Below are 111,339 nucleotides of genomic sequence, written 5' to 3'. Positions count from 1 at the left end.
AGCGTCGTGGCGACCGGGTCCGACTTCGCCCAGGCCCGTGAACGTGCCTACGCCGGGCTCGGCGACATCACGCTCGAGGGCGCGCAGTTCCGCACCGACATCGCCGCGAAGGTCGCGAAGTGACCGCCCCCGCGCCGATCGCCGGCTGGCGGCACGTCTCGTCCGGCAAGGTCCGCGAGCTCTACGTGCCCGAGGGCACCGCCGACCTGGCGAGCGCGTCCGAGCTGCTGCTCGTCGCCTCGGACCGGGTCAGCGCGTACGACTTCGCGCTCGAGCCGCCGATCCCGGGCAAGGGCGAGCTGCTGACCCGCCTGTCGCGGTTCTGGTTCACCCAGCTGAGCGACGTCCCGAACCACATCATCGGTCCGTCCTCCGGTGGCACCCCCGTGCCGGCCGAGGTCGAGGCACGGTCGATGCACGTCATGCCGCTCACGATGTTCCCCGTCGAGTGCGTCGTGCGCGGGTACCTGGTCGGCAGCGGCTGGGCCGAGTACCAGGAGACCGGCAGCGTGTGCGGCGTCGCGCTCCCCGCGGGGCTCTCCAACGGTGACCGCCTGCCGGAACCGATCTACACGCCGGCGTACAAGGCGGCCCAGGGCGAGCACGACGAGAACATCTCGTACGAGCAGACCGTCGACCTGGTCGGTGCCGAGACCGCCGCCACCCTGCGCGAGCTCTCGCTGCACGTCTACACCGAGGCCGCGGCCATCGCGCTCGAGCGGGACGTCGTCATCGCCGACACCAAGTTCGAGTTCGGGCAGGACGCCACCGGCCGGATCCGCATCGCCGACGAGGTCCTGACGAGCGACTCCAGCCGCTACTGGGACGCCCGCTCCGCCGACCGCACCGACTCGTTCGACAAGCAGATCGTGCGGGACTGGCTCAGCGCGCACTGGGACCGCCAGGGCACGCCGCCGGTGCTCCCGGACGAGATCGTCGAGCGCACGGCTGCGCGCTACGCCGAGCTGATCGAGCGCCTCGGCGCCTGACGCCGCGCCCGGCCGGCGCGTGGTGTGGCGTGGCGTGGCCCGGACGGTCACGACACCCCGCTCACGTCTGTCGTGCGGTCACGAACCGTCGGCCGAGGCCCCGCCAACCGACGGTTCGCGACCACTCGGCACCCCACGCACGACACGTCGCGACCCCTCGCCGCGTGACGCCCGTCGCCGGCCGAACGGTCACGACACCCCGCTCAGGTCCGGCGAACGGTCACGAACCGTCGGCCGAGGCCCCGCCGACCGACGGTTCGTGACCACCCGGCGGCCCACCCACGACACGTCGCGACCACTCGCCGCGTGACGCCCGTCGCCGGCCGGACGGTCACGACACCCCGCTCAGGTCCGGCGAACGGTCACGAACCGTCGGCCAACGCCCCGCCAGCCGACGGTTCGTGACCACTCGGCGGCCCACGCACGACACGTCGCGACCACTCGGCCGGCGACGACCCGCCGCGTGACCGCCGACGAGCCAGCCGACAGTTCTCGACCGGTCAGGCCTCGAGCGCCTCGACGGCGTCGCGCGCCACGACGACGACGGTCAGGTCGTCGCCCGGGTCGTGCTCGGCGACGCGTGCGCGCACCCGCTGCAGGAACGTCTCGACGTCCGGGGACTCCCGGTACAGCGACCCCAGCTCGGACAGCGACGCGAGCGTGGAGTCCCAGAGCTCGAGCGCGCCGTCGGTCACGACGATGAGCACGTCACCGGGCCGGAGCACGAGCGACCCGGCCGCGCGGGGCATCCCGGCGGGGTGCAGCCCGATCGGCAGGTCCGACGACCGCAGGATCCGCTCGGCACCGTCGTCACGGAGCTGCAGCACGAGCCCGTGGCCGGCGTCGGCGAAGTCGAGTCGCCCGGTGGACGGGGCCAGTCGGCCGTGGAACATCGTCGCGAAGGACTCGGCACGGCTGAGCTCGGGGGCGACCTGCGCCTCGAGTTCGGCGACGGCGGTGCCCGGGTCCTGGTCGCCGCGGGCGAGCAGGCCTCCGCGGATGTTCGCGGCGAGGAGCCCGGCGGACATCCCCTTGCCCATGACGTCGGACACGGTCAGGTGGATCGAGTCCTCGCCGGAGCGGTGCCAGTCGTGGAAGTCACCGGAGACGAGCCCGTGCGGGATCGACATCCCCGTGATCCGGTACCCGGGAACCTGCACCTCGGTCGGCTGCAGGCCGTTGAGCACGGTGCGCAGGCGGTCCTCGTCGGCTCCGGCGAGCAGTTCGCGCTCCGCCCAGACGCCGAGTTCCTGCAGCAGTTCGAGCTCGTCGGTGTCGAGGGTGCGCGGCTCGGGGTCGATCAGGCAGAGGGTGCCGATCTTCAGGTCGTCGTCGCCGGCACGGAGCCCGACCCCGGCGTAGAACCGGACGTTCGGGTCACCGAGCACCATCGGCAGGTCCGCGTACCGGGCGTCCTCGCGGGCATCCGGGACGACCACGGGCCCCTGCTCGCCCAGGGTCCGTCCGCAGAAGGTGTCCTGCAGCGGGATGACCGGCCCGAAGGCTGCGTCGCTCTGCTGCGACTTGATCGTCAGGGTGGTCTCGCCGGCCAGGTTGAGGAAGGAGCCGGAGACCCCGAGGGCCTCGCGCGCGATGCGGGTGATCCGTTCGAACCGTTCCTCGACGCCACCGTCGACCACGTCGAGCGCCGCGATCAGGGCCGCTCGCCGGACGGCATCGGCCCCGGTCGGCGCGGGCACGGACATCGCGGTTTCCGGCTGCATGCTTCCACGGTAACGCGCTGAACGGACAGGGCCTGGCCCCAGTCCGGAGGGCGCAGATCGTCGGGCGCGTCGGCGTACCCTGGTCGTCGTGCTCCGAGTCGTCCCCGCAACCGTCCTCGGCGTGGCCGCGCTCCTGGCCCTCGCCGGCTGTGGCGCCCACGACTCCACCGGCCAGGTGTCGGTCACGGTGTCGTCGAACGCCGCCGACCACCCCTACGAGGTCAAGGTGTTCGCCTCGACCGGCAAGCTCTCCGAGCACCAGCGGGTGTTCCCGGGTGGAACGGCCGAATTCGCGGGCGTCCCCCTCGGCAAGGTCACGGTCCGCGCCGGTGACCTGTGCCCGCAGACGACCAAGGTGTCCGACGGCACGGTCGCGACGGTGACCCTCACCACGACCGGCTGCTGACAACCACCCGCCACCACGACCGGCCGCTGACCCCGCCCGCCACCACGACGGGCTGCTGACCCCGCCCGCCACCACGACCGGCCGCTGACCCCACCCGTCACCCCGACGACGGGCTACCCACCCCCTCCGCGACCAGGTGCTCCACGCGCGGCTCGCCAGCGACCTCGCGCACCGACTGCAGGGTCCGCGCGTCGTCCCCGGTCTGCCGGACCTCGTGCTGGTCGACGTGCTCCTGCCACGACCCCACCCGGAACGCCTCGACCCAGGCGTCCGGCCCGGTCGCGGCGTCCCGGTAGAGGTTCCAGTCACGGGCACCGGTCCGCCGACGACTCCGCCCGAGCCGCTCGGCACGCTCCCGGAACTGGTCGACCGCATCCGCCGGGACCGTCCAGTGCAGCAGCACGAGGGTCTCCCCCGTCGCCGCGCCGTGGTCGTCCGCCACGAACACCTCGTCCCCGAAGGGCATCGGCGTCACGGCGCGCTGCCGGTCGGTGAGCACCGGGAACCCGGACACGAGCAGCAGTGCGGCACTCAGCGCGGTGAGGACTCCGGCTCCGGCGAGCACCCCCGTCACCCCGAGCGGTGTGGCGACCGCGCCGGCGAGCGCCGCACCGATCGCGGTGCAGCCGAAGAGCACGAGCTGGTAGGCGGCGAGCCCGCGGGTCCGGACCCAGGCGGGCAGGAACGCCTGCACGGTGCCGTTCAGTGTCGTCACCACCGCGATCCAGGCCACCCCGCCGACCAGCAGCGCGACGAGCACGACCGCCAGCACGGGGACGAGCGCGACGACCGTGGTGCAGACGCCGAACACCACCGAGGCGATGCCGACCGTGCGGCCGATGCCGAGCCGCGCACGGACCGCAGGCATCAGGAACGCCCCGCCGACCGACCCGGTGCCGACGGCGGCGAGCAGCAGTCCGTACCCGCCGGAGGACAGGCCGAGCGAGCCGTCGGCGACGAGCGGCAGGAGTGCCCACAGCGCGTTCGCGGGCACCATGAAGACGGCGAGCTGCACGAGCAGCCGGCGGACGACCGCCGCGTGCAGGACGTACCGCAGCCCGGCGCGGGTGGCGTCGATGAACGGTTCGGCCCGCGTCTCGGGGCGCTGGTAGCCGCGCCAGGCGACGAGCACCACCAGGAAGAGCGCGAACGACAGCGCGTTGGCGGCGAACACGAACGGCACGCCGAGCTGCGCGATCACCACCCCGGCGAGCGCCGGTCCGATCGCCCGGGCGACGTTGACGCCGACGGAGCTGAGCGCCGCGGCGTCGGTGATCGCGGCGCGCGGCACGATCTCGGGCACGAGCGCCTGGTACGCGGGCAGCTGGAGCGCCGAGGCGGTACCGAGCAGGAACGTGACGGTGAGCAGGAGCGCCGGGGTCATGTCTCCGGTCGCGGTGAGCACGGTCATCACGACGCCGACGACCACCTGGAACGCCTGCACGCCGATGAGCAGCCGCCGCCGGTCGACGAACTCGCCGATCACCCCGGCGGGGATCCCGACGAGCAGCACCGGCAGGCTCGACGCGGTCTGCACGAGGGCGACGACGACGGGTGCGGCGTGCTCGTCGACGAGCAGCCACTGCGCGCCGACGGTCTGCATCCAGCTGCCGATGTTGCTCACCAGCACCGCGATCCACAGGGCGCGGAAGACCGGGATCGCGAGCGGCGCCAGGGCGCCGCCGCGGGGTGCTTCGGTGGTGCGTTCCGTGGTCACGTCGCCTCCTGGGGTGGGACGGGGACATCCTGGAGGCGCGGTGTGCGTCGGGCGCGCACCGCGCCTCCAGGGATGGTCGGGTCAGGCGGCGGCGTCGGTCGCGCTGGTCGCGGCGACGGCCCGCTCGATGACGTCGGCGACGTCCTTCGGGTGGGTCTGCATGACGAGGTGCGGGGCGGCGAGCTCGGTCACGTCGGTGATGCCGGCGCGGGAGGAGCCGAAGCGCTCGACCTCGGGGTTGATGGTGTGGTCGTCGGACGAGACGATTGCCCACGCGGGGGTGGTCTTCCACGCGGCGGCGGACGCCGGCTCGCCGAAGGCCGCGCCGGAGAGCGGGCGCTGCGAGACGGCGAGCACCTCGGCGACGCGCGGGTCGACCCCGGCGGCGAAGACCTGCGGGAACGCGTCGATCGCGACGGAGACGTCGGTGCCGTCCTCGGCGCCGGCGACCGGGTACGGCGTGTACACCAGGTTCGCGGCGAGGTCGGAGTCGGGGAACCCGCCCTGCAGCTGCCCCAGGCTCTCGCCGACCTCGAGCACGTAGCCGGAGACGTAGACGAGTCCGACGACGTTCTCAGCCTCGCCGGCGACGGTGATCACGGCGCCGCCGTACGAGTGCCCGGCGAGGACGACCGGCCCGTCGACGTGCTCGGCGACGGCGCGGATCGAGGCGGCGTCCTCGGCGAGGCTGCGGTTGTAGACGGGCGGGACGAGGACGGTGTGGCCGCGGTCGAGCAGCTCGCGGGTGACGGGTGCCCAGCTGGCGGAGTCGGCGAACGCGCCGTGGACGAGAACGATGGTGGGTGCAGCCATTGCGGGTCTCCTTCGTGACGAACGTCTGGGGTGGTGCGGGGACCGGGGGGTCCCGGCGTCGTCACGCTAGGGCTGCGGGCCCTTCACCGTCGTGTCCCTGTCGTTGCCCGTCACCCCCGCTGGCAGCGCGTGCCGGCGGCTCCGGGTGCGGCGCACGGTGCCCTCCGACGGTCGGACACACCGTGCCGGGGTCCCCCTGCGGGGCGGAGGCGCAGCGACGGGGTCCCCGCCGGGGCCCCCTTCTCCCCCCTGCTCCACGGCCCGGCCGGTTAGCGTGATCGCATGGAACACGAGGACGGCACGACGACGACGTCGGCCCAGGACTTCGTGGACGCGCTCGCCGAACCGGTCGTGGTCTTCGACCGCCACCTGGACGTCGTGGCGGCGAACCGGCTCGCCGGTGCCCTGTCCGCGTCCCTCACCGTCGGCACGAACCTGGCGCGGTTCACCTTCCTGAACCCCTGGGTCGAGGACTCGGTCGACGGCTGGGAGGCCGAGGCGCACCGCACCGCCGCGATGCTCCGGGACTCGCTGGACGAGCACGACGCCGACGACCGGTTCCAGGAGCTCCTGGGCGAGCTGATGGCGCGGAGCACGACGTTCGCGACCGAGTGGGCCGGCGGCGCGGTGCGGCCGGCTCGACGCGGGGAGTCGGCGTTCGAGAACCCGCTCGTGGGCCGGATCGACCTGCGGTGGGAGCAGCTGCGTCGGCTGGAGGACCCCGAGCACGTGCTCGTAGTGTGGACGGCGGTGGACGAGGAGTCCGCCGCACGGCTCACGACGCTCCGGGGGCTGCTCGACGAGGGCGCGACGACCGCCTGACCGCGAGCGCAGCGACCGCTGCGACCGCGACGACCGCTCGGCTACCCCACCGCGCTCTCGCCCGCGACCGGCTGCCGGCGGGCGGTGCCCTGCTGCACCTGCGCGGCGAGGTACGCGACGGCCGCGGCTGCGGGGGTGCCGGGGTCGGCCCAGAAGGTCACGAGCACGTGCGAGCTGCCCGGGATCGCGAGGTTCTGCCAGCGGAACTCGACCCAGCCGATCGGGTCGATCCAGTGCCGCGAGACCCCGGTGCGCTGCACCGCGACGTCGTGCCGGGCCCAGATGCGGGCGAAGTCCGGGTCCTGCAGGGTCAGGGTGCCGACGATCTCCTGCAGTCGGGGGTCCTCGGGTTCGGCGTGCAGCCGGAGTGCGGCGACGACCCGGTGCGCGGTGCGGTCCCACTCGGCCGCGTGCTGCCGGGACGCCTCGGAGAACATCTGCAGGACGAGGTTCGCGCCCGGCTCCATGTAGACGGGGCCGAGTGCGCTCGCCAGGGCGTTGGACAGGATGATGTCCTGGTTGCGGTCCATCACGAACGCCGGAGTGTGCGACCACTGCGCCAGGAGCGACCGGACCGAGTCGTCGAGCCCCGGCGGCACGACCCCCTCGGGGCGGCGGCGTTCGGCGTGTGCGAGGCGGCGCAGGTAGTCGACGGCCTCGTGGTCGAGCCGCAGGGCCCGGCCGAGCGCCACGAGCACCTGGTCGGACGGCTGGTGGTCGCGGCCGCGTTCGAGCCGCAGGTAGTACTCGGGGCTGATGCCCGCGAGCCGCGCGACCTCTTCACGGCGCAGGCCGTCCACTCGTCGTCCAGGCTCGCGAGTGAGGCCGACGTCCTCGGGCTGGACGAGTGCCCGACGGGCGCGGAGGTACTGCCCCAGTTCGGACCGTCGCGCATCCACGCGAGCAGGATAGCCGGAATCCGCAAAGAACGCGAGAACTACCGTTCTCCGGGTGTGCCGCTCCGCGCGATGGTCTGGTGCGGCGGCTCCCCGAACCGTTCCCGGTAGTACGCAGCGAACCGCCCCAGGTGGGTGAACCGCCACCGCCGCGCGACCTCGCTGACGAGCAGCGCGCGGGAACCCGGCCGACCCAGCTCCAGGTGCACCCGGTCGAGCCGGACCTCACGCAGGTACTGCATGGGCGTGACGCCGAGTCGACGGCGGAACAGGTCCTGCAGGCCGCGCTCACTCAGGTCGCAGGCCGCCGCGACGTCCGCCACCGTCAGCACCCGGTCGGCGTGGTCGTGCACGAAGCCGATCGCCCGCCGCATCCGGTCCGCGACGTCCGTCCGCGACCGGGCGAAGGTCGACAGGACGACGGTCGCGATCCGCCGGTTCAGGGCCGCACGGTCGTCGGCGGGCAGGGCCGGGTCGAGGATGCGCCCGGAGGCCTCGCGCAGCAGTGCGCGCAGCGGTTCGAGTGCGGGATCGGCCGCGCCCGGCTGCCCGAACACCGAGGACTCCCCCGTGTCGCCGAGCAGCGACGGCGACAGGTGGAGCAGCGTCGTGGCGGTCGCGTCGGTCTCGAAGCCGTACGCGACGGACGCCGAGAGCATCATCGGCCGCTCGGCGCCGACCTCCCAGTGCTCGCCGTCGTCCGCGGTCAGGCTGGCCCGGCCGTCGGCGAGCCAGAACACGACGTGGTCGGGGCGTGGACCGATGGTCCCCGTCCGCTTGCCCGGTGTCGCGATCCGGTGGATCGACAGGTCGTCGTCCCCGCCGGTCTCGTAGCCGAAGCCCTCGTCGTCAGCGGTCACGGCGTCGGGACCCGGTCCCACTCATCGCCGTACCGGGACAGCAGCGACCACCGCGAGATCGGCCACGTGGTCACGAAGGCCCGCCCCACGACGTCGTCGACCGGCACGGTGCCGTGCACGCGCGAGTCGGCGGAGTCGTACCGGTTGTCGCCCATCACCCAGATGCGCCCCTTCGGCACGGTGATCTCGAAGTCCTTCCCGGCGACACGGTCCGACCCGCGTTCGAGCACGACGTAGGGCTCGTCCACCGCGTGCCCGTTCACCGACAGGCGGCCCTGGGCGTCGCAGCACGACACCGTGTCACCCGGCAGGCCGATGACGCGCTTGATCAGGTCATCGCCCTGGCCCATGCCGAGCCAGCCGCCCGGGTCCTGGAACACCACGACGTCACCGCGCTGCAGTGGGACGACGCCGGGCACGAGCTCGTTGACGAGCACCCGGTCCCCGACGAGCAGCGTGTTCTGCATCGAGGCCGAGGGGATGTAGAAGGAACGGACCAGGTACGCCTTGACCAGGAACGACGCCAGCAGCGCCACGACGACGATGATGACGAGGTCGCGCAGGAACCGCAGCCCGCCGCGCTTCGGCTCGTCCGCAGCGGTGGGTTCGGAGGGGGGTCCGGTGTGTGCGTGCGGGTCACTCAATGCGTCAGCACCACCTTGACGAGACCGATCACGAACGCCACCGCGGCGAGCACGATCCCGCCCCACAACCCGAGGAACGTCGGCTGCTTCCCACTGAACCGCTGCATGAACACGCCCACCAGCCCGATGCGCACGACCAGGATCACGGTCGCCGAGATCTGCTCCCACCCGGCCGGCAGCCAGCCGATCCACGCCGCCGCGTAGAGGACGGCCGGGATCAGCCCGGAGGTCGCGATCGGGTTGGCGTTCCGGACGATCGTCGCGACCGAGTCGCGGCGCGCAGCGCGGTCCGCAGCGGATTCCTCGCCGTCGTCGCCGAGCCCGTGCGCGACCAGGTGCGCGAGCACGTGCGCCAGGTACGTCAGCACCGCGGTCGCCAGGACGGTCGCCACCGCGGCGCCGTGGTGGATCTGCTCCGGGTTCACCGCGATCGCGACGGCGAGCACCGTGATGTTGCCGTAGATGTACGACGACATCCGGTCGCGGACGTGCTCGAGCGGCAGGTCGCGGGGGTCCGGGCGACCGCCGCGGGGTCCGCGCCCCGGTCGGGAGGGCCGTCGTGTGCGTGGCATCCGTCCATCTTGGCCCCCGCGGTCGGCCGTCCGCCGACAGGACACCGGGTGCGATGGTCACACGGGTGGCCGGTTCCGGCAGACTGGGTGCCGATCGGTGCGACGGAGCGCCGGACAGGAGGCACGCATGACGTCCGCACGACCCCTCGCCCTGGTGACCGGGGTGGGCCGCAGAGCCGGCATCGGCGCAGCGCTCGCCACCCGGCTGGCGACCGACGGCTGGGACCTCGCCATCTCATGGTGGGGGCCCTACGACGACCGCGTGAGCGGCGGGGCGGACCCGGACGGGGTCGAGTCGGTGGTGCAGGAGTGCGAGGCGGCGGGAGCACGGATGACGCGCCTCCCGGTCGACCTGGAGGACCCGGAGCAGGCGGCCGCACTCGTCGGCCGCGCCGAGGCGGAAGCCGGCGCTCCGGTCACCGCCCTCGTCATGTCGCACTGCGAGTCCGTCGACTCCGACTTCCGCACCACGACCGTCGAGTCGTGGGACCGCCACTTCGCCGTGAACGCCCGCGCACCGTTCCTGCTCGTGCAGTCCTACGCGGCCGGGCTCGAGCGCGCCGGGGACGCCGCACCGCGCGACCGACGCCGGATCGTCGCGCTGACGAGCGACCACATCGCGTACAACCTGCCGTACGGGGCGTCGAAGGGCGCGCTCGACCGGATCGTGTTCGGCGCCGCGAAGGAGCTCGGCAGCCTCGGCGTGAGCGCCAACGTGGTGAACCCGGGCCCGAACGACACCGGCTGGATGTCCGACGAGGTCAAGGGGTGGGCCGTCGAGGGCACCCCGCTCGGCCGACTCGGACGCCCGTCGGACACCGCCGCGCTCGTCGGGTTCCTCTGCTCGGAGCAGGGCGCGTGGGTGAACGGACAGCTGCTGACGTCGGACGGCGGGATCTCGAACAGCGCCTGACCTGTCGGCCCCTCGCGACCCGATCGTCAGCCGCGACCGGGCGCGGTCACCTCGATGCGGTTCGCCCACGGGTCCTCGAACGCGACCGTTCGGCCGTCGTCCGCGGTCTGTACCCCGGTGTCGTGCATGCGCGACACGAGGGCGCCGAGGTCGTCCGACCCGGGCACCTCGATCCGCACGAGTCCGAGCCCGAGGGCGAGCTGGCGGCGCCCGGCCCCGCGGGAGTTCCAGGTGTTCATCGCCATGTGGTGGTGGTACCCGCCCGCGCTGACGAACAGGGCGTCGCCGAAGCCGGCGGTGGTCTCGAAGCCGAGGGTGTCCACGTAGAAGGAGCGCGCGGCGTCGACGTCGCCGACGGACAGGTGCACATGGCCGACCTTGCCCGGGCGTGCTGCGGCGGTGTCCAGGGCGTCCTGCGTCAGGTGCTCCTGCAGGAACGCGTTCGGGTCGACGTACTTCGTGTCCATGTCGACCATGCCGTGCGTCCACGACCACTCGGTGCGGTCGCGGTCCCAGTACAGCTCGACGCCGTTGCCCTCGGGGTCGGTGAAGTAGAACGCGTTGCTCACCAGGTGGTCGGCGCTGCCGGTGAAGGTCTGCGGGAACTTCGTCGCGACCGAGTACAGCGCCGCGGCGAGGTCTGCCCGGGTGTCGAACAGGATCGCGGTGTGGAACAGGCCGGCGTCGTGGGGGGCCGCGTGCTGCATCGACGGTGCGTGCTCGAGGATCACGATCGGGATCGCCAGACCACCGGCGCCCGGTCGCCCCAGCACGGCGACGCCGCCCTCGTTCGAGAGCAGCGCGAGCTGGACGCCGTCGCGGTAGTAGCCGATCATCCCGTCGAGGTTCGCGACGCGGAGGGTGACGGCACCCATCCCGGTGTCGGCGGCGAGGAGGTCCTGCGTGTGCATGGCACCAGTGTGCGCCCATTTAGTTGACGCGTCAATCAAATGGGCGTCGGTCGCCGGCGCCAGAACGACAGATCCACGCCATCCCGGTGCGAGGTACCCGCCAAAGCGACAGATCGCTGCGAACAGTTCGCGGCGATCTGTCGCTTCGGCGAACGGGGGCGCGCAGGCGACGGGAGGCCCGGCGCGCGTCCGCCCCGCCGGCCGCGGTCAGCGGGAGCGGAAGTAGCGGTGCAGCGCGCGCTCGCGGATCGCGGCTGCGGCGAGCGCTCCACCGAGCAGCGCGCCCACGAGCCCGAGGGACGCGATCGCGATCGCCTCGCGCGCGATCGGCAGCGCATCGTCGACGTCGAGGCCACGCACCGACACCACCGCGACGCTCGTCGCGACCACCGCCCCGACCGATGCCCAGACCAGGTGCTGCAGGACGACGCCGAGGACCTGCGCGCTCCGCGGTACCCCGACGTGCCGATCGGAGGCCAGGGCGAGCCGACGCCGTGCGACCGCTGCCCCGCCGATCGTCAGCCCCACGAGGGCCGCTGCACCGAACGGGACGAGCACTGGCTGCCGCGCCACGGGGGTGAAGACCGCGCCCAGCGTCGGGTTGAGCTGCCCGGCGGTCGGTCGGTCCTCGCCCTCGGCCCCGCTCGCCGGCAGGACGGTGCGCCGGAGCATCGAGACCGTGTCGTCGCGCTGCGGCCACACCGTCGCCCAGCAGGCGTCGAACGGCGACCCGTCGTCCACCGTCGGCGCGAGGACCGCGTACTCCAGGTCGGGGTCCCGGCCGTCGTCGGGGTAGTCGTACACACCGGCGACTCCGGTGCCCGCACCGCCCGCCGTCACGAGGCGATCGCCGGCAGCAAGACCCAGGGTCTCGCGCACCGTGGGCGAGACGATCACTCCCGCGGTGCCGTCGGCATCGGAGCCGCCGAGCAGACCACGCACCCCGGCGGTCACCTCGTAGGTCGGGATCGCCGAGCCCGGCAGCGCGGCGGGGACGACCCCGGCGTCGAGGCGCCGGAACGCACCGGACGCGATGACCCCTTCGGTATCCACGAGCGCATTGCACACGCGGCCGTCGATCCGGCCCTCGGCCCGCTGGACGGTCGTCGCCGCACCGCTCGCGACGAACACCGCAGCCGCTCGGACGTCATCGGCGACCGCAGCTGCGCGCAGGCCCACGACACCGCCGAGCAGCACCGCGAGGACGACAGCGGACGTCGCTGCCCACGAGGCTCCGGAAGCGATGTCGCGCCACGCCTCACGCCAGACCTCGGTCACCTGCATCCGGCGAAGGCTCATCGGTACCGCCCGAGATCGAGCACTCCCTCGCAGGCGTCACGGGTCGCGTCGTCGTGCGTGGCGACGACGACGACCGTCCCCGACGCGGCGAGCGCACCGATCCCACGGTTCACCTCGATCGCGGTCGCCCGGTCGAGTTGCGCCGTCGGCTCGTCGACCAGCATCAGACCCGGGGCGCTGGCGATGGCGCGCGCGAGCATCAGGCGTTGCGCCTCACCACCGGACAGTTCGGCGAACCGCGCGTGCGCCCGCGAACCGAGCCCGAAACGCTCGAGGACCCCGAGCGCCCGGACGTCTGCGGTCCGACGATCCGCGCCCTGGGCGACGACCGGCAGCGCGACGTGGTCGAGCACTCGGCGGCGGGCCACCCCGTACGGGTTCTGGAAGACCCAGAGCGGCCGACAGCCCGGCGGACGGACGGCGGCACCGCGCGTCGGACGGAGCATCCCGGCGAGGATCGCGAGCAGCGTCGACTTGCCGGAACCGCTCGGCCCGACGACCGCGGTCACGGTCCCCTCGGCGAAGGTGCGGTCGACGCCGTCGAACAGCACGGTGCCGTTCGGCCAGACGTGCCCGACGCCCTCGAGCGTCACCGACACGAGCTGGACCGGTCCGGCGCAGCCCGGATCCGGTCGAGCGTTCGTCCGCCGGGCACCCGGACGAACGACTGCCCGAGTTCCGATCCGAGCACCTCGACACGGAGTGACCGCCCCGTCGTCGGTTGCACACACGCCCGGTCACCTTCGAGGTCCCAGAGGGCCGTCGGTGGCACCACCTGAACGGTTCGTGGCCGGCTGAGCGTCCACGTCGCGGCCACGGTGGGTGCGCCGTCCGCCGAAGCGACCGTCGCCGCGTACTCCGGCAGGGCGGTGATCGCGGCGAGGGCCGTCGGCGACGAGACCACGCCGGCGGCGTCGGTCGGGACGTCGACGTTCCCGATCCGGAGCACGCGCTCCCCCGGCGCCGGATCGACCGGGAGCGCCTCGATGCGCGCGCCGCGGAGTTCGGCCGGGAGTTCGACGAGGACACCGTCGGCGCCGACCACGGCCCCGACGACGGCCACGCACGCCAGGACGGCGTTCTCGGCGGCTGGCACCCATGCGAAGGGGTCCCGCGGCACGATGTCGTCGGGCAGGTCGTCGCGGTCGACACCTCGGTCGACCAGGAACTGCTGCGCAGCACGGAGTGTGCCCCGACCGAGGATGCCGTCGATGCTCAGTCCGGCACCGAGGCGCGTGAGTTCCCGCTGCAACCCCGTGACGTCGGCCCCGCGGTCGCCGAGCTCGAGGTCGCGCCACAGCGGCTCGTCACTGGCGAGCGCGATCACCGGCCGCCCGTCGACCCGCGCGAGGACGTCCCCACTCCGCACGGGTGCCCCGGTCGAGCACGTCGACGTCGTCACCGTGCCGCTCCGCGACGTCACGACCGCCCGTGGGGCACCGGTGTCGAGTGCGAGCTGCACCTGTCGTGCATCGGCATCGGTCCGCTCGGTCACCCGTACGGTGCTCGCGGGGGCCGCCGTCCGGAGTGCAGCCGGGACCTCGGCCGGCACAGCGACCACGATGGCGGCGGCCGTCGCCGCCGCGACCACCATCGCGCCGAGCGCCAGGAGTGCGGCAGACGGGAAGCGCATCACTGCCGCCAGAGGCCGAGGGGGTCCAGCCGACACTGTACGGCTGCGGGGTCCCACGGCGAGAAGGAGAAGTTCCCGGCGTCGTTCTGGGTGCGCCATTCACGTTCGGTGTACGTGTCGTCGACGAGTCTCGCAGCACGGAGGCACGGGACGGTGATCGTTGCCTCGTCCTGCTTCTCCGGGTTCCGCCGGACCTCGTTGAACAGGTAGGTCACGTCGCTGTCGAAGTCCTTCGCGCACTTCGACTTCGAATCGTTCATGGCCGTGGCGTCTTCAGCCTTCCGCCCGGGGAGCGGCGAGGCTTCGGAAGTGCCGTCCTCCGCTGTCGTGTAGTCGTAGCCGAGATCTCGCATGCATGCGCTCATGCGGGACTGCGCATCTGCGACCTCCCGCGCCGAGATCGTTCCGTCCGAGAGGATCTGCCACTGGTAGGAACTGGTGTCGGAGGCCGATTCCGCGAACTCACCCGCCCACGGCCCGGCCGCGGAGAAGCCCGACGGATCGACGACCCGGGGTGCAGCATCCGCCTGGGCACAACCGACGAGCCACGCGGCGGCGATCGCCCCGACGATCGTTGCCCCCCGAAGCCTGCTCCGAATCACCGCGTCAGGCCCGGGTCATGCCGTACTGGGCGATGTTGGTCCAGCAGGCAGCCTGGTAGGACCACTTGTTGCCACCGACCACGTTCCCCCACTTCATCGTCCCGCTCCGCAGACGGTTGAAGTGCTGAGCGCGACCACACCCCGACTCGTTGAAGCCCGTGCTCTGCGTCACCTTCCGCCAGCACGTCGCAGCACTCGCCTCCGGCGCCGTCACGGTGTCGACCGCGATCCCACCGCCCACGACACTCCCCAGCACGACCGCACCCAGTACGACGTTCTTGATCGACATCGATCTCCCCTTTCGTTGTGACATCTCCCGGATGTCACCGTTAACGTATTACCGGTTCATACGAGAACGCAACGACCACCACCACATCCGTGCAGGATGGACCCGTGACTGACGACATCCGGTGGGAGGTGGTCGAGGAGAGCACGCTGTCGCTCCCCGACCACGAAGCGATCGCAGCGCTGCTCGGGCAGGCCTTCCCCGACTGGTCGCACTGGTACGTGGGCGGCCGGAGCTGGTCCGGCATGCAGCCGGAACGCCGGGTACTCGCGCACGACGCCGACGGGGTCGTCCTGGCCCACGTCGGCATCCGCCGCATGTACATCTCCGTCGGCGGCGAAGACGTCCTGGTCGGCGACACCGGCCTGGTCGCTGTGTCGCCCCGGCTGCAGGGCACCGGCGTCGGCCGCGAGCTGATGACCCGGACCGCGGCGGTCCTCGAGGGGCTCCGCGTCCCCTTCGGGTTCCTCGGGGCCGGCGAGGACCGCACCCCCTTCTACGCGAAGCTCGGCTGGCACGAGTTCCCCGAGGCCGTCGGCACCTTCTCGGCGTTCACCGCCGAGGGCGCCGGCGTCAGCAACACCGAGCAGGGCGGCTGGATGGCGCTGCCGGTGGCAGCGCAGCTCGAGGACTGGCCCGCCGGGCCCATCTGGCTGAACGGCCAGCAGGTCTAGACCCGCTTCAGACAACGGACGGGAGGCCCGGTACCAGCTGGTACCGGGCCTCCCGTCCGTCAGGTCGTGCAGCGGGGCTTACGCCTCGACCGCGACCTTCTCCGGGTCCTCGTTGGAGCCCGGCGCGCTCGGCGCGACCGCGGCGCGCACGCGCGCACCCAGGTCGGCGTCGACGTTCGTCCAGTAGGCGAACACGCGCTCACGCAGGTCGTCGCGCGTCACCTTCGAGACGTGGCCGGCGATGTTGCCGACCAGGCGCTCACGGGCGGCGTCGTCCAGGACCTCACGGACGAGTGTGCCGGCCTGGCCGAAGTCGTCGTCCTCCGGGTGCAGGGTCGCGGCGGAACGCTGCAGTGCACCGTCGGACTCCCAGCCCGGGGCGTCGTCGGTCGCGTTCGGGTCGGCGTGCGCACCACCGAGCGAGTTCGGCGCGTACACCGGCACCTCGGACTTCTGGAAGTCGAAGCGCATGCCGCCGTCCTTCGAGTACGAGTGGACCTCGTTCTTCGGGGCGTTCACCGGCAGCTGGGCGTGGTTCGTGCCGACGCGGTACCGGTGTGCGTCCGCGTAGCTGAAGATGCGCGCCAGGAGCATCTTGTCGGGGCTCGCCGCGATGCCGGGCACGAAGTTCGAGGGGGCGAAGGTCGCCTGCTCGATCTGCGCGAAGTAGTTCTCCGGGTTGCGGTTGAGCTCCATCGTGCCGACCTCGATGAGCGGGTAGTCCGCGTGCGGCCACACCTTCGTCAGGTCGAACGGGTTGAAGCGGTAGGTCGCGGCGTCCTCGTAGGGCATGACCTGCACCTTGAGGGTCCAGCGCGGGAAGTCCTGACGCTCGATCGCGGCGTGCAGGTCACGGATGTGGAAGTCCGCGTCCTCACCGGCGATGCGGTCCGCATCCTGCTGCGTCAGGGTCTTGTGGCCCTGCTCGGTGATGAAGTGGTACTTCACCCAGAAACGCTCGCCCTCGGCGTTGATCCACTGGTAGGTGTGCGAGCCGAAGCCGTCCATCTCACGCCAGCTCGCCGGCAGGCCGCGGTCGCCCATCAGCCACGTGACCTGGTGCGCCGACTCGGGCGACAGGGTCCAGAAGTCCCACTGCATGTCGTGGTCGCGCAGGTGCGAACCCGGCAGTCGCTTCTGCGAGCGGATGAAGTCGGGGAACTTGATGCCGTCGCGGATGAAGAACACCGGGGTGTTGTTGCCGACGAGGTCGTAGTTGCCCTCGGACGTGTAGAACTTCAGCGCGAAGCCGCGGGGGTCGCGCCAGGTGTCGGGGGAACCCTGCTCACCGGCGACGCTCGAGAACCGGGCGAGCATCTCGGTGGTCTGCCCGGGCTGCAGGAACGCGGCACGGGTGAAGCGCGAGACGTCCTGCGTGACGGTGAAGGTACCGAAGGCGCCGCCACCCTTGGCGTGCACGACCCGCTCCGGGATGCGCTCGCGGTTGAACTGGGCGAGCTTCTCGACCAGGTAGTGGTCGTGCAGCGCGAGGGGGCCGTCGGCCCCGACGCCCATCGAGTGCTCGTCGCTCGAGACGGGTGCGCCGCTGTTGGTCGTGGTGGTCGGGGTGCCGGTCGGCGTGTTCTGGTCGGACACGGTTCCTCCTGGAGGTGGGACGTTGGTTCGGTCAGGGGTGCTCGGGTGGTTCGGAGTCCGGCGCGTCGTGCGGTCGGTGCGGTGGGCGGTCGCCGTCAGGCGGGCGTGGGGGCTCCGGGGGCCTGCGCGTTCGCGCCGGGCGCGTCTGGGTGATCGCGCTCTGCGTCGTCGTGCTCTGCCCCGTCGCGCTCTGCCGCTGCGCAGCGTTCGCAGATGCCCCAGTAGGTGACCTCGGCGGTGGTGACCGCGAAGCCGTGGGTCTCGGACGGCGTCAGGCAGGGCGAGTGGCCGACCGCACAGTCGACGTCCTCGATCGCGCCGCACAGGGTGCAGACGATGTGGTGGTGGTTGTCACCGGTGCGGCGCTCGTAGCGCGCAGGGCTGCCGGCCGGTTCGATGCGGCGGACGAGCCCGACGCCGGTCAGGGCGTTCAGCACGCCGTAGACGGCCTGGTGACTGGTGGTCGGCAGCTCCACGGCGAGCGCGGTGACGATGTCGTCCGCGGTGGCGTGCGGCATCGAGTCGGTCGCTCGGAGCACCGCGAGTCGCGGGGTCGTGACCCGGAGCCCCGAGGAACGGAGCAGATCGGCGTCGGCGTCCATGCTGAGCCTTTCTTTTGCAGGAATCAAGACAACGCGTTCACTGTACACGAGCTTCTGCTGCCGACCAGCGAGGTGACGCATGCCGCCACCGGAATACGAAGTGTCACGATCCGGTCGCGATCAGCTGGGACGACACTGGACCGACCGTTCCGCACGCTAACGTCCGGACATGTCCACGAGCCAGGGTCTGCCTGAACAGGCGAACAGCACCGCGGACGTCCGGGGGATCATCGCGAAGCGGGACCTGGTCGTCGACCTCATCCGGACGGCCTGCGTCGTCCTCGTCGTCATCGTGCACATCACGATGGTCGGCGTCGCCGCCGATGACCAGGGGGTGCGGGTCACGAGCCCGCTGCAGGAACTCCCCTGGTACGTCGCCGCCACCTGGGTCGGGCAGGTGATGCCGCTGTTCTTCGTGGTCGGCGGGTTCGCGAGTGCCGTCGGCTGGCGCAGCACCGTCGCCCGTGGTGCGCCGAGCCCCGCCCGCGACTCCCTGGCCACCCGCCTGGTGCGGCTGTTCCGGCCCGGGGTGCCGCTGTTCGTGTTCCTCGCGCTCGGACTCGGGGTCGCCACGGCCGCGGGCACGCCGCCGGAGCTGCTGGCCGAAGTCGCGTTCGGCATCGGTTCGCCCCTCTGGTTCCTCGCGGCCTACGGCATCACCCAGTGCTGCGTCCCCGTGATGATGCGCCTGCACGAGCGAGCACCGTGGGCCACCCTCGCCGTGCTGCTCGTGCTCGCCGGGGCGGTCGACGCCGTCCGCCTGGCCACCGGGGTCGCCGAGGTCGGGCTGCTCAACCTCGGGCCGGTGTGGCTCTTCGCGCAGCAGCTCGGGTTCCTCTGGGCCGACGGCTGGTTCGCTCGCCGGTCGAAGGTGCTCCTGCTCGGCATCGCCGTCGCCGCGTACGCCGTGCTCGTGCCGATGACCTCGGTCGGGCTCTGGGCACCGGACATGCTGCAGGACCTCAACCCGCCGATGCTCCCGCTGGCGTTCCTGGCGATCGCGCAGGCCTGCCTGGTCCAGCTCGTGCACGCGCCGCTCACCCGGCTGATGCGCACGCGGGCCGCCCTCGGGGCCGTGTTCGTCCTCGGCCGCGACGGCATGACCATCTACCTGTGGCACCTGCCGCTGTTCATCGCACTGAACGGCATCGCCCTGCTCGTCGGGGTGCCGTTCCCGGCGCCGGGCTCCGGTCCGTGGTGGGCGTCGCGCATCGTCGCACTCGTGGTGGTGCTCGCCGTCGCGATCGGGGTGGCCCGGGCCCTGCGCTGGTTCGATCGGCCGCTCCCCCGGCTGCTGCCGTCGGCCGACCGGCCGTCGTGGCCGGTCGTCGCGGTCGCCGCCCTCTGCACGATCGGCCCGGCGTTCCTCGTGATGCAGCTGCACCTGTCGTTCGGCGTCGCGCTCGTCGGCGCCGTGGCCGTGCCGGTGGGCGTCTGGCTGCTGTCACGGACCGTCCCGGCACCCGGGGTCGCCCGGATCTGAACCGGTTCTCACCGTCGCGGGGCCACGACGGACCCCCGGTGGCCGTCGGGCGGACGGAGGATGGTTCCGGCGGCGCGAAGGACGAGTCCGCCTGATCCCCAGGAGGCTCCCCACGCCGTCGACACCCGATTTCTGGAGCACCTGGCGGTTCGACCCCCTGGCGGCGGTGCTCCTCGTCGTCGCCGCGCTCGCCTACGGCCGCTGGGTCGTCGGAGCGGTCCGACGGGGTGCCCGGTGGCCGTGGTGGCGCACGCTCGCCTTCGTCACGGCGCTCGTGTTGTTCGGCGTCCTGCAGTTCGGCATCGTCGGCGTCGACGACGAGCGGTTGCGCTGGGCGTTCGTCCTGCGGGCCGCCCTGCTGTTCTTCGCGGTCCCCACCTTCGCCGCGCTCGGTGCGCCCGTCGCACTGCTCCGGATCGGAGGCCCGGGTCGCCTCGCGCAGGTCGCCGACGCGGTCATGGGGTCACGCCCGGTGCGCCTGCTCGGCAACGCGATCGTCGCGCCGCTGGTCGCGCTCGCGCTGTTCGCCGTCCTGCTCACCCCGTTCTCGGCGGTGATCCGGGAGTCCCCCGCATGGGCGGCTGTCATCACCGTGGCCGTGCCGGCGCTCGGGTTCGGCCTGCTCGCGCCCCTGTCCGAGGTCGGGGTGCTCGTCTCGTCGACGTTCGCCACGGCCGAGTTCCTGCTGGCGTTCGTCGAGCTCGTCGTCGACGCGGTGCCCGGCATCGTGCTGCGGATCACGAACCACGTGCTCGACGGGTCGATCGTGCCGGTGGTCGGGCGGGCCTGGTACCCGTCGCCGCTGCAGGACCAGCACCTGGCGGGCGACCTGCTGTGGTTCATCGCCGAGGTGGCGGACATCCCCGTGCTCGTCGCCCTGTTCATCCGGTGGCAGCGGACCGACCGCCGCGAGGCCCGGGCCGTCGACGCCCTGACCGACGAACAGATGGACGAGCTGACCCGAGCGCACCTGCAGCGCCGCGGCTGACACTTCGTGAGCAGCAATGGTCAGGTGCCCGAAGGCGACCCGACCATTCCTGCTCACGAAGCGCGCTCGTGCCCTACTTCGACGGGGCCCCCGCGGGCGCGGCGTCGGGCTGCGTGGTGACCGAGCCGGTCTGCTGCCACGCGACGGTCTGCTTCGGCTTCGCCAGGAACAGTGCCGCGACGATGGCCACGATCAGCACGATCGCCGGCAGGTAGAGCGACTCACCCATGGCCTTGGAGAACGGCTCGAGCAGGAAGCCCGGCAGCGCGCCGACCTGCTGCTCGGCGCCACCGGCCGTGGCCCCACCGGACGACGCCGGGAAGTTCGCGGTGATCCGGGCCTCCATCAGGGCGGCGATGCCGGCGGAACCGAGCACCGCACCGATCTGGCGCGTGGTGTTGTAGACGCCCGAGCCGGCACCGGCCAGCTTCGGCGGCAGGTTGCGCGTCGCCGAGACGGACAGCGGTCCCCACATGCAGGCGTTGGCGAGGCCGAGGAGCGCGCTCGGCAGGAGCACCCAGCCCCACTCGGCACCGCTCGACAGCAGGGCGCCGAACCAGAACAGGCCGACCGAGAAGCAGGCGAGCCCGAACGAGGCGACCCAGCGCGGGTTCCAGCGGTTCAGGTTCTTGCCGACGATCGGCGCGAGCGCGGCGGACAGCACGGCCTGCGGCACGAGGAGCAGTGCGGCCTGGGTCGGCGAGAAGCGCAGGACGTCCTGGGCCCACAGCATGATCGGCAGCGCGAACGAGGCGATCGCGACACCGACGGCCGTGATGGCGACGTTGGCCAGCGTGAAGTTGCGGTCCTTGAACAGGCCGAGCGGCAGCAGCGGCTCGCCCTTCTGCACGCCCTGCCAGACGACGAAGCCGGCGAGCACCACGAGGCCGACGATGATGAGCGACCACACCGAGATCGGGCCGGCGATGATGCCCCAGTCGTAGGTCTCGCCCTCCTGGATGCCGAAGACGAGCAGGAACAGGCCCGCTGCCGACAGGAAGATGCCGAGGTAGTCGAAGCGGTGTCCGTGCCGCTCGAACGACGGCACGAAGCGCTGCGCGAGCACGAACGCGACGACACCGACGGGCACGTTCACGAAGAAGATCCACTCCCAGCCGAAGCCGTCGACGAGCAGGCCGCCCACGATCGGGCCGACGAGCGACGCGACACCGGCGACGGCGCCCCAGAGGCCCATGGCCGCGCCGCGGTTCTGCGGCGGGAAGATGCGCGTGATGACCGACATGGTCTGCGGGCTCATCATCGCGGCGCCGAGACCCTGCACGACGCGGGCGACGATCAGCACCTCGATCGAGCCGGCCAGGCCGCACCACAGGCTGGCGAGCGTGAAGACCACGAGGCCGATCTGGTACATGACCTTCGGGCCGAAGCGGTCACCGAGCCGGCCGGTGATGAGCAGCGGCACGGCGTAGGCGAGCAGGTAGGCGCTCGTCACCCAGATCACGGAGTTGATGTCCGCGTCGAGCTTCTGGGCGATGGTGGGGGTGGCGACCGACACGATGGTCGAGTCGACGAGGATCATGAAGAACCCGACGACGAGTGCCCACAGGGCAGGCCACGGCTTCTTCTCGGTCGTCCGCGGAGGCGTGACGGTGGTCATCGAGTGGTTTCCTTGCTGTTCGTGGTGGTGTCTGCGGACGCGGCAGGGGCGTCCCAGGAGATGTGGCCGGCGGCGATCCGGTCGGCCGTGGCGGCGAGCCACTCGATCTGCGTCGTGAGCATGGCACGCACGTACGACACGTCGAGCCAGTACCGCTCGGGCAGGTCCTTCGCTCGGACGATCCCGAGGATCTCGTCCGCCTCGTCGCGCTGGGTCCGGAGTGCGGTGACCCGCGCACGGAGGGCGGACTCGGCCTCGTCGACCGACAGGTTCTCGATCTCGGCGACGGCCAGGTGGAAGACGGGGTACTCCTCGGCCGGTTCGGCGATCAGCCGGACGAGCCCCTCGTGCAGGGCCGTCCACCCGTCGTCCGTGATGGCGTAGGTGGTGCGTTCCGGACGGTTGCCCGCCCGGTCGGTCCCCACGACCTCGGCGAGGCCGAGCTCCACCAGGCGGCCGACCTGGTGGTACAGGGTGCCGGGCCGGACCTTGACGTTCCGGCCATCCCGTCGGTGCGTCATCGTCTGGAACATCTCGTAGGGATGCGTCGGCCCCTCGGCCAGGAGCCCGAGCGCGGCGAACGCGAGTGGCGTGAGCGACGGCACACGTGCCTCCAGTCCGCTTGTTCGTTGTTGACTATTCGAAGTGGAATATACGCGTTGGAACAGACATGAACAACCGCACAGCAAGGGCCGTCCTGGAGGCCCGCGGCCGTCCCGGCGTGTCGCGCGCGCCCCGTAGACTGGTCACGTCCCCCCACCCCTGAAGTGCTGGAGAGAACACGTGCCAACGATCGTCGTCGAGGTCATGCCCAAGGCCGAGATCCTCGACCCCCAGGGGAAGGCCGTGGGCAACGCCCTGGCCCGCCTCGGCAAGGCCGACCTGACCAACGTCCGCATCGGCAAGCGCTTCGAGGTGACCGTCGACGGCCCCGTCGACGACGCCAAGCTCGCCGAGGTCCGCGACATCGCGGCCGACGTCTTCTCGAACGCGGTCATCGAGGACGTCGTGTCCGTGACCGTCGAAGGCCAGTGACCCGGATGCGCATCGGCGTCATCACGTTCCCCGGCTCGCTCGACGACCGCGACGCCCAGCGCGCCGTCCGTCTCGCCGGCGCCGACCCCGTCGCCCTGTGGCACGGCGACCACGACCTGCAGGGCGTCGACGCCATCGTGCTGCCCGGAGGGTTCTCGTACGGCGACTACCTGCGTGCCGGCGCGATCGCCGCGAAGGCCCCGATCATGGCCGAGGTCATCGACGCCGCCGGCAAGGGCATGCCCGTGCTCGGCATCTGCAACGGTTTCCAGATGCTGGCCGAGGCCCGTCTGGTCCCCGGCGCGCACACCCGCAACGCGCACCAGCAGTTCATCCGTCGCGACCAGAAGCTCCGCGTCGAGACCACCGCGACCGCCTGGACCTCCGGCTTCAGCGCCCAGCAGGAGATCACCATCCCGCTGAAGAACGCCGACGGCCGCTTCGTCGCGGACGCCGACACCATCAAGCGCATCGAGGACAACGGGCAGGTCGTGTTCCGCTACGTCGGTGTGAACCCGAACGGCTCCATCGACGACATCGCCGGCGTCTCGAACGAGCGCGGCAACGTCGTCGGCCTGATGCCGCACCCCGAGCACGCGACCGAGGCCGGTTTCGGCCCGGACACCCCCGCTGCGATGGCCTCGGGCACCGACGGCCTGACCTTCTTCACCTCCGTGATCGAGCACGCGCTCGTCAAGTGACAGGGAACAACGACACCGTGACGACACCCGTTCGCCCGAAGCCCGACACCGTGCAGGACGCGGCAGCCACCCCCGACAAGGAGCAGCCGTACGACGCGCTGGGCCTGAAGCCGGACGAGTACGCCCGCATCAAGGAGATCCTCGGCCGCCGCCCCACCTCGGGTGAGCTGGCGATGTACTCGGTGATGTGGAGCGAGCACTGCTCCTACAAGTCCTCGAAGAACTACCTCCGTCAGTTCGGCAAGAAGGTCACGCCGGAGATGACGAAGAACCTGATGGTCGGCATGGGCGAGAACGCCGGTGTCGTCGACGTCGGCAACGGCTGGGCGGTGACCTTCAAGGTCGAGTCGCACAACCACCCGTCCTACGTCGAGCCGTACCAGGGCGCGGCCACCGGTGTCGGCGGCATCGTCCGCGACATCATCTCGATGGGCGCCCGCCCCGTCGCCGTGATGGACCAGCTCCGCTTCGGCGCGATCGACCACGAGGACACCGCACGCGTCGTGCACGGCGTCGTCGGTGGCATCTCGTTCTACGGCAACTGCCTCGGCCTGCCGAACATCGGCGGCGAGACCTACTTCGACCCGGTGTACCAGGGCAACCCGCTGGTCAACGCCCTCGCGGTCGGCGTCCTGCGCCACGAGGACCTGCACCTGGCGAACGCGTCCGGTGCCGGCAACAAGGTCGTCCTGTTCGGTGCCCGCACCGGTGGCGACGGCATCGGCGGCGCGTCGATCCTGGCGTCCGACACCTTCACCGAGGGTGGCCCGACCAAGCGTCCGGCCGTGCAGGTCGGCGACCCCTTCGCCGAGAAGGTCCTGATCGAGTGCTGCCTCGAGCTGTTCCAGAAGGACCTGGTCGAGGGCATCCAGGACCTCGGCGCCGCGGGCATCTCCTGCGCCACCTCGGAGCTCGCGAGCAACGGTGACGGCGGCATGCACATCTCGCTCGACGACGTCTTGCTCCGCGACCCCACGCTCACCGCCGAAGAGATCCTGATGTCGGAGAGCCAGGAGCGCATGATGGCGGTCGTCCGCCCCGACAAGCTCGACGAGTTCCTCAGCGTCGTCGGCAAGTGGGAGGTCGAGACCAGCGTGCTCGGCGAGGTCACCGGCACCGGCCGACTCGTCATCGACTGGCAGGGCCAGGAGATCGTGAACGTCGACCCGCGCACCGTCGCCGTCGACGGCCCGGTCTACGACCGCCCGGTCGCCTACCCGACCTGGATCGACGCGCTGCAGGCCGACACCGCTGCCTCGCTCGACCGCCCGGCCGACGGCCCCGCGCTGAAGGCACAGTTCCTCAGCCTGCTCGGTTCGCCGAACCTGGCGTCGAAGAACTGGGTCACGAACCAGTACGACACCTACGTGCTCGGCAACACCGCGCTGTCCTTCCCCGACGACGGCGGCATGATCCGCGTCGACGAGGAAACGGGCCTCGGTGTCGCCATCGCCACCGACGCGAACGGCCGCTACTGCCAGCTCGACCCGAAGCAGGGCGCTCGTCTGGCCCTGGCCGAGGCCTACCGCAACGTCGCCGTCACCGGTGCCGTCCCCGCGGCCGTCACCGACTGCCTGAACTTCGGCTCCCCCGAGAACCCCGAGGTCATGTGGCAGTTCTCCGAGGCGGTCGAGGGCCTGGCCGACGGCTGCATGGAGCTCGGCATCCCCGTCACCGGCGGCAACGTGTCGTTCTACAACCAGACCGGCTCGACCCCCATCCACCCGACGCCCGTCGTCGGAGTGCTCGGGATCATCGACGACGTCGCCAAGCGCGTGCCGTCCGGGTGGCAGGACGACGGCCACAACATCTACCTGCTCGGCACCACGAGCCTCGAGCTCGACGGCTCCGCGTGGGCCGGCACCGTGCACGGCCACCTGGGCGGGCGTCCGCCGGCGGTCGACCTCGAGCGCGAGAAGGCCCTCGCCGAGCTGCTGTACGCGGCGTCCGGCGAGCAGCTGCTCACCAGCGCGCACGACCTGGCGGACGGCGGCCTCGGCCAGTCGCTCGCCGAGTCCGTGCTCCGCTTCGGCATCGGCGCCCGCGTGGTCCTCGACGAGCTCGAGACCCGCGACGGCATCGACACCGCGACGGCGCTGTTCTCCGAGTCGACCGGTCGCGTCATCGTCACCGTCCGCCGCGAGGACGACGTGCGGTTCCAGGGCATGTGCGACGGCCGGGGCTTCCCGGTGCTGCGCATCGGCGTGACCGACGCAACGTCGAACACGCTCGAGGTCCAGGGCGCGTTCGAGGCCACGGTCGACGAGCTGCGCGGCACCCACGCCGCGACGCTGCCGGCCCGCTTCGGCGACGTGATCGTCGAGGACGTCACCGAGGGGTACGTCGGCCGCGGGCCGCTCGACTCCGACGGTGCCTTCTCGCCGCGCACCGACGCCTAGGCCCGGGTCGCGGATGCCGATCGTCACCCTGCCCTTCGCCGAGCTCGTCGACCGGTTCGGCCCCGTGCCGGACGGCATCGAGCTGGACGTCTGGGACGTCGAGTCGCCGTACGGTCGCCCGGACGACGTCGCGATCACGTTCCTGCCGTTCTACTTCGAGGGGCGGCACCGCTGGCAGTTCGTGCACGACCTGCCCGAGCTCCAGCTGCTGCAGCTGCCGAGCGCCGGGTACGAGCACGCCGTCCCGCACGTGCCCGGTCACGCGCAGCTGGCGAACGGTCGGGGCATCCACGACGACGAGACCGCCGAGCTCGCGGTCGGCCTCGCGCTGACGTCGCTCCGTGAGATCTCGGCGTTCCAGGTCGACCGTGCCAACGGCGTCTGGGACTCCCGTGAGACCCGATCGCTCGCCGACCGTCGGGTGACCGTCGTCGGCTACGGGGCGATCGGGTCCGCGATCGCCACCCGCTTCGAGGCATTCCGCACCGAGGTGACCGTGGTCGCCCGGACCGCTCGCGAGCAGGACGGCAGGCAGGTGCACGCGTTCGGTGAGCTGCCCGGTCTGGCTCCGACGACCGACGTCCTCGTGCTCATCGCGCCGCTCACCGCCGAGACCGAACGGCTGGTCGACGCGGAGCTGCTCGCGGCGCTGCCGGACGACGCCCTCGTGGTGAACGTGGCGCGCGGCAAGGTCGTGGACACCGACGCCCTGGTCGCCGAGCTGCGGTCGGAGCGGCTGTTCGCGGCCCTCGACGTCACCGACCCGGAGCCCCTGCCCGCCGGACACCCGCTCTGGACGACGCCGAACACCGTGCTCACCCCGCACGTCGGCGGCAACACCGACCTGAGCGTGCCGCGGTCGATCGAGCTGATGCGCAAGCAGGTCGCCGCGTTGGCCGAGGGTCGCCCGTTCGAGAACCTGATCGAGTTCTAGCGCGCTGCGGCTCCGAACACGCCGGCGTATCGATCGCACGCCGCGGTGTCGTCGAGACGCCGCCGAATTCGGGGGCGTCTCGACGACTTCGGGGCGTCACACGAACACGCCGGCGTCACGCGGGCACGAACACGCCGGCGTCAGAGCGGGACGACGCAGGTCGGGGTGCCGACCGGGATCTGCGCGACGGCTTCACCGGGCATGCCCTCGGCGTCGAGCGGCAGCACGGCGACGGCGTCGGACATCTGGTTCGCCACCAGGACGAACCCGGGCACCCGCGCGAAGTGCCGCGGCCAGACCCCACCGCAGGACACCGACCCGACGACGGCGAGCCCGCCGTCACGCGCGTCGAGCACCACGAGCAGGTCACGCCCGCGCACCGCCACGTACACGCGACCGGCCTCGTCGACCTCGATGTGACTGAGCAGCGACTCCCCCACCGCACCGTCGAACGTGGGCACGGCAGCGATCGTCACGAACGACCCGGAGTCGTCGCGGCGCAGGCGGTGCACACGCCCGTCGAGCTCACCGGCGACGAGCAGGTCACCGTCGATCCAGGCCATGTGCCTCGGGCCGGCCCCCGGTGCGACGTGGTGCACGCGGAGTGCCTCGACAGCAGGGACCCCGTCGGCCGACACCGTGACGCGGAACTCGTGCAGGGCATCGCCGCCGAGGTCGGCGACGAGCACCGTGCCGTCCGAGGTGGCGATCGACTGGTGGGCGTGCGGGCCGTCCTGGCGGTCGTCGTCAGGACCCGTGGCGTCGGGCAGCACGGCGACCGCGACGGCCTCGGCCGGCACGGAGCGCTGGTCGGCGTCCCCGTGCAGCACCACGCCGTCGCTGGCGGTCACCGAGGCGGCGTGCGACTCGGCCGGGGCGAGGGAGATCGCCGTGACCGTACCGGAGACGTAGTTCGTGACGACGAGCGCGCCCGAGGGGTCGACCCGCACGTGGCACGGGGCGTCTCCGCCGGCGGGGGCGTCCCACAGGTGCTCGAGTGCGCCACCTTGCAGCCGGAAGGCCGACACGGCGCCGTCGTTCGTCTCGGAGACCGCGTAGACCCGATCACCCGAGACCGCCAGGAACGAGGGGTCGTCGAGGACCGCGACGGTCCGGGCTGCGGGGACGGCTCCGACCGGTCCGGCGTCGACCAGCGAGATGCCCGTGGCGTTCCCGCCGCCGGTCGCCGTGTACGACCCGATGAGCAGCGACGGCAGCTCGGCGCTCATTCGTCGCGGCCCGCGATGCGCTCGTGGTGGTGGATGACCTCGGCGACGATGAAGTTGAGGAACTTCTCGGCGAAGGCAGGGTCGAGGTGGGAGTCGGCGGCGAGCGACCGGAGCCGTGCGACCTGGATCCGTTCGCGGTCCGGGTCGGCGGCCGGCATGCCCGACTCGGCCTTCAGGTGCCCCACGCGCTGCGTGTACTTGAAGCGCTCCGCGAGCATGTGGATCACGGCGGCGTCGATGTTGTCGATGCTCTGCCGGATGCTCCGCAGTTCGGCGACGGCGCTCGCGTCGGCCTCGGGCAGGGTGACGTCGTCGTTCATGGTCCGAGCCTACTGGCGGACGTGCAGCGGAACCCGGCCCGCTGCTGCGAGAATGTGCACATGTCGGTCCTGCTGGTGATCTCGGGTGTCTGTGCGGTCCTCGCGGGCCTCATCCACGTGTACATCTTCTTCCTCGAATCGGTCATCTGGACCAGTCCGCAAGCGCGCCGGATCTTCGGCATCGCTTCCGAGACCGAAGCCGTGGCGACCCGCTCGCTCGCCTTCAACCAGGGCTTCTACAACCTGTTCCTGGCGATCGGGGCGATCCTCGGCGTCGTGCTCGTGCTGGCCGGCAACACCGTGAGCGGCTGGACCCTCGTGGTGTTCTCGACCGCGAGCATGCTCGGTGCCGCGGTGATCCTGATCGGCTCAGGTCGCAAGTACGTCAACTCCGCCTTCAAGCAGGGCACGCTCCCCCTGATCGCGCTGCTCTTCGCGCTGCTGGGCTCGACCGTCGGCGTCTAGCCCCGCGCTCCTCCCCCGAACTGCGAAAGCGACAGGGTGCCACCGAACATCGGCGGCACCCTGTCGCTTTCGCGTGAAGGTCGAGACCAGCTCTAGCCGAGCTTCTCCTCGAACTGCGCCGGCAGCTTGTCGAGCGCCCACTCGATCGCAGCCGTGGTGCCCATCGAGAACGCCGACGAGACGTCCTTGTCGTCGAAGACGATCGAGTGTCCGGCCTCGACCGACGGCACCTTCTGGAACAGCTTGTTCGACGAGGCCTCCGACGCATCGACGTAGATCGGCAGGATCAGCGTCAGGTCGGCGTCGAGCAGGTCGAGGTTCTCGTCGGACAGGTGCACGGAGAACTCCTTGCCGGCCTGCTCGTCGATGGCCTTCGGGATCTCGAAGCCGAGGTTCCGCATGAAGGTCGAACGGCTGTCCGTGGAGGCGTACGCCCCGAAGCCCTCGGAACTGTAGGCACCGACGACGGCCGTCTTGCCCTCGAAGTCCGGGTGCGCCTTGCGTGCTGCGGCGTAGGCGTCGTCGAGGCCGGAGAGCAGCTTCTTGCCCTCGGACTCCTTGCCGAGCGCCTTCGCGATCATGGTCGTCTGCTGCTCGGTCGACGCGAGGTAGTTCGCGCCGCCCTTCGGGATCGCCACGGTCGGCGCGATCGCGGAGAGCTTGTCGTACCGCTCCTTGTCACCCGAGGACTTCACGTCGAGGATCACGTCGGGGTTGAGCTTGAGGATGTCCTCGTAGCTCGGCTCGAGCGTCTGGATGATCTTCGGGGACTTGTCGTACGCACCCTTGAGCCACGGACCGACACCGTCACCGCCGAACGCGAGCCAGTCGCTCGCACCGACCGGCTGGACACCGAGCTCGAGCGCGGTCTCGGCGTCGCCCCACCCGAGCGCGACGACGCGCTTCGGTGCCGACTCGATGGTGGTGGTGCCGAGGCCGGTCGTGATCGAGACCGGGAACGCGGCGTCGGACGACCCCGACGACGCCGAGTCGGTCGAGGAGCCGGAGCCGGACGCGCAGCCGGCGAGGACGAGGGACGCTGCGACGACGGCGCCGGCTGCGGCGAGCACGCGTCGGAGACGCAAGGGAGAACGGTTCACGAAGGGTAGCCTAACCTAACGGGGTGCTCAGGAAAACGGCTGGCTAGGCTGGGTGACCGTGGCGTTCACCGATCCAGGCCGCACGCACCTCGCGGTGCTCGGCTCCCCCATCGCGCACTCGCTCTCGCCCACGCTCCACGCTGCGGCCTACGATGCGCTCGACCTGCCCTTCACCTACGGGAGGCACGAGGTCGCGTCCGGCGAGCTCGCCGCGTTCGTCGCGGGGCTGGGTCCGGAATGGCGTGGGCTGAGTCTCACGATGCCGCTCAAGCGCGAGGTGCTGCCGCTGCTCGACCGCACCACCCCGCTCGTCGACGAGCTCGGGGTCGCCAACACGGTCGCGTTCCGCCACGAGGGCTCCACGATCGTCCGAGCCGGCGCGAACACCGACGTGCAGGGGCTCGTCCGCCCGGTCGAGGCACTCGGACACCTGCCCGGCGAGGCCACGATCCTGGGCGGCGGAGCCACCGCGGCGAGCGCCCTGACCGCTGCCGTCCGGCTCGGGGCATCGCTCGTCCGGGTGTTCGTCCGCGACACCGCGAAGACCCGCGCGCTGGTCGACCTGGCCGTCCGGCTCGGGGTGACGCTCGAGGTGCATCCCCTGACCGAAGTCGCCGGCACGCACCACGGGTTCGTCCTCTCGACGCTGCCGGGTGGTGCCGCCGACCCGCTCGAGTTCCGTCCGTCGGGGCCGGACGCCGTGCTGTTCGACGTCGCCTACGAACCGTGGCCCACCGTGGTCGCCAGCCGCTGGACCGACGCCGGGGGCCGCGTGCTGAACGGCCTCGACATGCTCACCGAGCAGGCGATCGGGCAGATCCGGTTCTTCCTGACCGGTGACGAGGACGAGCTGCTCCCCGACGAGGCCGGGGTCCGCCGGGCGATGCGCACCGCGGTCGACCTGCCCGCCGTCATCAGCAGCTAGCCCCGGCGTCGACGACAACGACAACGACGACGACGTGGGTCAGGCGACCACGCCGTCCACGTAGAACCATCGCCCCTGCTCGCGGACGAAGTCGCTCGTCTCCTCGAGCGTGCCGCGGTCGTCGTCGGATCGCCACCACGCGCGGAACGTGACGGTGCCGTGGGAGTCGAACGGGCCTCCCGAGGTGGTCGTCAGCACGTCCAACCGGGTCCAGCGCTGGGTCGGGTCCAACTCGAGACCCGCGGGGCGGGTGCGCGGATGCCAGGTGAGCAGCAGGTACTCCGGCAGGCCCAGCGCGAAGGCGCTGAAGCGGGAGCGCATGAGCCGTTCCGCGGTCGGCGCCACGGCCCCGGCGTGCAGGGGGCCGCAGCACTCCCCGTAGGGGTTGCCGCTCAGGCAGGGGCAGCGCGTCGTGTCGGTGACCACCGGCCGAACGCTAGTCGACGATGGACAGCGTGACGGTGATGTTGCCGCGGGTGGCGTTCGAGTACGGGCAGATCTCGTGTGCACGCTCGGCCAGTCGCTGGCGCTGCTCCTGCGGGGCGTTCGGGGCGTACACGTCGAGTTCCACGGCGAGACCGAAGGCGCCGTCGCCGGTACCGCCGATGCCGACCTCGGCGGAGACCTCGGCTCCGGTGGTGTCGACCTCGAGCTCCTTGCCGGCGGCGTGCAGGGCACCGAGGAAGCACGCGGCGTACCCGGCGGCGAAGAGCTGCTCGGGGTTCGTGCCCTCGCCGCTGCCGCCCATCTCCTTGGGCGGACGGGTGTCGAGGTCGAGCCGGTCGTCCTCGCTGCGGACGTGCCCGTCGCGGCCGCCTCCGGTGGCGTGGGCAGCGGCGGTGTAGACGATGTCGAGACTCATGGTCCGAGGTCACCGTGCTCGCCTGGACGAATCCTGAGCGGCAGCACCACGTCGCGGGTGCGGCGGCTCCGGGCGCAGGGCGCTCGGGCGTGTCCGGGTGGGGGCGGCGCGGGGCCGGCGGGGCGGCGTGTGCGAGCGCGTCGCTTCGTGAGCAGAAGATGTCGAGTCCCCCGCCCGGACCCGACATCTTCTGCTCACGAACGAGAGGACGATCGACCGTCCGGGCACCCCGCACCAGCACAGGGTAGACATGATGAGTGTTCAAGATCGGGTGGCAGGTGTTCCGGGAGCGGTTCCCCGCACTCATCGGGCCGCAGTACCGCCGTCGTGTCGTGGTCGTCGCCACCGTCGTCACGGTGGTCGCGTTCATCGGGTTCCAGGGGCTGGCGCTGCTCGTCGACGACGGTTCGGTCCCCCTCGCGGTGTGGCTGGTCGCATCGGCGCTGTTCGCGGCCGGGGTCGGCGGCATCGTTTCGTGCTTCGTCCCGATCGGCCCGAAGGGGTGGGCGGTCCCGCCGATCCCCGGCATCGGATGGCGCACCCAGGAGGCCGTCGCCCGGTACTACCGCCGCAATCCGCCTCCGGTCGAGCCGGAACACCGCGACGCCGTCCTCGACCGCATGCCCGAGACCCGCGACCTGATCGTCCGCGGCGCGTTCCGCGGCTTCCTGCTGCTCGGCGGCTGGGCCCTCGCACTCGTCGGGACCGTGGTGGTCAACGTCGCCACCGTGCCGGCCGGCGACGGGCTCGTCGGGCTGTCCGCCTTCTGGTTCGTCGTGCCCCTGAGCGGCGCCGTCACCGGGATCGGAGGACTGCGCACCCTCGGACGCCAGGAGCAGCTCCGCGTCGAGGCCGAAGCGCTCCCGCCGGTCCCTCCGCCCCTGCCACCCCGAGGCCGTCCCGGCGCACGGAGCGGCAGCAAGCTCGCCCTGCCGGAGGAATGACCCGTGTTCACGCTCGGCTGGCAGGTCTTCCGCCGGCACGTCACGGACGTGCTGGATCCGGCACGCGTCCGTCGTGCTGCTCTGTGGTCCGGCATCGCGGCGGTCGTCGCGCTGGTCGGCATGGCCGTCCTGGAGGCCCGGGTCGACTGGACGGGGACCACTCCGGTCCGCAGCGTGGTCGCGATGGTGCTGCTGGCGCTCGGCGTCGGACTGCTCACCTTCGCGTGCATCCCGACGTGGCAGCCGCCGGACCCCTCGACCACGATCAACGGTCGGCAGGTGCGGCCCTCGTGGCAGCTCGCCGCGCGGGGTGCCACGCAGCTGTACGTGCAGCGTCGACCCGTGCCGGTCCTGCCGGAGCACCGCGAGATCGTCCGCACCGACACGGTCCTGCTTCGGCGGGGGCTGATCGGCATGCTCGCCCGCGTCACACCGTTGCTCGGTTCGGGGCTCGTCGCCGTCCTCGGGGCGTTCGTCCTCGGGCCCGCCAGCTGGTTTCACGTGCTCTGGATCGCGGGCTACGCAATCGGGCTGTCGGAGTACGTCGTCCGCCTCGGCCGCTCCGAACGAGCCTGCCTGGCCGCCGAGTCCCTCGACCCCGCACCCGAGACCCCCGCACGCCCGATCGAGTGAGCGGAAGACGTCGAGTCGCGCAGCCGCACCCGACGTCTACTGCTCACTGGGCGAACCGACGAGCCCGAGGCGCACCCCGACGCGCACCACTGTCGGCGGCGACGGGCACACTGGGGGCATGTGTGGAAGGTTCGTCGTCTCCGACACCACGGCCGATCTGTTGCCCGAGCTCATGGGCGAGCTCGCCGCCCGGACCGAGCACGTCGACGAGGACACCGGCGAGGTGCACCCCGGCCTCGCCCCGAGCTGGAACGTCGCCCCGACCGACCCCGTGTACGCCGTCCGCCAGCGGCACGGCGAACGGGAACTGCCGCAGATCAGCTGGGGCTTCGTGCCGAGCTGGGCGAAGGACTTCCAGAAGCAGCGCCCGAAGCCGATCAACGCCCGCATCGAGACGGTCGCGACGAGCGGCATGTTCAAGCGCGCCTTCGCCACCAACCGCTGCATCGTGCCGGCGCAGGGCTACTACGAGTGGGTGGTGCGCGAGGACGGCAAGGAACCCCACTTCGTGCACGAACCCGGCGGCGCCCTGGCGATGGCCGGCGTCGTGAGTGCCTGGCCCGACCCCACGAAGCCCGAGGGCGACCCGGACAAGTGGCGTCTGTCGCTCGCGATCATCACCCGTGACGCCCACGTCGCCCCGGGCGAGGTCCACGACCGAATGCCGGCGTTCCTGACGCCCGACGGCTACGACGACTGGCTCGGCGGCGACCTCCGGTCAGACGACCTGCTCGCCCTGCTCGACCACGAGTCGCTGGCGGTGGCCGCGGGCCTTGCGCAGTACGAGGTCTCCCGCACGGTGAACAGCGTGCGGAACGACGGACCGCAGCTCATCGCGCCCGTCGCGTAGGCGGTCGCGCCCGGCGCGCGGACAGGAGGCCCGGATCACCGCAGCGGGTCTGCTGCGGTGATCCGGGCCTCCAGTCCGGCGCCCTGTTACGGACGTGCGCTGCGGCGGATGCCCGGCGCGACGCGGACCGCGATCCGTCGTCGGGTCACCAGGAGCACGCCCGCCAGCATGAGCGCGAGTGCCGCGAGCCCGAGGCCGACCAGCCCGGTCGCGCCCGTGAAGGCGAGCTCGGTGCCGTGGACGATCGCGGCGAGCCCGGTCGGGAACCGGACCGTGACGGTCGCGCTGACCGTCTGTCCGGCGCTGTCACTGACCTCGTAACCGACGAAGGTGGTTCCGGCGAAGCCTTCCCGTGGGGTGAAGACGACGCGGCCGTCGCGGATGGTCCACGTGCCCTGGTCGGCGACGACCACGCGGTCGGTCGGTGTGCCGGACTCGGGGTGGAGCAGGTGCAGCGTGCCCGGCTCGAAGGTGGCGCCGCCGGTGGCGGAGTCGTTGTCGAGCGGATCCACGACGACCCGGTGTCCGACGATCCCGGTGGCGGAGTCGTCGGTGGCGACCGCCGCGGCGACCACGGTCATGGTCGCGGTGGCGGTGGCCGTCTGCCCGGAGGCGTCCGTCACCGTGTAGGTGAAGGTGTCCGTGCCGGTGAAGCCGGCGGCCGGCGTGTAGACGTACGCGCCGTTCCGCTGGATCGTCACGGTGCCGTGGGCGGGCTTCCGGGCCGGGGCGGCGGTGAGGCCGGTGCCCTGGTCGTCGGCGAGCAGGCCGTGGCGGGCGTCGCGGGTGACGGGCGTGCCGGACACGGTGTGCCCGGAGTCGTCCGCCGCGGCGATGCCGACCGTGATCGTGACGGTGGCGTCGACCTGCTGCTCCATCGAGTCCTGCGCACGGTACGTGACGGTGTCGGTGCCCGAGAAGCCCTTCGCCGGGGTGTAGACGAACGTGCCGTCGGCGGCGATGGAGGCCGCGCCGTGACGGGCCTGACCCACCGCGACGACCGTCAGGGCGTCACCGTGGTCGTTGCCGAGCACGCCGTGGCCCGCGACCCGGACCGTCTTGCCGGCCGTGGTCGTGGCCTTGTCGTCCTTCGCGGCGGGGGCGACGTCGATGATGACGCGCGCGAACGCCGCGGTGCCGTCGGCGTCGTTGGCCGAGTAGGTGAACCAGTCACGGCCGGACCAGTTCGACGTGGGCGTGTAGACGTACGAGCCGTCCTTCTCGAGCGAGAGTGTGCCGTAGAACGGCTTCGTCTCCATGGCGGCCCAGAGCCCACGACCGGAGTCACCGACCAGCACGCCCTTGTCGGCGGTCATGCGCATGCTGCGGTTGGTCGACATGGTGTGCCAGTGGTCGACCGCGGCGACGCCGACGACGACCGTGACCGTCGCGGTCGAGGTCCGTCCGGCGCCGTCGGTCGCCGTGTACTCGAACGTGTCCGCGCCGGAGAAGCCCTTCGCCGGGGTGTAGACGAGCGCGCCGGGCTCGGTGCCCTCGGTCACGGCGCCGTGCTCGGCGCGGCCGTGCGCGGTGACGGCGAGACCGGTGCCGCGGTCGTTGCCGGTCAGGGTCGCGCCGCTGATCGGCAGCGCGGTGTTCGCCGCGGTGCGCAGGGCGTCGGCGACCGCGGTCGGCGTGACGGTCACGGTGACGGTCGCCGTCGCGGTGCCGCCGGTCGGGTCGGTCACCGTGTAGGTGAACGTGTCCGTGCCGGAGAACCCGTCGGCGGGCGCGTACGTGACCGAGCTGGCTCCGGTCGGGCCGGTTGCGCCGCCGCCGGTGCCGCCGGGCGTCGTGCTGCCCGTGATCGTCGCGGTGCCGTGGCCGGGCTTCGAGACCGCGGTGACGGCGAGCTTCGTGCCCGAGTCGTTGCCGGTGACGGCGACGTCGACCGGGGTCGCGGCGCTCGTCGTCGCGGTGTCCGCGGCGGCCTTCGGGGCGACGACGATCGTCACGGTGCCCGTGGTCGTCCCGCCGGAGCCGTCGGTGACCGTGTAGTCGAACCCGTCCGGGCCGGAGTAGCCCGGCTCGGGCTTGTACGTGTACGAGCCGTCCTCGTCGACCGTCACGTCACCGTGCGAGGGCTTGGTGTGGTCGGTGACCGCCAGGTCGGTGCCCTTCGCACCGTCGAGCAGTCCGGTGCCGGCCGGCACGGTGGTGGTGGCGTCGGCCTCAGCCGAGGTCGATCCGCCGCCGGCGACCGGGCTGACGGTGACCGTCACGATGCCGGTGTTCGTGGCGCCCGACGGGTCCGTCACCGTGTAGGTGACGGTGTCCGTGCCGGAGAAGCCGTCCTTCGGCGTGTACGTGATCGTGCCGTCGTCGTTGCGGGTCGCGGTGCCGTTCTTGCCGTCGGTGACGGACACGACCGTCAGGCCGGTGCCGTGGTCGTTGCCCGTCAGGGCGCCGGAGGTGACCGTGGTGCTGCCGCCCGCCGCGACGGTGACGGTGTCGGGCTCCGTGCCGGGGCGGACCGTGACCGTCACGGTGCCGGTGGTGGTGCGGCCGGCGGGGTCCGTCGCCGTGTAGGTGAAGGTGTCCGTGCCCGAGAAGCCGCCCTTCGGCGTGTACGTGTACGAACCGTTCGCCGCGAGCTCGACCGTGCCGTGTGCGGGCTGCTGGTCGACGGCCGCGGTCAGGCCGGTGCCCCGGTCGTTCGCGAGCACGCCGTCGCCCTTCGCGACGGTCAGCGTCGAGCCGGCGGTGGCGGTGGCGGTGTCGGCCGTGGCGCGGGGACCGACGACGACCGTGACCGTGCCGGTCGTGGAGCGGCCTGCTCCGTCGACCACCGTGTAGGTGAAGGTGTCCGTGCCCGAGAAGCCGTCGGCCGGGGTGTAGACGACGCGGCCGGTGGCACGGTCGAGGGTGACGGTGCCGCGGGCGGCGCCGGTCTCGCCGGCGCCGCTGCCGGTGCCCGTCTCGCCGGTGCTGTTGCCGGTGCCGCTACCGGCGGCCCCGCCCGGGGTCACATCGGTCACGGTCAGCCCCGTGCCCCGGTCGTTGCCGGTCAGGGTGGCGGCATCGATGGTCAGCGCCTGGTCGGCCCGGGTCGACACCGTGTCGGCGGTCGCGACGGGTCGCACGGAGATCGTGACGGTCGCCGCACCGGTGGTGACGCCGCTGCCGTCGGTCACCGTGTAGGTGAACGAGTCGGTGCCGGACGCTCCGGCGGTCGGCGTGTACTCGACCGAGCCGTCCGCTGCGACGACGGCCGTGCCGTGGGACGGACCGGTGACGATCGTGGTCTCGAGGTCCGAGCCACGGTCGTTGGCCTGCACGTCGATCGTCACCGGGCTGCCGGAGTCCGTCGACGCGGCGTCGGCGCCGATGGTCGGGTTGACCGTGATGGTGACGGTCGCGGTGCTCGGCGAACCGGAGCCGTCGACCGCCGTGTACGTGAACGCGTCGGGGCCGGAGTAGCCCTCGGCCGGCGTGTACGTGAACGCGCCGGTGGCCTTGTCGAGCGTCAGCGCACCGTGCGAGGGGGACGTGTTCGACGCCACGGTGAGTTCGGTACCGGAGTCGTTGCCGAGCACGCCGGTCGCCCGGGTGCCGGCCGTGGCGGTGCCGCCCGCCGCGACCTTGACGGTGTCGTCCTGCGCGGCCGGGGCGACCTGCACGGTCACCGTGACGGTGTCGGTCCCGCCGCTGCCGTCGGTCACGGTGTACGTGAAGGAGTCGGTGCCGGAGAACCCGGTTGCCGGGGTGTACGAGTACGTGCCGTCGGGACGCACCGTCGCCGAGCCGTGCGCGGGGGCGCTGCTGCCGGTGACCGTCAGGCCGGTGCCCAGGTCGTTCGCGAGCACGTTGCCGGTCGTCGTCGACCCGGCCGTCGCGGTGACGGCGTCGGCCGTCGCGGTGGGCAGCATGGTGAGCCGCACGGTCGCGGTGACGGTCGCGCCGGAGCCGTCCTCCGCCGTGTACGTGAACGAGTCCGGGCCGGAGTACCCCTTGTCGGCGCCGTAGGAGAACGATCCGTCGGGGCCGATCTTCACCAGACCGTGCGACGGCTGGCCGTTGCCGGTGAGGGTCAGGTCCGACCCGCGGTCGTTCGTCAGGACGCCGTCCGCGGCGTTCACCTTGAGCACGGTGCCCGCGTGCACGCTGTACGCGTCGTCGGAGCCCTTCGGTGCGACGGTGACGGTCACGGTGCTGGTCGAGGTCTGCCCGGAGGAGTCCTTCGCCGTGTACTGGAACGTGTCCGAGCCGGAGAACCCGCCGGCCGGGGTGTACGTGTACGAGCCGTCGGCGGCGACCGTGGCGGTGCCGTGCGCCGGCGTGGTGTTCGAGACCACGGACAGGCCGGTCCCCTGGTCGTTCGCGAGCACGCCCGAGGCAGCCGGCACCGACAGCGCCGTGCCGGTGGGGGTCGTGGCGGTGTCGCTGCTGGTGCGGACGTGCGTGGCCTTCAACGTGTTCGTGAAGGTGACCAGGACGTCCGTGCCGTCCGCGGTGGTGGCTGCCGGGAACGTGAACGTCCCCGTGGTGCCGGTGCCGCTGGCGACGACCGCGTCGCTGTTCAGGTTCACGGCCTTCCAGGTGGTCGTGTAGTTCGACGGGTCGGTGGTACCCACCGCCGTCTGGCGGGCCGTGTAGGTCTTGTTCGGGGTCGACAGGACCGCGCCCGCCTTCTGGGGCTGGGTGCCGGCGGCCGTCCCGTTGGTGGTCGCCGTGTTGCCGGTCGAGACGCCGCCACCGGTCACCGCCAGACCGAACTGGTCGGACGGACTCCACCGCTGGTCGACGCTCGACTGCGCCGCCAGGGTGTTGGCGTAGTTGCAGGACGCCAGGTCGCTCGGCGAGTAGCCGTTCGCGATCGTGAACGTGCTGACCTGCGCGCCCGAACCCGGATCGATCTTGTACATGGTCGAGCCGACCGAGGCGAACAGGTAGCCGTCGGACGAGAACGCGATGCCGGGGCTGCCGCTCGTGCTCGCGTCGATCGGCAGGGTCGCGACCTTCGAGGTGGTCAGAGCCGTGGTGCCCGCGGTCGTCGGGACCGTCTCGGTGTCGACACGACGGATCTCGTTGCCGGTGACGACGAACAGCAGCCCGCGGGTGCTGAACGCCATGTCACCGTTCTTGTTGGTGAGCAGGTTGCCGATGGTGCCGACCTGGCCGATCTTCGCGCCGGTCTTCGTGTCGTACGCACCGAGGTACGCGGGGTTCGCGCCGCTCGCGTAGTAGTAGATGCCGGTCGCCGGGTTGATCGCACCACGGAGCAGCTGGTGACTGCCGTTCGGGTCCGCGTCGGTCACGTCGGCGATCCGCGCATCGCTCACCGCGTTGTACCCGGTGATCGTGTTGCCGTTGTTGATCGACGCGTACGCGGCGACACCGTTGCGGGCGACCGCGAGGGCGTTGTCGCCCGGCGCCATGCTCGTGACGTTCGTGACGGCACCGGTGGTGGCGTCGATGGCGGCGAGCTGGTTCGCGGCGGTGTTGATGCCGTACAGCGTGTTCTGGTCGCAGGCGAGCGCGCCGGCTGCGGCGGCGGGGTCGGCCACGACGGCCTGGGTCAGACCGACGCCGGCGAGGAGCGCGGCGCCGAGCATGGCGACGGCGCGCAGGCCGGGACGGCTTCTGGGCACAGCGGTGCCCGAGTTCGTACGCTGCATGATCACTTTCGGGTCGAGACGATGCGGGCACCGAGACCGACCGGAGGATCAGGGAGAACGGTCGTTGGCGCCAGGTTGATCCTGGCAGTTCCTCGTGTTCGGATGGGGACAATCCGGGTCCCCAATAGGGGGGACCACTCGTTCAGGGGGTACGCGGCGATCCGGCACGCCACGAAGCGCCACGGCCCGTCGTCGCGACCCGTTCGCGCCCCGTTCGCGCCCCGGGCGCACGGAAGAACCCCCGCCAGCAGGCCGGCGGGGGTTCGAGGATCAGCGAGCGATCAGCAGTGGATCACGCGGTCGGACGGATCACGTCCGGCAGCAGCACGTGCAGGCGCTCGGACAGACGCGCCTTCGCTTCGTCGAGGGACCGGAAGTCCCCGACGTACTCACCGAAGGTGTCGGAGACGAAGAAGTGGGTGCCCTGACGGTCGACGGTGCCGCCGTAGTAGCCGCCGTAGTTCGCGACCCACAGGCCGGTGTCGGCCTGGGCCCACGAGATGCGGACAGGGGCTGCCTGCACGGGAGCCACGACCTGGGCCTCGATCTCGGCGATGACCTCGATCGTCTGGGTGTCCAGGGTCACCTCGGCCTGCTGGCGGTGGGCGACGGTCGTGCTCATGGTGCTGCTCCTTCGTGCTGTGCTGCGTACTGGGTGGTGCCGGTGGTTCCGGGTGGTGCGGGCGTCGCGCTCGACGCCGGTGGGGCTGGTGTCCGTCGTCGTCACTCGACCGGCCGGATGACCGGCGGGAGCATGACGTGCAGCTGGTCCTCGAGCTTGGTCTGTGCCTCTTCGAGGGAGTTGAACTCGCCCACGACGAGCCCGAAGGTGTCGGAGGCCACGTAACGGTCGTCGCGCTTGTCGACGCTGCCGCCGAAGTACCCGCCGTAGCCGGCGATCCACTCGCCCTGGTCTTCCTGCACCCAGGTGACCTTGGCGCGCTTGGGGCGCGAGGAGAGGGCTGCATCGGCCTCGAGGATCGCGATGGTGTCCACGGTGTCGGTGTCGAGGGTGACCTCGGCCTGCGTCGCGTTGTTCACGGTGATGCTCATGTCGCTCTCCTTCACGATCCGGGGTACATCTGCTGACACCAGAACGCTACGAGAAGTGCCGAGGGGATCGCCAGCCAGGCCCGTCGATTCACGGGTTTCGTCAATGCCACCCATCGGGCAGCCCCGGATTTCCGGGCAGGTGCGTCGCACTTCCGGGGTACAGCGCCAGGATCGGGGTACTCGTTTTCCGGATCGCCGGGATCGGGGGACGAGATGGTGCGGACACCTGCCTGGAGGCGCGACTCGCTAGCGTCGGCACGTGACCTCCGACAAGCCCCGCGTCGACGACCGCGCCCCGGCCACCTGGCGCAGCCGCCGCTTCGCGACGGGGCTGGCGATCGCCTACGGCGTCGCCCTGGCGCTCGTCGGGTTCTGGGGCTCCCCCGTCGACGCCGCAGGGGCCCCCTGGCTCACCCGTGTCCTCGCAGCCGCGCACCGCCACGGCCTGCCGGAGCGCATCGACTACGCCACCGTGGAGTCCCTGGCGAACGTGGTCTACTTCGTGCCGCTCGGCCTGCTCGTGGTGCTGCTCGCCGGGGCGCGGTGGTGGTGGGCCGCCATCGCCGCGGGGCTCGTCGTCAGCACGTGCATCGAGACCGGTCAGGCGCTGTTCCTGCCCGCCCGCACCGCGACCATCGACGACGTCGTCGCGAACGGCGTGGGGGCGCTCCTGGGGGCCGTGGTGGGTGTGCTGCTGCTCAGCCGTGCGGCCCGGCGTCGCTGAGGACGATCTCCGGACACGACGAAGCCCCCGGAGCAGATGCTCCGGGGGCTTCGTTCAGTGCGTCGAGACTCAGACGGACTCGCGCTGGCGGCGGACCGAGCCGCGGACCAGCAGGAGGCCACCACCGAGGACGACTGCGCCGCCGGCGACCCAGAGGGCCAGGGCGGAGACGGTCGAACCCGTGAAGGCCAGCGTGCCGTCGGTGCCGTTGCCAGCACCGGCGCCAGCTGCGGGAACCGCAGCAGCGTCAGCCGGGGCGACGGTGAAGGCCGCGAAGCCGACGACGCCCGAGGTGGCGCCGGTGGCGGTCAGGTTGTAGGTGCCCGAGGCGCCCTGGGGGAACGTGACGTTGACGTCGAGCGAGCCATCCGAAGCGGCCGTGTAGGTCTTCGAGACGGTCGTGGTCGGCAGCGCGCCGAGCGTGACCGCACCGGCACCGGTGACCTGGACGTTGACGGTCTCGTTGTCCTGGAACGCGCCCTCGGTGAAGTTCACCGAAGCGGTGCCACCGGCGACGGCGGAGCCGGAGACGGAGACGTCGGAGTCAGGCGTGTAACCGGCGGCGTTGGCGACGGCCGGAGTGGCGAGCAGTGCGGCGCCAGCCAGCACCACCGCTGCGATGAGCTTCTTCATGAATGGTTCCCCTAAAGATCTGAAAATCCAGACCCTGACACCCAGAGCCCGCTGTTCGCCGGTGGTTGACCCCCAGCCACAGAAATGGCGGTTGTTATGGCGAAGTTGTCTCAATCTAGCGGAGTTTCCCAGCTTGATACCAGATCACGTGGATTTTGTTCATTGGTCGACGTGTGTTCATCCACGTCACCTGCCCGTCGCACGACCCTACCGTCGGCCGATCGAGGCTTCACGCATCAGAAACCCCAGGTGGGAGGCCCTAATAGGGCGAACTGGAGCACGCTGTGCGTCCAATGAAGGACCTTTGCACCCGGACAGGTGAGCCCGTTGCCCCTCGGAGTGGGGGCACCCTCTCGGTTCGCTTTGCGGAGCTTCCGTTGTCAGCCGGCGGCGAGCGGCTGCTCGCAGTCGAACGTGAGCGGCTTCGTCTCGGTCTGGCGGACGCCAGGAGTCGAGCTCGCCTGCACCGCTGCCTTCGCGTACTTCGCATCGCCCAGGAACGCGACACGGTAGGTCAGGCTCTCGCCGGGGGCGAGAAGGGTCTGCAGCTGGGCCACGGGGTGCCCGCCGTCGGTCGCCGTCTGCACTGCCGTCGTCTTGCCGTCCTTCGTGGCACCGAGGAAGATCGCGTTCTCGGGTGCGTACGCGGCAAGGAGCGTCTTGATCTTGCCGGGCTCCACGCCGAAGTTCCCGCCGCCGGTGACGTACGCGGGCAGGCTGGTCGCCGCGTCGGCCGGTGCCGTGTTCTTGATGGTGATCTGGACGACCGACGTCGGTCGCCCGTCCTTCCGGCACACCGAACTGCCGACCGAGACGCGCTTCTCGAGGTAGTAGTCCATCTTCGAGCCGGTGCCGTCGTTCAGGTAGACGGCGAACTGGCTCGAGTCTGTGGTCGCCCTCGGCAGCTCTCCGGCGACCGGTGTCCCACTGATCCGGCCCTGCTCCGCCTTGTCGGCGCTCCAAAGGCGAAGGCGGCCCTCATTGGAGCTCTGGGTCAGCGCAGACACGAAGGCCTTCGTGTCGAACCCGCCCGACGCGACCTTGTCGAACACCGCGCTGGCGGCGGACGCGAAGAACGCGTCTTGCACGACCGGGTCGGGGTACTTGGCGTACACGTCGCTCAGCAGCAGCTGGACGGCATTGTCCGCGGTCATGGTGTCGCCGGTCGGCAGCTGCACGGGGCCGGTCGCCCTGAGCAGGTAGCTCAGCGTCACAGGATCCATGGCGAGCACGCCGTCGACCTGCTGCCCGAACCGCTGCTTCCACATCTCCCGGGCGAGCTTCGCCGACACGTCGAAGCGCGGTGTGAGGGTGACGTCCTGCATGTACTCGCCCGTGATGTCCCCGTAGAGTCCCCGCGTGTCGTCGGTCAGCGGCAGCACCGGCTTGTCGTACGGCCCGAAGGACGACCCGGACGCTTGGCTGCCTAAGCTGATTGCTCCGTCCTTCGCCTGCAGGAGCGCCACTGCACCGGGGATGCCCCCGCCCGCGCGCAACTCGGCGTTGTTCTGGAACAGCAGCAGGTAGTTCCGGTCCCCGTCGTGACCGAGCATGGCCGGTGCAAGCTGCACGATGCGGTTCGCCGCGACCGCCTGCTCGGACGCTGACGACAGCGCGTTCCGCAGCTGTCCCACGGCGGTGGTGACCGGCGACAGCGTTCCACTGGTGTCGATCCGCGCCGCGTCGGCACGTGCCTGCTGGAGTGTCTGCGTGGCCTGGGCGATGGCCGGCTGCGCGTCCTCGATCGGCTGGAGGTCGATTTTGCCGTCCTTCGGCGCGAACGAATCCGACCCGAGCCCTCCGATGACGCCGGCGACAGGACTGACGGCGTCGCTGGCGACGTCGTCGACGATCACCGAGACGTCCCGCACGGCCCGCAGGTTGGTCCCGAAGAAGGGTACTGACTGTGCCGCGCCCCAGACGGGGTCGCCGGTCAGTGATCGAGCCGACGCTGCCTCGTCTTCGAGGTGCCTCGCCGTCTTCTGGGCGGCGGCGGTGTCACCGCCGGTCAGCTGCGACCGAAGGGTGTCTACGTCCCCGACAGCCCGCTCCAGGTGCCCCTTTGCGAGCATGCCGCGGACACCGACCCAGGCGACGGCGAGGATCAGCAGCAGGACAAGGGCGAGGACGACCCACAGGACGATCCGGGCCCTGGACCCCCGGCGTACTGCAGTGCGTCGCGACTCGGGCTGGTCGGACATGAGGCGATCCTACGGTTCCGCGCGCCCGACACCCGTCACTGACGGACGGAGTCCGCGTGTTCGCGGTACCAGTCGATCGTGGTGCGGAGCCCGTCCTCGAGGCCGATCTGCGCCGTCCATCCAGCGTCCGCCAGCTTCGACACGTCGAGCAGCTTCTGCGGGGTGCCGTCCGGCTTGGTGGTGTCCCAGACCGTCTCGCCCCCAAACCCGACGATCTTGCCGATCGTCTCGGCGATCTCCTTGATCGTGACGTCCGACCCGGTGCCGACGTTGACCTGGTCAGGACCGTCATAGTGCTCCATCAGGTGGAACACCGCTGCCGCCATGTCGTCGACGTGCAGGAACTCACGACGGGGCGCCCCGGTCCCCCAGTTCTCAACGGTCCGTGCGCCGCTGCGAGCGGCTTCGTCGTACCGGCGGATGAGCGCCGGCAAGACGTGGGACCCGGTCGGCGAGAAGTTGTCGCCCGGGCCGTAGAGGTTGGTCGGCATCGCCGAGATCCACGGACGGCCGAACTGCCGACGGACGGCCTGCACCTGCAGGATGCCGGCGATCTTGGCGATGGCGTAGGCGTCGTTCGTCGGCTCGAGGTGGCCCGTGAGCAATGCGTCCTCGTGGATCGGCTGCTCGGCCATCTTCGGGTAGATGCAGGACGAGCCGAGGAACACGAGCCGTTCGACACCGTGCTCCACGGCGGCATCCATCACGTTGACCTGGATCTGCAGGTTCTCGCTCAGGAAATCGTGCGGGTAGGTGTTGTTCGCCATGATCCCGCCCACCTTGGCGGCGGCGAGCACGACGTGCTTCGGCTTCTGGTCTGCGAAGAAGGCGAAGACCGCGCCGCGGTCCTTCAGGTCGAGCTCGGACGAGGTCCGCCCGACCACGTCGGTGAAGCCCTCCGACTCGAGCCTGCGCCAGACCGCCGAACCCACCAGGCCGCGGTGTCCCGCGACGTAGACGCGGTCAGCTCGATCGATCGGACCGGGGGTGAAGTCGGTCGTGGTCATCAGGAACCCCAGCTCTCGAGACGGACGGTGTCGATCCAGGGACGGCCTTCGTGCTCGAGGGCGGAGATGTCGGCGTCGACCATGATCCTCGCCAGCTCGGCGGTGTCGACCGTCGCCTCCCAACCGAGCTTCTCCTTGGCCTTCGAGGCGTCGCCGACGAGCGCGTCCACCTCGCTCGGCCGCAGGTAGCGCTCGTCGAACCGAACGTGGTCTTCCCAGTTCAGCCCGGCGTGCGAGAACGCCGTGGTGAGGAAGTCCTTGACCGTGAAGTCGCCGCCGGTCGCCAGCACGAAGTCATCCGGCTCGTCGACCTGCAGCATCCGCCACATGCCCTCGACGTACTCGGCGGCGTACCCCCAGTCGCGGACGGAGTCGAGGTTGCCGAGGTACACGTGGTCCTCGAGGCCGGCCTTGATCCGAGCGACCGCACGGGTGATCTTGCGGGTGACGAACGTCTCACCACGACGCGGTGACTCGTGGTTGAACAGGATGCCGTTCACCGCGAACATCCCGTAGGCCTCGCGGTAGTTCCGGGTCACCCAGTAGCTGTAGACCTTCGCGGCGCCGTACGGAGAACGCGGCCAGAACGGCGTCTCCTCGTTCTGCGGCGGCGGTGTCGCGCCGAACATCTCGGAGGAGGACGCCTGGTAGAAGCGCGTGTGGATACCGGACACGCGGACGGCCTCGAGCATGCGCATCGTGCCGACACCGGTCACGTCACCGGTGTGCTCCGGCTCGTCGAACGACACCCGCACGTGTGACTGCGCCGCGAGGTTGTAGACCTCGTCGGGCTTCAGCTCGCTGAGGAGGCTGACGAGCCGCGCGCCGTCGCCGAGGTCTCCGTAATGCAGGAACAGCTTGGCGTCGGGGTTGTGCGGGTCCACGTACAGGTGGTCGATCCGCGAGGTGTTGAACGTGGACGCACGACGGATGAGTCCGTGCACCTCGTACCCCTTCCGGAGCAACAGCTCGGCCAGGTACGAACCGTCCTGCCCGGTGATGCCCGTGATGAGCGCGCGCTTGGTCAATCGTTCCCCGATCCCGTGGATGTGTCCGTCCGACGCCCCTGCGCCAACCCCTGCAGCAGTTGAGCATATGTGTCGAATGATGCGCGGCTCGACAAGCGCTCGTCTCGGAAACGCCGACCTGATCGGCCCATCTCCACAGAGCGAAGGCTGTCCCCACCGAGCATCTCCGCTGCTGACAGTAGTGCCTGAGGATCACCCGCAGGCACAGAAGTTCCGCCTCCGGAAAGGAGGATCTCGCTCTCGGTGACGCTGCCAGGGTCAGTTGCCGCAATCACCGGAAGGCCGGTGCTGAAGTACGACGTGAGCTTGCTGGGGACTGCCATACCGGCAACCCCGGGCCTCTCGTTCACGAGGAGGACATCGGCGGCAGCCAGCGCACGGCGAAAGGCGTCGTCCGACAGTGACGGAAGCATCCGTAGTGCTTCGACGCCCGTCGCCGCCTGCTCGAGCATCGTGCGCTGGTTCCCGTCGCCCAGCAGGACGAAGCGAACACGACTGCCTTGCTCAGAGGCGAGCCGCGCGGCCTCCACAACGTTCTCAAGCCCTTGCTTGACGCCCATGTTCCCCGCGTGAAGGACGATGATGTCGTCGTCGGCCCACCCGAGTTCCTTGCGCGACGAGACACGGTCGACAACCTCGATCTCCTCGAGGTGTGACCAGTTCCGGACAACGGTGACCTTGCTGGGCAGGACGTTCATCCGCTCCACCACTGTGTCTCGGAATCGCTCATGGATGACAACGACGCCGTCGGCCCGTCGAAGGAGCCACCCTTCGAGCCGCGCGACCGCTCGCGCCATCAACCCGGGACGCTCACCGAGCTCATCGAGGCCCAACGAATACAAGTCCTGAACCCAGATGACCACGGGCACCCGGGTGAACAGCCGCGAGCGGACGAAGCTGATCGCGCTCGACAACAAAGCCGGCGACACGAGGACCAATACGTCGGGTCGCCCGAAGCGGGTCGTACTCGTGACGATCCCGAAAGAGACCTCGGAGAGCGCCCGAGCTAGCCCGCCGGGCTTCGACGGCAAACGGTGCCGAAAACGCTCGATGCGAACGCCCGCACTTTCCTCACGTGTGTGACGCCCGGGGGCTCCGTCGAACCGCCACTGCGGGTAATGCGCATGCGCCGTGAGCACCCGGACGCGTCCTCCACGACGCACCAGGTCCTCTGTGAGGCCAGTCGAGTACGGCGCGATCCCGGTGGTCTCCGGGGCGAAGTTGATGCCGATCAGCAGAACCGACAGGGGACTCGTCACCGGGTGAACATAACAGTCGCGCGGCTTCGATCTCGCGTGGAAAGCACGATGTCGAATCGAGAGACACTTCAGGACGCCTGCTGTGTCCGGCTACCCTGTGCCTTGTCAACTCGAAAGAAGGTTCGCAATGGCGCGAGTCCTGATCATGCAGCCGTACGTCCCGTCGTACCGAGTTCCGCTCTTCACCGAACTCGCGACGCGCCTTCTAGAGCAGGGACACGAGTTGGTGATCGCAAGCGGTGAACCCACCGGGTCGCAGGCAGACCGGCATGACAGCGCCTCCCTGGAGGGGGTTCAAGAACGTCTCGTGCGCACAACCTCCCTGAAGATGGGACCGATTCACTTCCGCTTCGGTTGGGGACGGAGCGCGTGGCGCGACGCAGATGTCATCGTCGCCGAGCTCGCTGCCGGGTCTTTCACCACGTACGGGGCGCTGATGCAACGTCGGCGACCCGTCGCGGTGTGGGGTCACGTGGACGCCTTCGTCCAACCGGACACCGCACTTGCCCGCGCACTCCGGCGGTGGCAGGCGCGCTCGTCATCCCGGGTGCTCGCCTACACAGAGCGAGGTACGACGCTCGCTCGCCGTTGGGGGGTCCCCGCGGACAGAGTGACCAACCTCAAGAACACTGTCGACACAACGGATCTGAGTCATGCGATCGAGCAGCGACGCTCGATCGACCCGCTATCCATTCGCGAGCGTCTCAAGCTGGGTCGCGGGCCAGTGTTCGCGATGATCGGAGGCATCGACGAGAGCAAGCGCGTCGATCTCGTTGTCGCAGCGCTCGATCTCCTTTGGCAGACGCGTCCGTCAGTCCAGTTGCTGGTAGGCGGCCGAGGTGAGCTCGAGCCCGAGTTCAAGCGCTCGCGCGACCGCGGCCAGGTCCGGATGCTCGGGTACGTCGAAGCCGCGGCGAAGGCGGACATCGCGCGGGTTGCCGTCGCCCTCCTCAACCCTGGCCGGGTCGGTCTGGTGGCGGTCGAAAGCATGGCCATGGCGCTCCCGATCATCACGACGCGAGGGACTCGGCACGGACCGGAGTTCGACTACCTCGACCCGGGAACGGACTGCCTGGTGTGTGCACCAGAACCGGCGGCGCTCGCGGAGGCTATGACCTCGCTGGCTGACCATCCAGAGGCCGCAGATCGGCTCGCCTCCGCAGTCGCCGCCAAGAGTCCGGCCTTCGCCCTGGCGGGCATGGTGGACCGGTACACCGACGCGATCAACTCGCTGCTGCAAAGCATGAAGACGAGATCTGGTCGCCCTAGGATGTGACGAGACGAGGTCGCTCCTCGCATCCAGAGGGAAATCCGGGACTCATGGCAGGGGACGTCGTGCGCGTCATCAAGCTCAAGGCTGCGCCAGGAGAGCGAAGCACGTGGGGCCGCTCGAAGTTGGCTGTCTACGCGTGGGGGGTCGCGGAACTGCTCTTCGTGACCAATCCCTGGCAGATCTCGTCCCAAGTCCGAGTGAAAGTTCTCCGGGCCTTCGGGGCCGAGATCGGCGACGGAGTGATCTTCCGACCCAGGACACGAGTGCGGTTTCCTTGGAAGCTCCACATCGGTCCCGACAGTTGGATCGGGGAAGGTGTCTGGTTCCACAACCAGGACCACATCCACATCGGCAACGATGTAGTGATATCCCAGGAGACGTTCCTCACGACCGGGAGCCACGCGCACCGGCGCGACATGAGTCTGATCACCAGACCCATCGTCATCGAACCCGGCGTCTGGGTGACCTCGCGTTGCATGGTCGTCGGCGGCGCTGTCATCGGTACCTCGAGCCTCATCAAACCCATGAGCCTCGTTGAGGGACACGTCCCCGCCAACTCGATCGCGGAAGGACGACCAGCTCGAATCGTCGGTATCCGCTTCAGCGAAGAGGAGCTAGAAGCGTGAGACTCCTCATCTCCGTCACCTACATCTCCGAGGACGGCGCCTTCGGAGGACCGGTGAGCGTCGCGCTCAACCAAGCAGCAGGGCTCGCAGAAGCCGGTCATGAGGTGACCGTTCTCGCTGGGTGGGACGGAAGAGCGCGACCAAAAGCGCCCGGATTCGACCTCGTTCTCCTCAAGTCGAAGCCCTTCGCGGGCATGGGATTCGTAGCGACCAGCACCCGATCGCTCGGCAGTTGGCTTCGGCGGAATCTGCGGAAATTCGACGTCGTCCACGTGCACAGCGGTCGTCATCTGTTCGACCTCGCGGTCGCCACGGCCGCGCGCCGCATGGGACGTCCTTACGTGGTTCAACCACACGGGATGATCCTCCCGTCTTCCCGGCCCCCCATTTTGATCCTTGACTCGTTCGTGGTGCGTCCGATGCTTCGCCATGCGTCCACGGTCCTGGCACTCACGGATGCTGAGGAGCGAAGCCTTCGACGACTAGAACCAGAAGCCTCCGTAAGGCGGATCAGGAACGGGATCCGACCCATTCAGTTGGCGACGTCCCCACGGCGCTCCGAGGTGCTCTTCCTCGCCCGCCTCCATCCGCGCAAGCAGGTTCTCGTCTTCGCCGAGATGGCACGCCTCCTCAGTCGAAGGAACCGTACTGTCCAGTTCGCGGTTGTGGGTCCGGACGAAGGCGATCTCGCCGCCCTTCGCTCCTTCATGAGCACGAACCCAGACGTGCCTCTTCAGTACGAAGGGGCGATCCAGCCGGGCGAGGCTCCGGCGCGTCTGGCGCAGGCGCTGGTGTTCGTCTTGCCGAGCCGCGGAGAAGTCTTCCCGGTCACGGTGCTTGAAGCGCTTTCCGTCGGGACTGCGACGGTCATCACGGATGACTGCGGCATCGCTCAAGAGCTCGCGGACCACAATGCGGCGCTCGTGTCTGAGGGTTCGCCCGAGGATCTCGCTCAGCGGGTCGAATCTCTCCTTCTCAACCCGTCCCTGCTCGAGTCGACCACCGCGTCCGGGCATGCCTCGGTCAGAGCCCTCTACGGGATTGAAGCGGTCGTGAGCTCACTCCTGCGCTTCTACGAGGACGCCGTCGGCTCTCGCGGCGTGCTGTGGATGACGAACACCGCGGCGCCGTATCGCATCCCTGTTTGGGAGAGCCTCGCACGCAGGCTCCCTGTCGAGGTGATGCTTCTCGAACCTGACCAGCGATTGGCGAGAGACGACAACAACCGCGGACCGGAGTGGGAGGCCCGCTCGCGGACCAATCTGATTTTCGCTGTCTCGTGGCTCAAGACAGCTGTGCTGAAGCGCGGTGAAGCGCGTTACTACTTCGGCTGGCTTCGGCACGCTCATCTTCGGAACAAGCGTGCTGTGGTCCTGGGAGGGTGGGAGTCGCCTGTCTACTGGATGGCGTTGCTCAGAGCCAAGAGGGCGCGCGTCCGAACGGTCGGGTTCTACGAGTCACACCTTGGCTCGCAAGGGAACACTCGCGGACCGATCTCCTGGTTGCGGCGCAGGTACTTCGCAACGCTCGATGCGGTCGTCACGCCCGGTCCTGCCGCAACTGAGGCCGTGATGCAGATGGGGGTGGCCAGGAGCCGCATCCACGAGGGATTCAACGCCGTGGACGTCACGCACATCCGTGAAGTCGTGCAATCGACGCGTCCTGCCCAGCAAGGAGACCACCGCCTCCGGATCATCTACGTGGGACAGCTGATACCTCGGAAGAACGTTGGTGCTCTCATCGGCGCGCTCACGACCCTGCCGAACGCCTCACTCACGATCGTGGGCGTGGGGCCGCTCAGGGCACAGCTCGAGCAGCAAGTCGTCACGACTTTGCCCAACCCGGATCGGGTGACCTTCGTGGGTTACATCCCCGGGCAAGATGTCGCAAAGCGGATGCTGGAGCACGATGTTCTCGTGCTTCCGTCGCTTTCGGAAGTTTGGGGACTTGTGGTGAATGAAGCGCTTGCGTGCGGGCTACACGTAGTGGTCAGCACGAGGGCGGGAGTGACTCGCTCGGTTGAGAAACATGCCGGGGTCATCGTCTCCGACCCCGATACCATGTCCTTGGTGTCCGCACTCCGGAGCCTTCCGGATCCAGTGGGCCGGATTCCAGACCCCGAGATTCTTCAGCAAACGCCAGCGCGGTTCTCCGAAGTCTTCGAGAGGGCGATCTTGTCGGAGAATGAATTGTGAAGCGGGCACCACATCACAGGCACCTGCCGTCATCCGGCAATGGGGCCGGCGGTCCTGGAGCACTGCCGCAACCGCTTCTGGGGACCATTGTTTTTGCGGTCCTGGCCCTGATGGTTCCACTGTTCGTGGTCGCGACGACTCCGAACAACGGCTACGACGCTTGGGCTGGTTGTCTCGCGGTAGCGGTCCTCGCGGCGGCACGGTTCGCTTGGGCCATCTCCGCTCGTGAGTCCCACATCGTCGACATGGTGGTGTCCGTCTTCGTTTACGGATTCCTCGGCATTGCTCCGATGGTGCAACTCCGACAGCGTGCCGAAATATCTACTACGCCTGGATTCCTCGAACAGTACGCGTGGCAATCAGTCGCCATCGTATTCATCGGGTACGGCGCGCTGCTGCTAGGAGCATTCTTCGGCAAGCGATCATCGCTGCACGAATTCCCTGCCTCGGAACCTACCGCTGTGGCGCTCCAAAACTCGAGGGTCGTGGTGACGACCCTGCTGGCATTTGGGATCACTGCGTACTACGTTTACTCGCTCGGACCCGAGGCGCTGTTCCACACCAGGAGCGTGATCGACGCCGAGCGCGCGGCTACATGGGCCAATCCGACGACTGCTGCGCTGGTGACCGGGTTCTCGAACATGGGCCTGCTCGTAGTGGCCGTGGCACAGATCCTGTTGTTCCGTCAGCGGCGCGCATCTGGGGCGCCAGCTCCATTGGTGCTCCTGATTGTCACCCTCGTCGCACTCTTGGTCGTGGTCAACCCTGTCTCCAGCCCCCGATACACGGTAGGCACCGTGTACGTGGCTCTATTGGCTGCATGTGGGGCATGGTCTTCCCTCAAGAAATATCGAACGGTCGCGGTCTCGCTACTGACCGCTCTCTTCTTCCTCTTCCCGATCGCGTCGACCTTTCGGAACTCGATCGATGCGAAAGTCCAATTCAAGGGTCCACTCGAATCACTCCTGAGCGGCGACTTCGACAGCTTTTACCAGATCAACAACACCGTCTACTTCATCGCCAGCCGCGGAATCACTTGGGGGGACCAGCTACTCGGGGTGGTCCTCTTCTGGGTCCCACGCGACGTCTGGCCCGGGAAGGCGGTCGACACCGGCATCCTTCTGGCAGAATTCCGCGGTTACTCGTTCACGAACCTCTCCGCCCCACTCTGGGCCGAGTTGATGATCAACGGGAGCTGGCCACTCCTCGTGCTCGGAATGACACTCATCGGATTCATGGTTCGTCGGTGGGACAGCAAGCTCGCATTGCATATCGCAAGGGCTGGCACCCCCGGCCTCGTCGGCTGCATCGTTCCGGTCTACCTCCTGATCGTGCTGAGAGGCTCGCTCCTGCAGTCGATGGCGTCCCTATCGGTCATCCTGCTCTTGGCGTGGTTCCTGTCTGCGGGCTCGGCTCGCACGAAATCGAATCAGCAGGCAGCCGCAGTTCGATCGTCGTCAGAACGAACAGGTGAAGGCGCAGCCTGATCTCAGACTTGCTTGCGTGATGCGAGGCGCGAGAGACGATCCTCGAAGAGTTCTATGAGTTGCCTCTTGAACTTTCCAGGTCCGGCTCCGTAGAACTCTCCAGTGGACCCAGACTGTCCGCTGATCCTGGGGCGAACAGGAAACCGCTCGAGACGGATCTGCTTCAACGCCGCCGAGCGGGCGAGCGCAGCCGCGACGGCGTGCTCGAGGTAGACGCCCGCAGACTCATCGATCATCGTCGTCTCGGCGAGGATCACGTCGAGCCACTCTTGAGCGCGTCCGGTCACTAGTCGGGTGTCAACGAACGACCGGTCCGCAGTCGTGCGAACTCGCACGACGGGTCCAAGCACGGGCCGCAGAACTTGCGACGGGTTCTCCAAGCCGAGGCGGCCCGTCATCTTGTGAATGGTCGTGTCCTTGCCAGAGGACCGGATGATTCCCTCGACGGCGAAGCGGATGGCATCGGCCTCGACGCGTCCCTTGCCCCTGTCCACTTCGGAGGTCGTCGGGTCGAATGACACCACGCGTGTCAATGCCCGATCCTTTTCGGGAAGGAGCTCGGTGAGGTCAGCGGTCGCTTCGCCACTCGTTTCGACGACGACCAGATCGACTCGTTCGTCGAGCTGAGACCGGATTGCGCTGATCGCCTGCCTGTACTGGAGCAGTCGCACAGCAGGATCAGCCTGCGCGACGAACAGACCGGTGTTCGGCCGAACCGTCGCGGTCAGCAAGACCGTTTCGCGAGTCATGGCTTCCTCCGAGTGGAACGAGCAAGGCTGACCGTCCCGCCGAGGAGCGAGACGAGGATGAAGAGCTGGGCGATCAACGCCGCATGAGCTGCGCCGAGCGCGCCAGCGGAGCCTCCGAGGACCAGCACCAATGCGAGCTGACCGATGGCCGCAATGACCATCACGATCGCAACGTAGCGATCCCGCTGGAACGATTGAAGCACCACGACGAGTGGCTGGCAGATGATGGACGGGATCACGACCAAGGCGAGGATCTGAAGCGTCGCTGCTGAGCCTTCGTACGAGCCGCCGAGGAGGATCCCGACGATGAAGGGTGCGGCGAAATACACCGCAATCGAGACTGCAATCGCCGCAAGCGGCATCCAGATAGCTCGTCGCAGCTCTGACCATGCGCCCCGAAGGCTCGTGCTCCGCGCGGCGTACGGTGCCAACGCCGAAGAGAACGCCGCTGCCAGAAGCGACATGGGTTGTGTCCAGCGATTGACAGCGCCGTAGACGCCAGCAGCTGCGGGTCCTGCTGCGGCCGAAAGCAGTGTGAGGTCCAGCGCCTGGGAACTGTTCGCCACGACGGTGAGCCCGAAGTAGTGAGCACCGGACCAAGGGTTGCTCAGCCTCGGCCGCCGCCGCAGATTGCACGGACTCATCGACCGACCAACCACGGCGGCACCGATCGACCCCGCCGACAACGCGATCCACAATGCCGTCGGTGCTGAAACGTCGGCAGCCACCATCACGAAGAAGAGGACCGACGCGAACACCCTGTCGGCCAGGATGACGAGTGCGACCAGCTCGCCCCGCGCAGCGCTTCTGAGCGGAACTTGGTACGCCTGATTCGCCACTAGTGCAACCGTGATCGGACCGGCCAGCCATAAGGCAGATCCCGGAAACAGGATGGCCACGCCGGCACACCAGAGCAGCGCCGCGCCGACGGTGATCGCGAGCTTTGAGAACAACCGATCGACGAAGGTCTGGTCTGCGAGGGCGCGCCGGGCAAGTTCTCGAGTCCAATGGTTGTTCGTCCCGAAATCAACGAAACCGGCAGCAGCGGTACCGAGCGCGATAGCTGAAACAGTCGAACCGAACTCCGATGGAGAAACCTCCCTCGCTGCAACGAGGTAGAGCAACGCCACAAGCACCTGCGCCGCTCCGGTTGAGGCCGCCAGGAAGAGCGCCTGATGAGACATCGGGCGCTCTTGCGGCATCCGGCTCCTCATGGAAGCAGAGCCGATGTGAACGCCTCACTACTTGCCTTCAGCACTGCCGGCGGCCTGGGTGAGGACGCGGCACGGTGCAATGCCTCTGCCAGTGTGCGGGTGTCGAGTGCAACCCACTCCCCGAGAGCCGGGTAGGCGGCGAGATCGTTCTTGAGGCTCTTTGCGCCGGCAGCGACGATCCTGGTCCCGATTGCGGCCGCCTTGCCCAGCAGCCCACTTGGCCCCTCGTTCGAGTGGGCGAGGACGACGCAGTCAACACATGCGACTGCTGAGTCGAGCTCTACGTCGCTCAGTAATCTGTCAACGACGACGACGCGGCCCTCTGCTTCGAGGGTTGCAAGTCGGTGCCGGATTTCGAGCGGGATGTCATGATCAAGCTTTCCGGCCACGAGCAGCCCGACGTTCGTGTCGAGTCCGACGATCGCGTCGAGGATCAACTCCAAGTTCTTCCGAGCCGAGATCGCCCCGAGGACCGCAAACCAGTATCGGTCGCCCGTGATGCGGTGAGCAGAACGGAACGATTCGACGGCACTCGGGGTTGCCAAGGTGCGGATCGGGTCTACAGCGACCCCGAAGGCTGAGTGCCCAGACCACGTCGGCGACTTCAGAACCCGCAGACGAACTCGCCCCATTGCCGCGACCCGGCGGAACGCCATAGTACGGAGCGCGGTCTTCATCCGAGTGATCAAAGCATTGCTCGCAGGCTGAGCGGTCTCGCGCATCACGAGGACGCTCAGCTCGCCGCTCCCCTCCCACTTGCGACGGAGCGCGAGACTGATTGCGGTTCGGTCTCCGTCGGGGACGATGACGTAGTCCGAATGCATCACACGCGAGGCTCGGACAAGATCGTCGAGTCCGCTGGCCGGTCCACGTCTGACAGTAATCCCCTCCTGAAGCCCACTGAGATGAACGCGTTCCTCCTCGGCTTCCGGATGCTCGCCAAGAACAAGAGTGACATGGTCGCCTCGTTGGCGCGCGGCCTCCGCGATGAGGCGGGCGTAGAAGAGCCTGTGACCTGTCGGATTCGGCTCGATGACCACCGTGCGACGAACCCCTGGCATCACGCGAGCCATCGCAACGTCACCACTTTCTCCTTCTGAGCGAGATCCGCTAGTCATCAAGCCGTGCTTGTCGCGTCAGTAAGCGCCGCGCGAAGCGACGACGGCCTTGGCAGTCCGCCAAAGGACCACGAGATCACCCGTGATCGACCAGTTCTCCACGTAGTACAGATCAAGCCGCACGGAATCCTCCCACGACAGGTCCGATCGGCCGCTCACCTGCCACAGGCCGGTCATCCCCGGCTTCACCAGGAACCGACGGTGGACGTGCGTGTCGTAGCGGGCGACCTCGCGTGCGAGCGGCGGTCGGGGTCCGACGAGGGACATGCTGCCGGCCAGGACGTTGAAAAGCTGCGGCACCTCGTCAAGGCTGTAGCGGCGCATGAACCCGCCGACCCGGGTGACCCGGGGGTCGTTCCGCATCTTGAAGAGGACGTCGTTGCCCTCGGCGCGGTCGAGTGCGCTGAGCTCCTGCAGGCGTTCCTCGGCGTCGACGACCATCGAGCGGAACTTGATCATCCGGAAGGTGCTGCCGTTCAGGCCGACGCGCTCCTGCCGGAAGAACACCGGACCGGTCGAGGTGGTCTTCACCAGCACGGCGAGCACGAGCAGCAGCGGCGACAGGACGACGACGAGCAACCCTGCACCGATCAGGTCGAAGGCACGCTTCGTGTAGAGCTTGCGCCCCGAGTAGGTCGGCGTCTCGACGTGGATGAGCGGGAGGCCCTGCACCGGTCGGGTGTGGATCCGGGGGCCGCCGATGTCGGTCAGGCTCGGCGCGACCACCAGGTGCTGCCGGCCCGGCTCGAGCGACCAGCTGAGTTCCCGGACACGCTCCGGCGGCAGGTCGTCGGAGCTCGTGATCACGACGGTGTCGGCGCCGGTCTCGCGCAGCGCGGAGCCGACGTCGTCGAAGCCGCCGTGGCTCTGGATGGTCGAACCCGTCAGCAGACCGCGGTGGTTCGTCGACACGACCGCCCCGACCACGCGGTAGCCGGCTTCGGGGGAACGAGCGAGTTCGCGGCCGATGTGCAGCACGCTGGCCGGAGACCCGACGAGCAGCACGGTCGCCGAGTACGCGCCCTGCTGACGCTGCGCTACGAGCCACTGCCGCCAGATCCACCGCGACAGCAGGAGGACGAGGATCCCGATCGGGAACGCGATGAGCACGTAGCCGCGGGCCAGGTCGACGTGCAGCAGGAACGCCGCGATCGCGAGCAGGCCGAACACGCGGACGCTGGAGTCCGCGACCAGGCGGTACTCGGTGCTGCCGACGCCGATGACGCGTGCGCCGCGGGTGTCGTACAGGGCGAGCGCGCTCATCCACACGACGATCACGACGATGGAGATGGCGAAGTAGCTCAGCCGCAGGTCCGCGGTGTTGGTCGCCAGGTTCGACTTGAGTCCGAGCCAGGCGATCTGCACACCGAAGACGACCCAGATCAGCGCCAGCAGGTCGGTGAACAGCACGCGGCGCGAGTACTTGCGGCTCCACTCGTCGGTGGCGCCGACGGCGCGCGGTGCGCGGAGCGCATCCGTCGTCACGAGGACGACCCGGTCACCACGTCGCGCCGCCGTCCGACGACACCCGCACGGTCTTGCCGTCCCACAGCCAAACGTCCTGACCGGCACGGTCGATGGTGACGGTGTTGTCGGTGTCCGCGCCGTCGGCACAGCCGATCGGCGTGGTGGAGGACGAGGGCGTCACGTCCGACGCGGACATGGTCTCGATCTGCACGCCGTCGCACGCTGCTGCACCGACGCGGGCGAGCGTGTAGTTGCCACCGTCGACGCCGATCGAACGGACGCCGCCCATCGGCACGTCGACCCACGCGGCATCGCCGGTGCGCCACTCGAGCTGGCCGTCGCAGATGACGACCGCGGTCTTCTCGCCCTGGAACGCGTCGATCGGGTCGCCGCACGGCGCCTGCTCCGTCCCGCTCGCGAGCACGACACCGTCGGTGCTGATGCCGGCGCCGGCGGCGCCGGGCGCCCCGGCTTCCCATGTCACGCCGGCGTCGGTGCTGGTCCGCGCCGTCGTGGTGCAGTCGTCGCCGACACCCACCAGGACCGAGAGCTCCGCACTGGAGGCCCGGATCGCCATGAGCGATCCGACATCCGTCCCGAGTCCCACCGGGACCCACGTCGCCCCGCCGTCCACGGAGTGTTCCAGCACCGGCCGCGGGCCGCCGCACGACCCACCGGACGCGCGCCACGCCTCCTGGCCGTCGACCGCTGCCAGCAGGCGGCGACCCTGCTGCTTGGTGGAGGCTGCGTCTGCGTCGGCAGACGCACTCGGTCGCGGTGTCTCGCGCCGGTCGGGCGTTCCCGAGAAGGTGGGGATGGGGCCGGCGGGTCCGTTCTCCTCGGGTGCCGTCCGGCCCAGGGCGAGCGCGACGAGCACGACGTCGACGACGATCAGCGCCACCACCACGACGGCCACCAGGATGAACGTGGTCCGGGGCAGTGCGCGGCCGAGGCTTCGGGTCCCCCGGCGAGTCTTCATCTGATCGGCCCCGTTCAGCGCCCGGCGCGGCGGAGCACGCCCAGCTTCTTGCCGGAACGCTTCGGCGGGTGCGTCGACGTGGTCACGGTGTTGTCGTCCTCGTCGTGGCCGTAGCTGTAGCCGTAGCCGTAGCGGCCGTGACCGTAGGCTCCCGGGCCCTTCAGCGGCATCTTCGTCAGGACGAAGCCGGAGACCGGGGCCCCGACGTTCTCGAGGGTGGCGACGGCCGCGGCGAGCTGGCCCTTCAGCGTCTGTCCCGAGGCGACCGCGACGATCGCGCCGGAGGCCTTCTTCGCCAGGATCGCCGCGTCGGTGACGGGCAGCAGCGGCGGGGCGTCGAACAGGACGTAGTCGAACTGCTGCTCGAGCAGGTCGATCAGGTCCTGCATCGCGCGGGAGCCGAGCAGCTCGGACGGGTTCGGCGGGATCTGACCGGCGGGCAGGACGACGAGCTTGCCGCGACCCCACGGGTGGGCGACGTCCTCCAGGTCGGCGCGGCCGATCAGCACGTCGGTCAGACCGGCGTTGCTCTCGACGTCCATGTACTCGGCGACGCGGGGGCGGCGCAGGTCGGCGTCGATCAGGATGACGCGGAACCCGGCGCTGTCCAGGGCGATCGCCAGGTTCGCGACGGTGGTGCTCTTGCCCTCGGACTGCATCGACGAGGTCATGACGAAGGTGCGGGCACCGGTTCCGATGTCGAGGAACTGCAGGTTGGTGCGGAGCGTGCGGAAGGACTCGGCCCGGGGGCTGCGCGGGTCCACCTGCACGATGAGCGGACGTTCGGCGGCCTTGGCGTCGAAGGCGATCCCGCCGACGACCGGCTTGTCGCTGATCTTCTCGACGTCGAGTTCGGTGCGGATCCGGTTGTCCAGGGTCTGGCGCAGCACGGCGATGCCGATGCCCAGGGCGAGCCCGACGAGCAGACCGAGCGCCACGTTGACGGGCACGTTCGGGCTGACCGGGACGCTCGGCACGTCGGCCTGCTTCACGCGGGTGAGCTTGACCGTGCTCTTGCCGCTCGCGTCGGTGGCCTCGATGTCCTGCACGACGTTGGTCAGGCTCTGCGAGGTCGCGTTCGCGATGTCGGCGGCCTGCACCGGGTCGGTGCCCTCCACCGAGATGGAGATGAGGGTCGTGCTCGTCGGCGCCGTCGCCGACACCATCGTCGCGAGCTGGTCCGCGTTCATGTCGAGCTTCAGCGACGAGATGACCGGCAGCAGCACGATCGGCGTCGACACCAGGTTCGAGTACGTCAGCACCCGCTGCTGGGTGAACGTGTTGCCCTGCGCCAGGTCACTGGCGCTGCCGGACGTCTCCGTGGAGACGAAGACCTGCGCCGATGCCGAGTAGACCGGCTTCTTCAGCAGGGAGAACCCTGCGGCTGCGGCCACTCCCACCAGGGCGAGTACGACGATCAGCACCCATCCCTTGCGGAGCACCGTGATGTAGTCGCGGAGTTCCACGCCTTTGCCTTCCCCGATCATGGCCGTCCCCGTGGTCCCGACACAGGCACGCCGGGGTACTCCCAGCGCACGGCATACAAATAGTGCCACAGGAACGAGTACTGCTCGGGGGAAGTCGCCATCCGCCGCGCGGTGTCCTCTACGGTGGCCCCATGCGCTCCGAGCCGGCCCAGACCACCACCGAGCCCAGCGTGCGGCGACAGCGGGACCTCATCGTCATCCTCGTCGCACTCGGCGTCGCCGTGATCCTGACCCGGATCGTCGGACAGGTCACCCGGACTGGGGGCATCCCCTCGCCGGTCCTGCAGGTGCTCGCCGCGGACGCCGCCGTCTGGGTGCCGCTCGTCGTCGCGGCCGCCGTGGTGCTCCGTCGGACCCCGCCTGCCGCGATGCTGTCGCGGCTGCGGCTCGACCTGGGGATCGTGGTCTTCGCGATCGGCATCGTGATCGTGTGCCGCGCGGTGGACGTCGTCATGTCGCTCGCGTTCACGGGGACGACCGGGCTGGTCCCCGCACCGTCCCTCGGCACGCCCGACGTCGGGCTGCTGCTCGTGTCGGCGATCGGCATCGTCGTCGTGAGCCCGGTGCTCGAGGAAGTGGTGTTCCGCGGGCTGTTCCAGCGCCGGCTCGCCGCCGAGCTCACACCCCGCACCCGGTTCCTCGCGGTGCTGGTCACGGCGTTCCTGTTCGCGCTGCTCCACCTGCTGCTCGGTGCGGGTGGCACGTCGCTCGGCGGGTTCCAGGTGTTCGTCACGACGTTCCTGCTCGGCCTGCTCACCGGCACGCTCGTCGCGATGACCGACCGCATCGGCGGCGCGATCCTGGCGCACGTGCTGTTCAACGCGGTCGCGGTCGTCGCCACCTGGCCGCGCTGAGCGTCCAGGGCTGCTTTCCCAGACGAGGGCGGGACCGGTCGCCGGGCAGCGACCACCCCGTTCCACTAGCCTGCACTGAGCATGATTCGCCCAACCAGCATCGTCGACAACCCTCTCGTCCGTCAGGCTCCGATCAGCGGCCTGTTGGCGCTGTCGGCGTTCCTCAGCGTCGTGATGCCGTCGCTGGTGATCACCGAGCACGACCTCTTCGTCGCGAGCGTGGTCGGCATGGTCGTCGCGACGCTGCTGAGCGCGATCCCCACGCTCGTGCGCCGCGCGGCCTGGGTGGTGCCGATCCTGCTGACCGTCGACTTCCTGACGATCGCACTGCTGCGCACCGGGACGGGCGCGGGGGCGTCGGTGTTCACGGCGCTCGTGGTGCTGCCGGTGATTTGGTGGGCGTCGCTCGAGGGGCGTCGGACCGTGGTGTTCGCAGTCCTCGGTCTGCTGGTCGTGATGCTCGCCCCGTACGTGCTGACCCCGACCGACCCGCCCGGGCCGAGCGAACTCGTCCGCGTCGGCGCCGTCGTGATCGTGTTCGGCACGGTCGCCGTCGTCGTGCACGAACTCTCCCGTCGTTCGCGCCTGAACCTGCGGTCGGCCGAGGCCCGCGAGGGCAAGGTCCGCGCCGAGATCGACCGGGCGGCAGCGGTCCAGCGGTCACTGCTCCCGACGACGACCGGCCGCATCACCGACGACGTCGTCGTCGCCGGTGCCTGCCTGCCCGCCCGGAGCGTCGGCGGTGACTTCTTCGACTGGTACCCGACCAACAGCGGTGTGGCGGTGAGCCTCGGCGACGTGATGGGGAAGGGCGTCGGTGCCGGCCTGATCGCCGCAGCCGTCCGGTCGACACTCCGAAGTGCCCGGACGGTCGACGATCCGGCCGAGGCGCTCAAGCGGGCATCCGACGGCCTGACCGCCGAGGGCGTCGGACCGGACCTCGCCTTCACCACGTTGTTCCACGCCCGGATCTCCGACGACGGCACCCTCCGGTGGTCCGACGCCGGGCACGGGCTGAGCTTCGTGCTGCGCGCCGACGGGCACGTCGACCGGCTCCGGTCCGGGGACATGCCGCTGGGGCTCGGCATCCGCGAGGAGTGGGCGACGACCGAGGGCACCCTCGAACCCGGTGACCTGCTCGTCTCGTTCAGCGACGGCGTGCTCGACCTGTACGACGACCTGGACCAGACGATCGAGTCCGTCGCCGCGATCGCCCGTGCCGGCCGCGACCCGCACGCGGTCGTGCTCGCGCTGTCGGCCCGCGCCGACGAGGTGCCGCACGACGACGACGTCACGGTGATCGCGATCCGCCGGCAGCCGGTCGAGGTGGACACCGAGCGACCGCTCGCGGTGCACGCCGACTGAGCGGTGCACGCCGACTGAAGTGCCGCGAGCGCACGGCGACCGGCGCGGAACGCGCGCTCGGCCTGCAGAGATTGGTACGCGCCGCCGCTCGAACCCGAATCGTGCGGCGACGCGTGCAGACGGTGAGCGTCTGCCCTCGGACGCCCTAGCGTCCTCGGTCTGTGGGGGCGGCCCGACGAGCCACCCGGAGGGTCATCCGACCCGGGCGAGGTCCCAGACGGGCGGCACGTACGCGCGGGACCAACCCTCGCGCAGACGCGTCACGGCGCGGTCGAAGGCCTCGAGCAGGTCCATCTCCGGTCGCACCATGGACTGCAGCTGCAGCCCCTCGTAGGTCGCGAGCAGCTGCTCCGAGCCGCGGGCCGGCTCCATCGTGCTCGGCTCACGACCGAGCATGACGTCACGCTCCAGCGCGTGCTGCACGAAGGCGTGGAACCGTCGCCACCGGGCGTGCAGCATCGGTGCGAGCGGGTGCTCGGGCGATGCCGCGATGTTCAGCGTCGCCGTCAGGAACCGCATGAGCGACGGGTCGGCCACGTTCGCGGTGACGATCGCGCGCAGGAACCGGATGGTGCCGTGCTGCTCGGCCAGGGGCATGAGCGGCACGGTGCGCTCCTCGTTCCACCGGTCGATGGTCGCGAGCAGCAGGCCGTCCCAGCTCGGGAACGTCCGGCCGACGACGTCGGTGTCCACTCCGGCCGCAGCCGCGACGACCTCGGGGGTCACCTCGTGCAGCGGACGGGAACGCAGCGCCGTGATCATCCCGTGGATGACCTCACCCCGCAGGGCGGGGTCGTCGGGGGTGGTCACCGGCGGCGTTTCGATGTGCATGCATACACTGCACCAGCCCGACGCGACCGTGCACAGTCCCCCGAACGGGAACGCGCGTTCCCCGGACAGGCGTGACCACCCTGGTGTCGTCGATCGGAGTGAGCCATACTCGCCCCATGCAGTGGGGACGGATCGCACCGATCGTGGCACTCGTCGTGGTGCTCGGTAGCTCGCTGGCGGGCTGTGCCCCCGACGTGACCGGCGGCACCGACGCCCCCACGAACCCGAGCAGCGACGACGGTGTGACGAGCACCGGGTGCACCCACTACATGGAGCTGAAGACCCCGGCCGAACGCCGCGACGCCGCTGACCTGGTCGTCGACGCCGACGTGACCATGACCGACCGCACCGTCGAGCTCCAGGGCATCTACGACGTGTACGAGGCGACGGTCACCGACGTCACGAAGGGTGACGCCGCCGCCCCCGGCGACACGATCCAGGTCATCAGCACCTCGGACCAGTGCGAGACGAGCGGCGAACCGGTCGAGTACTCCTCGGGCGACCCCCTCGCCGACGAGGGCGCCTTCCGCCTGTACCTCTCCCACGGCGGAGACGACGACGTCTGGCAGCTCGTCGCCCCCGGCGCCGCCGAGCCGCAACCCGCCAGCTGACGCTGCAGCCCGGCGCCTGACACCGGGGCCGCTACGGCTGCTCCGGCACCGTCACGATCCGGTTCTGGTACGCCCACACGACGGCCTGCAGCCGCGACCGCACCCCGAGCTTCGGCAGCATCCGCGCCAGGTGCGACTTGACGGTCGAGACCTCGAGCACCAGGGCTACGGCGATCTCCTCGTTCGACATCCCTTGCGCCAGCAGCAGGAGCACCTCGCGCTCACGGGCGGTCAGCACACCGTCGGCCCGGTCGCCGGAGACCGGCTGCAGGCTCCGCCGCGACACGAACTCCCGCAGCACCCGCCGGGTCAGGGCCTGGTCGAGCGTGCCGTTGCCGGCGGCGACCTGCCGCACGGCGTCGACGATGGTGTCCGGCTCGGCGTCCTTGAGCAGGAACCCGGAAGCCCCGGCCTCGAGCGCCCCGAACACGTAGTCGTCCAGGTCGAACGTCGTCAGCATGAGCGCGGGGATCGCCGGATCGGCGTCCGGTGCGCAGAAGATCCGGGCGAGTTCGATGCCGTTCATCACCGGCATCCGGATGTCCAGGCAGGCGACGTCGGGTCGCGTCTCGCGCGCCAGCGCGAGCGCCTCGCCGCCGTCGGCGGCCACGCCGACCACCTCGATGTCCGGCTCCGCACCGAGGAGCGCGGACACCCCGGCGCGGACCAGGGGCTGGTCGTCCGCGACCAGCACGCGGATCACGCGACCACCCCGGGGCCGTCGGCGGCCTGCGCGGGTGCGGCAGGTGCCTCCCGGCCGAGCGCCAGCTCCACCAGCCATCCGCCGGTCGCGGTCGGGCCGGTCTGGAGGCGCGCCCCGACCAGGTCCGCCCGCTCGCGCATCCCCCGCAGGCCGTTCCCGCCCGAGGGAGAGGTCCCCGCTGCCGGGACGGTGGCCGGTGCGTTCTCCACCCGGATCACCACCCGGGTCGCGTCGCGGTCGTCGATGGTGACGGTGCACGGGGCGGACGGGGCGTGCAGGGCGGCGTTGGCCAGCGCCTCCTGGACGGTGCGGTAGGCGGCGAGCTGCGCGAGCGGGCCGACGCCGTCGGCAAGCGGGCGGTCCCCCGGCAGCACGTCGAGCCGGACGTCGCTGCGGAACCGGGCGCGTTCGGCCAGGTCGACGATCCCGGCGACCGTCTCGACGGCGCGCTCGGCAGGGGCGTCGTCGCGGAGCAGGCCGACCAGGCGGCGGAGGTCCTCGAGCACGGCAGTGCTCTGCTCCCGGACCTGGCGGGCACCCTCGTGGGCACGCTCCGGGTCCGCGTCGATCTGCCGGTCGATGACGGCGGCCATCAGTGCGATGCCGGACAGGTGGTGGGCGGCGATGTCGTGGAGCTCACGGGCCATCGCGGCACGTTCGCGGGACACCGCGGCATCGACCAGGGCGTCCTGCTCCCGGTTCACGGCGCTGGCCTCGGCGGTGCGGGCGACGCGGACCTCGCGGCGGGACTGCACGAGCAGGGTGACCAGCAGGGGCAGGCCGACCGCGCCGATCGCCTGCAGCACGCCCTGCCCGAGCGAGTCGGCCAGGCCCTGGGTGACATCGCCGCCTGCGACCGCTGACAGCACAGCGCTGCCCGCTGCGACCAGGGCGGCGGCGACCAACAGTGTCGGCCACAGGCGTGCGAGCGGGACACGGAGTGCGGCGAGGACGACGGCGACGACCACGGGCAGCGCGGTGAGGCCGAACAGGTCGGCCGACTGCGGGGCGAGCGCGGCGACCACCACCGGCAGGGCGGCGACCACGATCAGGACGGTGCGCGGTGCCCGACGGGCGGAGAGCAGGGCTGCCGACTGGGCCAGCAGGCCGAGGGCCAGGATGCTCCACGCCAGGGTGAACACTGCGGGGACCCGCATCGCCAGGGCGGGGCCGTCGGGCTCGAGGGTGTCCAGGGGCGGCAGGCCGAGCAGCAGCCCGAGGGCGACGACGGCCGTGCCGAGGGCGACGAACACATCGACACGGCGGGCGCGCTGCGCGGGCTGGGCCGTTCGCGCGGGCTGCGCTGCCGGCTCGCGCTGCGCTGCCGGCTCGGCCGGTGCGCGCAGCGCGTCGTGCTCAGCGGGTGCCATCGTTGGATCCTACGAGGCGGGCGCGGGTGGGGACCGGTGCGTCGAGGGGCAGGGCGCGTCGGGCGGGGTCGTAGCCCAGGCGGCCACGGGTCACGACGAGCAGCACCGCGGCGGCGATCGTCGACATGATCGTCAGGCCGATCATCAGCGTGCCGGCGGTCATGCTCGGGTACATCTCCGGGAACAGCGTCGAGATCGTGTTGTTCACGCCGACGTGCAGCAGCAGGGCCAGGGGCAGGCTCTCGCGGGTCTTGTTGAAGACCTGGATCATCACGACGTTGAAGGTGATGGTGAACAGGGCGAACACGACGGGCTCGCTCCAGTGCGCGTTCGGCCAGCCGCCCCAGTCGCTGAGGTACAGCGGCATGTGCCAGAGCGCCCAGATCGGGCCGAGGATCGCGGCGGCGCCGAGGCCTCCGAAGCGGTGCTGCAGGCGGGGCAGGGCGAAGTCGCGCCAGCCGGGCTCCTCGCTCAGGCCGGTCGAGAACAGCTGGATGATCAGCCCGGGCACGAGCATGGCGAACGCCAGGGCCGAGGGGGCCCGCACGTCACCGCCGGCGAAGGGCAGCGCGGAGACGACGATCAGGGCCGGCACGACGACGAGCGCCAGCGCGTACCAGTACCAGGCGACCCGCCAGCGGAACAGCCGTCCCACCCAGCGGCGCAGCCCCGCGCGACCGTCGGCGACCGCAGTGACGATGAACGCGCTGCCCAACGGGCCGAGGAGCGCCCCGGGCAGGACGCCCGTGAACTGTCCGCTGCCCAGGACCTCGGGGAAGTGGATGTCCCACACGCCCATGCCGTGCGGCGACAGGATGTACGGCACCCACGCGAGCCAGCTCAGGCCGAGTGCCATGGTGAAGAAGGACACGAGCGGGTGCCGGGCGATGAGGCCGCGGACACCCCCTCGGTCGCGGGCTGCGGTGCCGGCGGCGGGCCGGACTTCGGTGGTGTTCGTCATGCACACGACGCTAGGAACCAGCGCGCTCGGGGACGACCGGCTTCGGGATGCACCTGCGGGAGTTCCATCGAAGGATGCAAGCGCGCTGCGGGTGGGTTCGGCACTCCTGAACACGCCGTCGTCGCCGTTCGACGCCGCCTTGCACTCGAAACGCCGCCGGATCCGGAGGCGTCTCGAGCACTCGGCGGCGTCTGTGCACGACGACGGCGTCTTCCGAACCGACTCGGCCCGCAGGACCCCGGCGTCTCGCGGGTCCGGTCAGGCAGCGCGCTGTGCGGCCACGTGCGAGCTTGCTCGCTCCGTGCGCCGCTACAGCCCTGCACCAGGCCGTCATCCTCGCACCGGGCGGACAACCGCGCACCGTGCGCAGCGCAGCGCGGCGGCGGCGGCGTCGTCAGCGCAGCGTCGCCCGGAGTGCGTCGGCGATGAGCGCGAGCGCCACGTCGACCTCGTCGGCCACGCGCTGGTGCGTCGCCGTCGAGCGACGGTAGGGGTCGTCCACGTCGTCGTCGGCCGGGTCGGCGGGCGGCGGGACCGTTCCACGCAGCCGCGCGACGCGCTCCACGAGTTCCTGCGGGGTCGTCACGTCGGCCAGGTCACCGGGCTCGAGGCCGGCGAGCACCCGCGCGAACTGCTTGATCGTGAAGGTCCGCTTGGATGCCCGGGGCGCCAGGGAGACAGCGGCTGCACGGTGCGATCGTTCGGCGGTCAGCACCAGGTCGGCGCGCTCGACGATCTCGGCCGTCAGGTACCGCGACCGGTGGGCCGACGGGTCGGCCCCGAGCCGGACGGACTGCTCGGCCGCGGCGGCGTCCATCGCGGCGCCGTCGTCGGCGATGGTGCCGGCCGACTCGACCACGAACGCGGGGGCGTCCGGGCCAAGTCGTGCCGTCAGGACCTGCGCGCCGAGCGGCGACCGGCAGATGTTGCCGCTGCAGACGAACAGGATCCGCATCGTCACGCTGCGTCGGTGCGTTCGCCGGCGCGCTGGTCGGCACGCTCGTCGTCGCCGAGCAGGTCGTGCCGCACGACGATGGCGTCACGGCCGGGGCCGACACCGATCGCGGAGATCCGTGCGCCGGACATCGCCTCGATCGCCAGGACGTAGTCCTGCGCGTTCTTCGGCAGGTCGTCGAAGGTGCGGGCTCCGGTGATGTCCTCGGTCCAGCCGGGGAACTCCTGGTACACCGGCTTCGCGTGGTGGAAGTCGGACTGGTTGACCGGGACCTCGTCGACGCGGACGCCGTCGACCTCGTACGCGACGCACACCGGGATCGTCTCGAGCCCGGTCAGGACGTCGAGCTTGGTGAGCACGAAGTCGGTCACACCGTTGATGCGTGCCGTGTAGCGGGCGATCGGGGCGTCGTACCAGCCACAGCGGCGCGGGCGGCCGGTGGTGGTGCCGAACTCGAAGCCGTTGGCGCGCAGGAACTCGCCCGACTCGTCGAACAGCTCGGTCGGGAACGGACCGGCGCCGACGCGGGTCGTGTACGCCTTGACGATGCCGATGATCCGCTCGAGCTTGCCCGGGCCGATGCCCGAACCGGTCGCGGCGCCACCGGCGGTCGCGGACGACGAGGTGACGAACGGGTAGGTGCCGTGGTCGACGTCGAGCATCGTGGCCTGGCCGGCTTCGAACAGGACCGTCTCGCCGCGCTCGAGCGCACGGTGGATCTCGAGGGCGGTGTCGGCGACCATCGGGCGCAGGCGCTCGGCGAACGAGAGCAGCGACTCGACGACTTCTTCCGGGTCGATCGCACGGCGGTTGAAGACCTTGACCAGCAGGTGGTTCTTCTGGTCGAGTGCGGCCTCGACCTTCTGCCGCAGGATGTTCTCGTCGAAGATGTCCTGGATCCGGATGCCGACGCGGTTGATCTTGTCGGCGTACGTCGGGCCGATGCCGCGACCGGTGGTGCCGATCTGGCGCTTGCCCAGGAACCGCTCGGTCACCTTGTCGACGGTGCGGTGGTAGTGCGTGATGACGTGGGCGTTGGCCGACACAAGGAGCTTCGAGACGTCGACGCCGCGGGCGCGCAGGGCGTCGAGCTCCTGGAACAGCACCTCGAGGTCGACGACGACGCCGTTGCCGATGATCGGGGTCACGCCGGGCGTCAGGATGCCGGAGGGCAGCAGGTGCAGGGCGTACTTCTCGCCGCCGACGACGACGGTGTGGCCGGCGTTGTTGCCGCCGTTGAACTTCACGACGTAGTCGATGCGGGAGCCGAGGAGGTCGGTGGCCTTCCCCTTGCCCTCGTCGCCCCACTGGGCGCCGATGATGACTGCTGCGGGCATCTGGTTCTCCTCACGTTGGCGGAGGACCGCACACGGCCGTCCGGGCCGGTGGTCCACCCGAGTCTATCGGCTGGTCACCTGCGCGTCACCCGCTGTGACGTCCTGTGGACGGCGGGTCGCTTGTCCACATGGAGCGCACCTGGATGTCCGTCCGGATCGGTCGGAGCACGGTCGGACGCGTCCAGATCCACGACGCGAAAGGAGCACGACATGAGCGGCATCGGAGACAAGGCGAAGGACTTCGCCGACAGTGACAAGGGCGAGCAGGCAACGGACGCCGGCCTCGACAAGGCGGGCGACGCGGCCGACAAGGCGACCGGCGGCGGACACGGCGACCAGATCGGCAAGGCCGAGGACGCGGCCGACGGCAAGATCGGCAAGTGACGTCCGAGACGTCACCGGTAGACGGACGGGCGCGTTCCGCTCAGCGGCGACGCGAAGCGTTGCGCGGGGCGCGCCGACCGAGCCTGCGAGGGAGGGGTGCCAGCTGGCACCGCGCCTCCCGTCTGTCTGCCGGTGCGTCCCGAGCCACCCGGCCGACCTCGGATCAGCTCCGGAAGAAGTCCTGGTACGACGGGTCACCGACGGGCTGGGAGTGCCCCGGCTCGGCCAGGCGCTGCTCGATCATGGCCTGGATGACGTCCGGCGGGGTGAGTCCACGACGGCGCCACTCGACCGGGTTGGACCGGAGCTGGTTCAGCGTGTTCTGCATGGGACAAACAGTGGCACCACTTCACTAGTTTGTCTAACTACCTGTCCCGAACACGCGTTCGCGGGGTGGGATGCCCCGCGCTTCGTGAGCAGAAGAGGTCGGATCCCCACTCGGGACCCGACCTCTTCTGCTCACCAGGTGGCGCGTGAACCGCGCGCGCACCCTGTCCTAGCGGCGCGTGACCTTCGCGGTCGCCCCGGACTTGGCCGTGCCGTCCTCGTACCCGGAGGCGTGAGCCGTCACCTGCACGCTGATGCGGTGCCCGACGTCGGACGAGCCGAGCTTGTACTTGGCACCCGTTGCCGACTTGACGACCTTGCCGTCACGCAGCCACTGGTACTTGTAGGTCGCCTTCGTCGTGCTCCACGTACCGTGCTTCGCGGTGAGGGTCGAGCCGACCTTCGCCGTCCCGCTCACCGTGACCTTGCTCCCCTTCGCCAGCGCGAGCTTCGGCGGGACCACGTTGATCGTCGAGGTGTCGGCCTGCTTGCCCGCCGCGTTGTCGAGGTGGAGCAGCAGCACAGTCGCCTTGGTGACACCCGAGGCACGGGTGACCGTGAGCGAGTCGGCGTCGGCGAACAGCACGCCCGAGGTGCCGTCCTGCGAGAACGACAGCTTCGGCTTCGACGGGTCGAACGTGGCCGTCTTCGTCTCGTCCACGACCGAGGAACCGCTGGTGGCGGCGCCCGGGGCGTAGGCCGACTCCGTCAGCACCGTGTAGTCGAACTTCTTCGACGAACCGATGGCCTTCGCAGCGACGGTCAGCACCTTCACCGAGCTGTCGAAGGTGTTCACGTCCTGTCCGGGCGCACCGCCGTTGAGCGGCTGGACGTCGACGACGGGGTCGACGTCCGGGTCGTCCAGGGCGGCCTTCGCCAGGTCGACCGTCGTGGCGAACGTGGCGTCCACGGCAGCCGACTTCGCGTTGTACACCAGGAAGTCGGGCTCGCCGTCACGGTCCGTGTCGATGAGGACCTCGACGTTGGTCACGGCGCCCGGGTTCGCGTCCGGACCGGCGGTCTGCACGCCGAACGCCAGGGTTCCCGACGACTTGTCGTACGACGCACCGTAGGAACGGACGTCGGCCGCCTGCAGCGAGCGCGTCGCCGAACCCTCGGGGAACGCCTCGGCCGGGTCGGTGCCGCCGAGCACGAACGGAGCGACGGCGGCGTGGTAGCCGGTCGTCAGTCCGCCCTGGTCGAGCGTGCGGCCCTTGAGCGTGAGCTCGGCCGACTTGCCCGGTCCCGTGAACGAGACCGTGGTCCGGGCCCGGACCGCGCTGACGGGCTTCGGGGCCACGTAAGCCCCGAGGCGCATCGGGTTGAGCGAGCTGTCGGTCGGCGCGAACGCCACGATGCCGGAAGCGGCGGCCACGAACTCGCGCTGGTAGCCCTGCTGGACGGCTTCCTGGGTCGGGTCGATGACCCGGCGGAGCTTCGTCGCGTCGGCGACCGAGAACGTCAGCGTGACCGATGCGGTGCCGTTGGCGGGCACCGTGACCTGCTTCGAGCTGAGCGCGAAGGTCACACCCGGCTGCGACACCTGCGGCTGGTACGACACGTTGTACGTGTGCGCCGTGCTGTCGGTGTTGTCGATCTGCAGGGTGCGGGTCTCGCTCGTCCCGCTCGCGACCTCGACGACGCCGAACGACGCGGTGACGAGCTGGTCGTTCTCGGCGCTGCGGACCGTGGTGCCGGCGGTGACCGCCTGCAGTGCGTCCACGCGACCGGTGCCCTGGCGGAGCAGGGTGGCCGAACGGTTGCCGTCCTTCACGTCATGCGTCGCCGTGTTCATCAGGGCCGCCTTGACCTGCGGGGCGGACCATGTGGGGTGCGACTGGAACGTCAGCGCCGCGATGCCCGCGACGTCCGGCGTGGCCATGGAGGTACCGCTCATCGACATGCGGCCGTCACCGGTGCCGTTGGCCGCGGAGATCACGTTGACCCCGGGGCCGGCGATGTCCGGCTTGACGATGTCATCGAACGATCCGTGCACACCACGGCTGGTGAACGACGCGAGCGTGTTCACGGCGTCCGCCTCGATGGCGACCTCGAAGCCCTTGAGCTCGTCCGCGAAGCGCACGTGCAGGGTCCCCGCCTTGGCGGTGGCCTGGAGGCTCGCCACGCTCTTCGCGGTCAGCTCGGCACCCGGGATGGTCGCGTTGCCACCGATGCCGGATTCGAACGTGTCGAGCGTGCCCGCCAGCAGGACGCCGACACCGCCGGCAGCCTGGACGTTGCCGAAGCGCACGGCGGAACCGCACTCGAGCGCGGCGTCCGTCCACTTCAGCCAGACGACCTTGCCCTTGATCTTCGCGGCGTCGGCGGCGCTGAACGCGGCACAGCCGTCGATGTTCGCGGTCGGGACGACGACGTCGCCCTCGACCGGCAGGGTGCCCTTGAAGTTCGACGAGTACTGCGACCGGTAGGTCTTCGCGACGTCGGCCGGTGCGGTGACCTGCACGCCGTCGTAGAGCGACTGTCCGGTCGCGCTCGCAGCGACGGTGAGCGCGCCCTCGGCGTTGCCCGGCGACCCACCGATGTCGGTGAAGTCGTCGGCGTTGCCCGAGGCGATCACGGGGAGCACGCCGCGCGCGGTCAGTGCGTCGATCTTGGCGTTGTCGGGGTCGTCCGGTGCGCCGTAGTCGGAGCCGAGCGACAGGTTCAGGACGTTGATGTCTCTGCCCTCGGTGAGCGCCTGGCCCACCCAGTCGAGCGCGGCACCGGTGACGTCGGTCGAGCCACCGTTGTCGCCGAAGACCTTCAGGGCGTACAGGCCGGCCTCGGGGGCGGTGCCCGGACCGATCCACATGTCCTGCACCTGCTGCGTGGTGAGCTTGGTGTAGTCGCCGTCGAACGGCTTCTTGTCGGCGGTCAGGCCGTAGCCGGCGATCGAACCGGAGACGTGGGTGCCGTGGTCGCCGCCCTTGCCGTCGATCGGGTTGTCGTCGGGAGCCGGCACCGGGTCGTAGGCGTCCGGGTCCGTCGGGTCGGCGTTGTAGGTCGCACCGGCGAAGTCGTACCCGCCGAGGAACTTCGACGCGTCGTACAGGCTGGGGTCCGGGGCGCCGCCGCTCGCGTTCGCCAGGGCCTGCTGGTACGCCTCGGTGGTGCCGGGGCCGCCGAAGTCGGCCTGCGTGTAGTCGAGACCGGTGTCGAGGACGGCGACGTTGACGTCCTTGCCGGTGTGGCCGGTCTGCTGCCAGGCGTTGAGCGAGCGCGTGTAGACGTCGCTCGCGGCGTTCTTCGGCGCGACGCCGTCGGCACCGGGCTGGACCAGGCTGGGGTCGACACCCGAGGGAGCGGCGTCGGCGTTCTCGTTGACCGTCGGCTCGACGATCTTCTTCGGCGTGAGCGGGATGATGCTCTCGACGTCGGAGCGCTCCGCGATCTTCCGGAACGCGTCGACGTCGGCGACGACCGCGACGCCCGGGACGGTGTACTCGGTCGAGTAGAGCTCGGTCGCGTCGGCGTCGGCGCGCTTGACGGCCGACCGCACCGCGGCGACGGTCGACTGGATCGCCTCGACGCGGTTCTTGGCCGCGGAGGACTGGGTCCGTGACTTCGTCAGGTCCCCGCCCTTCGCCTTGGCGTCCACTTCGAGGGCACCCTGGCCGGTCGTGCGCACGAACGCGGCGACGGTCTTCGTCGGCTTGGCGTCACGGAGCGGGGCGGAGAGCTTGAGGTCGGCCACCGAGATCCCGGCCGGAGCTGCGGAGGCCGCGCCCCCGACTGCGAGACCGCCACACGCGAGGGCCGCGACGGCGATGCCGGCGGTCAGGACGCGGGTGAAGCGATGGGGGGTTGGGTTCGGGTCGGTGTTCGGTGTTGCACGGTTCAAAGAGGGCACTCCTGGCTCAGTCCGTGGTTCGCATGAGATTCCTGTGAAGCTATGCGTTCGTTCTCAGGGAAGACAGTCCGCACTTTGGGGGACTCCCCTCGTCCGGGGGACGGAACCTGTTAAGTTGCACACCCGTGTGCACGTTATTACGATGGGGTGCGTGACCACCACCGAGCAGCCCTCCCGCGCGCCCCGCCGCGACGCCACGGAGAACCGGGCAGCCCTCCTCGACGCGGCGAAGACCTGTCTGCAGCAGGACCCGGACGCCTCGATCGAGACGATCGCCGCGGCTGCGGGACTCTCGCGCCGTGCGGTGTACGGACACTTCCCCTCGCGCGACGACCTGGTGCGCGAGGTCGTGACCGCCGGTGCCGCCCGGATCGCCGCAGCCATGCCCACCGCATCGGACCTGCAGGAGCTCCCGCCGGCCGCACGACTCGCCGCCATCGCGGTGACGCTCTGGACCGAGGTGTCGCACGTCCGCTCGATGGCCCGGGTCGCCGTCCGCAGCCCGTTCGCCGAACCCGTCGCCGAGGTGTTCGCGCCGCTGCGCTCGCAGGTACGCCAGGCGTGCGCGCTCGGGATCGCCGACGGCGCCATGCGGGACGACGTCGACCCCGAGACGCTCGGCCGTCTCGTCGAGGGCGCGTGCATCGCCGTCCTCGACGAGGCCACCCGCTCCGGCACGAGCGACGAGGACGGACGGCGCATGGTGGTGGTGTCGGCGCTGGGCATGGCCGGCATCGACTGGCGCACGGCACTGCTCTCCGAACCCGCTGCTCCCGCTCCCGCTCCCGCTCCCACTCCTGCCCCGAAGGACCACGCATGACGCTCGAACTCGACCACGTCGGCATCGGCGAGGAGCCCGGCGCACCCCTGCCCGTCGTCTCCGCCGTCGCCGCCCCGGGACGCCCCGGGGTCCTCGCCGTCGAGACCGAGCAGGCACCCGTGCTCGCGTCACTCGTCGCCGGTGGCCGCATGCAGCCCGACACCGGCCGCCTGCTGCTCGACGGGCACGAGGACCCGGCAGCCGTCCGCCGCTCGTTCGCCCTCGTGGACACCCCCGGGGTCGCCGAGCCCTTCCCCGTCATGACCCTCAAGCAGATCGTGCGCGAGGAGCTCGCGTTCGCCGGGCAGCGCCCGAACCGCGAGCACGTCGACACCGTGCTCGACGAGCTCGGACTGCGGGACTACGTCGACACCGCCGTGCAGCGGGTGCCGACCGTCGTGCGCGTCCGCCTGCTGGTCGAACTCGCCCTGCTGCGCGACGGTGTGACCGGGATCGTGATCACCTCGCCCGAGCGGCACGGCGGCGCCGTCGAGGACTGGTTCCAGGTGGTCCGCGACGTCGCACGACGGGGCGTGACCGTGGTCCTCGTGACCTCGAAGGCCGCCGCCACCACGGTCGAGCACCTGCTCGACACGATCGACACGCACGACGGCGTCGAGACGCACGACGACGTCGCGACGCTCGCGACGCCCCAGACCGAGGACCCCGAGGACGTGGCCCGAACCGACGGAACCGAGCCGGGCCTCCCGGCCGCTCCTTCCGTCACCGAAGCATCCGCAACCGTCCCGACGGAGGCACAGAAGTGACCACCACCTCGCTCGTCCGCGCAGAACTCGCGCGGCTCACCGCGACCCCGCTCGCACGCCTGGCGTTCATCGCGCTGATGATCGTGCCGCTGCTCTACGGCGGCGCCTACCTGTGGGCGAACCGCGACCCGTACGCGAAGCTCGACCAGATCCCCGCCGCGATCGTGAACCTCGACGCCGGTGCGACGCTGGACGGCGACCACGTCGACTACGGCAAGGACGTCACGAAGGAGGCCATCGACGGGGCCGACTTCAAGTGGACGAAGACCAGCGCCGCCGACGCCCGCTCCGGCGTCCGCAACGGCACCTACGACTTCGTCGTCACCATCCCGCACGACTTCTCCGAGCACCTGGTGTCCGCGCAGTCCGACGACCCGACGCAGGCCAAGCTCGTCATGACGACGGCCGACACCAACTCGTACCTGGCCTCGACCATCGCCGAGCAGGCGGGCAAGACCATGCGCACCGCCGTCGCCGAGCGCGTCGGCAAGCAGGCGGCGAAGACCCTGCTGGTCGGGCTCGCCGACGTGCGGGACAGCCTCGGCGACGCCGTCGACGGGGCAGACGAACTCGCGTCCGGCACCGCCAAGGCGGACAAGGGTGCGCACGAGCTCGCCGACGGCACCGGCAAGCTGTCGTCCGGCGCAGCTGAGCTCGCGTCCGGCACGGCCGACCTGCCGTCGCAGACCCAGCAGCTGAACAGCGGAGCGCAGCAGGTGGCGTCGGGGGCGTCGACCCTGGCGTCCGGGCTGGCCAGCGCGCAGCAGCAGACGGCCGCGCTGCCGTCGCAGACGCAGCAGTTGGACAGTGGGGCGCAGCAGCTGCAGTCCGGGGTGCACCAGCTCCGTGACCAGACGGCTTCGCTTCCCTCCGACTCTGCACGCCTGTCCACTGGTGCGTCGCAGGTCGCCGCCGGGAACGCCGCGCTGGCCGACGAGGCCGCACCGTTCATCGCGGGCGTCCAGCAGCTCTCTGCGCAGTCGCCGGAACTCGTCGCGTCGCTGAAGCCCGTCGTCCAAGCCTCCACGGTGCTCTCCGCGGAACAGAAGACCCGGCTGCTCGCCGGGCTCGACAACCTGCAGGCCGGCAGCACCGAGCTCGGTACCGGTGCCGGCGACCTGTCCGGCAACCTGCAGAAGCTCAAGACCGGCAGCGCGCAGGTGTCCGCTGGCGCCTCCCAGCTCGCCGAGCAGGCCCCGGCGCTGACGAGCGGCATCCAGCAGCTCTCCGACGGCTCGGACACGCTCGCCGCCGGCACCGGCAAGCTCGCGGCGAAGGCACCGGAGCTGTCGTCCGGGATCGCGGACGCGGCCGCGGGCGCCTCGACGCTCTCGTCGGGGGCTTCGAAGGTGGCCGACGGCACATCGAAGCTGGCCTCGGCCGCTCCGACCCTGTCGTCGGGTGCGTCCCAGCTCGCGACCGGTGCGAAGACCGCTGACCAGGGCGCTTCGTCGCTCGCATCGGGGTTGGACAAGCTCACGACCGGCTCGTCGAAGCTCGCGTCGTCGCTCGACCAGGGCCGCACGAAGATCCCGGCGTCGAACGCCTCGGAGCGGGAGTCGCAGGCCTCCGTCATCTCCGACCCGGTCAAGGTCGGGGACGACAACGTCGCCGCCGCGTCGAACTACGGTGCCGGCCTCGCGCCGTTCTTCATCTCGCTCGCGGCCTGGATCGGCATGTACGCGCTGTTCCTCATCCTCAAGCCGATCTCCAAGCGTGCGATCACGGCGGTGCGGAAGCCCCTCGCCGTGGTGTTCGGCGGCTGGCTGACGCCGGCACTCCTCGGCCTGGTGCAGATGGTGGCGCTGTTCTTCGTCGTGCGCTTCGCCCTCGACCTGAACGTGGTGCACGTCGGCGGCACGATCGGGATCATGGTGCTGGCCTCGGCGACCTTCGCGGCGATCATCATGGCGCTCAACGTGCTGCTCGGATCGGTGGGGCAGTTCCTCGGCCTGGTGCTCATGCTCGTGCAGCTCGTCACCGCCGGCGGGACGTTCCCGTGGCAGACGTTGCCGGGGCCGTTGGCGGCGCTGCACTTCGCGCTGCCGATGACGTACTCGGTCGACGCGATCCGGCAGACGATGTACGGCGGGAACCTCGGTGCCGCGTGGTCGGACGCGGGCGTGCTGCTCTGCTGGCTGCTCGGGGCGCTCCTGGTGTCCTTCGTGGTCACGGCGCGGCAGACCCGCTCCCGCACGCTGCGCGACCTGCGCCCGAGCCTGATCGGGTAGCGGGGCGCGGCAGCGCGAGCGCGGGCGCTCGCGCGCGGGCGCGGGCGCGGGCTTCGTGAGCAGAAGAGGTCGGGTGGCATCAGGTCACCCGACCTCTTCTGCTCACGAAGTGCGTTCGCCGAGCGGCTGGTGCACCATCCCGCCGCCGAGGGTGCTCAGGTCGTCGGTCGGCAGGGCTGCTCGGGCGTCCGCATCGAGCACGGCGGACGCGTCGTCGAGGGGGTGGAACCCGATGCGCTCCCCGGCGGACAGGTCAGCCGGCGACCCGGTGTTCCGCGACAGGGCCCAGACCACGTGGTGCCCGGGGTCGCGGAGTGCCACGGTCGCGAGGACCAGGCGCGTCAGGTCGTCGGGCGAGGTCCACATGAGCAGCCCCCGGGTCGTCGGCGGCAGCGCACCGAACGCGCCGATCCGCGCCGACACGATCGACATCTCGTACCGGTCGGCGAACAGACTGCCGAGCAGTTCCATCGCGGCCTTCGTCACGCCGTAGTACGTGTCCGGACGGGGCAGCCGGTCGCCGGGCACGCTCCCCGGCTGGTCGAGGGGTTCGGGCACCAGCCCCACCGCGTGGATCGAGCTGGCCTGCACGACCCGGAGCACCCCGGCGGCGGCCGCCCGTTCGAGCACGTTCTTCGTGCCGGTCAGGTTCGCCGCTATCAGGTCGTCCCAGGCGGCCTCGGTCGGGATGCCCGCCAGGTGGACCACGGTGTCGACCCCGGCGAGCGCATCGTCCAGCGCAGCGGGGTCGTTCACCGAACCGGGCACGAACCGTTCCCCGGCGACGATCGGATCGTGGGGTCGCTGTTCGTCGAGCAGCACGAGGTCGTGTCCCGCGGACCGCAGTCGAGGACGCAGGGCGCTCCCGATCCGGCCCGCGGCTCCGGTGATGAGCAGCGTCGCCATGCCGCGGACGCTACCCCCGACGAGCGAGCAGCGACCTCAGCTGTCCGACCGCGCCGAACGCCGGGTGGTCCAGGTCGGACTTCGTCCACCGGACCACCGCCCAGCCGAGTCGGTCCATCTCGCGGTAGCGGCGAAGGTCACGGCCCCACTGCTCGGCGTCGGTCCGGTGGTGGTCGCCCTCGTACTCGATGACGATGCGGCGCTCCGGGTAGGCCAGGTCGACGCGGCCGACGAACCGACCGGCTTCGTCCAGCACGTCGACCTGCAGTGCGGGCTCGGGCAGCCCCGCGCGGACGATCGCCAGCCGCGCTCGGGTCTCCTGCGGTGACCCGGGCCCCACCCGCACGAGCTCGAGCGCCACGCGCAGTCGTCGGACACCCGATCGCGCTCCGGCCAGGGCAACGGCGGCAGCGAGGTCGTCGATCGTCGTCTCGCACCGCCGTTCCGTGACGATGGCGTCCCCGAGCACGACGAGCTGGTCGACCGAGAGCATCGCACCGCAGTCCACCCACAGCGCCGCGGGTGTGCTCGTCGGCATCCCCCACCGCTCCGTCACCCGGGCACGGTCCGGTGTGATGCGGTGCCCGACGACCCCGTGGCGTCGTGGTTGTGCGATCGGCACGGGACTCGTGACGTGCACCGGTCCGTCGTCGGCGGCAGGGACCGGCAGCTGCCAGAGGACCGCCGCCGAGACGTGGCTGATGAACTGCCCGGGAACCAGGACCGGCCGGATCGCACGGATCCGGTGGACCGGGTCGGGCGGACGGTCACGTGCCCATCGGATCGACCGGGTCGGCCGGATCAGGTCACGCCTTCGGAGTCGTTGTCGGGAGACGCCCGCGCGGTCGGCGGCACCGACGTCGAACGCGCGCCCACGCAGCGGTGTCGGAAGTGGTCGTGCTCGCATGACGACCACGTTCGCGCCCCGCGCCCACTGCCCGCGCGCCGAACGCGACTTCTGTGCACAACGCACCCCGGGCCTCCCGTGTGGAGGACCAGCCACGCGCGGATCGTGAGCAGAAAAGGTCGGGTCGCCGCCCCGCACCCGACCATTTCCGCTCACGAAGCGGAACCGACCCACCCCACCGCCGGCCCATGTCACGTCAACCGCTACGATCGACGCACGAGCCAACGGAGGTCGAAGCGCATCATGGGAGACGGCAAGCCCGCGACCATCTACGACGTCGCCGCACGCGCCGGGGTCTCGAAGTCCCTCGTCTCCCTCGTGCTGCAGCGCTCCCCCCGGGTCAGCGACCAGCGCCGGGCCGCCGTGCTCAAGGCGATCCAGGAGCTCGACTACCGGCCCTCCACCGCGGCCGTCTCCCTCGCCGGTACACGTAGCCGCACCATCGGCGTGGTGCTCGACGACTTCCGCAACCAGTGGTTCGTGGACCTGCTGACCGGTCTGCGCGAGAGCCTGCAGGACCAGGGGCACCGGCTCGTGGTCGCCGACCGGTTCCTCAACACGGGGCTCGATGCCTCTCCGGTGGAGGGCTTCCTCTCCATGCGCGTCGAGGGCATCGTGATCGCCGGCGAACCCACCACCGACCTCGCGATCCCCGCCTCGATGCCGCTCGTCATCGCCGGTGGCCGCGTCGCGATCCCCCGCGCGGACACCGTGGCGAACGACGACCACGCCGGTGGCGGCATCGCAGCGCAGCACCTGCTCGACCTCGGCCACACCCGACTCGGGTTCGTCGGGGCGAGCTCGGCGGCCTCGGCCGAACGCCAGTCCGGTTTCGAGCAGGCCGCAGCAGCACGCGCCTCCGTCGTCGCGACGGTCCTGCCCGGCGAACCCACCGAGGAGGCCGGTTCCCGCGCCCTCGGCATGCTCCTCGACGAGCACCCGGACGTCACGGCCGTCTTCGCCGCGAACGACGTGATGGCCCTCGGCGCCCTGTCCGAGCTCGCCGAACGCGGGTTGCGCGTCCCCGAGGACGTCTCCGTCATCGGCTACGACGACACCCCGGTGGCCGCGATGCGCTACGTCGGTCTGACGAGCATCGACGACCGCAGTGTCGAGATCGGCCGCGGCGCCGGCGAGCGCCTGCTGGCCCGCATCGCCGATCCGCGGATCGCCGCCACGGAACTCCTCGTCGAACCCCGCCTGGTCGCGCGCCGCACCACCGCCGCGCGCTGACGCGGCAGCACGGACCCCGGCCGGGAGGCCCGACTCGCCTCCGTCACGCCCGCTTCGTGAGCAGAAATGGTCGGGTCCAGGGCCCGTACCCGACCATTTCTGCTCACGAAGTCGCGCCGGGCAACTCCGCGTGTTGGACGACCCACGAGTGCATGACGATCGCGGCCGCCGCCGAGGCGTTGATGCTCCGCGTCGACCCGAACTGCGTGATCTCCAGGTGCCCGGACGCCCCGGCCACCGCTTCGTCGGTGAGCCCGGGGCCCTCCTGCCCGAACAGGAACACGCAGCGCTCCGGGATCGTCGCGGTCTCGATGCGCTCGGCCCCGGGGGTGTTGTCGATGGCGACGACGGGTCGCTGTTCCTCCGCCATCGCGGTGAGGAAGGCCTCGACGTCGGGGTGGTAGCGGACGTGCTGGTACCGGTCGGTGACCATCGCTCCGCGCTTGTTCCACCGGCGTCGCCCGATGATGTGCACGGTGCCGGCCAGGAAGGCGTTGGCGCTCCGCACGATCGACCCGATGTTCAGGTCGTGCTGCCAGTTCTCGATCGCCACGTCGAACGCGTGCCGGCGGGTGTCGAGCTCGGCGACGATCGCGTCCATCGACCAGTACCGGTAGCGGTCGAGCACGTTCCGGGAGTCCCCGGCGGCCAGCAGCTCCGGGTCGAGCCTCGGGTCGTCGGGCCAGGGTTCCGGGTGCGGCCCCACCCCGTTGGTCGTCAGCTCGTGCGACGGTTCGGGCGCAGTGGTCATCCGACCAGCGTACGGCGCACACGGCACCGGCCCGACGGCGGCAGCGCCCGGCGGCGCCGCGGGCTCACGCGGTGCCGGACCCGTGGGCGATGCGCGACTCGATACCGGCGATCAGGATGTCGAGGCCGAGCGCGAACCGGTCGTCGTAGGAGTGCTCGCCGAGGATCTCGCCCACCAGCCGGTGCCGCTCGGGGCGTCCGGCCTCGGAGTCCCCGCGCCCGACCTGCACCCCGGCGTGCCCGACCACGAAGTCGTAGACGACGAAGAAGGTGTACATCGCCTCGGCCGGCGGCAGCCCGGCGTCCTGCAGGGCACCGACGACCTTCGCCACGACGGCGTCGGACTCGGTCGAGGCGAGCGGGGCGCGCTGGCTGTGCGACTCGAGCACGAGCGGGTGGGTGCGCATCAGGTCACGGAACGTCGTGGCGAAGGTGCGGACGACGGCGTGCCACTCGTCCGGCCAGACGAAGGTCGCGGTGAACTCGTCGACGGTGCGGCGGACGAGTTCGGCGTGCAGGTCGTCCAGCCCGCCGATGGTCCGGTGCACGGTCATCGGGGCGACCCCGAGCCGCACGCCCAGGGCTCGGAAGGACAGCCGGTCGAGGCCGTCCTCGTTCGCGATGGTCGTGGCGGCGTCGATCACCTGCTCGCGGGAGAGCACGTTCGGGCGGCCTCGGCGTCGTCGCGGCGTCACCTCGAGCTCCGTCTCCGACACCGGGGTGGGTCGGGGCGCGGCGGACGGGGTTCCGGGTTCGACGAGCACGAGGGGCCTCCTTGATTCGGTACGTGTCCCGAAAAGCGTAGGGCAAAAGCCGACCGCGGTTCGGTGTCTCGACCTTCTCGGGTCTCGGAGCAGCGCGCAAGAGCCGCCCCGGGCCTCCCGGCCCTTTCCGAGCCGGCCACGAGCCGGGCCTGAACCCCTGCGCAGTAGGGTGAGGGCCATGGCGACCCGAGACGACGTCGAGTGCTGGCTGACCGACATGGACGGCGTGCTCGTCCACGAGAACCAGGCGCTCCCGGGCGCGCCGGAACTCATCCAGCAGTGGCTCGACGACGGCACCGAGTTCCTCGTGCTGACGAACAACTCGATCTTCACGCCGCGCGACCTCAGCGCCCGACTGCGGGGCTCGGGCCTGCACGTGCCCGAGGAGCGGATCTGGACGAGTGCGCTCGCGACCGCTGACTTCTGCAAGTCGCAGATGCCCGGTGGCTCGGCGTTCGTGATCGGTGAGGCCGGCATGACGACCGCCCTGCACGAGGCCGGGTTCATCATGACCGAGACCGCCCCCGACTACGTCGTCGTCGGCGAGACCCGCAACTACTCGTTCGAGGCGATCACCAAGGCCGTCCGGCTCATCCGCGCCGGCGCCCGCTTCATCGTGACGAACCCCGACGCCACCGGCCCCAGCGCCGAGGGGGTCCTGCCGGCCACCGGCGCCATCGCGGCGATGATCGAGAAGGCCACCGGCAAGCAGCCCTACGTGGTGGGCAAGCCGAACCCGATGATGTTCCGCTCCGCGATGAACCGGATCGGCGCGCACTCCGAGAACACCGGCATGATCGGCGACCGCATGGACACCGACGTGCAGGCCGGCATCGAGGCGGGGCTGCACACCGTGCTCGTGATGACGGGCATCAGCGACCAGGCCGAGATCGACCGGTACCCGTTCCGTCCGAGCGAGGTCATCTCCGGCGTGCACGAGCTCGTGCGCACCGAGCCGTTCGAGGTCGAGCTCTAGCCGGTCACACGCGGCCGCGCGCGTCGGCGCGGCCGCTACCGCGCGTCGACCCCCGCACCGGACGCGACCGCGGCACCCGCCGCAGCCGGTTCGTGGGACGCGCCACGGACCTCCAGAGCGAAGGCCGCCATCGGCGGTACCGTCCGCCACCGCTTCGCGAGCCGACGGCGTCGGTCGTCGTACCAGGCGATGACCCCGCCGGCCACGATGCCGAACGCGAGCACCCCGAACGAGAACAGCCCGATCAGGCCGAGCAGCGTCAGCTTGCCGAAGTCGCCCGTGTCCGAGGTCGCCGAGAACCCGATGGACCCGAAGTCCCAGAAGGCGTGCAGCAGCACCGGGGCGAGCAGCGACCCGGTCAGCCGACGCGCGACGTACAGCGTCGAACCGAACGACGCCGCGAACACCACCTGGATGAGCGTCGGCCCGATCCCGGCACCGGCGAGCGCGTTGAGCAGGTGCAGCAGCCCGAACAGTGCGCACGACACGGCCCACACCCCCATCTCCGGCAGGCGCCGCCGCAGCCCGACGAGCAGGGTGCCGCGGGCCATCAGCTCCTCGAAGACCCCGACGAACAGCACCCCGACGGCGAGCAGCAGGAAGTAGTGCGCCGGCAGCGCCGTCCAGTCGATCAGGGGCAGCCGGACGATGCACACCACGAGCACGAGGATCGGCGCGAGCATCGTCCACCGCAGCCGCGTCCGGACCGGGTCGACCGTGGCGATCCGCCACCAACCGAGCGCCGTGACGAACAGGGCGAGTGCCACGACGGCGATGCCCTCGGGGATGACCAGGGCGTGCACGACGCTGTCGACCGTCTGCGCAAGGGTCGCGTAGTCGTCGCTCGGTCGTGACCGCCAGGCGCTGATCGCCGCGAAGACCACGATCGGCGCGAGCCCGAGCAGTAGCGACGGGGGCACCGGCCAGCGACGGCGGCGGGCTCGGACGGGGGCGGTGGTGGCCATCTGCTGGTTGTACCAGGCGGGACGTACGATTGGCAGTATGCGCCTGCCCTCCCTGTCCACGATGGCAGAGGACTACGTCAAGCTCATCTGGAAGGCCAGCGAGCGCGGCGGGCCCGGCCTGGCAACGCGGGACATCGCGGCGTCGCTGAAGGTGTCGGCGTCGACGGTGTCGGGCAACCTCAAGAAGCTCGACCGCGACGGCCTGATCGAGCACACCCCGTACTACGGCGTCGTGCTCACCCCGCTCGGGCAGCAGGTCGCGGTGGCGATGGTCCGGCGACACCGGCTGATCGAGACGTTCCTGGTGGAGCGGCTCGGCTACTCGTGGGACGAGGTCCACACCGAGGCCGAGGCCCTGGAACACGCCGTGTCCGAGCAGTTCCTCGACCGGGTCGACGCCGACCTCGGCCACCCGACGCACGACCCCCACGGCGACCCGATCCCCGGGGCGGACGGCATCGTGCCGGACTCCCCCGGCACCCTGCTCGGCGCGATCGAGCCGGGAGCGTGCGGCACCGTCGACCGGGTCTCGGACGACGACCCCTCGCTGCTGCGGTACTTCGACGAGCTCGGGGTGGGGCTGGGCACGCACCTGCGGGTCGAGCGGGTGCGGGACTACGCCGGCGTCATCGCGGTGTCGCGGCGGGCGATCGACGGCTCGGAGTCCCTCGTCGACCTACCGGCTGCCGCCGCGTCCTCCATCTGGCTCGCACCCGACGGCGACTGACCGCGCGGCGCGCGCGGGCGGGATGGTCGGCTGGCCGGGCGGTCACGACACCCCGCTCACGTCCGCCGAGCGGTCAGGAACCGTCGCCCGGCAGCCCCGCAACCGACAGTTCGCGACCACTCGGCACCCCGGCCACGGGGTGTCGTGACCGCACTGCGGCGCGCGAACGCGCGTGGCGACGGACGGGAGGCCCGGCGCGCGGCCGCCACGCGCCTCCCGTCCGGCGCCCCGCCGGTCACAACACCCCGCTCACGTCCGCCGAGCGGTCAGGAACCGTCGCCCGGGAGCCCCGCAACCGACGGTTCGCGACCACTCGGCGCCCCGCCCACGGGGTGACGTGACCGCACCACGGCCCGCGAACGCGCGTGACAACGGACGGGAGGCCCGGTGCGCGGCCGCTACGCGCCTCCCGTCCGATGCCCCACCGGCCACGGCACCCCGCTCACGTCCGCCGAGCGGTCACCATCTGTCGCCCGGCAGCCCCGCAGGCGACGGTTCGCGACCACTCGGCACCCCACCCACGGGGTGTCGTGACCGCGCGACGCGGCCTCCCCACGACCGCGACGGCGACGGTTCGCGACCACCCGGCGCGCCCGACCGGGCGCGTCCGGGCGCGCCCGACGCCGCTACCCCTTCACGGAGCGCGTCCGGCCGAGGGCGACCTCGCGCCGGGCCCGCTCGAGGGCGAGCGCGGATGCCGCATCCGGGTCGTGCAGCAGCCGTTCGGTCTCGTGCACGTGCTCCCGGACGGCGTCGGTCCCCCGGTCGGCGGCCGCGACGAGGACCGGTCCGACGGTGTCTTCGCCGAGTCCCACCAGAGCACGCGACAGGCTGAGCCGACGCTCGCGGTCTCCGATGCCGAGCTGCACGGCGAGGGTCCGCGCGAGCGACGCCCGCTCGTCGTCCGGCACCAGTGCGACGGCCGTGCGCCAGGCGGCGCGGAGCACCTCGTCGTCGTGGTCCTCGAGCAGCGGGCGCACCGCCGGCCACGCCTCCGGGTCGCCGATCTTCGACAGGGTGTGGAGCGCCTGGCTGCGGGCCTGGAGCTCGGGGCGCTCGAGCTCGGGCAGGACGCGGGCGACGACGTCGTCGGCGGGGTGCCGGGTGAGCGCCCACGTCAGCATGTCGCGGACGAAGAAGTCCGGCTCGACGGCGCACTGTGCCACGAGCACCTCGAGGTCCGCGGGGTCCGGGGTGGTCCCCGCGGCCATCACCGCCTGCAGCCGGGCGGAGGATCGCGGATCGGCGAGGGCATCGGTGAGCGTGGTCATCCGTCCATCGAAGCCCCTCACGCCGGGGCCGTGTCAAGCATCGGGGCATAGCGTCGGGAGACGTGCGGTCCGCTCCCACCGCACCTCCGACCACGAAAGGACCTCCGTATGCCCCGCATCGGTACCAGTGACCTGCACGTGTTCCCCCTCGCCCTCGGCGGCAACGTCTTCGGGTGGACGGCGGACGAGTCGACCTCGCACCGGGTCCTCGACGCCTACACCGCGGCCGGTGGCGACTTCATCGACACCGCGGACGTCTACTCGGCCTGGGCGCCGGGCAACTCGGGCGGCGAGTCCGAGCGGGTCATCGGTTCGTGGCTGCGCGCCTCGGGCAAGCGGGACGACGTCGTCATCGCGACGAAGGGCTCGCAGCACCCGGAGTTCCAGGGCCTCGCCGCGGGCACCGTCGCCGCCGCTGCCCGCGCGAGCCTCGAGCGCCTCGGCACCGACCGGATCGACCTGTACTACGCGCACTTCGACGACCAGTCGACGCCGCTCGAGGAGACCGTCCGCGCATTCGACCAGCTCGTGCAGGACGGCCTGGTCCGCTACACCGCGATCTCGAACTACTCGAAGGACCGCGCCGCGGAGTGGATCCGCATCGCGACGGAGAACGGCCTCGCCCAGCCCGTCGCCATCCAGCCGCACTACAACCTGGTCACACGCCAGCCGTACGAGGCGGAGATCGCACCGCTCGCGCACGAGCACGGGCTCGGCGTCGTGCCGTACTTCTCGCTCGCCGCGGGGTTCCTGACCGGCAAGTACCGCTCGAAGGACGACTTCGCCGGCAAGGACCGCGAGGGCCAGGTGTCCGGCTACTTCACCGACGAGGGGCTCGCCGTCGTGGACGCGCTGTCCTCGATCGCCGATGCCCACGGTTCCGAGATCGCCACCGTCGCACTCGCCTGGCTGCAGGCGCAGCCCGACGTCGTCGCACCGATCGCGAGCGCTCGAAACACCGAGCAGCTGCCGGCGCTGCTGGCCTCGGCGGAGCTCGAGCTCACCGCCGACGAGCTGCAGACGCTGTCCGACGTGTCAGCGAAGGTGCCCGCGAGCGCCTGACACCGGCGCATCTCAGCCGATGCGCGTGCATGTTCCGACATCCCACTCGTCGTTCGACGGGTGGGATGTCGTTCCTTGCACACGCAGTCGCTGCATGTGCGTGTTCCGACAGACCACCAGTCGATCACGGGGTGGATCGTCGCAGAACGCGTGCGACCCGCGCCGACAGACCGCGCCTACGCTCCCGGCGCCAACGACCCGGTCAGCGGCTGCCCCGACGACCGCGTCACGAAGCACGCGATGAACCGGTCACCCTGGTCCCACGTCGCCTGGTCCGGCGCGTAGGAACCCTGCACCTGCACGTCGCCCACGGCAGCGGCGGCCGAGGCGTTCAGCGCCGTGTCGGACTGGCACTGGTCGGCCGCCTGGGTCGCCAGGGCCTCGGCACCCGGGTAGGTGTCGCCCTCGACCGCGAGCCGTGCGGTCAGCTGCCCGATGTGCGGCGTCGCGCAGTCCACCACCGTGAAGGTCTGCGACCACGCGTTCGTGAACGGCGACAGGCACTCCCCGCCGGCCAGGTCGGTCCACGGGTGCTCGCCGGGCAGCGCCGGGGTCGTGGCGAACTGCAGCGTGGCGGCCGGCGCTGCGGCGTCACCCGGCTGCGAGGCCGACGCCGACGGCGCAGCGCTCGGTGTCGCCGGCGCCGACGAGGCAGCCACCGGCGACTTCGTCGGCACGGCCTGGTCGGCGATGTTGTTGCCGAGGATCCACTTCGACAGCAGGAACACCAGCACGATGAGCACGAGGATCAGCGCGATCGACCCGTAGATCAGCAGCTGCTTGCCGCGCTTGCCCTCGTTCCGCAGCCGCGCGAAGCCCTCGTTGATGAAGTTGTCGCGGTCGCCGGACTGCCGGTCCGGACCGCCGGCCGGCCGTCCAGCAGCAGCAGCGGGCGCGGGCGCGGGGGCAGCAGCAGGAGCGGCAGCAGCCGCGGGCACCGCAGCCGCCGGCATCATCCGCGTCCCGGTGTCCTCCGGGTCGTAGCCGGTCCCGCCGAGCTGCCCGACGGCCTCGGTGCCGAACAGGTCCTTGATGGCACTCGTGTCACTGGTCTCGCGGCCGTCCCACTCGGACTGGTCCAGGTCGTCCGGCGCCGCGGCAGGAAGGGACTCCGGCTGCGGACCGGTGTCGTTCCCACGCAGTCCGAGCACGGCGTCGAGGTCCTGCCCCACCGACGGCGGCAGGTGCGCCGGGTACTCCTGGGCACCCGCAGCCGGCTCGACGAGGGGCGGTGCCGCGGTCGGCGGCACGGTCGCGTCGGGCTCGGTCCACCAGGGCGTCCCGGCCGCCGGCATCGCGGTGGTCGGCGCATCGACCTGGAGGCCCTCGGTCGCGTCCGGCACGTCGTCTCCGGCGGGCTCACGGGGCACGTCCACGGCCTCGGTCGCCTCCGACGGAGCACCAGCAGCATCAGCGGCGGGAACAGCAGCCGGAGCAGCCGTGTCCGACACGGGCGCAGCCGGGACCGCCGGCGGCACCACCGGCGGCACGGGGACCGCCGGCGGCACCGGGTAGGTCCGCGGTGCCTGCGGCAGCCCGGAGGCCGGGGTGTCGACCTCGCCTGCGACGACCTCGTCCTCGTCGTCCAACTCGTCGGCGAGCGACCAGGACCCCGCGGACAGCGCGGTGGTGTCGAACGAGTCGGTGGTCAGCGTCGCCGGGACCTCGCCGGGCTCGTCGTCACCGATCGCCCAGTCGAACGGCCGATCGTGCGCGCCGGTCTGCGTGGGGACCGGCCCGGTGCTGGTGATGCGCAGCAGGTCGGTGAAGGTCGGCGGCTCTTCGGTCGGCGGCAGCACGTTCTCGACGCCGAGGGGCTGCGGGGCGGCGGGAGCAGCAGCAGCGGGAGCCACGGACTCCGGGTGGTTCCCGGTCGCGCGGCCGAGCCAGTCGACGTCGGCGCGGCCCTCGCCGAAGGGGTCCACGCGGCGACGCTCGTCCTCGATGGCCTTCGACGCGGCAGCTCGTTCGTCGCGGTGGGTCTGTGCCGTCGGCAGCACGATCGACGACGGGTGCGGTGCAGTGGAGTCCGGCGCGACGTCGGCGGCGGCCGGGATCCGGTCGTGCAGTGTGGAGCGCTCGTGCTCGACGACGGCGTCGGGGTTCTCGGAGGGCGCGAGCAGCTCGGGCGGCATCGAGATGGCCTGGGTCGCGCCGTCGTCGAGCGCCGGAGCGGAAGCGGCCGGCGCAGACGCGGCAGGAGCCGGCGCAGCAGGAGCAGCAGCAGGACCAGGAACAGGAGCAGGAGCCTCGGCGCCCTCCGCCTCCCCCTCGGCCACGAACGGCTCCGGCAGCGGCGCGCCCGTCTCGCGGGCGGTTCGCTCGGCCTCGCGGCGCTCCCGCCGCGACGGCCAGTCCTCCTCACCGCGCGGAGCCCCGAAGATGTCCGCAGCGCTGCGGAGACCGTGGAACGGAGCGTCCGATCCGGACGCACGCCGAGCCTCCAGGCCGTCGTCCCCGTCTGCCGGGCCGGCGGTGCCGTCGGGTTCGCGTGCGTCGTCCGGACGCTCCTCGGTCACGCGGTCAGCCCCAGATCAGCCAACCCGATGGCCGCGAAGTACGGGTAGCCGGCCGCCTCGATCGTCTCCTTGGCACCGGTGTCCCGGTCGACGACGACAGCGACGGCGGCGATGATCGCGCCCTCGCGCTCGAGCGCCTCGGCCGCCTTGAGCGGCGAGCCGCCGGTGGTGGAGGTGTCCTCGAGCACGACGACGCGCTTGCCCTTGAGGTCCGGTCCCTCGACCTGCTTGCCGCGGCCGTGGTCCTTCGGCTCCTTGCGGACGACGAAGGCGTCGTAGGTCAGGCCCTGGGCAGCGGCCTGGTGCAGGACGGCGCTGGCGATGGGGTCGGCGCCCATGGTCAGGCCACCGACGGCGGAGACGTCCGGCACCTGCTGCACGAGCTCGGTCATGACCTGCCCGATCAGCGGCGCGACGCGGTGGTCCAGGCTGACCTTCCGCAGGTCGATGTAGTACGTCGCCTTCTTCCCGCTGGTCAGGGTGAAGTCGCCGTGGAACACCGCTTCGGAGGAGATGTACTGGATCAACTGTTCGCGCGCGTCGGTCACAGCGCACAAGGGTAGTCGGTCGGGCCCGCAACGCGCTCCCCCAGCCTGTGGGTCCGTGCGTACCGGCACCGAGGCGGCCTCGGTACGCTCCGGGGCATGTCCCGAGCACCGCGTCGCCCCGCCGTGGAGCCGGCTCCGTCCGGCGGCCGCCGGACCGGTGGGGTGGCCGTCACGATCGGACGGGAGGCCCTGGGCGGCCTGGTCGCGCTGGCCCTGGCCGTCATCGCCCTGCGTCACGTCGTCGCGACGGAACGGGTGGCGTTGCTCTGGTACGACGGCGACTCGGTGCTGCTGCCGCTCGTCGAGCGCTCGCTGCAGGCCGGCCAGCCGTTCGAGTGGGCGATGTCGCCCGCGCTGTTCTTCTTCCCCGAGCTGCCCGTGTACCTGTTCTGCTCGCTGGTCACCGGGACCCCGCAGCAGGCCCTGGCGCTGAACGGGGTGCTCGTGCTGCTCGCCGTCTACGCGCTGGTGCGGGCCGCCGCGAACGAGCTGATGCCGTCCGCCGGGCGCCCCGCCCGGATCGCGGTGTCGGCCGGGGCGCTCGGCATCGTCACGCTGCTGGTGCTGACCGAGTCGTCGGCCACGGCGACGTCGCTCGAGCTGGCGTCCCTGCTGCTGACCACGACCTACTACTACGGGGCCGTGCTGGCGATGCTCGGCACCGCGGTGCTGGTGCTGCGGGCGGTGCGCCTCGGCCGGGCGTCGGTACCCCTGCTCGTCGTGCTCGGAGTCATCGCCGCGTGCACGACCGCGTCGAACCCGTTGTACGTGCCGTGGTCAGCGGCCCCGGTGGTCGTCACCCTCGGGCTCCTGGTGCTGGCGCGCCGGGTGCCCTGGCGTCCGGCCGCGCTGCTGGCCGGCACCGTCACGGTGGCTTCGGTCGTCGGGTACCTGGTGCGGATCCCGCTCCGGCCGTTCGTCTCCCTCGACCCGGCGACGTACGTGCAGCCGTCGCGGGCCGGTGAGACCCTGCGGTTCTTCGCGGCGCTGACCGACGACCGGGCGGGCACGGCACCGGGCGACCTCGGGCTCCTGCTGCTGTTCGCCGGGGTGCTCGTCACCGTCGGCGGCACGGTCTGGGCCTGGCGGGTCCGCACCGCACGCACCGTGCTGGTCGCGACGGTGCTGCCGCTCGTGACCGTCGTCGCCGTGTCCGTCGGGGTCGTCGTCGCCGGGTCCGAGACCCCGCGCTACCTGCAGCCGATCGTGACGGCACCGCTGCTCGCGCTCGTCGCCGTGGCCGAGCTCACCCGCACCGCGGTCCGCCGCACCCGCGTGCACCGCCCGCACCGCGGGGTCCGGGCGGGGGTGGCGGTCGCGATGGCCGCCGTCCTCGCGACCGGGATCGCCGTGGCTCCCGGCACCGCCCACGCCGTGGCGACCGCGCGGTACCCGGCGGCCGCGTGCCTGGACCGCTGGGCCGACGGACGCCAGGTCACGGGCGTCGGGCAGTTCTGGACGGTCCGACCCCTCGCCACCTACGCGTCGACGAACGTCGGGCTGCTGCAGGTCCGCGACACCTTCGAGACGTACCCGTGGCTCGTCGACCTCGGGGCCTACCGCGACGCCGACCCGAGCTTCGTGGTGGTCGGGTCGCACGACCTCTGGACCACCGCGGTCGAGGACTCCCTCGGCCCCCCGGCGACGATCACCCACTGCACCGGGTTCGACGTCTACGACTACGCCGGCACCGCCGGGCAGGCGATCCTGCGGCGCGACGTCGTCGGGAGCGCCGACGTCATCCGGCGCGACCGCGGCTTCTGATCCACTGCTGAAGATGTCCACAGCGGCGCGTTGCCGTCCGATGCTCGCTGTACGGATGTATAGGCTCGTCCTCGATGTCTCGCCCCACCAGCCCCCGCGCCCACCGTGTCCCCGTGCGCCTGCGCCTCGCCGTCACCGGCCTGGCACTCGCGGGCCTCGTCGGCACGGTCATCGCCGACGCTCCGGCAGCCCAGGCGGTGACCTACCCCACGTGGGACGAAGTGAAGTCCGCCCGCGGCAAGGAATCCGCCAAGCAGGGGCAGATCACCGAGATCCGGGGCATCATCAGCGAACTCGACGCCAAGGTCGAGGCTGCCGAGGCGAAGGCACAGAAGCTCGGCGACGTGTTCTACAAGGCACAGCGCAAGGCCCAGACCGCGGCCGAGAAGGAACAGCAGCTCCGCGCCGACGCGAAGGACCACGCGAAGGTCGCCGACCAGAGCGCCGCGCAGGCCGGGCAGTTCGCCGCGCAGATGTCCCGGTCCGGTGGTGCCGACGTCACCACCTCGGTGATCACCCAGGGCGAAGACGCCAGTGATCTGCTCTACAACCTCGGTGCGCTGAGCAAGCTCTCCGAGCAGGCCGAGCGTGTGCAGGCCGCCGCGAGCGCCGACGCCGCCGTCGCCAGCTCGCTCGAGGCACAGGCCGACCGCGCCGCCGAAGCGCTGGGCGACCTGGCTGCCGAAGCCGAAGACCGCATGCAGGAAGCCCAGGCGGCGTCCGACGCCGTGCAGGCCGCCTACGACGAGCAGCAGTCCAACAAGGCCCGACTCGACGCCCAGCTCGCGACCCTGACCTCCGGCCGCGTCCGGACCGAAGCCGAGTTCGCCAAGGGTGAGCGCGTCCGCAAGGCGGCAGAGGAGAAGGCCGCACGCGAAGCCGCAGAGCGCGCAGCCGCCGCGCAGCGAGCAGCTGCCGCACAGGCCGCCGCGAACTCCGGCGGGGGCGCTCCGTCAGGCGGCGGCTCGACCGGCAGCAGCGGTTCGGGCGGCGGCGGTTCCGTCGGCGCGGGTTCCGGGACCGGCTGGGTCCGCCCGGCCAGCGGCTACGTCATCAGCCCCTACGGGTACCGCGTGCACCCGATCACCGGGAACGTCACCATGCACGAGGGCACCGACCTGGCGAGCGGCTGCTACACGCCCATCGTCGCGGCTTCGGCCGGCACCGTCGACTACGTCGGGTGGTACGGCGGCTACGGCAACTACGTCCGCATCAACCACGGCGGCGGCGTGCAGACCGCGTACGGCCACATCGTCGACGGCGGCTTCCGGGTCGCCACCGGCCAGCAGGTCTCCGCGGGGCAGCTCATCGCGCTCGTCGGCTCCACCGGGGCGTCGACCGGCTGCCACAGCCACGTCGAGGTGCACATCAACGGCGCCACCACCGACCCGGTGCCGTTCATGTCCGCGCGCGGAGTCGCCTTCTAACCGACCGGCCCCGACTCTGGGTCGTCGATCTCGTCGTCGCCGGCGTTCCACAGCGCCCGGTACCACGCGGTGCGCTCCGGGTCGTCCGGCAGCCCGTACGCCCGGTGGAACAGCGGCTCCCACCCGGGTCCGTAGTTCCAGCCGAGCGCCATCGTCGCCACAGCGATGTCCGCCCAGCGGTCCGCGACCCCCATCGCGTCCAGGTCGACGTGCCCGCTCCACCGCCGGTCCGCACCGATGAGCGTGTTGGGCGTGCACGGGTCGCCGTGACAGACGACGATCCGGTCGGTCGGCGGCTCCGGACCGAGACCGCCCGGGCCGCGCTCGGCGTCGGCGGCAGCGTCGGCGCTCGTCCCACGCGCGCGATCGAGCCGGTCCGCCGTGGACCACGTGAACGGGCAGTCGTCGACGGGCAACGCGTCGTGCAGCGCGCGCAGGCCCTCGCCCACCGCGACCACCGCGGTCCGGGGCTCGTCGTGCCAGCGCGGGTCGACGGCGCTCCACCCGTGCACGGCACGGGTGTGCAGCCAGACGCCGTCGTCGTCCGTGCCGTGGTCGAGCACCTCGGGCACCCGGGCGTACCGGGACGCCCACGTCAGCCGCGCGGCCTCGCCGCTGATCCACGATCCGTAGGCGTGCGGCAGGACCTTCACGAACTCCTCGGCGCGCGCGTCAGGTCCGATGCGGAACGTCGTCCCGCCGATCTGGTTGTGCCAGACGAGCGCGACCTCACGCCCTCGGGCGACGTCGGTGACCACGCGCGGCACCGGGACGGTCTCGCCCGGCCGGGGCAGTCCACCGATCGAGCGCACCACGGTGACGCTCAGTGCACGCGGTCCGGGCGGGACGACCCCGACCCACCACGGGCGATCTCGAGCAGCACGGGCAGGCGTTCGCCGAGCAGGGCGTCCAGGTCGGCGACGACAGCCTCGACCCGTTCGGTGATCTCGCGCGGCGCGGCCCCCCGGCGCGAACGGACCCGCACCCGGATCGCACGGCCTCCCCGAACCCGGTAGACGTCGACGGCGAGGGAACCGACCTGGGGCATGTCGCCGATGGCCGAGGAGAGCGCGTGCTGCACGGCGGTGGACTCGATGCGCACCGAGCCGGCGACGCCGTCGGCCGAACCGTCGCTGTCCACGACGGTGCTCTCGCGGCCACCGCCGAGCGTCGTCAGCACCACGAGTGCGAGCACGCCGAGCACGACGCCACCGCCGAGCACGCAGGTCCAGGCGAACACCGAGTCGTCACGCGACGCCCCGGTGCCGAGTCCGGCGAGGGCATCGCCGACCGTGCGCCACCACGACGCGACGAGGGGCAGCCCCTGTGCGGTCTGCACCAGGATTGCGGCAACTCCGGCGACGAGCAGGACGAGGCCGAGCACGACGAGCGCCGTCCGGCCGAGCACACGGTTGGTGGCGTTCATCCGTCCACCCGTCCGGTCGGCTGCACCCGGACCCGCGCGGCGAGCGGCGGCTGGGCGTCGATCGCGACGAACTCCCGCTCGACGGCCTGGGTGGCGGCGACCGCGGGGACGTCCACGCCGGCGGCCGGACGGAGCACGACGTCGACCGTGCGGCGGCCGACGGTGCCCACGGCGGCGTCGGCGCCCAGACGGGTCGCGGATCGGGCGGCGCGGGCCGCAGCGGAGGCCAGGACCTCGTCGTCGACGACCACTGCGAGCCGGTCGGACGACATCACGTGCCGCGGACGGCGCTGGGGCAGGATCCCCTGCAGCAGGAGCACGAGGCCGATCAGGGCCACGACGGCGCCGATGCCGATCACGATGGTGGTGTCGAGGCCGTCCGGAGCGGCGAGCGCGGCGTCCACCACGGCACGGGGGTCGACACCGAGCACGTTCTGGTCGAGCAGGACGAGCGCACCGGCGAAGACCGCAGCGGCGGCGAGCACCAGGGCGATGAGCATCGCGACGACGACGGCACCGGAGCGGGAGACGTGGGTCTCGCGGCGCAGCAGGCGGCGGTGGGTGGCAGCGTGGTCGGCGGCGGGCGCGCCGACGAGGGGTGGGGCGGTCACCGGACCCTCCGCGGGGTGTCCACGACCGACGAGGCGAAGGTCACGGTCACGCGGGCGACCTGTCGGCCGGTGATGGTCCGGAAGCGCTCGGCGATCGTGCCGCGAGCCCGGTGCGCCGTGGCGACGACGGGTTCGTCGGGGAGTGCGTGCGAGCCCAGCACCGGCAGGGCGAGCGGGGCGGTGATCTCGACCGCCAGTGCGCCGCGACCGTCGTCGGCGACCCGGGCACGGACCTCCCGGAAGGCCACGCGCAGCGCTTCGGCGGCGACCGCCTGGGCGGTGTGCACCAGCGCGGACGTACCGATGCGGTCGGAGCCGCGGAGCCGGACGCCGCTGTCGCCGGTCGTGGCGACGGCGGCGTCGCTCACGACGAGCTCCGGCGTCCGCGCAGCACGTCGAGCAGGCGACGGAAGTCGACGTCGCCCGTGACGATGCGCGCGACCAGTGCACCGACCGCCATGCAGACGGCGACGACGACGAACGCCCAGAACCCGAGCGTCACCGCGACGATCGCGAGCAGGGCGCCGGTGCCCATCCCGACGACGGTGGCGTTCACCGGACTCGACCGTCCCGGGTGTCGAACTCGTCGGCGACGCCGTTGAGTGCGGGGATGTTCACGTCGTTGATGGCGATGTTGACCTCGGTGACCTCGAGGCCGACGAGTTCGGTGACGGCGTTCGTGACGGCGGCACGCACAGCGGAGGCGACCTCCATCATCGGCGTCGGGTAGTCGACGACGATGGTCAGGTCGACGGCGACCTGGGTCTCACCGACCTCGACGCGGACGCCCTGGCCGAGCGCGCTCGAGCCGATGGCGTCGCGGATGGCACCGAACGCCCGCGAGGCGTTGCCGCCGAGTGCGAAGACGCCGGGGACGTCGCGGGCGGCGATGCCCGCGACCTTCGCGACGACCGTGTCGTCGATGATGGTCCTGCCCTTGGCGGTGACCTGCGTCGTGGTGGTGCCGGCGGGCTGGGCGCTCCCGGCCCCGGTGCCGAGCGTGGCTCCGGTCGTGGTCCCGTCGACGCGGTTCGTCGTCGATGCCATTGCTGCCTCCGTGCGATCGATTGCTGGCCTCCAGCGAACACCATCGTGCCGTACGCCGCACAGACGGCGCACGTGCCGACCTCGTCGTCAGTCGGCACCGGTAGGTTCTTGTTCCATGCGCGTGGCGACCTGGAACGTGAACTCCGTCCGCACCCGAGTGGGTCGGATCGTCGACTGGCTGGTGCGTGAGGACGTCGACGTCCTCGGCATGCAGGAGATCAAGTGCAAGCCGGAGCAGTTCCCGGTCGAGCAGTTCGAGGCCGCGGGGTACCACGTCGAGGCGCACGGCCTGAACCAGTGGAACGGCGTCGCGTTCGCCAGCCGGCTGCCGATGGAGGACGTCACCCGCGACTTCCCCGGCCAGCCCGGGTTCCTGAAGGGCCACGAGGGGCCGGACCTGCCGGTCGAGGCCCGCGCGATCGGCGTCACGGTCGACGGCGTGCGGCTCTGGAGCCTCTACGTGCCGAACGGCCGCGAGCTCGGCGATCCGCACTACACGTACAAGCTCGACTGGCTCGCCCAGCTGGCCGACCGCACCTCGGAGTGGATCGAGGCATCGCCGGAGACCCCGCTCGCGCTGATGGGCGACTGGAACGTCGCACCGCTCGACCAGGACGTCTGGGACATGCGGGTCTTCGAGGGGTCCACCCACGTCAGCGAACCCGAGCGGGCAGCGTTCCGCGAGTTCGAGGCGCGGGGCCTGCAGGACGTCGTGCGCCCGATCGTGCCCGACGGCTACACCTACTGGGACTACAAGCAGCTGCGGTTCCCGCGCAACGAGGGCATGCGCATCGACTTCGTCCTCGGCTCGCAGGCCTTCGCGGACGTCGTCACCGACGCCTCGATCCACCGGAACGAGCGCAAGGGCGACGCCCCGAGCGACCACGTCCCCGTGGTGGTCGACCTCGACCTGGACACGTCGCTCGACGACGACCGCCCGATGATCTTCTGATCGGAGTCGGCTCACCGGCTTGGCCCGGCCCGGCCCGGGATCGGCGTCCGTCCGGCTCTGTTACGCCCGGCGTCCACGGTGATTGAGCCGTCCGTCACGCCGACGTAGGTTTCCTGCACCGAACCCCTTCGAGAGCAGGTGAAGCCATGTCCCGCACGACGATCCTTCCCATCCAGCGCCTCATGGCGACCGCGGCCCCCGGTGCGTGGCGCGACGGCATCGTCGTCGAGACCCGCGCAGCCGACGCCGTGGTGCTGTTCCTCGACGGGAGCATCACGCAGCTGCGGGTGGCGGACGCCGACGGCGTCCTGTCGGTCGGCGAGCCGGTCGCCCACCACCCGGTCGCGGAGATCCTCAGCGCCGGCGGTCGACAGACCACGGCACGGGTCGCGTAGCGCGTACGCGTCGCGGAGCGCGCACGGAGCGGGTCAGGCCGCCATCGAGTCGAGCATCGCCTGGCACTTCGACACCATCTCGTCGCAGGCCATGGCGCAGTACCGGCACGACTCGTCCATGTCCTGGTGCTGGCGGCACTCGGCGGCACACGCGGTGCCCATCGCGACGACGGCCATGAGCATCGCCTGCATCGCGGCGGCGTCCATCCCCATCGGACGCATCATCATCCGCATCCCGGTGTCGGCGAGCATCGCGGTGTTCGAGCACATCGCGGCGCAGGTGGCCATCTCGCCGCCCATCCGCATGTCGGCCGCGGAGCACATCGTCGCCGCCATCGACGCGGCGTTCATCGCCATCATCGTGTCCTGCATCATGTCCATGTCCATCTCCATGGGCATGTCCGTCATCGACATGTTCTGCATCATCGCCATCGTGTCCATCGCCGGTCTCCTCGTCGTGGTCATCGGTCACGAGGCGGTCCGCCCCGCGTGCCCGCCAGGGTACGCGCGTGCCGTCCGCGCTTCGTGAGCAGGAATGGTCGAGTCGGCGGACGCGACCCGACCTTTCCTGCTCACCATCCGCGGTGGTCGCCACCACAGACAGCCGGACGGGAGGCCCGGTGTGCCCCCGCCACGGGCCTCCCGTCCGCCCCGCGGCGCGTCCAGGGTGCGGAAGACGCCGGCGTGCGCGCACGACGCCCGCAAGTGCGCGAGACGCCGCCGAATCCGGCGGCGTCTCGGCGACATCGAGGCGTCTCGACAACACGACGGCGTCTTCCGGACGCACCACACGCCGGCGTCTCGACAACACGACGGCGTCTTCCGGACGCACCACACGCCGGCGTCTCGGCGCGCTACGGGTGCAGCAGGGCGGCGATCGCGACGAGCACGGGCACCGAGCCGAGCGTCGAGATGAGCACGACGTCGCGCGCCACCGGGACCGCTGCCCCGTACCGCTGCGCGTAGTTGAAGACGTTCTGCGCCGCCGGCAGGGCGCCGAGGGTGGTGAGCACGAAGACCTCCTGGCCGCCGAGCCCGAACACGAACCGGGCGAACACGAACGCCACGGCCGGCATCACCACGAGCTTGATCGACGACGCCACGATGACGTCGGTCCGGATCGCCGGGTCCCGCAGCGGGGTCGCACCGTGCAGGCTCATCCCGAACGACAGCAGCACGACGGGCACCGCGGCCGCGCCGACGAGCGAGAACGGCTCGAGCACCGGGTCGGGCAGCGTGATCCCGGTCGCCGAGCACACCAGCCCGACGAGCGAGGCGATGATGATCGGGTTCCGGAACGGCCCCGCGAGCCGCCGCCCCCATCCGCCGCCACCCGCGGTCGCAGCGTCGAGGATCGTCAGCGCGATCGGGGCCATCACGACGAGCTGCAGCAGGATCACGGGCACGACCGCGGTCGCCTGGCCGAGGACGTACACGGCCACCGGCAGCCCGATGTTGTTCGCGTTCACGTAGCTCGACGCCAGGGCCCCGACGGTGGTCGTGGTGACGGGGCGGCGCAGCACGAAGCGGAACACGGCGGCCGCACCGAGGGCGACCACGGCGGCGCTCAGCAGTGAGACCCAGAGCATCGAGGACAGCAGCGATGCGATGTCGGCGGTTGCGATGGTGTGGAACAGCAGGCACGGCATCAGCACGAAGAACGCGAGCCGGCTCATCACGAACTGCGCGTGCGGGCCCAGCAGGCCGATGCGTCCGACGACGTACCCACCGGCGATGATCGCGCCGATGATCGCGAAGCCGGTCAACACCCCACCCATCCCGTCCATCCTGGCACCTGCCGGCGGTGATGTGACGTCACTCAGGTCGGAAATGCGTACGCATCGAATACCGTTGAGCGCATCATGACCTCGACGAACGCCGACACCCTCACCCGGTCCACCGACTCCAGCCAGCCGCTCGTGCCGCTGCTCGAGGAGCGCTGGAGCCCCCGCTCCTACGACGAGACCGCGACGATCTCGGACGACCAGCTCGACGCCGTCCTCGAGGCCGCTCGCTGGGCCCCCTCGGCCATGAACTTCCAGCCCCGCCGCTTCATCGCCGGCCGCCGCGGCACCGAGACGTTCCGGAAGATCAACGAGAACCTGCTCGGCTTCAACGCCGCTTGGGCCTTCCGCGCCAGCGCCCTCGTCGTCGGCGTGCTCGAGACCGTGACCGCCGACGGCGAGGAGCGCCCCTTCGCGCAGTACGACCTCGGCCAGTCGCTCGCCGCGCTGACCGTGCAGGCGCACGCCGAGGGCCTGCACGTGCACCAGATGGCGGGCATCGACGCCGCCGGGCTCCGTGCCGCGTTCGACCTGCCCGAGCGCTTCCTGCCGTACACGGTCACGGCCGTCGGCACCGTCGCGCACCCGTCGCAGCTCGACGACAAGGCCGCCGAGCGCGAGGTCGCCCCGCGCACCCGCATCCCCCTCGACGAGGTCGTCCTCGTCAAGGAGTGAGCACCGGCGGCACCGCCGCCCCCGATCGCCACGACGGCCGCGTCCCTGCGGGGGCGCGGCCGTCGGCGTACCATGACGTGACATGGATCAGCACCAGGACGACGCCCCGCCGGAGATGAACTTCTACACCCGGAAGTGGGTGCGACCGGAAGACCTCAACGCCAACGGCACCCTGTTCGGCGGCAGCCTGCTCCGCTGGATCGACGAGGAAGCCGCGGTCTACGCGATCATCCAGCTCGGCAACGGCAAGGTCGTCACGAAGTACATGTCGGAGATCAACTTCCTGTCCTCGGCGAAGGAGGGCGACATCGTCGAGATCGGCCTCGTCGCCACCCGGTTCGGCCGGACGTCGCTGACCATGCGGGCCGAGGCGCGCAACCTCTTCACGCACCGCAGCATCCTGACGATCGACGAGGTCGTCTTCGTGAACCTCGACGAGGACGGCAACCCCGCCCCGCACGGCTACACCGACATCACCTACGCCCGCGACCGGGTCCCCGCCACGCACCGCGCGTGACCCCGCAGACTTCGCGCAGCACCGGGGCACCCTGTTGGTCGCACCCTGCGCGTGGTCGGCGGGCTCTGGCAGGATCGGGGGCATGACCACGCCCCGCCTCGTCGCCTTCGACCTGGACGACACGCTCGCCCCGTCGAAGTCCTCCCTCGACCCCCGCATGCTCGAGACCTTCGCGTCCCTGCTCGAGGTCGTGCCGGTCGCGGTCATCTCCGGCGGCAACTTCACCCAGTTCGAGCAGCAGCTCGTCACCCCGCTCCGGCAGCGCGACGGCCTGACGCTCGACGCCCTGCACCTCCTGCCCACCTGCGGCACCCGGTACTACCGCTGGGAGGACCAGGACTGGGCACTGCAGTACGCCGAGGACCTCACCGACGAGCAGAAGGACCGCGCCCTCGCCGCGGTCGAGGCCCGTGCGAAGGAAGCCGGGTACTGGGAGTCCGAGACCTGGGGCGCCATCCTCGAGGACCGCGGGTCGCAGATCACGTTCTCCGCCCTCGGCCAGTCCGCCCCGGTGGACGTCAAGAAGCAGTGGGACCCGACCGGCGAGAAGAAGGACCACCTGCGCCGTCTGGTGCAGCAGGACCTGCCCGACCTCGAGGTCCGCTCGGGCGGCTCCACCAGCATCGACATCACCCGCAAGGGCATCGACAAGGCCTACGGCATGCAGCGTCTGGCCGAGATCACCGGCATCGCGCTCGACGACATGCTCTTCGTGGGCGACCGGCTCGACCCCGAGGGCAACGACTACCCGGTGAAGGCGCTCGGGGTCCCCTGCCACGCGGTGGAGGGCTGGGAGGACACGGACGCGTTCCTGACGGAGCTCATCCCCACCCTGCGCTGACCGCGCGGCGGACGGGAGGCCCGTGGCGGGCCCGCACCGCGCCTCCTGTCCGTCCCCGGTCGCGTCGAGAGCTGCGAACGCGACCGACGCGGCGGCCGGGCGCTCAGCCCAGGCTGCGGACGGCCTCGACGAAGGCGCGGATCTTGGCGGGGTCCTTGACGCCGCGCTCGGACTCGACCCCGCTCGACACGTCGACGCCGTCGGGGTCGAGCGCCTCGACCGCCGCGACCACGTTGGCCGGGGTCAGCCCGCCGGCGAGGATCCAGGCCTCGTCCACGCCCTCGATCGTGGCCGGGTCGATCAGGCGACCGCTGCCGGGCACGGCGGCGTCGAGCAGCAGCAGGTCGTGGTCGAACGCGGCGCGCTGCTCGGGCGTCTCGCGCAGGTAGTCCTCGGCCGCGATGGCCCGGATGGTGAAGAAGCCGGCGTCGCGCGCGCGGGCGAAGTCGGACGCCGACTCGCCACCGTGCAGCTGCAGCGTCGTGAGCCCGACCTCGGAGGCGATGCCGACGATCTCGTCGATCTTCTGGTCACGGAAGACCCCGACGGCGTCGATGCCGTCCGGCACCCGCTCGACGAGTTCCTTCGCCAGGTCGGCGGTGACGGTCCGGGGGCTGCCCGCCGCGAAGACGAACCCGACGGCGTCGGCACCCGCGTCGATGGCGACGTCCACGGTGTCGGGCGTCGACAGGCCACAGATCTTGATCCAGCGCTGGTCGGTCATGCTGTCCATCCTGCCAGGGCGCTCCGGTGCTCGGAGCACGGAGCCGCCGAGCGGGTCAGTGCAGGGCACCCGCGACGTAGGCGGCCACGCAGGCCGCGGTGACGCCGAAGGCCGCGAAGGACCCGACCAGGACGTTCCGCCGGCGCCAGCGACGCACCGCCGAGAACGTGCCGCGCTTGGCGTGCCGGTGCGCGGCACGGTGCATGCGGTGGTCGCGCTGGTGCTTGACGCGTTCCGGACCGAGCGGCACCGGGCCGGTGATCTGGGTGGAGCCGCCGCGCAGCGCGTTGGCGATGGCGACCGCGGTGGGCCGGCGCTCCGGGTCGCGGGCCGTCATCCGGCTGAGCAGCTCGCGCCACTCGTCGGCGACGTCGTCCGGGACCTCGGGGTCGCGGCGGAGCCGGGCGAGGGCGGCCTCGATCAGGGTGCCCGAGTACTCCTGCTTGCCGGTCAGCGCCTCGAGCAGGACGAGCCCGAGCGAGTACACGTCGGTGGCGAAGCTGATCGGTTCGCCGGCGACCTGCTCCGGGCTGAGGTAGGCGGCGGTGCCGATGACCGTGCCGTCGTTCGTCAGGCGGGAACCGTCGACGAAGTGGGCGACGCCGAAGTCGGTGAGCTTGACCGTGCGGGCGAACCCGGACGAACCCTCGTCACTGATCAGGATGTTGGCGGGCTTGACGTCGCGGTGCACGATGCCGCGCGAGTGCACGTACGCCAGGGCGTCGGCGAGCTGCGCACCGAGGTCGGCCACCTCGTAGTTGTGCAGGGCACCCTCGGACAGACGGCGGAGCAGCGTCGTGTCGGCGATGAGCTCCATCACGATGAACCGGTGCGGGCCGTCCTCGAACTCGTGGGTGCCGGCGTCGTACAGCGGGATGAGGCCCGGGTGGGAGAGCATGCTGAGCAGCCGGATCTCGCGCTCCTGGCGGACACGGTCGGCGGTGGTCATCTTGTCCGGGGTCGCGAAGAGCTTCACGGCCACGGCCCGGTACGTGTGCTCGTCACGGGCTTCGTAGACGGATCCCATGCCGCCGGTGCCGATGAGCTTCACGAGCCGGTACCGCGCAGAGAGGACGGTGTCCGCCCGCGCGCTGTCCAGCAGGGTCATGGTGTCCGTCGTCCCGTCCGGAGCCCGTGGTTCCGCGGCGCCTGCCGGCGTGTGGGCTCATGGGAAACGGTACGCGTCCGACTCTCGATCCGCATGGCCGTTACGACATCGTGATCGCCGTACTTCCCTGAGTTCCCGGGGATCGACGGGGTACAGTCCGACCTCCATCAGGACGAGGAATCGCGCAAGGAGGACAGCATGGCGTTGTCGAAGGGTGACGAGGTGCACTGGAACACCTCGCAGGGCAGGACGACCGGCACGCTCGTGCGCAAGCGGACGAGCGACTTCGAGTTCGACGGGCAGCACTTCACGCCGACCGACGACGACCCGTACTGGATCGTCGAGTCGGAGAAGAGCGGCAAGCAGGCCGCCCACAAGGAGTCGGCGCTGACGAAGGCCTGAGGCTCAGTCGCGGGCGGGCTCGGCGCGACGACGACCCCGGGCACCGCCCACGGCAGGGCTGCCGGCGGCGTCGTCGTGGTCGTCGTCGGGACCGCCCGTGCGCCGCTCGGCGCGGACACGGCGGATCCGGCGCACGACGAAGGTCACCACGACCGCGGCGAGCGCGACGTAGAGCACGCGGTCGATCCACTCGGTGTACGCCTCGACCTGGTCGTACTGCGACCCGAACGCGGCACCGAGCAGCACGAGTGCGCTGTTCCAGATACCACTCGCGATGATCGTGAACACCGAGAACGTGCCGAGGTGCATGCGATCGGCACCGGCCGGCAGCGAGATGAGACTGCGGACGATCGGGACGAACCGGCCGAAGAACACCGCGCTCTTGCCGTGCCGGTGGAACCAGCCGGCCGCCTTGCGGAAGTCGTCCTCGTCGACCAGGGGCAGCCTGCCGAACCACCGCGTGGTGCGTTCGAACCCGATCTTCGCGCCGAGCCAGTACAGCACGAGCGCCCCGAGGTACGAACCGATCGTCGCCAGCACCAGGACCAGGACCAGGTTCATCTGGCCGGCACCCGCGAGGAACCCGGCCAGCGGCAGGATGACCTCGGACGGGATGGGCGGGAACACCGTCTCGACGAAGAGCATCAGCCCGACGCCCCACTCCCCCAGCGCGTCGATCAGCTGCAGCACCAGGCCGGAGAGCCCGCCGAGGTCCGACGGAGCGGTGGAGTCGCCACTGGCGACGGTCATGGCACGGGCGGTCACGGCAGTCGTCATGCCCCCAGCATCCCTGAACGCCCTGTCAGGACCCGGCACGCTCCCTGGGTGTCAGCCGAGTCCCATGTGAGCGGACCGGACGTGCGCGAGTGACCGGGCGAGCGCGCCCCGGGCGACGGCGTCGCGACCGACGGTCGACGGGGCGAACACCACCGGGTGCCGGAGCTGTGGCGTGACGATCTCGTCGAGCGCGGCGCAGAACACCTCGGCAGCCGGCAGGACCTCGCCACCGACGACGACGACCTCGGGGTCGATCGTCGTCACGAGCTGCACGACGCCGGGTGCCACGTCGGCGGCGAACGCTCGGACGGTCTCGACGGCCGGCACCGTGCCCTGGGCCGCCGCCGCGAAGACGGACTCGAGGTCCGTGCCGGACGGGATCCGGGCCTCCAGGCGGGCGGGCGCGGCGGGCCAGCCGGTCGAGGCGATGCCGCCCATCTCGCCGGCCGCACCGCGCGCACCGCGCGCCAACGAGCCGTCGACCACCAGGGCGGCACCGATCTGCCGACCCATCACCAGGTACAGGGCGTCCCGGACGCCGTCGAACCGCCCCCACCGCGCCTCGGCCGTGGCCGCCAGCTTGGCGTCGTTGTCGAAGAAGGTGGCGGCCTCGGGGAAGAGGTCCTGGATCCGGCCGGGCACCCGCCGCTCGACCCACTCCGGCACCGCGACCGTGTAGTCGATCGCGCCGTCGCGGTCGACGACCGCCGGGACGCCGAACGTGGCACCGAGCACCGGCGCACCACCGGCGGAGCCACCGACCGTGCCACCGACGGGCGCCGTCAGCCGACGGACGACGTCCTGCACGCTCGACCAGGCCTGTTCGGCGTCGGCGAGGTCGGCGTAGCGCTCCTCGACGCGGGCGAGCGTGACGCCGCGCAGGTCCGCGCGCACGCCGACGATCCCGTGCAGGCCGAGGTCCACGCCGAGCACGGAGCCGGCCGACGCGTCCGCGGCGAAGCGCTTGGCGCGACGACCGGCCTTGTTCGGGGTGGCGATCGCCTCGGCCTCGGTCACCCAGCCCTCGTCGACCAGGTCGGCGAGCGCCGCCTCGACCGTGGGGCGGGAGAGTCCGACCGTGCGCCCGAGCTCGGTGACCGTGCGGGAGACGTCGTCGCGCAGGAGCTCGTCGAGGATGGCCCGCGAGTTCATTTGCCGCAGGACACCGGGGGTCGTCCCCACGGCACCGGAGGTCGTTGACACGGTCTGCTCCACGGTCATAGCCTCCACATTACGAAAGATCATTGAGGAATGGTGGCTCCGACATGCTCGTCCCACGACCGCGCCGCACCGCTCCCGGTGTCGGGGCCTTCGCGATCACCCCGTCGACCCGGATCGCCGCCGACCCGGCGAGCGAGTCCGTCCGACTGTACCTGCAGCAGACCCTGCGGGGATCGACCGGGCTGCCGGTGCGGGACGCCCTCGACGACACGGCACCGGGGGCCGGCACGATCGCGCTGCGCGTCGCCGACGACCCGTCCCTGCCCGCGGGCCCGTCGACGGCGGAGGGCGACCGGGCGGAGTCGTTCCGCCTCACGGTGACGCCGGACGGCGTCGACGTCATCGGCGGTTCGCCCGCCGGGGTCTTCTACGGTGTGCAGGCCCTGCTGCAGCTGCTGCCCCCGGACGTGTACCGCCGCGGCCGGGTCGCGACCGGTCCGTGGTCCGTCCCCGCCGTGGTCGTCGAGGACGCCCCGGCCTTCGCCTGGCGCGGCGTGATGCTCGACGTCGCCCGGCACTTCCGGACGAAGCACGAGGTCATGCGGGTGGTCGACCAGCTCGCCGCGCACCGGATCAACCGCCTGCACTTCCACCTCACCGAGGACCAGGGGTGGCGCATCGAGATCCGGAAGTACCCGCGCCTGACCGAGGTCGGGTCCTGGCGTCGGGAGTCCCAGGTCGGCGCGCACGTCCCCGGGCCGGACGGCACACTCGTCGTCGCCGGGTTCGACGGCCGCCCGCACGGCGGGTACTACACGCAGGACGACGTCCGCGAGATCGTGGCGTACGCGGCCGACCGGTTCGTCACCGTCGTCCCCGAGATCGAGACCCCCGGGCACGTCCGCGCGGCGCTGGCGGCCTACCCGTCGCTCGGCGTCACGGGCGAACCGGTCGAGGTGTGGACGGAGTGGGGCATCGCCGACGACGTCCTGAACGCCGAGGACGCCACGATCGACTTCTTCAAGGACGTCCTGGACGAGGTCATCGCACTCTTCCCCTCCGGCTACATCGGCATCGGCGGCGACGAGTGCCCGAAGGTGCAGTGGGAGACCGACCCCCGCACCCAGGAGCGCATCCGCGAGCTCGGGCTGCAGGACGAGGAACAGCTGCAGGCCTGGATCATCGGACAGCTCGCCGCACACGTCGAGTCGCACGGCCGGCGGGCGTTCGGGTGGGACGAGATCCTCGAGGGCGGCACGCTCGACCCCTCGGCGACCGTGGTCTCCTGGCGCGGGCTGACCGGCGCACGCACCGCCGCCCGCCGCGGGCACGACGTCATCTCGTCGCCCGACGACCAGGTGTACCTCGACTACCGCCAGAGCGACCTGTCGACCGAGCCGATCCCGGTGTCGATCGTGCTCACCGTCGACGACGTCTTCGCCTTCGACCCGGTGCCGTCGGGGCTCACCGACACCGAGCGCGCCCACGTCATCGGCGGCCAGGGCAACATGTGGACGGAGCACGTCGACTCTGCCCGTCGGCTCGACTACCAGCTCTTCCCCCGCGTCGCCGCCCTCGCCGAGGCACTGTGGTCGGCCGACGTCACCGGGCCGCGCGACCTCGCCGAGTTCCGCGGACGCCTGGCCGAGCACACCGCCCGGCTCGAGGCCATGGGCATCGAGTACCGGCACGAGGCCGGGCCGTTCCCGTGGGAGCAGCGGCCGGGCGTGCCGGGGCGCCCGCACTCGCGCGAGGAGCGTGCGGCGTACATCGACGCGGTGACGGCGAACATCGCAGACTGACCAATTGACATTTCACATGTGAGAGGTTCACACTGGGGAGGACTTCACGGAGGAGACCCCCATGCCACAGCGCAGCATCCCCGGCCTCGACGGGCTCGACATCGACGCACTGATCGGGGATCGACAGCCCGAGGCCGAGCTCGAGATCACCGTCGACTTCGTCCGGGGCCGGTCGGTGCTGATCACGGGCGCCGGCGGCTCGATCGGCAGCGAACTCTGCCGACAGCTCGTCCGGTTCGAGCCGGCGGAGATCATCATGCTCGACCGCGACGAGACCGCCCTGCAGCAGGTGCAGGTCTCCGTGGACGGTCACGGGCTCCTCGACACGAAGAACGTCGTCCTCGCCGACATCCGCGACGCCGACGCCATCCGCGACATCATGCTGACCCGCCGGCCCGACGTCGTCTTCCACGCCGCGGCGCTGAAGCACCTGCCGATGCTCGAGCAGTACCCGGACGAAGGCTGGAAGACGAACGTCCTCGGCACCCTGAACGTCCTCCGCGCCGCTGCTGCCGCGGGCGTGGGGACACTCGTGAACATCTCGACCGACAAGGCCGCGAACCCGACGAGCGTGCTCGGATCGACCAAGCGCATCGCCGAGCGGTTGACCGCCTGGACCGCCGCCGACACGGGCCACGACTACGTGTCGGTCCGGTTCGGCAACGTCCTCGGCAGCCGCGGCTCGATGCTCCCGCTCTTCGCGGAGCTGATCCGTGCCGGACGGCCCCTCACCGTCACCCACCCCGACGCCACCCGCTACTTCATGTCCATCCCCGAAGCGTGCCACCTCGTGATCCAGTCGGCTGCGATCGCCCACCCCGGCGAGGTCCTCGTGCTCGACATGGGTGCACCGGTCCGGATCCTCGACATCGCACGGCGCATGCTCCAGGCCACCGGCAGCCCGTCCGACATCGTGTTCACGGGCCTGCGGGCGGGCGAGAAGCTCCACGAGGACCTCATCGGACGTGGCGAGACCGAACGCCGCCCGGTACACCCCAAGATCACCCACACCTCGGTCGCCCCGATCGCGCCGTGCGACGTCGACGAGTGCGTCCCCGGTCAGGTCGACCCGTCGGCGCTCGCGATGGCCGCCTGACCGGCGCACGTCCGGCCCGCGACGCGACCGGACGACGGACGGGAGGCCCGGTGCCAGCTGGCACCGGGCCTCCCGTCGTTCCCGGGATCGCGTCGACTACGCGGCGACCGGTGCGCGCTGGCCCACCGTCTCGCCGGCCACGGCAGCCTCACCGGCCGCAGCGGCCTCGTCGACGGGGCGACGACGGACCCACTTCTTCAAGGCGACGAGCACCAGCGCGGACACCACGGTCCCCGCCAGGATCGCGACGACGAACATCAGGACGTCACCGATCGCGAAGAAGACGAAGATCCCGCCGTGCGGCGCTCGCGAGGTCACGCCGGCAGCCATCGAGATCGCACCCGTGATCGCGGCACCGACCATCGACGCCGGGATGACGCGCAGCGGGTCGGCTGCGGCGAACGGGATCGCACCCTCGGAGATGAAGGACGCACCGAGCAGCCACGCGGCCTTGCCGTTCTCGCGCTCCGGCTTCGTGAAGCCCTTGCGGTAGAGCACGGTCGAGGCGAGCGCGAGTGCGAGCGGCGGCACCATGCCGGCCGCCATGACGGCGGCCATGATCTCGAACGGCACCACGTTCGTGGCGGTCCCGGCACCGAGCCCGGCGACGGCGAACGCGTACGCCACCTTGTTCACCGGACCACCGAGGTCGAACGCCATCATCAGGCCGAGGATGATCCCGAGCAGGACGGCCGAGGCACCCGACAGGGAGTTGAGCCAGGCGGTGAGCTCGGTCATGACCCAGGCGATCGGGCCACCGAGCACCAGGAGCATGAGGCCCGAGGCGATGATCGACGCGAACAGCGGGATGATCACGACCGGCATCAGGCCACGCAGCCACCGCCAGGTCGGGATGCGCCCGATCCAGTACGCGGCGGCACCGGCGATGAGGCCACCGACCAGGCCACCGAGGAACCCGGCGTTCATGAACACCGCGATCGACCCGGCCACGAAGCCCGGTGCGATGCCCGGACGGTCGGCGATGGCGTAGGCGATGTACCCGGCGAGTGCTGCGACCAGGAACCCGAGCGACACGGACCCGATCTGGAACGCGGCGGCGCCGAGGTAGTAGCCGAGGCCCTCCGGCGGCAGGTTCAGCAGGGTGTAGTTGGTGAGCGTGAAGACGGCGTTGTTCTGGCCCGAGTCACCGTGGGTCAGCGCGATGCCGTACCCGGAGAGCAGGAAGCCGAGCGCGATGAGCAGCCCGCCGCCGGCCACGAACGGGATCATGTAGCTGACGCCGGTGAGGAGCCAGCGCTTGAGCGACTGGCCGAAGTGCTCGTTCTTGGCGGTGGACTCGCCCTCGACGGCGGCACCACCCTGCACGCGTGCGGCGTGCGGGTCCTCCGAGGCGCGGATGGCCTCGGCGATCATCTTGTCGGGCTCGTCGACACCGCGCTTGACGGGTCCGGACACGAGCGGCTTGCCGGCGAACCGACCGCGGTCGCGGACGTCGACGTCGACCGCGAACACGACGGCGTCGGCACGGGCGATGAGGGCCGGGTCGAGGGGTTCGACCTGCGAGGACCCCTGCGTCTCGATGTGCATCTCGGCACCGGCACGCTGGGCGGCGGCGACGAGGGCGTCGGCCGCCATGTAGGTGTGCGCGATGCCGGTCGGGCAGGCGGTGACGCCGACGAAGACCTTGCGGCCCGCCTCCGGCGCGGTGGCCGGTTCGGAGGCACCACTCGCCTTCCCGACGCCTGCCTCGGCCACTTCGCCGCTCACCTCGTTGTCGACCAACCGGACGATCTCGTCGGGGGTGGTCGCGGCACGGAGCGCGGCCGTGAAGTCCTCGCGGATGAGCGCGCGGGCCAGGGTCGAGAGGACCGTCAGGTGGTCCTTGTCGGCCCCCTCGGGCACGGCGATCATGAAGACGATGTCGGCGTCGCCGTCCGGGGCGCCGAACGGCACCTTCCGGGCCAGGCGCGAGAACGCCAGCGTCGGCTCGGACACCGATGCCGACCGGGCGTGCGGGATGGCGATGCCGCCGGGGACGCCCGTTCCGACGCTCGCCTCGCGCTTGATGGCGTCGTCGGCGAGCGTGGCGCCGTCGGCGGCGCGGCCGGTCGCGGCGACGCGGTCGGCGAGCACCCGGATGACGTCGGTCGACGTGGCGCCGAGGTCCTCGTCGAGGCCGACGAGCTGTGCGCTGATGAGGCGCGGACTCGAGTCTGCGGACATGTGCTTGCTCCTTCGCAATGGCGCTGATCGCGCGGTGGTGCAGGTGTTCGGGGGTGGGGCTGTCTCTTATACACATCTGACGCTGCCGA

109 protein-coding genes (1 of these 109 only partly in view) are annotated in these 111,339 nt (G+C 70.9%); 44 read left to right on the top strand and 65 right to left on the bottom strand.

Annotated elements, in window-relative coordinates; genetic code table 11:
* Both purD and DEJ03_RS08735 read left to right on the top strand, forming a co-directional pair.
* Positions 1-123, top strand: partial view of a phosphoribosylamine--glycine ligase gene (gene purD, locus DEJ03_RS08740; RefSeq protein WP_110864321.1) — the 3' end only. The gene continues 1,146 nt to the left of window position 1, outside the view; the window shows 123 of its 1,269 coding nt (coding positions 1,147-1,269); the start codon falls outside the window, past its left edge; it ends in the stop codon at positions 121-123.
* On the top strand, positions 120-989 hold the full coding sequence (locus DEJ03_RS08735; protein ID WP_071248348.1) for a phosphoribosylaminoimidazolesuccinocarboxamide synthase: 870 nt from the start codon (positions 120-122) through the stop codon (positions 987-989). Before purD ends, DEJ03_RS08735 begins: the two co-directional genes overlap by 4 nt.
* A 500-nt stretch (positions 990-1,489) precedes the next feature.
* Here the strand turns inward: DEJ03_RS08735 and DEJ03_RS08730 are convergent, their stop codons facing one another.
* Complete coding sequence (locus DEJ03_RS08730) at positions 1,490-2,713, bottom strand: PP2C family protein-serine/threonine phosphatase (protein WP_110864320.1); 1,224 nt, start codon at positions 2,711-2,713, stop codon at positions 1,490-1,492.
* Positions 2,714-2,801: 88 nt separating this feature from the next.
* Here DEJ03_RS08730 and DEJ03_RS08725 point away from each other — a divergent pair, with 88 nt between their 5' ends.
* A complete protein-coding gene (locus DEJ03_RS08725; protein WP_110864319.1) occupies positions 2,802-3,119 on the top strand; it encodes a hypothetical protein in 318 nt (105 codons plus the stop codon).
* Positions 3,120-3,216: 97 nt separating this feature from the next.
* Here the strand turns inward: DEJ03_RS08725 and DEJ03_RS08720 are convergent, their stop codons facing one another.
* Both DEJ03_RS08720 and DEJ03_RS08715 read right to left on the bottom strand, forming a co-directional pair.
* The gene (locus DEJ03_RS08720; protein WP_110864318.1) at positions 3,217-4,836 is read right to left on the bottom strand and encodes an MFS transporter; all 1,620 of its coding nucleotides are present in this window, start codon (positions 4,834-4,836) and stop codon (positions 3,217-3,219) included.
* 81 nt (positions 4,837-4,917) lie between these two features.
* Positions 4,918-5,649, bottom strand: coding sequence for an alpha/beta fold hydrolase (locus tag DEJ03_RS08715; protein WP_071405844.1), 732 nt, complete (start codon positions 5,647-5,649; stop codon positions 4,918-4,920).
* 282 nt (positions 5,650-5,931) lie between these two features.
* Here DEJ03_RS08715 and DEJ03_RS08710 point away from each other — a divergent pair, with 282 nt between their 5' ends.
* The gene (locus DEJ03_RS08710) at positions 5,932-6,471 is read left to right on the top strand and encodes a hypothetical protein (protein WP_110864317.1); all 540 of its coding nucleotides are present in this window, start codon (positions 5,932-5,934) and stop codon (positions 6,469-6,471) included.
* 41 nt (positions 6,472-6,512) lie between these two features.
* Here the strand turns inward: DEJ03_RS08710 and DEJ03_RS08705 are convergent, their stop codons facing one another.
* From DEJ03_RS08705 to DEJ03_RS08690, 4 genes are read right to left on the bottom strand one after another with little or no spacing between them, the layout of a single operon-like run.
* Positions 6,513-7,370 carry a helix-turn-helix domain-containing protein gene (locus DEJ03_RS08705; RefSeq protein ID WP_110864316.1) on the bottom strand — a complete coding sequence of 286 codons (858 nt, stop codon included), beginning with the start codon at positions 7,368-7,370 and terminating at the stop codon, positions 6,513-6,515.
* Positions 7,371-7,408: 38 nt separating this feature from the next.
* Positions 7,409-8,227: a helix-turn-helix transcriptional regulator gene (locus tag DEJ03_RS08700; RefSeq protein WP_146237691.1), complete on the bottom strand. Its 819-nt coding sequence runs from the start codon at positions 8,225-8,227 to the stop codon at positions 7,409-7,411.
* The gene (gene lepB / locus DEJ03_RS08695; protein ID WP_110864314.1) at positions 8,224-8,871 is read right to left on the bottom strand and encodes a signal peptidase I; all 648 of its coding nucleotides are present in this window, start codon (positions 8,869-8,871) and stop codon (positions 8,224-8,226) included. Before lepB ends, DEJ03_RS08700 begins: the two co-directional genes overlap by 4 nt.
* Positions 8,868-9,443, bottom strand: coding sequence for a hypothetical protein (locus DEJ03_RS08690; RefSeq protein WP_146237690.1), 576 nt, complete (start codon positions 9,441-9,443; stop codon positions 8,868-8,870). The genes lepB and DEJ03_RS08690 overlap by 4 nt, the downstream gene beginning before the upstream one ends.
* A 127-nt stretch (positions 9,444-9,570) precedes the next feature.
* Here DEJ03_RS08690 and DEJ03_RS08685 point away from each other — a divergent pair, with 127 nt between their 5' ends.
* Positions 9,571-10,356, top strand: a complete 786-nt coding sequence (locus DEJ03_RS08685) for an SDR family oxidoreductase (protein WP_110864312.1) — start codon at positions 9,571-9,573, stop codon at positions 10,354-10,356.
* Between the two features lie 26 nt (positions 10,357-10,382).
* On the opposite strand, the gene DEJ03_RS08680 is transcribed toward DEJ03_RS08685, so the two are convergent.
* The 6 genes from DEJ03_RS08680 to DEJ03_RS08655 all read right to left on the bottom strand — a co-directional run bounded on the left by DEJ03_RS08680 (position 10,383) and on the right by DEJ03_RS08655 (position 15,090).
* The gene (locus DEJ03_RS08680; RefSeq protein ID WP_110864311.1) at positions 10,383-11,267 is read right to left on the bottom strand and encodes a VOC family protein; all 885 of its coding nucleotides are present in this window, start codon (positions 11,265-11,267) and stop codon (positions 10,383-10,385) included.
* Positions 11,268-11,474: 207 nt separating this feature from the next.
* A complete protein-coding gene (locus DEJ03_RS08675) occupies positions 11,475-12,551 on the bottom strand; it encodes a hypothetical protein (RefSeq protein ID WP_110864310.1) in 1,077 nt (358 codons plus the stop codon).
* Between the two features lie 11 nt (positions 12,552-12,562).
* The gene (locus tag DEJ03_RS08670; protein WP_110864309.1) at positions 12,563-13,165 is read right to left on the bottom strand and encodes an ATP-binding cassette domain-containing protein; all 603 of its coding nucleotides are present in this window, start codon (positions 13,163-13,165) and stop codon (positions 12,563-12,565) included.
* Entirely contained in the window at positions 13,156-14,199 is a 1,044-nt protein-coding gene (locus DEJ03_RS08665) for a peptidoglycan-binding protein (RefSeq protein WP_110864308.1), read from the bottom strand. Before DEJ03_RS08665 ends, DEJ03_RS08670 begins: the two co-directional genes overlap by 10 nt.
* The gene (locus tag DEJ03_RS17915; protein ID WP_110864307.1) at positions 14,199-14,801 is read right to left on the bottom strand and encodes a hypothetical protein; all 603 of its coding nucleotides are present in this window, start codon (positions 14,799-14,801) and stop codon (positions 14,199-14,201) included. The genes DEJ03_RS08665 and DEJ03_RS17915 overlap by 1 nt, the downstream gene beginning before the upstream one ends.
* A gap of 4 nt (positions 14,802-14,805) precedes the next feature.
* Positions 14,806-15,090, bottom strand: a complete 285-nt coding sequence (locus DEJ03_RS08655) for a hypothetical protein (protein WP_110858837.1) — start codon at positions 15,088-15,090, stop codon at positions 14,806-14,808.
* 104 nt (positions 15,091-15,194) lie between these two features.
* Here DEJ03_RS08655 and DEJ03_RS08650 point away from each other — a divergent pair, with 104 nt between their 5' ends.
* Positions 15,195-15,761 carry a GNAT family N-acetyltransferase gene (locus tag DEJ03_RS08650; RefSeq protein ID WP_181422656.1) on the top strand — a complete coding sequence of 189 codons (567 nt, stop codon included), beginning with the start codon at positions 15,195-15,197 and terminating at the stop codon, positions 15,759-15,761.
* A 78-nt stretch (positions 15,762-15,839) separates the two neighbouring features.
* Here DEJ03_RS08650 and DEJ03_RS08645 read toward each other — a convergent pair whose 3' ends face one another.
* Both DEJ03_RS08645 and DEJ03_RS08640 read right to left on the bottom strand, forming a co-directional pair.
* Entirely contained in the window at positions 15,840-17,357 is a 1,518-nt protein-coding gene (locus DEJ03_RS08645) for a catalase (RefSeq protein WP_110864305.1), read from the bottom strand.
* Positions 17,358-17,452: 95 nt separating this feature from the next.
* Positions 17,453-17,959, bottom strand: a complete 507-nt coding sequence (locus DEJ03_RS08640; protein ID WP_258370676.1) for a Fur family transcriptional regulator — start codon at positions 17,957-17,959, stop codon at positions 17,453-17,455.
* Positions 17,960-18,128: 169 nt separating this feature from the next.
* Between DEJ03_RS08640 and DEJ03_RS08635 the strand changes: the two genes are divergently transcribed.
* Complete coding sequence (locus DEJ03_RS08635) at positions 18,129-19,442, top strand: acyltransferase (protein ID WP_110864304.1); 1,314 nt, start codon at positions 18,129-18,131, stop codon at positions 19,440-19,442.
* Between the two features lie 166 nt (positions 19,443-19,608).
* Positions 19,609-20,430 (top strand): cytochrome c oxidase assembly protein, encoded by an 822-nt coding sequence (locus tag DEJ03_RS08630; protein WP_110864303.1) that lies wholly within the window; start codon positions 19,609-19,611, stop codon positions 20,428-20,430.
* Between the two features lie 73 nt (positions 20,431-20,503).
* On the opposite strand, the gene DEJ03_RS08625 is transcribed toward DEJ03_RS08630, so the two are convergent.
* Together DEJ03_RS08625 and DEJ03_RS08620 are read right to left on the bottom strand one after the other, a co-directional pair.
* The gene (locus DEJ03_RS08625) at positions 20,504-22,048 is read right to left on the bottom strand and encodes a DHA2 family efflux MFS transporter permease subunit (protein WP_110864302.1); all 1,545 of its coding nucleotides are present in this window, start codon (positions 22,046-22,048) and stop codon (positions 20,504-20,506) included.
* The gene (locus DEJ03_RS08620; RefSeq protein WP_110864301.1) at positions 22,045-22,653 is read right to left on the bottom strand and encodes a PadR family transcriptional regulator; all 609 of its coding nucleotides are present in this window, start codon (positions 22,651-22,653) and stop codon (positions 22,045-22,047) included. Before DEJ03_RS08620 ends, DEJ03_RS08625 begins: the two co-directional genes overlap by 4 nt.
* Positions 22,654-22,831: 178 nt before the next feature.
* On the opposite strand from DEJ03_RS08620, the gene purS reads away from it, so the two are divergent.
* From purS to DEJ03_RS08600, 4 genes are read left to right on the top strand one after another with little or no spacing between them, the layout of a single operon-like run.
* Positions 22,832-23,083 (top strand): phosphoribosylformylglycinamidine synthase subunit PurS, encoded by a 252-nt coding sequence (gene purS / locus DEJ03_RS08615; RefSeq protein WP_017886272.1) that lies wholly within the window; start codon positions 22,832-22,834, stop codon positions 23,081-23,083.
* A 5-nt stretch (positions 23,084-23,088) separates the two neighbouring features.
* Positions 23,089-23,784, top strand: coding sequence for a phosphoribosylformylglycinamidine synthase subunit PurQ (gene purQ, locus DEJ03_RS08610; RefSeq protein WP_027465024.1), 696 nt, complete (start codon positions 23,089-23,091; stop codon positions 23,782-23,784).
* Between the two features lie 17 nt (positions 23,785-23,801).
* Positions 23,802-26,183: a phosphoribosylformylglycinamidine synthase subunit PurL gene (gene purL, locus DEJ03_RS08605; RefSeq protein WP_258370675.1), complete on the top strand. Its 2,382-nt coding sequence runs from the start codon at positions 23,802-23,804 to the stop codon at positions 26,181-26,183.
* Positions 26,184-26,196: 13 nt separating this feature from the next.
* The gene (locus tag DEJ03_RS08600; protein WP_110864299.1) at positions 26,197-27,117 is read left to right on the top strand and encodes a 2-hydroxyacid dehydrogenase; all 921 of its coding nucleotides are present in this window, start codon (positions 26,197-26,199) and stop codon (positions 27,115-27,117) included.
* Between the two features lie 140 nt (positions 27,118-27,257).
* On the opposite strand, the gene DEJ03_RS08595 is transcribed toward DEJ03_RS08600, so the two are convergent.
* Entirely contained in the window at positions 27,258-28,346 is a 1,089-nt protein-coding gene (locus DEJ03_RS08595) for a beta-propeller fold lactonase family protein (RefSeq protein WP_110864298.1), read from the bottom strand.
* Positions 28,343-28,666: a chorismate mutase gene (locus DEJ03_RS08590; protein WP_071404383.1), complete on the bottom strand. Its 324-nt coding sequence runs from the start codon at positions 28,664-28,666 to the stop codon at positions 28,343-28,345. The genes DEJ03_RS08595 and DEJ03_RS08590 overlap by 4 nt, the downstream gene beginning before the upstream one ends.
* A gap of 60 nt (positions 28,667-28,726) precedes the next feature.
* Between DEJ03_RS08590 and DEJ03_RS08585 the strand changes: the two genes are divergently transcribed.
* Positions 28,727-29,131, top strand: a complete 405-nt coding sequence (locus DEJ03_RS08585) for a DUF1304 domain-containing protein (protein ID WP_110864297.1) — start codon at positions 28,727-28,729, stop codon at positions 29,129-29,131.
* A 92-nt stretch (positions 29,132-29,223) separates the two neighbouring features.
* On the opposite strand, the gene DEJ03_RS08580 is transcribed toward DEJ03_RS08585, so the two are convergent.
* A complete protein-coding gene (locus DEJ03_RS08580) occupies positions 29,224-30,231 on the bottom strand; it encodes an iron-siderophore ABC transporter substrate-binding protein (protein ID WP_071404382.1) in 1,008 nt (335 codons plus the stop codon).
* Positions 30,232-30,289: 58 nt separating this feature from the next.
* On the opposite strand from DEJ03_RS08580, the gene DEJ03_RS08575 reads away from it, so the two are divergent.
* Complete coding sequence (locus DEJ03_RS08575; protein WP_110864384.1) at positions 30,290-31,156, top strand: shikimate dehydrogenase; 867 nt, start codon at positions 30,290-30,292, stop codon at positions 31,154-31,156.
* A 39-nt stretch (positions 31,157-31,195) separates the two neighbouring features.
* Here DEJ03_RS08575 and DEJ03_RS08570 read toward each other — a convergent pair whose 3' ends face one another.
* Positions 31,196-31,582 (bottom strand): YchJ family protein, encoded by a 387-nt coding sequence (locus DEJ03_RS08570; RefSeq protein WP_110864295.1) that lies wholly within the window; start codon positions 31,580-31,582, stop codon positions 31,196-31,198.
* 10 nt (positions 31,583-31,592) lie between these two features.
* Positions 31,593-32,018 carry an organic hydroperoxide resistance protein gene (locus DEJ03_RS08565; RefSeq protein ID WP_071404380.1) on the bottom strand — a complete coding sequence of 142 codons (426 nt, stop codon included), beginning with the start codon at positions 32,016-32,018 and terminating at the stop codon, positions 31,593-31,595.
* 257 nt (positions 32,019-32,275) lie between these two features.
* Between DEJ03_RS08565 and DEJ03_RS08560 the strand changes: the two genes are divergently transcribed.
* The 3 genes from DEJ03_RS08560 (at position 32,276) to DEJ03_RS08550 (ending at position 34,445) form a co-directional block, all read left to right on the top strand.
* Positions 32,276-32,962, top strand: a complete 687-nt coding sequence (locus DEJ03_RS08560) for a hypothetical protein (protein WP_110864294.1) — start codon at positions 32,276-32,278, stop codon at positions 32,960-32,962.
* A gap of 3 nt (positions 32,963-32,965) precedes the next feature.
* A complete protein-coding gene (locus tag DEJ03_RS08555) occupies positions 32,966-33,595 on the top strand; it encodes a hypothetical protein (RefSeq protein ID WP_110864293.1) in 630 nt (209 codons plus the stop codon).
* Between the two features lie 118 nt (positions 33,596-33,713).
* Positions 33,714-34,445 (top strand): SOS response-associated peptidase, encoded by a 732-nt coding sequence (locus DEJ03_RS08550; protein ID WP_110864292.1) that lies wholly within the window; start codon positions 33,714-33,716, stop codon positions 34,443-34,445.
* 86 nt (positions 34,446-34,531) lie between these two features.
* Here the strand turns inward: DEJ03_RS08550 and DEJ03_RS08545 are convergent, their stop codons facing one another.
* From DEJ03_RS08545 to DEJ03_RS08535, 3 genes are all read right to left on the bottom strand, one after another.
* Complete coding sequence (locus DEJ03_RS08545) at positions 34,532-40,063, bottom strand: Ig-like domain-containing protein (protein ID WP_146237688.1); 5,532 nt, start codon at positions 40,061-40,063, stop codon at positions 34,532-34,534.
* 292 nt (positions 40,064-40,355) lie between these two features.
* On the bottom strand, positions 40,356-40,685 hold the full coding sequence (locus DEJ03_RS08540; protein ID WP_217499688.1) for a hypothetical protein: 330 nt from the start codon (positions 40,683-40,685) through the stop codon (positions 40,356-40,358).
* A 101-nt stretch (positions 40,686-40,786) separates the two neighbouring features.
* Positions 40,787-41,116 carry a hypothetical protein gene (locus tag DEJ03_RS08535; protein ID WP_110864289.1) on the bottom strand — a complete coding sequence of 110 codons (330 nt, stop codon included), beginning with the start codon at positions 41,114-41,116 and terminating at the stop codon, positions 40,787-40,789.
* A gap of 259 nt (positions 41,117-41,375) precedes the next feature.
* On the opposite strand from DEJ03_RS08535, the gene DEJ03_RS08530 reads away from it, so the two are divergent.
* Positions 41,376-41,840: a VanZ family protein gene (locus DEJ03_RS08530; RefSeq protein ID WP_084740580.1), complete on the top strand. Its 465-nt coding sequence runs from the start codon at positions 41,376-41,378 to the stop codon at positions 41,838-41,840.
* Between the two features lie 69 nt (positions 41,841-41,909).
* Here DEJ03_RS08530 and DEJ03_RS08525 read toward each other — a convergent pair whose 3' ends face one another.
* The 5 genes from DEJ03_RS08525 to DEJ03_RS08505 all read right to left on the bottom strand — a co-directional run bounded on the left by DEJ03_RS08525 (position 41,910) and on the right by DEJ03_RS08505 (position 47,968).
* Positions 41,910-42,473: a hypothetical protein gene (locus DEJ03_RS08525; protein ID WP_110864288.1), complete on the bottom strand. Its 564-nt coding sequence runs from the start codon at positions 42,471-42,473 to the stop codon at positions 41,910-41,912.
* Between the two features lie 380 nt (positions 42,474-42,853).
* Entirely contained in the window at positions 42,854-44,674 is a 1,821-nt protein-coding gene (locus tag DEJ03_RS08520) for a DUF4012 domain-containing protein (protein WP_110864287.1), read from the bottom strand.
* Positions 44,675-44,709: 35 nt separating this feature from the next.
* Positions 44,710-45,681, bottom strand: coding sequence for a GDP-L-fucose synthase (locus DEJ03_RS08515; protein WP_110864286.1), 972 nt, complete (start codon positions 45,679-45,681; stop codon positions 44,710-44,712).
* On the bottom strand, positions 45,681-46,709 hold the full coding sequence (gmd, locus tag DEJ03_RS08510; RefSeq protein WP_110864285.1) for a GDP-mannose 4,6-dehydratase: 1,029 nt from the start codon (positions 46,707-46,709) through the stop codon (positions 45,681-45,683). The genes DEJ03_RS08515 and gmd overlap by 1 nt, the downstream gene beginning before the upstream one ends.
* Positions 46,706-47,968 carry a glycosyltransferase family 4 protein gene (locus DEJ03_RS08505; RefSeq protein WP_110864284.1) on the bottom strand — a complete coding sequence of 421 codons (1,263 nt, stop codon included), beginning with the start codon at positions 47,966-47,968 and terminating at the stop codon, positions 46,706-46,708. Before DEJ03_RS08505 ends, gmd begins: the two co-directional genes overlap by 4 nt.
* A gap of 127 nt (positions 47,969-48,095) precedes the next feature.
* Here DEJ03_RS08505 and DEJ03_RS08500 point away from each other — a divergent pair, with 127 nt between their 5' ends.
* From DEJ03_RS08500 to DEJ03_RS08485, 4 genes are all read left to right on the top strand, one after another.
* Positions 48,096-49,244: a glycosyltransferase family 4 protein gene (locus DEJ03_RS08500; RefSeq protein WP_110864283.1), complete on the top strand. Its 1,149-nt coding sequence runs from the start codon at positions 48,096-48,098 to the stop codon at positions 49,242-49,244.
* 59 nt (positions 49,245-49,303) lie between these two features.
* Positions 49,304-49,867: an acetyltransferase gene (locus DEJ03_RS08495; RefSeq protein WP_309146879.1), complete on the top strand. Its 564-nt coding sequence runs from the start codon at positions 49,304-49,306 to the stop codon at positions 49,865-49,867.
* Positions 49,864-52,062: a glycosyltransferase gene (locus DEJ03_RS08490; protein WP_110864281.1), complete on the top strand. Its 2,199-nt coding sequence runs from the start codon at positions 49,864-49,866 to the stop codon at positions 52,060-52,062. The genes DEJ03_RS08495 and DEJ03_RS08490 overlap by 4 nt, the downstream gene beginning before the upstream one ends.
* 110 nt (positions 52,063-52,172) lie before the next feature.
* Positions 52,173-53,549: a hypothetical protein gene (locus DEJ03_RS08485; protein ID WP_146237687.1), complete on the top strand. Its 1,377-nt coding sequence runs from the start codon at positions 52,173-52,175 to the stop codon at positions 53,547-53,549.
* Between the two features lie 2 nt (positions 53,550-53,551).
* Here DEJ03_RS08485 and DEJ03_RS08480 read toward each other — a convergent pair whose 3' ends face one another.
* From DEJ03_RS08480 to DEJ03_RS08450, 6 genes are all read right to left on the bottom strand, one after another.
* The gene (locus DEJ03_RS08480; RefSeq protein ID WP_110864279.1) at positions 53,552-54,298 is read right to left on the bottom strand and encodes a hypothetical protein; all 747 of its coding nucleotides are present in this window, start codon (positions 54,296-54,298) and stop codon (positions 53,552-53,554) included.
* A complete protein-coding gene (locus DEJ03_RS08475) occupies positions 54,295-55,500 on the bottom strand; it encodes a lipopolysaccharide biosynthesis protein (RefSeq protein ID WP_181422655.1) in 1,206 nt (401 codons plus the stop codon). Before DEJ03_RS08475 ends, DEJ03_RS08480 begins: the two co-directional genes overlap by 4 nt.
* A gap of 8 nt (positions 55,501-55,508) precedes the next feature.
* On the bottom strand, positions 55,509-56,552 hold the full coding sequence (locus tag DEJ03_RS08470; protein WP_146237686.1) for a glycosyltransferase family 4 protein: 1,044 nt from the start codon (positions 56,550-56,552) through the stop codon (positions 55,509-55,511).
* A 96-nt stretch (positions 56,553-56,648) separates the two neighbouring features.
* A complete protein-coding gene (locus DEJ03_RS08460; RefSeq protein ID WP_258370674.1) occupies positions 56,649-58,115 on the bottom strand; it encodes a sugar transferase in 1,467 nt (488 codons plus the stop codon).
* A 13-nt stretch (positions 58,116-58,128) separates the two neighbouring features.
* Complete coding sequence (locus DEJ03_RS08455) at positions 58,129-59,076, bottom strand: hypothetical protein (protein WP_110864274.1); 948 nt, start codon at positions 59,074-59,076, stop codon at positions 58,129-58,131.
* A 14-nt stretch (positions 59,077-59,090) separates the two neighbouring features.
* Positions 59,091-60,542, bottom strand: a complete 1,452-nt coding sequence (locus DEJ03_RS08450; RefSeq protein ID WP_110864273.1) for a polysaccharide biosynthesis tyrosine autokinase — start codon at positions 60,540-60,542, stop codon at positions 59,091-59,093.
* A gap of 152 nt (positions 60,543-60,694) precedes the next feature.
* On the opposite strand from DEJ03_RS08450, the gene DEJ03_RS08445 reads away from it, so the two are divergent.
* The gene (locus tag DEJ03_RS08445; RefSeq protein WP_110864272.1) at positions 60,695-61,417 is read left to right on the top strand and encodes a type II CAAX prenyl endopeptidase Rce1 family protein; all 723 of its coding nucleotides are present in this window, start codon (positions 60,695-60,697) and stop codon (positions 61,415-61,417) included.
* 81 nt (positions 61,418-61,498) lie between these two features.
* Positions 61,499-62,782, top strand: a complete 1,284-nt coding sequence (locus DEJ03_RS08440; RefSeq protein ID WP_146237685.1) for a PP2C family protein-serine/threonine phosphatase — start codon at positions 61,499-61,501, stop codon at positions 62,780-62,782.
* Between the two features lie 192 nt (positions 62,783-62,974).
* Here the strand turns inward: DEJ03_RS08440 and DEJ03_RS08435 are convergent, their stop codons facing one another.
* The gene (locus tag DEJ03_RS08435) at positions 62,975-63,613 is read right to left on the bottom strand and encodes a TetR/AcrR family transcriptional regulator (protein WP_146237684.1); all 639 of its coding nucleotides are present in this window, start codon (positions 63,611-63,613) and stop codon (positions 62,975-62,977) included.
* A gap of 116 nt (positions 63,614-63,729) precedes the next feature.
* On the opposite strand from DEJ03_RS08435, the gene DEJ03_RS08430 reads away from it, so the two are divergent.
* The gene (locus DEJ03_RS08430; RefSeq protein ID WP_110864269.1) at positions 63,730-64,224 is read left to right on the top strand and encodes a hypothetical protein; all 495 of its coding nucleotides are present in this window, start codon (positions 63,730-63,732) and stop codon (positions 64,222-64,224) included.
* Positions 64,225-64,255: 31 nt separating this feature from the next.
* On the opposite strand, the gene DEJ03_RS08425 is transcribed toward DEJ03_RS08430, so the two are convergent.
* From DEJ03_RS08425 to DEJ03_RS08405, 5 genes are all read right to left on the bottom strand, one after another.
* Positions 64,256-64,927, bottom strand: coding sequence for a response regulator transcription factor (locus DEJ03_RS08425; protein WP_017886312.1), 672 nt, complete (start codon positions 64,925-64,927; stop codon positions 64,256-64,258).
* The gene (locus tag DEJ03_RS08420; RefSeq protein ID WP_110864268.1) at positions 64,924-66,297 is read right to left on the bottom strand and encodes a sensor histidine kinase; all 1,374 of its coding nucleotides are present in this window, start codon (positions 66,295-66,297) and stop codon (positions 64,924-64,926) included. Before DEJ03_RS08420 ends, DEJ03_RS08425 begins: the two co-directional genes overlap by 4 nt.
* On the bottom strand, positions 66,284-67,258 hold the full coding sequence (locus tag DEJ03_RS08415) for a CPBP family intramembrane glutamic endopeptidase (RefSeq protein WP_110864267.1): 975 nt from the start codon (positions 67,256-67,258) through the stop codon (positions 66,284-66,286). Before DEJ03_RS08415 ends, DEJ03_RS08420 begins: the two co-directional genes overlap by 14 nt.
* Before the next feature lie 394 nt (positions 67,259-67,652).
* A complete protein-coding gene (locus DEJ03_RS08410; protein WP_258370680.1) occupies positions 67,653-68,213 on the bottom strand; it encodes a low molecular weight phosphatase family protein in 561 nt (186 codons plus the stop codon).
* 2 nt (positions 68,214-68,215) lie between these two features.
* The gene (locus tag DEJ03_RS08405) at positions 68,216-69,550 is read right to left on the bottom strand and encodes an adenylosuccinate synthase (protein ID WP_017886319.1); all 1,335 of its coding nucleotides are present in this window, start codon (positions 69,548-69,550) and stop codon (positions 68,216-68,218) included.
* A gap of 210 nt (positions 69,551-69,760) precedes the next feature.
* Here DEJ03_RS08405 and DEJ03_RS08400 point away from each other — a divergent pair, with 210 nt between their 5' ends.
* Positions 69,761-69,934: an antitoxin gene (locus tag DEJ03_RS08400; protein ID WP_071404361.1), complete on the top strand. Its 174-nt coding sequence runs from the start codon at positions 69,761-69,763 to the stop codon at positions 69,932-69,934.
* 163 nt (positions 69,935-70,097) lie between these two features.
* Here DEJ03_RS08400 and DEJ03_RS17910 read toward each other — a convergent pair whose 3' ends face one another.
* Entirely contained in the window at positions 70,098-70,262 is a 165-nt protein-coding gene (locus DEJ03_RS17910; RefSeq protein WP_155896763.1) for a hypothetical protein, read from the bottom strand.
* A gap of 168 nt (positions 70,263-70,430) precedes the next feature.
* Positions 70,431-74,102, bottom strand: a complete 3,672-nt coding sequence (locus tag DEJ03_RS08395) for a S8 family serine peptidase (protein WP_181422654.1) — start codon at positions 74,100-74,102, stop codon at positions 70,431-70,433.
* Positions 74,103-74,262: 160 nt separating this feature from the next.
* On the opposite strand from DEJ03_RS08395, the gene DEJ03_RS08390 reads away from it, so the two are divergent.
* From DEJ03_RS08390 to DEJ03_RS08380, 3 genes are read left to right on the top strand one after another with little or no spacing between them, the layout of a single operon-like run.
* Positions 74,263-74,931: a TetR/AcrR family transcriptional regulator gene (locus DEJ03_RS08390; RefSeq protein ID WP_110864383.1), complete on the top strand. Its 669-nt coding sequence runs from the start codon at positions 74,263-74,265 to the stop codon at positions 74,929-74,931.
* Positions 74,928-75,698 (top strand): hypothetical protein, encoded by a 771-nt coding sequence (locus DEJ03_RS08385; protein ID WP_110864264.1) that lies wholly within the window; start codon positions 74,928-74,930, stop codon positions 75,696-75,698. The genes DEJ03_RS08390 and DEJ03_RS08385 overlap by 4 nt, the downstream gene beginning before the upstream one ends.
* Entirely contained in the window at positions 75,695-77,929 is a 2,235-nt protein-coding gene (locus DEJ03_RS08380) for a YhgE/Pip family protein (RefSeq protein WP_110864263.1), read from the top strand. Before DEJ03_RS08385 ends, DEJ03_RS08380 begins: the two co-directional genes overlap by 4 nt.
* Before the next feature lie 102 nt (positions 77,930-78,031).
* Here the strand turns inward: DEJ03_RS08380 and DEJ03_RS08375 are convergent, their stop codons facing one another.
* Positions 78,032-78,835: an NAD(P)-dependent oxidoreductase gene (locus DEJ03_RS08375; protein ID WP_110864262.1), complete on the bottom strand. Its 804-nt coding sequence runs from the start codon at positions 78,833-78,835 to the stop codon at positions 78,032-78,034.
* 10 nt (positions 78,836-78,845) lie between these two features.
* On the bottom strand, positions 78,846-79,457 hold the full coding sequence (locus tag DEJ03_RS08370; protein WP_146237683.1) for a DUF559 domain-containing protein: 612 nt from the start codon (positions 79,455-79,457) through the stop codon (positions 78,846-78,848).
* A gap of 528 nt (positions 79,458-79,985) precedes the next feature.
* On the opposite strand from DEJ03_RS08370, the gene DEJ03_RS08365 reads away from it, so the two are divergent.
* Positions 79,986-80,975 carry a LacI family DNA-binding transcriptional regulator gene (locus DEJ03_RS08365; RefSeq protein WP_110864260.1) on the top strand — a complete coding sequence of 330 codons (990 nt, stop codon included), beginning with the start codon at positions 79,986-79,988 and terminating at the stop codon, positions 80,973-80,975.
* 103 nt (positions 80,976-81,078) lie between these two features.
* Here the strand turns inward: DEJ03_RS08365 and DEJ03_RS08360 are convergent, their stop codons facing one another.
* Positions 81,079-81,726: a TrmH family RNA methyltransferase gene (locus DEJ03_RS08360; RefSeq protein WP_110864259.1), complete on the bottom strand. Its 648-nt coding sequence runs from the start codon at positions 81,724-81,726 to the stop codon at positions 81,079-81,081.
* Positions 81,727-81,790: 64 nt separating this feature from the next.
* The gene (locus DEJ03_RS08355) at positions 81,791-82,489 is read right to left on the bottom strand and encodes a TetR/AcrR family transcriptional regulator (RefSeq protein ID WP_071404353.1); all 699 of its coding nucleotides are present in this window, start codon (positions 82,487-82,489) and stop codon (positions 81,791-81,793) included.
* Positions 82,490-82,667: 178 nt separating this feature from the next.
* On the opposite strand from DEJ03_RS08355, the gene DEJ03_RS08350 reads away from it, so the two are divergent.
* Positions 82,668-83,465, top strand: coding sequence for an HAD-IIA family hydrolase (locus DEJ03_RS08350; protein ID WP_027464991.1), 798 nt, complete (start codon positions 82,668-82,670; stop codon positions 83,463-83,465).
* 35 nt (positions 83,466-83,500) lie between these two features.
* Here the strand turns inward: DEJ03_RS08350 and DEJ03_RS08345 are convergent, their stop codons facing one another.
* On the bottom strand, positions 83,501-84,430 hold the full coding sequence (locus tag DEJ03_RS08345) for a CPBP family intramembrane glutamic endopeptidase (protein ID WP_110864257.1): 930 nt from the start codon (positions 84,428-84,430) through the stop codon (positions 83,501-83,503).
* Positions 84,431-84,467: 37 nt separating this feature from the next.
* Here DEJ03_RS08345 and DEJ03_RS08340 point away from each other — a divergent pair, with 37 nt between their 5' ends.
* Positions 84,468-85,157 (top strand): metal-dependent transcriptional regulator, encoded by a 690-nt coding sequence (locus DEJ03_RS08340; RefSeq protein ID WP_110864256.1) that lies wholly within the window; start codon positions 84,468-84,470, stop codon positions 85,155-85,157.
* Positions 85,158-85,783: 626 nt separating this feature from the next.
* Here the strand turns inward: DEJ03_RS08340 and DEJ03_RS08335 are convergent.
* A complete protein-coding gene (locus tag DEJ03_RS08335; protein WP_110864255.1) occupies positions 85,784-86,428 on the bottom strand; it encodes a HEAT repeat domain-containing protein in 645 nt (214 codons plus the stop codon).
* A gap of 108 nt (positions 86,429-86,536) precedes the next feature.
* Between DEJ03_RS08335 and DEJ03_RS08330 the strand changes: the two genes are divergently transcribed.
* Positions 86,537-87,490 (top strand): aldo/keto reductase, encoded by a 954-nt coding sequence (locus tag DEJ03_RS08330; protein ID WP_110864254.1) that lies wholly within the window; start codon positions 86,537-86,539, stop codon positions 87,488-87,490.
* A gap of 176 nt (positions 87,491-87,666) precedes the next feature.
* Here the strand turns inward: DEJ03_RS08330 and DEJ03_RS08325 are convergent, their stop codons facing one another.
* Positions 87,667-90,009 carry a septum formation family protein gene (locus DEJ03_RS08325; RefSeq protein ID WP_110864253.1) on the bottom strand — a complete coding sequence of 781 codons (2,343 nt, stop codon included), beginning with the start codon at positions 90,007-90,009 and terminating at the stop codon, positions 87,667-87,669.
* Positions 90,006-90,557: an orotate phosphoribosyltransferase gene (pyrE, locus tag DEJ03_RS08320; RefSeq protein ID WP_071404348.1), complete on the bottom strand. Its 552-nt coding sequence runs from the start codon at positions 90,555-90,557 to the stop codon at positions 90,006-90,008. Before pyrE ends, DEJ03_RS08325 begins: the two co-directional genes overlap by 4 nt.
* 96 nt (positions 90,558-90,653) lie before the next feature.
* Between pyrE and DEJ03_RS08315 the strand changes: the two genes are divergently transcribed.
* Together DEJ03_RS08315 and DEJ03_RS08310 are read left to right on the top strand one after the other, a co-directional pair.
* Positions 90,654-92,321, top strand: a complete 1,668-nt coding sequence (locus DEJ03_RS08315) for a hypothetical protein (protein ID WP_146237682.1) — start codon at positions 90,654-90,656, stop codon at positions 92,319-92,321.
* A 74-nt stretch (positions 92,322-92,395) separates the two neighbouring features.
* The gene (locus DEJ03_RS08310; protein ID WP_110864251.1) at positions 92,396-93,748 is read left to right on the top strand and encodes a M23 family metallopeptidase; all 1,353 of its coding nucleotides are present in this window, start codon (positions 92,396-92,398) and stop codon (positions 93,746-93,748) included.
* Here the strand turns inward: DEJ03_RS08310 and DEJ03_RS08305 are convergent.
* The 6 genes from DEJ03_RS08305 to DEJ03_RS08280 are packed head-to-tail and all read right to left on the bottom strand — an operon-like array spanning position 93,745 to position 96,832.
* Positions 93,745-94,563, bottom strand: coding sequence for an aminoglycoside 3'-phosphotransferase (locus DEJ03_RS08305; protein WP_110864250.1), 819 nt, complete (start codon positions 94,561-94,563; stop codon positions 93,745-93,747). The two genes, DEJ03_RS08310 and DEJ03_RS08305, sit on opposite strands and share 4 nt — an antisense overlap.
* 8 nt (positions 94,564-94,571) lie before the next feature.
* Entirely contained in the window at positions 94,572-95,174 is a 603-nt protein-coding gene (locus DEJ03_RS08300; protein ID WP_110864249.1) for a hypothetical protein, read from the bottom strand.
* Positions 95,171-95,785, bottom strand: coding sequence for a hypothetical protein (locus tag DEJ03_RS08295; protein WP_110864248.1), 615 nt, complete (start codon positions 95,783-95,785; stop codon positions 95,171-95,173). The genes DEJ03_RS08300 and DEJ03_RS08295 overlap by 4 nt, the downstream gene beginning before the upstream one ends.
* Positions 95,782-96,153, bottom strand: coding sequence for a hypothetical protein (locus DEJ03_RS08290; protein ID WP_110858768.1), 372 nt, complete (start codon positions 96,151-96,153; stop codon positions 95,782-95,784). Before DEJ03_RS08290 ends, DEJ03_RS08295 begins: the two co-directional genes overlap by 4 nt.
* Complete coding sequence (locus DEJ03_RS08285; protein WP_027464859.1) at positions 96,150-96,341, bottom strand: DUF2273 domain-containing protein; 192 nt, start codon at positions 96,339-96,341, stop codon at positions 96,150-96,152. Before DEJ03_RS08285 ends, DEJ03_RS08290 begins: the two co-directional genes overlap by 4 nt.
* Positions 96,338-96,832, bottom strand: a complete 495-nt coding sequence (locus DEJ03_RS08280; protein WP_110864247.1) for an Asp23/Gls24 family envelope stress response protein — start codon at positions 96,830-96,832, stop codon at positions 96,338-96,340. Before DEJ03_RS08280 ends, DEJ03_RS08285 begins: the two co-directional genes overlap by 4 nt.
* A gap of 115 nt (positions 96,833-96,947) precedes the next feature.
* Between DEJ03_RS08280 and DEJ03_RS08275 the strand changes: the two genes are divergently transcribed.
* Together DEJ03_RS08275 and DEJ03_RS08270 are read left to right on the top strand one after the other, a co-directional pair.
* Complete coding sequence (locus DEJ03_RS08275) at positions 96,948-97,784, top strand: exodeoxyribonuclease III (RefSeq protein WP_110864246.1); 837 nt, start codon at positions 96,948-96,950, stop codon at positions 97,782-97,784.
* Positions 97,785-97,930: 146 nt separating this feature from the next.
* Positions 97,931-98,179, top strand: a complete 249-nt coding sequence (locus DEJ03_RS08270; protein ID WP_027464862.1) for a hypothetical protein — start codon at positions 97,931-97,933, stop codon at positions 98,177-98,179.
* Between the two features lie 33 nt (positions 98,180-98,212).
* Here DEJ03_RS08270 and DEJ03_RS08265 read toward each other — a convergent pair whose 3' ends face one another.
* Positions 98,213-98,560 carry an aldehyde dehydrogenase gene (locus tag DEJ03_RS08265; protein ID WP_228513518.1) on the bottom strand — a complete coding sequence of 116 codons (348 nt, stop codon included), beginning with the start codon at positions 98,558-98,560 and terminating at the stop codon, positions 98,213-98,215.
* Between DEJ03_RS08265 and DEJ03_RS18120 the strand changes: the two genes are divergently transcribed.
* Positions 98,559-98,708, top strand: a complete 150-nt coding sequence (locus tag DEJ03_RS18120; RefSeq protein WP_171907773.1) for a hypothetical protein — start codon at positions 98,559-98,561, stop codon at positions 98,706-98,708. The two genes, DEJ03_RS08265 and DEJ03_RS18120, sit on opposite strands and share 2 nt — an antisense overlap.
* 325 nt (positions 98,709-99,033) lie before the next feature.
* On the opposite strand, the gene DEJ03_RS08260 is transcribed toward DEJ03_RS18120, so the two are convergent.
* The gene (locus tag DEJ03_RS08260) at positions 99,034-99,957 is read right to left on the bottom strand and encodes an AEC family transporter (protein WP_110864244.1); all 924 of its coding nucleotides are present in this window, start codon (positions 99,955-99,957) and stop codon (positions 99,034-99,036) included.
* 84 nt (positions 99,958-100,041) lie between these two features.
* On the opposite strand from DEJ03_RS08260, the gene DEJ03_RS08255 reads away from it, so the two are divergent.
* The 3 genes from DEJ03_RS08255 (at position 100,042) to DEJ03_RS08245 (ending at position 101,996) form a co-directional block, all read left to right on the top strand.
* Positions 100,042-100,638 (top strand): nitroreductase family protein, encoded by a 597-nt coding sequence (locus DEJ03_RS08255; RefSeq protein WP_027464865.1) that lies wholly within the window; start codon positions 100,042-100,044, stop codon positions 100,636-100,638.
* Between the two features lie 82 nt (positions 100,639-100,720).
* Positions 100,721-101,155 (top strand): acyl-CoA thioesterase, encoded by a 435-nt coding sequence (locus DEJ03_RS08250; protein WP_017886352.1) that lies wholly within the window; start codon positions 100,721-100,723, stop codon positions 101,153-101,155.
* 82 nt (positions 101,156-101,237) lie between these two features.
* A complete protein-coding gene (locus DEJ03_RS08245; RefSeq protein ID WP_071246484.1) occupies positions 101,238-101,996 on the top strand; it encodes an HAD-IIB family hydrolase in 759 nt (252 codons plus the stop codon).
* Positions 101,997-102,099: 103 nt separating this feature from the next.
* Here the strand turns inward: DEJ03_RS08245 and DEJ03_RS08240 are convergent, their stop codons facing one another.
* On the bottom strand, positions 102,100-102,720 hold the full coding sequence (locus tag DEJ03_RS08240; protein WP_110864243.1) for a phosphoribosylanthranilate isomerase: 621 nt from the start codon (positions 102,718-102,720) through the stop codon (positions 102,100-102,102).
* A gap of 55 nt (positions 102,721-102,775) precedes the next feature.
* On the bottom strand, positions 102,776-103,828 hold the full coding sequence (locus DEJ03_RS08235) for a serine/threonine-protein kinase (protein ID WP_110864242.1): 1,053 nt from the start codon (positions 103,826-103,828) through the stop codon (positions 102,776-102,778).
* Positions 103,829-104,026: 198 nt separating this feature from the next.
* On the opposite strand from DEJ03_RS08235, the gene DEJ03_RS08230 reads away from it, so the two are divergent.
* On the top strand, positions 104,027-104,230 hold the full coding sequence (locus DEJ03_RS08230) for a DUF2945 domain-containing protein (protein ID WP_071404335.1): 204 nt from the start codon (positions 104,027-104,029) through the stop codon (positions 104,228-104,230).
* 3 nt (positions 104,231-104,233) lie between these two features.
* On the opposite strand, the gene DEJ03_RS08225 is transcribed toward DEJ03_RS08230, so the two are convergent.
* Both DEJ03_RS08225 and DEJ03_RS08220 read right to left on the bottom strand, forming a co-directional pair.
* Positions 104,234-105,007 (bottom strand): DedA family protein, encoded by a 774-nt coding sequence (locus tag DEJ03_RS08225; RefSeq protein WP_258370672.1) that lies wholly within the window; start codon positions 105,005-105,007, stop codon positions 104,234-104,236.
* Between the two features lie 51 nt (positions 105,008-105,058).
* Positions 105,059-106,210, bottom strand: a complete 1,152-nt coding sequence (locus DEJ03_RS08220; RefSeq protein WP_181422653.1) for an ROK family transcriptional regulator — start codon at positions 106,208-106,210, stop codon at positions 105,059-105,061.
* A 62-nt stretch (positions 106,211-106,272) separates the two neighbouring features.
* Between DEJ03_RS08220 and DEJ03_RS08215 the strand changes: the two genes are divergently transcribed.
* Both DEJ03_RS08215 and DEJ03_RS08210 read left to right on the top strand, forming a co-directional pair.
* Entirely contained in the window at positions 106,273-107,970 is a 1,698-nt protein-coding gene (locus DEJ03_RS08215) for a beta-N-acetylhexosaminidase (protein ID WP_110864240.1), read from the top strand.
* Between the two features lie 61 nt (positions 107,971-108,031).
* A complete protein-coding gene (locus tag DEJ03_RS08210; RefSeq protein WP_110864239.1) occupies positions 108,032-109,066 on the top strand; it encodes a UDP-N-acetylglucosamine 4,6-dehydratase family protein in 1,035 nt (344 codons plus the stop codon).
* A 96-nt stretch (positions 109,067-109,162) separates the two neighbouring features.
* Here DEJ03_RS08210 and DEJ03_RS08205 read toward each other — a convergent pair whose 3' ends face one another.
* The gene (locus DEJ03_RS08205; RefSeq protein WP_110864238.1) at positions 109,163-111,250 is read right to left on the bottom strand and encodes a fructose-specific PTS transporter subunit EIIC; all 2,088 of its coding nucleotides are present in this window, start codon (positions 111,248-111,250) and stop codon (positions 109,163-109,165) included.
* Positions 111,251-111,339: the final 89 nt, after the last annotated feature.

Source organism: Curtobacterium sp. MCLR17_043 (assembly GCF_003224215.1).
GTDB lineage: Bacteria > Actinomycetota > Actinomycetes > Actinomycetales > Microbacteriaceae > Curtobacterium > Curtobacterium flaccumfaciens.
Note: the sequence above shows the minus strand (reverse complement) of the source record. Positions and strands in the feature narration are given on the sequence as shown.

What these genes read in the sequence shown, in the direction of transcription:
- DEJ03_RS08365 (WP_110864260.1), top strand. Translation starts at nt 79,986, where the DNA reads ATGGGAGACGGCAAGCCCGCGACCATCTACGACGTCGCCGCACGCGCC.
- DEJ03_RS08730 (WP_110864320.1), bottom strand. Translation starts at nt 2,713, where the DNA reads ATGCAGCCGGAAACCGCGATGTCCGTGCCCGCGCCGACCGGGGCCGAT.
- DEJ03_RS08375 (WP_110864262.1), bottom strand. Translation starts at nt 78,835, where the DNA reads ATGGCGACGCTGCTCATCACCGGAGCCGCGGGCCGGATCGGGAGCGCC.
- DEJ03_RS08535 (WP_110864289.1), bottom strand. Translation starts at nt 41,116, where the DNA reads ATGAGCATCACCGTGAACAACGCGACGCAGGCCGAGGTCACCCTCGAC.
- purQ (WP_027465024.1), top strand. Translation starts at nt 23,089, where the DNA reads ATGCGCATCGGCGTCATCACGTTCCCCGGCTCGCTCGACGACCGCGAC.
- DEJ03_RS08310 (WP_110864251.1), top strand. Translation starts at nt 92,396, where the DNA reads ATGTCTCGCCCCACCAGCCCCCGCGCCCACCGTGTCCCCGTGCGCCTG.
- DEJ03_RS08540 (WP_217499688.1), bottom strand. Translation starts at nt 40,685, where the DNA reads ATGAGCACGACCGTCGCCCACCGCCAGCAGGCCGAGGTGACCCTGGAC.
- DEJ03_RS08710 (WP_110864317.1), top strand. Translation starts at nt 5,932, where the DNA reads ATGGAACACGAGGACGGCACGACGACGACGTCGGCCCAGGACTTCGTG.
- DEJ03_RS08590 (WP_071404383.1), bottom strand. Translation starts at nt 28,666, where the DNA reads ATGAACGACGACGTCACCCTGCCCGAGGCCGACGCGAGCGCCGTCGCC.
- DEJ03_RS08340 (WP_110864256.1), top strand. Translation starts at nt 84,468, where the DNA reads ATGCGCCTGCCCTCCCTGTCCACGATGGCAGAGGACTACGTCAAGCTC.
- DEJ03_RS08360 (WP_110864259.1), bottom strand. Translation starts at nt 81,726, where the DNA reads ATGACCACTGCGCCCGAACCGTCGCACGAGCTGACGACCAACGGGGTG.
- DEJ03_RS08210 (WP_110864239.1), top strand. Translation starts at nt 108,032, where the DNA reads ATGCCACAGCGCAGCATCCCCGGCCTCGACGGGCTCGACATCGACGCA.
- DEJ03_RS08385 (WP_110864264.1), top strand. Translation starts at nt 74,928, where the DNA reads ATGACGCTCGAACTCGACCACGTCGGCATCGGCGAGGAGCCCGGCGCA.
- DEJ03_RS08440 (WP_146237685.1), top strand. Translation starts at nt 61,499, where the DNA reads ATGATTCGCCCAACCAGCATCGTCGACAACCCTCTCGTCCGTCAGGCT.
- DEJ03_RS08245 (WP_071246484.1), top strand. Translation starts at nt 101,238, where the DNA reads ATGACCACGCCCCGCCTCGTCGCCTTCGACCTGGACGACACGCTCGCC.
- DEJ03_RS08550 (WP_110864292.1), top strand. Translation starts at nt 33,714, where the DNA reads ATGTGTGGAAGGTTCGTCGTCTCCGACACCACGGCCGATCTGTTGCCC.
- DEJ03_RS08410 (WP_258370680.1), bottom strand. Translation starts at nt 68,213, where the DNA reads ATGCGGATCCTGTTCGTCTGCAGCGGCAACATCTGCCGGTCGCCGCTC.
- DEJ03_RS08680 (WP_110864311.1), bottom strand. Translation starts at nt 11,267, where the DNA reads ATGCACACGCAGGACCTCCTCGCCGCCGACACCGGGATGGGTGCCGTC.
- DEJ03_RS08485 (WP_146237687.1), top strand. Translation starts at nt 52,173, where the DNA reads ATGGTTCCACTGTTCGTGGTCGCGACGACTCCGAACAACGGCTACGAC.
- DEJ03_RS08480 (WP_110864279.1), bottom strand. Translation starts at nt 54,298, where the DNA reads ATGACTCGCGAAACGGTCTTGCTGACCGCGACGGTTCGGCCGAACACC.
- DEJ03_RS08250 (WP_017886352.1), top strand. Translation starts at nt 100,721, where the DNA reads ATGGATCAGCACCAGGACGACGCCCCGCCGGAGATGAACTTCTACACC.
- DEJ03_RS08405 (WP_017886319.1), bottom strand. Translation starts at nt 69,550, where the DNA reads ATGCCCGCAGCAGTCATCATCGGCGCCCAGTGGGGCGACGAGGGCAAG.
- DEJ03_RS08430 (WP_110864269.1), top strand. Translation starts at nt 63,730, where the DNA reads ATGCAGTGGGGACGGATCGCACCGATCGTGGCACTCGTCGTGGTGCTC.
- DEJ03_RS08685 (WP_110864312.1), top strand. Translation starts at nt 9,571, where the DNA reads ATGACGTCCGCACGACCCCTCGCCCTGGTGACCGGGGTGGGCCGCAGA.
- DEJ03_RS08225 (WP_258370672.1), bottom strand. Translation starts at nt 105,007, where the DNA reads ATGACGACTGCCGTGACCGCCCGTGCCATGACCGTCGCCAGTGGCGAC.
- DEJ03_RS08400 (WP_071404361.1), top strand. Translation starts at nt 69,761, where the DNA reads ATGAGCGGCATCGGAGACAAGGCGAAGGACTTCGCCGACAGTGACAAG.
- DEJ03_RS08330 (WP_110864254.1), top strand. Translation starts at nt 86,537, where the DNA reads ATGCCCCGCATCGGTACCAGTGACCTGCACGTGTTCCCCCTCGCCCTC.
- DEJ03_RS08275 (WP_110864246.1), top strand. Translation starts at nt 96,948, where the DNA reads ATGCGCGTGGCGACCTGGAACGTGAACTCCGTCCGCACCCGAGTGGGT.
- DEJ03_RS08585 (WP_110864297.1), top strand. Translation starts at nt 28,727, where the DNA reads ATGTCGGTCCTGCTGGTGATCTCGGGTGTCTGTGCGGTCCTCGCGGGC.
- DEJ03_RS08260 (WP_110864244.1), bottom strand. Translation starts at nt 99,957, where the DNA reads ATGGGTGGGGTGTTGACCGGCTTCGCGATCATCGGCGCGATCATCGCC.
- DEJ03_RS08565 (WP_071404380.1), bottom strand. Translation starts at nt 32,018, where the DNA reads ATGAGTCTCGACATCGTCTACACCGCCGCTGCCCACGCCACCGGAGGC.
- DEJ03_RS08415 (WP_110864267.1), bottom strand. Translation starts at nt 67,258, where the DNA reads ATGACGAACACCACCGAAGTCCGGCCCGCCGCCGGCACCGCAGCCCGC.
- DEJ03_RS08455 (WP_110864274.1), bottom strand. Translation starts at nt 59,076, where the DNA reads ATGAAGACTCGCCGGGGGACCCGAAGCCTCGGCCGCGCACTGCCCCGG.
- DEJ03_RS08350 (WP_027464991.1), top strand. Translation starts at nt 82,668, where the DNA reads ATGGCGACCCGAGACGACGTCGAGTGCTGGCTGACCGACATGGACGGC.
- DEJ03_RS08635 (WP_110864304.1), top strand. Translation starts at nt 18,129, where the DNA reads ATGTCCACGAGCCAGGGTCTGCCTGAACAGGCGAACAGCACCGCGGAC.
- DEJ03_RS08475 (WP_181422655.1), bottom strand. Translation starts at nt 55,500, where the DNA reads ATGCCGCAAGAGCGCCCGATGTCTCATCAGGCGCTCTTCCTGGCGGCC.
- DEJ03_RS08230 (WP_071404335.1), top strand. Translation starts at nt 104,027, where the DNA reads ATGGCGTTGTCGAAGGGTGACGAGGTGCACTGGAACACCTCGCAGGGC.
- DEJ03_RS08300 (WP_110864249.1), bottom strand. Translation starts at nt 95,174, where the DNA reads ATGAACGCCACCAACCGTGTGCTCGGCCGGACGGCGCTCGTCGTGCTC.
- DEJ03_RS08520 (WP_110864287.1), bottom strand. Translation starts at nt 44,674, where the DNA reads ATGTCCGACCAGCCCGAGTCGCGACGCACTGCAGTACGCCGGGGGTCC.
- DEJ03_RS08545 (WP_146237688.1), bottom strand. Translation starts at nt 40,063, where the DNA reads ATGCAGCGTACGAACTCGGGCACCGCTGTGCCCAGAAGCCGTCCCGGC.
- DEJ03_RS08215 (WP_110864240.1), top strand. Translation starts at nt 106,273, where the DNA reads ATGCTCGTCCCACGACCGCGCCGCACCGCTCCCGGTGTCGGGGCCTTC.
- DEJ03_RS08655 (WP_110858837.1), bottom strand. Translation starts at nt 15,090, where the DNA reads ATGTCGATCAAGAACGTCGTACTGGGTGCGGTCGTGCTGGGGAGTGTC.
- DEJ03_RS08665 (WP_110864308.1), bottom strand. Translation starts at nt 14,199, where the DNA reads ATGCGCTTCCCGTCTGCCGCACTCCTGGCGCTCGGCGCGATGGTGGTC.
- DEJ03_RS08640 (WP_258370676.1), bottom strand. Translation starts at nt 17,959, where the DNA reads ATGGACGCCGACGCCGATCTGCTCCGTTCCTCGGGGCTCCGGGTCACG.
- DEJ03_RS08235 (WP_110864242.1), bottom strand. Translation starts at nt 103,828, where the DNA reads ATGACCCTGCTGGACAGCGCGCGGGCGGACACCGTCCTCTCTGCGCGG.
- DEJ03_RS08255 (WP_027464865.1), top strand. Translation starts at nt 100,042, where the DNA reads ATGACCTCGACGAACGCCGACACCCTCACCCGGTCCACCGACTCCAGC.
- DEJ03_RS08420 (WP_110864268.1), bottom strand. Translation starts at nt 66,297, where the DNA reads ATGGCACCCGCTGAGCACGACGCGCTGCGCGCACCGGCCGAGCCGGCA.
- DEJ03_RS08270 (WP_027464862.1), top strand. Translation starts at nt 97,931, where the DNA reads ATGTCCCGCACGACGATCCTTCCCATCCAGCGCCTCATGGCGACCGCG.
- DEJ03_RS08600 (WP_110864299.1), top strand. Translation starts at nt 26,197, where the DNA reads ATGCCGATCGTCACCCTGCCCTTCGCCGAGCTCGTCGACCGGTTCGGC.
- DEJ03_RS08500 (WP_110864283.1), top strand. Translation starts at nt 48,096, where the DNA reads ATGGCGCGAGTCCTGATCATGCAGCCGTACGTCCCGTCGTACCGAGTT.
- DEJ03_RS08675 (WP_110864310.1), bottom strand. Translation starts at nt 12,551, where the DNA reads ATGCAGGTGACCGAGGTCTGGCGTGAGGCGTGGCGCGACATCGCTTCC.
- DEJ03_RS17910 (WP_155896763.1), bottom strand. Translation starts at nt 70,262, where the DNA reads ATGCAGAACACGCTGAACCAGCTCCGGTCCAACCCGGTCGAGTGGCGC.
- DEJ03_RS18120 (WP_171907773.1), top strand. Translation starts at nt 98,559, where the DNA reads ATGTCCATCTCCATGGGCATGTCCGTCATCGACATGTTCTGCATCATC.
- DEJ03_RS08205 (WP_110864238.1), bottom strand. Translation starts at nt 111,250, where the DNA reads ATGTCCGCAGACTCGAGTCCGCGCCTCATCAGCGCACAGCTCGTCGGC.
- DEJ03_RS08690 (WP_146237690.1), bottom strand. Translation starts at nt 9,443, where the DNA reads ATGCCACGCACACGACGGCCCTCCCGACCGGGGCGCGGACCCCGCGGC.
- DEJ03_RS08625 (WP_110864302.1), bottom strand. Translation starts at nt 22,048, where the DNA reads ATGACCACCGTCACGCCTCCGCGGACGACCGAGAAGAAGCCGTGGCCT.
- DEJ03_RS08280 (WP_110864247.1), bottom strand. Translation starts at nt 96,832, where the DNA reads ATGGCATCGACGACGAACCGCGTCGACGGGACCACGACCGGAGCCACG.
- DEJ03_RS08715 (WP_071405844.1), bottom strand. Translation starts at nt 5,649, where the DNA reads ATGGCTGCACCCACCATCGTTCTCGTCCACGGCGCGTTCGCCGACTCC.
- DEJ03_RS08595 (WP_110864298.1), bottom strand. Translation starts at nt 28,346, where the DNA reads ATGAGCGCCGAGCTGCCGTCGCTGCTCATCGGGTCGTACACGGCGACC.
- DEJ03_RS08345 (WP_110864257.1), bottom strand. Translation starts at nt 84,430, where the DNA reads ATGGCCACCACCGCCCCCGTCCGAGCCCGCCGCCGTCGCTGGCCGGTG.
- DEJ03_RS08435 (WP_146237684.1), bottom strand. Translation starts at nt 63,613, where the DNA reads ATGCACATCGAAACGCCGCCGGTGACCACCCCCGACGACCCCGCCCTG.
- DEJ03_RS08525 (WP_110864288.1), bottom strand. Translation starts at nt 42,473, where the DNA reads ATGAAGAAGCTCATCGCAGCGGTGGTGCTGGCTGGCGCCGCACTGCTC.
- DEJ03_RS08265 (WP_228513518.1), bottom strand. Translation starts at nt 98,560, where the DNA reads ATGGACATGATGCAGGACACGATGATGGCGATGAACGCCGCGTCGATG.
- DEJ03_RS08515 (WP_110864286.1), bottom strand. Translation starts at nt 45,681, where the DNA reads ATGACCACGACCGACTTCACCCCCGGTCCGATCGATCGAGCTGACCGC.
- DEJ03_RS08335 (WP_110864255.1), bottom strand. Translation starts at nt 86,428, where the DNA reads ATGACCACGCTCACCGATGCCCTCGCCGATCCGCGATCCTCCGCCCGG.
- DEJ03_RS08315 (WP_146237682.1), top strand. Translation starts at nt 90,654, where the DNA reads ATGTCCCGAGCACCGCGTCGCCCCGCCGTGGAGCCGGCTCCGTCCGGC.
- DEJ03_RS08240 (WP_110864243.1), bottom strand. Translation starts at nt 102,720, where the DNA reads ATGACCGACCAGCGCTGGATCAAGATCTGTGGCCTGTCGACGCCCGAC.
- DEJ03_RS08445 (WP_110864272.1), top strand. Translation starts at nt 60,695, where the DNA reads ATGCGCTCCGAGCCGGCCCAGACCACCACCGAGCCCAGCGTGCGGCGA.